The organism is Cupriavidus sp. FW306-1B-F12B (assembly GCF_058781795.1).
Genome location: NZ_JBYSXC010000001.1, coordinates 229,116 through 343,904, shown reverse-complemented (window position 1 = coordinate 343,904; position 114,789 = coordinate 229,116). Strand labels below are relative to the sequence as shown.

Genomic DNA, 114,789 nt, shown 5'->3' with positions numbered 1-114,789 from the left:
GCCGGCAAACGGGCCCAGGCCGACCGCCACGATGAACAGCATGGCGAACACCATCTCATTGATGGCGCGGCAAGCGTCCATGATGCGGCGTGCGGGCTGGTAGGCCCACGCCGGGACGATATTGGCCGAGCACAGCAGGCCCAGCGGCACCGCCATCACCACGGCCAGGGCGGTGCCCCACAGCGCGATCTGCACGGTGACGAGCATCTCGTCCAGGTAGTGCCGCCAGTCGCGGAAGTCGGGCGGGAAGAAATCGGCGGCAAATTTCGCCATATTGTCCGAGTCGCGCAGCAGGTCCAGCGGGCGCATGTCGGCCCCCTGCCAGGACAGGGCGAGCATGGCCAGCAGGACTGCCCAGGTCAGCATCACGGCAAGGGAAGTGCGCGGCGGGCGCACGTTGCTTCGGGGCGTGGGAGGCAGGCCGGGCCTGGCGGTGACAGTCATGGGGCAATCCGGAATCAAGCGGGGGAACGAAAGCGATGCGGGGCCGGCGGCGGGGGGCCGCCGGCCTCGTCGGGGTGGGCTTATTGCGTGCTGGTGGCGTTGCCGGCGGCCTTGTCCAGCTCGGCCAGGCGGCGGGTCACCTCGGCCAGCCGCTTTTCCTTGTCGGCAGCGGCCAGGGTGGTGTCCGATTCGATCTTCGCCTTCTCGCGGGCCAGTTCGATCTGGCGGATCGGCACCAGCTGCGCATCGCTGGCGCTGCGGAAGCCCTGGTAGGTCAGGGTGGCCAGCACCTGCTTTTCACGCGCGGCGTCTGCGCCCTTGCCGTAGTTGACGAAGAAGGCCTGGATCTTCTTCTTCACCTCCGGCGGCAGGTCCTTGCGATAGACCATCGGATCGGCCGGGATCAGCGGCGACTTCCACAGCACCCGCACCTGGTCATAGGCGTTCTTGCCGGTGTTGATGCGATAGCGCTCCATGTTCTCGGTGTTGTTCACCGCCACATCGACCTGCTTGTTCAGCACCGACAGCAGGTTGGTCTCGTGGTTGCCGATGCGCACGGCCTTGAACAGCGTCTTGGGCTCGACCTTGTTGGCGGTCCACAGGTAGAAGCCCGGCACGGCCGTGCCCGAGGTGGAGTTGGGGTCGCCGGCGCCGTAGCTGAGGTCCTTGCCGCGCTTGATCACGTCTTCGACGCTCTTCAGGTCGCTGTCCTTGTTGACGATCAGCACCGACCAGTAGCCCGGGTTGCCGTCCTTGTCGATCACCGAGGCAAAGACCTCGCCGTTGGCACGGTCCACGGCCTCCATGGCCGACTTGTTGCCGAACCAGGCGATCTGCACCTTGTTGAAGCGCATGCCCTCGATGATGCCGGCGTAGTCGGACGCAAAGAAGGGCTTGACGGGTACCCCCAGCGTCTTGCTGAGATCGTCGATCAGCGGCTGCCAGGCGGACTTCAGGTTCGACGACGATTCGGTCGAGATAAAGCCGATGTTCAGGCTCTTGGCATCCTGCGCGAAGGCGGGCAGGGCGACCACGCCCGAAGCCACGACGGCGAGAAAGGTTCTGCGAAGCATGGACAACTCCGGTGGGAAGCGGTTTTGGGATAAAGCGGTCTGGACAGGCGGCCGTTCAGGCGGCCGCCAGGTTCATCGTGACCATCGCCGGTGCCGGCATGGCCGCAGTGGATACGTCTTCGTCGGGCACGGAATCGAGCAGCAGCTCGTCGGCTTCGGTGCCGTAGAGATCGCGCAGCATGCCGGGCGTGAGCGCGGCTGAGGGGCCGTCATAGACCACCTTGCCGTGGCGCAGCGCCACCACGCGGGGGCAGTAGCGCATCGCCACGTCCACCTGGTGCAGCGACACCAGCACCGCGACCTTGCGCGTGCGGTTGATCTGCCTGAGCAGCGACATCACCCGGCGCGACGATTCCGGGTCGAGCGAGGCGATCGGCTCGTCGGCCAGGATCACGCTGGCGTTCTGCACCAGCGTGCGGGCGATGGCGGCGCGCTGCTGCTGGCCGCCCGACAGCGTCGAGGCCCGTTGAAACGCATAGTCGTCTATACCAACTTGCGCAAGCGCATCGAGCCCGCCCTGGACTTCATCGGCCTTGAAGATGCGCAGCAGGCTGCGCCACCTGGGCACGCGGGCCAGCATGCCGACCAGCACGTTGGTGATGACCGGAAGACGGCCCACCAGGTTGAACTGCTGGAACACAAACCCGATCTCGCCACGCACCTTGCGCACGTTGCGGGCCAGGCGGCCGTTGCGCTGCACATGGCGGCCGTTGACGAGGATTTCGCCGGCGCCGGCATCGCCCGTGATGAATCCGGCCACGTGGCGCAACAGCGTGGACTTGCCCGATCCCGATGCACCCAGCAGGGCGACCATCTCGCCTGGCGCGATGTGCAGCGTGACATCGTCAAGCGCCTTGCGGTCCGCGCGGAACGATTTGGAAAGCCCGCGGACTTCAATTGCGTGCGTCATGTCGACTCCCTGACGTGAATGACCTGCGCATTCTGGCCGGGGCGGATGACAGAACGATGACTTGAGCGGAAGGTGGCTGAAACCGGGTGGCAGCGCCGGCGGCCATGCTGGCCGCCGGCGCCGGTGGGTCAGGTGCGCGTGATCGAGACGCCGCCATCCACCAGCGACGCCGTGCCGGTGACGAAAGCCGAATCGTCCGATGCCAGGTACAGCACCGAGCGCGCCAGTTCTTCCGGCGTGGCCACGCGCTTGAGCGCATGCAGGTTGGTGATGAACGCCTGTGATTCCGCGGTGTCGTTCATGGTGCGATACATGTCCGTGTCCACGGCGCCCGGCAGGATCGCATTGACGCGGATGCCCTGCGGCCCATACTCGGCCGCAAGCGCCTGCGTCAGGCCGATCAGGCCGGACTTGCTTGCCGCATACGCGGCCACGCCGGGAAAGGCGACGGTGTAGCCAACGAAGGTCGATGTGAAGATCACCGAACCGCCGCCGTCCTTCAGCATCTGTGCAAGCTGGTGCTTGGCGCCGAGGAATGCGCCGGTGAGATTGATGGCAAGGGTGTCGTTCCAGCCCTCCGCCGAAACCCCGGTGCTGGGCCCGCCCTCGCCGAGCGTGCCGGCGTTGTTGAAGGCGATATCCAGGCGGCCATAGCGCTCGACCGCCAGCGCCACCAGCGCGCTGGCGTAGTCCTCGCGCCGCACATCGCCGGCGAGCGCCACCGCGTCGCCGCCGGCGTCACGGATCTGCGCCACCAGGCTGTCCAGTTCGGACTGGCGGCGCGCACCGACTACCACCCTGGCGCCCTCGGCGGCAAACAGCAAGGCCGTGGCGCGGCCAATGCCGGCACTGGCGCCGGTAATGATGGCAACTTTTCCTGACAAACGTCCCATGATCGATCTCCGGTCTGGCGCGCGGGGCAACTTGCTGGTCCCCGGCGCCGGTTTTGCGGGTAGGGCAGCAGGAACCGTCCCGCTGCCTCGTGAAACCAGTATCGGCACCGCGCGCGGTTCGCACTAGACTGAAGACCGCGGAACAACTTTCCGGATATGCCGAACAATGTTCAAGCTAGAGGGTGTCGCCAGCTTTGTCGCCGTGGTGGAGGCAGGCTCCATCAGCGAGGCCGCGAGGCGGCTCAACTTGTCCAAGTCCGTTGTCAGCGAACGCCTGGCCGAGCTTGAAAAGGCGATGGGTGCCAACCTGCTGCGCCGGACCACGCGGCGGCTGTCGCTGACCGAGGACGGCGCCGCCTTTCTGGAGCGGGCCACGCGCATCCTGCATGAAGTGGAGGCGGCGGCAACCGATGTTGCCGAGCGGCGCGGCACCCTGGCGGGGTCGTTGCGGATTTCCGCGCCGGTCACATTTGGCCGGATGCACCTGGGGCCTGCCATCTATCCGTTCCTGGCCCGGCATCCGGAACTGGAGCTGAGCCTGGACCTGGACGACCGCCGCGTGGACGCGGCCACCGACAGCTATGACGCCGTGGTGCGGCACGGCCCGCTGGAGAGCTCGCGCCTGGTGGCATGGGAGCTTGCCCCCAGCCACCGCCTCCTGGTCGCATCCCCGGATTACCTGGCGCAGATGGGCACGCCGGCAACGCTGGCGGAGCTGCAGCAGCACCGTGGCATCTTCTACGCCAACCGCGGCGCGGCTGACTGGCGCCTGCACGGCCCCGACGGCACCGAAATCGCCCGTGCCGCCGTTGCGCTGCGCGTCAACAACGGCGACATGATGCGCGATGCCGCCATCGCGGGGGTCGGTATCGCGTTGTTGCCGACCTTTATTGCCGGTGATGCCATCCGGCAGGGGGCGCTGGCCGTGATCGAGGTCGGCCTGCGGGCCGAGCCGGAATCCATCTATATCGCCCACCCGGAAGGCCGGCGGGTGTCGGCGCGGCTGCGCGCGTTTGCGGAGTGCGTGCGCACGGCCATCGGCAGTCCGCCGTACTGGGACGCATGGGCGCAGGCACGCGGGGAGGGCGCGGGAACCTGATGCCGGCTGCTGGCCGGATTCCACGATCGCCATGTGGCAGCCCTGCAAGCCTGGAGGATTGCCGCCCGCGCCGCGCGGCCTGTATTCTAGTGCTGTGCCCGGCGCCCCGTTTCCGCAAGGAGGCAGGGCGCCATGCACTTCACATCGAGCCGGCCATACAGGAACCCCATGCAGGAACCCGAACTGGATGAAATCAATATCCGGATCCTCGAGGCGTTGCAGCGCGACGCCAGCCTGACCAACGTCGAGCTGGCCGCGCGCGTCAACCTCTCGCCGTCGCCCTGCCTGGCGCGCGTGCGCGCGCTGGAGCAGCGCGGGATCATCCGGCAGCGCGTGACGCTGCTCGATCCGCAGAAGCTTGGCCTCAACGTCAACGTCTTTATCCACGTGTCGCTGGAGCGGCAGGCGCGCGAGGGGCTGGATGCCTTCGAACGCGCCGTGCGCGCGCTGCCCAACGTGATGGAGTGCTACTTGATGACGGGCGACGCCGACTACCTGATCCGCGCCGTGGTGGCCGACGTCCAGGCCGTGGAGCGGCTGATCGTCGACGAGATCACGCGCATCCCCGGCGTCGCCAACATCCGCAGCAGCTTCGCACTCAAGCAAGTGATGTACGACACAGCCTTGCCGCTGCGCAATCCTCGCTAGCCTGGCGTTCGGCGTGGGATATGCCGCAGCCTCGGCATTTTCGAGTGGTTTTTATGGTGAGCGGCAGTGGATTGTGCTGCCACCTGCCGGATAGGCAGTCAACTTCAGCACCTCATGCGGGAGGGCACTCCATAGAATGGGACAAAACCCATTGGAGACTTCCCCATGACCGACCTTGCCTCCCCACACGCCCGCCTGCTCGCCCAGGCCACGCCCGGCGGTGACGACGATCCGCAGGAGACGCGCGAATGGCTGGACGCGCTGGAGGCAGTGGTGGCGCAATGCGGGCAGGAGCGCGCGCGCTTCCTGCTCGGCCGGCTGCTCGATGCCGCCCCCGCGCTGGGTGTGTCGACCACGGCGCAGAGCAACACGCCTTACCTGAACACCATCCCGGTCGAGCGCCAGCCGCCTTATCCGGGGGATCTGGCGATGGAAGAGCGCATCACCGGCATCGTGCGCTGGAATGCCCTTGCCATGGTGGTGCGCGCCAACCAGGCCTACGGTGAGCTGGGCGGGCATATCTCCAGCTATGCCTCGGCGGCGGACCTGTTCGAGGTCGGCTTCAACCACTTCTTCCAGGGCGCCGATGCCGGCAACGGCGGCGACCTGGTCTACTTCCAGCCGCACTCGGCCCCGGGCGTGTACGCGCGCGCCTTCCTGGAAGGGCGCCTGTCCGAAGCCCAGCTCGACAACTTCCGCCGCGAGGCGGGCGGGCAGGGCCTGTGCTCGTACCCGCACCCCTGGCTGATGCCGGACTTCTGGCAATTCCCGACCGGCTCGATGGGGCTGGGCCCGATCCAGTCGGTCTACCAGGCGCGCTTCATGCGATACCTGGAGCACCGGGGGCTGCAGGCCACTTCGGGCCGGCACGTGTGGGGCGTGTTCGGCGACGGCGAGATGGACGAGCCCGAATCGATCGCCGCACTGCCGCTGGCAGCGCGCGAGAAGCTCGACAACCTGACCTTTGTCATCAACTGCAACCTGCAGCGCCTGGACGGTCCGGTGCGCGGCAACGGCCAGATCGTGCAGGAGCTGGAAGCGCTGTTCCGCGGCGCGGGCTGGAACGTGATCAAGGTGCTGTGGGGCAGCGCCTGGGACCCGATCTTCGCGCGCGATCACTCCGGCGCGTTGCTGCGCGCCTTCGCCTCGACCATGGACGGCCAGTTCCAGACCTACAAGGCCAAGGACGGCCACTACGGGCGCGAGCATTTCTTCGGCCAGAACGAAGCGCTGAAGGCGCTGGTCGCGCATATGACGCCGGATGAGGTGGCGGCGCTGAACCGCGGCGGGCACGACCTGCGCAAGCTCCATGCGGCCTTTGCCGCGGCACGCGCGCACAAGGGCCAGCCCACGGTGATCCTGGCCAAGACCATCAAGGGCTATGGCATGGGCAATGCCGGCCAGGCGCAGAACACCACGCACCAGCAGAAGAAGCTCGACATCGAGGCGCTGAAGGCATTCCGCAGCCGCTTCGGCCTGGAGCTGTCCGACGAGGACCTGGAATCGATGCGCTTCTACCGCCCGGCCGAGGACAGCGCTGAACTGCGCTACCTGCGCGAACGCCGCCAGGCGCTGGGCGGCTACCTGCCGGCGCGCCAGCGCCAGGCCGACGCCGTGGCGGTGCCACCGCTGGCGCAATACGGCCAGTTCGCGGTGGCGGCCGGCCAGAAGGAAATGTCGACCACCATGGCGATGGTGCGCATGCTGACCGGCCTGCTCAAGGACAAGACGCTCGGCCCGCGCGTGGTGCCCATCGTCGCCGACGAGGCGCGCACCTTCGGCATGGCCAGCCTGTTCCGCCAGGTCGGGATCTATTCATCGCAGGGCCAGCTGTACGAGCCCGAGGACGCCGGCTCGATGCTGTATTACCGCGAGGACATCCGCGGCCAGATCCTGGAAGAGGGCATCACCGAGGCCGGTGCGATGTCGTCGTGGATTGCCGCGGGCACCGCCTACAGCAACCATGGCACGGCCATGCTGCCGCTCTATATCTACTACTCGATGTTCGGCTTCCAGCGCATCGGCGACCTGATCTGGGCCGCCGGCGACCAGCGTGCGCGCGGCTTCCTGGTGGGCGCGACGGCCGGCCGCACCACGCTGTCGGGCGAAGGGCTGCAGCACCAGGACGGCACCAGCCACATCATTGCCGCCACCATCCCCAACTGCCGCGCCTATGACCCGGCCTATGCCTATGAACTGGCGGTGATCGTCGACGCGGGCATGCGCGCGATGATGGAGCGCCAGGAGGACGTGTTCTATTACCTGACCGTGATGAACGAGAACTACGCCCAGCCGTCGATGCCGGCGGGCGTGGAGCGCGACATCGTGCGCGGCATGTACCGGCTTGCGCAGGTGGAAGGCGGCGGGCGCGCCAGGGTGCGGCTGCTCGGCAGCGGCACCATCCTGCGCGAGGTGGAAGCCGCGGCGCGGATGCTGGCCGAGGACTGGCAGGTCGACAGCGAGGTGTTCAGCGTCACCAGCTTCTCCGAGCTGGAGCGCGAGGCGCGCGAGACCGTGCGCCAGCGCCTGCATCATCCGCAGGACAGCATCGCCCCCAGCCATGTGGAAGCGCTGCTGGCCGGCGACGCCCCGGTGGTGGCGGCCACCGACTACGTGCGCGCCTACCCGCAACTGATTGCGCCCTATGTGCCGGCTCCCTTCACGGTCCTGGGCACCGACGGCTATGGCCGCAGTGACAACCGGCCGTCGCTGCGCCGCTTCTTCGAGGTCGATCGCGCCTATGTCTGCGTGGCGGCGCTGCGCGCGCTCGCGGTGCAGGGCGCGGTGCCGGCCTCGGTGGTGGCCGAGGCGATCACGCGCTACGGCATCGACACGGAAAAGCCTGCGCCGTCCGCGCTCTGATATCGCCCGCTTCGCCCTGCAGGCCCGGCGGGGCGATTCGGTGCGGGACTCCACATGCTCCGGCTGCAGCTGTTAAGCTTTGCCCTTCTGCAGCCGCTCCAGTTGCGCGCCCATGCCACCACGGGCGCGCACCGCCATGGTCCGGCGCCGCCCCCCAGCATGATCGCCAAGCGCCGGATATGAAACGGATTCCTGTTGCCCGCATCGCCACCATCGTCATGGCCTGCAGCCTCTTCGCAGCCAATGCCAGTGCCGCCGACAGTGTCGGCCAGCGCCAGATAGAACGCGCTGTCAACGATGCCATCCGCCCCCTGATGGCGGCGCACGGCGTCCCCGGCATGGCCGTTGCCGTCACGGCCGGCGGCAAGCGCTATGTTTTCAACTACGGCGTCGCGGCGAAGGAAGGCGGGCGCAAGGTCGACGGCGACACGCTCTTCGAGATCGGCTCGGTCAGCAAGACCTTCACCGCGACGCTCGCATCCTACGGCCAGGCCCGCGGCACCCTGTCCCTGGCCGACCCTGCCGGTAAATACCTGCCGGCGCTTGCGGGAAGCAGCCTGGGCGCGACCAGCCTGCTCGATCTTGGCACCTATGCCGCCGGCGGCCTGCCGCTGCAGTTTCCGGATGCGGTCACCGATACCAGGACGATGGTCGATTATTTCCGGGGCTGGCGCCCCAGATATGCCGCCGGCACCCATCGCCAGTATTCGAATCCCAGCATCGGCTTGTTCGGCTACCTGGCTGCCAGCAGCATGGGCCAGCCCTTCGATGACCTGATGGAGAAGACGCTGTTCCCGGCGCTCGGCCTGGCCCACACCTACATCAGGGTGCCGAAAGCGCGCATGGGCGACTACGCCTATGGCTATTCGAAAGACGGCAAGCCGGTGCGCGTGACGCCCGGCGTGCTCGATGCCGAAGCCTACGGCGTGAAGACCACCGCGGCCGACATGATCCGCTTTGTCGAAGCCAACATCGACAGCGCCGGCCTGGACGACAAGCTGCGGCGTGCTATTGCCGGGACGCACACCGGATACTTCAAGGTCGGCGACAGGGTGCAGGGGCTGGGCTGGGAAATGTACGCCTGGCCTACCCGGGTCGACAGCGTGCTGGCCGGCAGTTCACCGCAGGTCGTGTTCGAGGCGAACCAGGTGAAGCGGCTGGAGCCGCCGTTGTCATCGCCCGCCGATGTGCTGGTCAACAAGACCGGCTCCACCAATGGCTTTGGCGCCTACGTGGTCTTTGTGCCGGCGAAGCGGATTGGCATCGTGATGCTGGCGAACAAGAATTTCCCGGTGCCGGAGCGGGTGAAGGCAGCGTTTCGGATACTGGCGGTACTGGATGGTGTGCCGGGAGGGGCGGATACACGGTAAGGGGAGGGTGGGGCTGCGTCACGCATCGCAGGCCTGTCCAGCGGCTGGTCCGCAAAAAATCCGGCTTTCCATGGAATAGTCCACGCCTCCCATGTGTATACGCAGGTAACCCCCGGCCGCCGGCTAACGCCAGGCCCGGAAGAAAGGAGACCCTGCAATGCAACGGAGAACCCCAAGCAATGGCGTCTGCACTGCGGCACGCATTATGCCGGCGCTGTTCCTATGGGCTGCAAGCTTTGCCGCGCCAGCCCAGGAAGCCCACCACCATCACCAAACCACCGCGGGGCAGGCACCGCCGCCCTTTGTCGCCAGCACCGCAAAGCCATTCTCCGGCCTGATGGGTGACGCCATGGCCGTGATGGATCACGGCATGGCGCAGGCAGCCATGAACGGCATCCCCGACCACGACTTTGTCACCATGATGATCCCGCACCACCAGGGCGCGATCGACATGGCCAAGGCGCTGCTGCTGTATGGCAAGGACCCGGAGCTGCGCAATCTTGCCCAGGCCATCATCACCGAGCAGCAAAACGAGATCCGCCTCATGCAAGCCTGGCTCCAGCGCAGCCAGGCCAGGGCGCCTGCCGCCAATCCTCGCTAACCGGCGGACCTGCACCGCCCGAATCAGGACCGAACCATGAAAAGACATGCCCTTATCCTTGCCATGGCCGCGCCTCTGGCAATCGCCGCGCCGCAGCCACAGGATCGCGTTTACACCGCCGACCAGAACAGCAACACCGTTTCAGTGATCAATCCGGCGAGCAACACCCTGCTTGGGCAGATCCGCCTTGGCAACGCGCGGCCGGACGTGCTGTCTCCGCTTTACAAGGGCGAGCTCAATGTCCACGGCCTTGGCTTCTCGCCCGACCATCGGACCCTGATCGCGATCTCGAACGGATCGAATTCCGTCGCGTTCATCGATACGGCAACCAACAAGGTCAAGGGCATTGCCTATATCGGGCGCTCGCCGCATGAGGGCTTCTTTACCGCGGATGGAAAAGAGGTGTGGGTAGTCGTGCGCGGCGAGGACTATATCTCCGTCATCGATCCGGTGACGTTCCGCGAGACCCGCCGCATCCAGACCACGGCAGGGCCGGGCATGGTGCTGTTCCATCCTGCCGGCAAGCTCGCCTTCGTGGTGTCCAGCTTCAACCCCGTGGTGGATGTCATCGATGTCAGGGCACACAAGGTGGTCAAGCGGCTCAGTGTCACCAGCCCGTTCTCACCGTTCCTGCAGTTCACGCCGGACTTCCGCGAGGTGTGGATGACGCACAAGGACGTGGGCAAGGTCACCCGCATCGACACCGAAAAACTGGAAGTGAAGGGCGTCTTCGACTCCGGCTTCATCACCAATCACCTTGCCTTTGCCAGGACCGCGCGTGGCACGTTCGCCTATGTGACAGTGGGCGGCGAAAACGTGGTCAAGGTATTCACCACCGAGGCCGAACCGCGGCTGGTCGCGACCATTCCGGTCGGCGCGCTGCCGCACGGCATCTGGGCTGCCGATGACGGTTCACGCATCTATGTCGGCCTGGAAAACGGCGACGCCGTCGACGTGATCGACACCGCAACCAACCAGGTCACGACCCGCGTGCCGGTTGGCCAGGCCCCGCAGGCGCTGGTCTATGTCTCCAACGCCGCGCCAGGCGGCGACGGGACCGCCAACCTTGTGCAGAGAGCGAACAGCGATCCGGTCAACATCGCCCTTAAGCCGGTCCGTGGCGATGCCAAGGGCTTTGTGGTCGCGCGCAATCTCGGTGTTGTCGACGCGCTGGAAGTATCCCTGTTCAAGCTGAAGCCGCAAACCACCTACAGCGTCTATGTCGCAGGACAGGCCGCGCCCGTGGCAAGCTTCCGCACCAATGCGGCCGGCATGGCCAACGGCACCGCCATTGGCCCGCTGCGCGAAGTCGTGACGACGCTCTCGCCAAAGAGCGCCGCCCCAGCCAAGCTGATCGTCATGGAGGGCGACGCGGCGGCGGATCCGGCTACGGCGGTGTTGGTGAGCGCGCCGTGAGCTGAGCCTGGCGACCTGGGTAAGCGGATGCCCGGCTAGAGCGCCAGCATCCATCCGCCCAGCGCCGTGCCGGCCACCACCAGCACGGGGGATACACGGCCGTAGACGAGCAGGCCGAAGGCCGCCAGTGCCAGGCCGAAATCCGCCTTCGAGTGAATCGCGCTGGTCCATACCGGGTCGTACAGCGCGGCGGCCAGTACGCCAACGACGGCTGCATTGATGCCACCCATCGCGCTCTGCACCCCATCGCGCTGGCGCAGGCTTTCCCAGAACGGCAAGGTGCCGGCCACCAGCAGAAACGCCGGCGCAAAGATCGCGAGAAGCAGTACCAGCGCGCCCACCCATCCACCCAGTGGCGCGGGCGAGAGCGCCCCGAGGTACGCGGCAAAGGTGAACAGGGGGCCCGGAACTGCCTGTGCTGCGCCATAGCCCGCCAGGAATGCATCATTGCCGACCCAGCCAGGGGGCACCACGCCAGCCTGCAGCAGCGGCAGTACGACATGGCCACCCCCGAAAACCAGCGCTCCGGCCTGGTAGAAGACCGACACCGCCGACATCGTCATCGAACCAGTCATTGCGGCAAGGGCCGGGAGCAGCACCAGCAGCACGCCGAACAGCGCGAGCAGCAAAGCGCCGACCCGGCGACTCACACCGTAGTTGAGATGCTGGGCAGGAGGCAGATGGTTCAACTGCAAGGTCCAGCGCGCAACCAGGCCACCCAGCACAATGGCAGCAACCTGGCCCACCGCACTTGGCACCGCGAGAACCAGAAGCGCGGCCACGACCGCGATGCCGGCGCGCAGCCGGTCCGGACACAGCGACCTGGCCATGCCCCATACCGCCTGTGCGACAACCGCCACGGCCGCCACCTTCAGGCCGTGGACTGCCCCGGAATCCGCAACGCCGGACCAGCGCGCAACGCCAAAGGCAAACAGGACAAGTGCAATCGCAGAGGGCAGGGTAAAGCCCACCCAGGCGGCCAGCGCGCCAAGCCAGCCCGCCCGCTGCAGCCCCAGCGCCATGCCAACCTGGCTGCTGGCTGGCCCCGGCAGGAATTGACACAGCGCGACCAGGTCCGAGTAGCTCTTGTCATCGAGCCAGCGGCGGCGCTCCACGAATTCGGCGCGGAAGTAACCGAGGTGCGCGATCGGGCCGCCGAACGAAGTCAGGCCAAGTTTCAGGAACGCCCGAAGGACCTCTGGAGCCGTGCCACGTGTGGTTGCGTCAGCGGCGCGGTTTGTGTCCTGGGCGGGGTTGGGGGGCATCGGCGATTTTCTCGGTTAAGGCTTCGTCGACCGGTTCCGCGAGCCGTGGGCGCAAAGCCCCCAGCGCCTGACGGCCCTTGTCCGTGGCGACGTAATACGGCTGGAGACTACCTTAGGGGTGGCGTGCTGTCGATCGCACATCTTGCCTGCTGATGTGACCGCCTTCTACGTCACTCGCGCCCTGAAACCCCGCGCCTCCCAATGGCGGTTCCCTGGCTGGGCTCAAGGCCGTACAGGTTACCTGGGTCAACTCGGACATTTTCGACTCGGACATTTGAATCGGGCTGACCATAGATACAACTTTGCCGCTACAGATTAGTTTCGCATAATAAGTGTTATGTTAACTTCACCAACAGATGGTGACGGCCTTGGCACCAAGCGTGAACCTATGTACAAGACTCTCACCCAGAATGCTGAAACGCGCCTTCCCGATGCGTACGGCACCGGACTGACTTGAGAATCCGTCACAACTATCCTCTGGGTACACAAGCGGCGTACGGCGACGTCAAGGCGGATATCAAGAGGCTGAGCAACAGAATCAGGAGACACCCATGCTGGAGACGATGCTGGATCAGTTCCCTCCGCTGGAACAGGAAGCTTTCCGCGAGACCTGTCTGCGTAACGGGGTCGCACCCGACGGATTTACCGTGACAGCCGTTGAAGACGCTGCAGGCGCCGCGCCGGCACGCAGGCGCACCGTCTCGGTAGGCTTCGGGAGGGAAATCCGCCAATACAACGGAAACTTGGGGGCGCAATGGACTGTCGATTTCGAGGACGACCTGAGATCGCGTGTGTTCGGCTGAGCTTTGCCTCTCTGCATCGCCGTTGCGCCCGGTACGTCAGCGGACCGACTACTTACGCCTGTGGGGACAACATTTTCGACACAGGCAATCAGGTCGGCAAGTAGCGCCAGCGGCGCGGCGCTATCGGGCCGCGCAATGCTTCATACCTCGAGCACTGGCGCGAAAGAAGCGCCGCGGCCAGATCAACCCCAATCACACAGGCCCATCATGGACTTCATTACCAGCGCCGGCCCGCTAATCTCGTTGATCGCCGGCATCCTTATTCTTGTCATTCCGCGGCTGCTTAACTATATCGTCGCCATTTACCTCATCGTCATCGGCCTGCTCGGACTGTTTGGCGGGCACCTGCGCTGAGCGAAGCCGGGGAACGGCAGCCATAAGGCGGAAGGCTATGCGTGCATCTAGAGGCGGGCACTAAAGCAAAAGCCCCGCGCGGATGGATCCGGCGGGGCTTGGGCGAATGTGGTTGCGGGGGCAGGACTTGAACCTGCGACCTTCGGGTTATGAGCCCGACGAGCTGCCAACTGCTCCACCCCGCGGGGCGAAATATACGCGGGTTGGCAGCACTTGGATACCCCTTCCCCCAAAAAAACTGTGCAGAATGCCGGGCAGCCTTCTCGGGCCGGCCGCTTTTGGCATTGGCTCCCGGAAGCTCGCTCTTGCTGGAATCTCGCTACAAGGGAGATCTACCTTTGCCAAGGCGTGTCCTGGCGCGTTGCCACGGCCGCGGTCCAGGTTGCAGGACCGATACCGCTGCCCCCTGCCCTCCGGCGTTCTGCGTTCAGAATCCAACATTCTCCCGCCCCTTGAGCTTCAGCAAGGTACGCGCCTCCTCCGGCGTGGCAACCTCCAGCGAAAGCGCTTCAATCACACTGCGCACGCGCAGGACCTGCGCGGCATTGCTGTCGGCCAGTTTCCCGGGGCCGTCCCACAGCGAGTCCTCCAGCCCGACGCGTACGTTGCCACCCATCGCCGCGGAAATTGCCGCCAGCGGCATCTGGCTGCGGCCGGCGCCCAGCACCGACCAGACGTAGTCCTTGCCGAACAGCCGGTCCGCCGTGCGGCGCATATGCATCAAGTCCTCCACATGCGCGCCGATGCCGCCGCGCAGCCCGAATACGGACTGGATCAGCAGCGGCGGCTTCAGCAGCGCGCGATCGAGAAAATGGGCGGCCGTGTACAGGTGCCCGATGTCGTAGCATTCGGTCTCGAAGCGCGTCTGGTTCTCGCTGCAGGACTGAAGGATGTAGGCGATATCCTTGAAGGTGTTCCTGAAGATGCCGTCATAGCTTTGCGCAAGATGAGGCCGTTCCCAGTCGTGTCGGAATTCCTTGAAGCGGTCCAGCAATTCGTACAGTCCGAAGTTCATCGAGCCCATATTGAGCGAGGCGACTTCGGGGCGCAATTGCAGTGCGGGCTGCAGCCGCTCCTGCACGCTCATCGACGGCGCACCGCCGGTTGTCAGGTTGATGACCACGTCCGATGCCGCCTTGATGGCTGGCGCGAACTGGCGGAACAGCGCCGGGTCCTGCGACGGGCGCCCGTCCGCGGGATTCCGCGCGTGCAGGTGGACGATGGCGGCACCGGCCCGCGCGGCGTCGATCGCGCTCGCCGCGATGTCATAGGGCGTAACCGGCAGGTGGGGTGACATGGACGGGGTGTGGATCGAACCGGTGATGGCGCAGGTGATGATGACTTTGTTCATGGTGTTTCTGCTTTCGGTGATGGCATCGCACGGATGCCGTTGTCGCTACCGGCTGGCATCGCCGTCCCACTCCTTGCGTGCCCGGTCCCGTCTGGCAAAGCCCGCCTGCGCCTGCCGTTCGCGCACGTGGCCGTAGCCGCGCACGCTGGCCGGCCAGCCAAGCAAGGCCAGCAAGCGTTCGGTCGGCCACTGCGCCGCGGCTTGGCCGAGCAGGTCAAGGTCTGCCTCATAGGCCGCCAGCACGCGGCGATTGAGCTGTGCTTCGGCGCCCCGCGCGAACGGATCGAGCCGGCTGCCGCGCAGGAAGCGCGCACCGGCCAGCAGGCGGAACGCGGGCCGGATCCACGCTCCGACGGCGGTCTTGCCGATCTTCCCGGTCACCTTGTCCAGCTTGCCGAAGGGACCGCCCGCGAGATGGAAGCTGACCTTGAAGTCGCCGTCGAAACCGTCGCGCAGGGACTGCATGAACGCCGGGCGTGAATACAGGCGCGCCACTTCATACTCGTCCTTGACCGCCAGCACGCGGTAGTACTGCGTTGCCACCTGCCGCAGCAGCGCCTGCGCATCGCTGCGGCCCGCCAGCACCCGGCGCAGTGCCTCGATCCGAGTGCGGTAGCGTGTGGCCAGTGCCGCGTTCTGGTAGTCGGCGAGGCGCCGGGCCCGGTCGTCGATCAGTTCGCCCAGCGGACCGTCAGCCTTCTTCGGGAACTGGACCACCTGCGCCGGCGCCAGCAGGCGCCGCACTGCGGCGTGGTCGTGCGCCAGCCATCGGCCCAGCGCGAATGCCTTGTGGTTGGTGCCGGTCGCCACGCCGTTGAGTTCGATGGCTTTCTCCATCGCCGCGCGCCGCACCGGGATCACGCCCTTCTGCCAGGCATAGCCGAGTAGCAGCATGTTCGAGAGGATGGCGTCGCCAAGGAGCTGCTGTGCGAGCGCCGCCACATCGACGAACTCGGCGCGCACTCCCAGCGCCCCGCTCAACCGCTGCCTCAGGCCTGCCTCATCCGCCGACCAGTCCGGCTGGCTGGTGAAGTCGCTGGTGGGCACGATCCCAGTGTTGACGAAGGCGCGCGCCTGTCCCGGCCGCAGTCGGGACAGCGCGTCCGCGCCCGCGGCGACGATCAGGTCGCATCCCAGCAGGACATCGGCCTCCGCATTGCCGATGCGCGCTGCGTGCAGCAGTTCCGCGCGCGGCGCAATGCGGATGTGGGAGCCGACCGCACCATACTTCTGCGAGAGCCCGGTGACGTCGAGCGAGCTGCCGGCCTTGCCGTCCAGGTGCGCGGCCATGGTCAGCACGGCGCCAATGGTGACGACACCGGTGCCGCCGATGCCCGCCACCAGGATTGCCGTCGGCGCGAAATCGCCCGGGATCTCAACGTCGGGCAGCGCGGGAATCGTCAGCTCGCCGTCCTTGCCGCCCTGTGGCCGGCGCGGCCTGGCGCCATCGAGCGTGACAAAGCTGGGGCAGAAGCCGCGCACGCACGACAGGTCCTTGTTGCACGAAGACTGGTTGATCTGCCGCTTGCGGCCCAGCGGCGTCTCCAGCGGTTCGATCGCGAGGCATCCGGACTGTTCGCCGCAATCGCCGCAGCCCTCGCAGACTTCCGGGTCGATATAGGTACGGACCTGCGGGTCGGGCAGCTTGCCGCGCTTGCGCAGGCGCCGCGCCTCGGTGGCACACGCCTGGTCGTAGACCAGCACCGACAGCCCGGCATGTTCGCGCAGCCCGCGCTGTACGGTCTCCAGCTGCGCGCGGTCGTACACCGGCACGCCCAGCGCCGCGCGCCTTGGCCCGTCGTAGGTGGTCACGTCATCGGTGACCACCACGATCTTGCCGATCCCTTCCGCCCGCAGCTGGGCCACTGCCTTGTCCACGCTCAAGTCGCCGTCCACGGGCTGGCCGCCAGTCATGGAGACAAAGCCGTTGAAGAGCAGCTTGTAGGTCATGCGCAGATTGGCCGCCTGCGCCTGGCGGATAGCCAGGTAGCCGGAATGGAAGTAGGTGCCGTCGCCCATATTGGCAAAGACGTGGGGTTCGCGCGTGAACGGCGCCTGCCCCATCCACATCACCCCCTCTCCACCCATATGCGAAGCCGTGTGGGTCTTGGCCGGGTCGTTCAGCATGGCAATCGTATGGCAGCCGATGCCGGCCAGCGCCCGGCTGCCGTCCGGCAGCCGGGTCGACGTGTTGTGCGGACAGCCCGCGCAAAAGCTGGGGCGGCGCAGCGGCGCGCCCTGCCCCGCCTCGCACGGGACCGGGGCATTCGCGTCCGGCGCGGGCGGCAGGCCCAACAGCTCGCGGATCGCTTCGGCGACCTGGAGCACCGTCAACTCGTTGCAGATCGGCAGCACCGGCGTGCCGCGCGACGCCGACCATTCGGTCGCGCCGTCGAACTTGCCACGCACCACCGGTGGCCGCGCGAGGCGCGCATCGAACAGGATGGACTTCAGTTGTGACTCAAGCAGCGGCCGCTTCTCCTCGATCACCAGGATGGTATCGAGACCTTGCGCAAAGGCGCGCACGATCTCGTCGTCGAGCGGCCACACCATGCCGATCTTGAGGATGCGCAGCGCGGCGCCGTGCGGGCCGTCGGCATCGATCCCCAGCCGCTGCAAGGCCTGCATGGTGTCGGCATACGACTTGCCAGCGGTGACAATGCCCACCGTCGCTGCCGGTGCGGCCCATGTCAGGCGGTTGAGCCCAGCCGCCCTGGCAAACTGCACGGCCGCCGGCAGCTTGTGCGCGTACAGGCGCTCCTCCGCGGCCGGCGCCATCTCGAAGGCGCGGATATGCAAAGGCCCGTTGGCGGTGGGCAAGTCGCCGACCGGTGCCTGCCGGCCCACGTCGACCTCGGCGGCGGACTCCACCACATCGGTCACCAGCTTCATCCCCACCCAGCAGCCGCTGTGGCGCGACATCTCGATGCCGCGCAGGCCGAAGTCGATGATGTCCTGGACGTTGGCCGGATACAGCACCGGGATACCTGCCGCGATCAGCGAAAAATCCGACTGGTGCGCGGTGGTGGAGGACTTGGCGCTATGGTCGTCGCCCGCCAGCACCAGTACGCCGCCGGCGGCGCTGGTGCCGGCGAGGTTGCCGTGCTTGAACGGGTCGCCGCTGCGGTCCACACCCGGTCCCTTGCCGTACCAGATGCCGAACACGCCGTCCACGGTTGCCCCTGGGAAGGTGCCGACATACTGCGTGCCCCAGACCGCGGTGGCGGCCAGGTCCTCGTTCACGCCGGGCTGGAAACGGATGTTGGCCGCCTGCAGCAGCGGCGCGATCCGCCACAGCTCCATATCGAGCCGGCCCAGCGGCGAGCCGCGGTATCCGGAGATAAAGCCACCGGTATTCCTACCCAGGGCACCATCGATACGGCGCTGGTCCAGCGCGATACGCACGATGGCCTGGTTCCCCGTGAGAAAGACCTTGCCGGCCAGCTGCTCGAAGCGGTCGTCCAGCCGTGGCGACTGCAACGCCGATGGCTCCGTGCGTGCGTTCATGCCTGAGCGCCCGTGATGACGCGGTTACCGCTGTGGTACAGAGAAAGACAAGCCTGCATCGAATGTACTCCGTGATGAATGAACCGATAGGTCAGATAGGTGCCGAAGACAGTCAGAAGCGTTGCGTGTACTGCACGCCGATGCTCTGCTGCCGCGTGGCCAGGGACTCCTGGCCCGCCACGGTGGGACTGCCTGCAAGCTGCGTGGCAACGGCCGATGCCAGGGTCGAACTGCCGGCGGTGGTGTGCCCCGGAGACAAGGAGTAGAAGACCGACCACTTGCTGTTGGGCCCGGTCGCGTAGCCAAGCCCGATGGTGTAGTGCCGGCGGAAGGTGGCGGGCGCGGTGACGTTGTTCGCCGTGTCCGCGTCCGCATAGGCCGCGCTGTTGAACGACACGCCGCCCGAGACATTGAGGGCCGGCGTCACCTGGTAGCGCACGCCGACCTTGAACACGTTCATGTCCTTCCAGCCATTGCCCGGCCCGCCACTGCTGCCGCGCAAGGCGGTGCCATCAAAGGATGGGTTGCCCAGGCCGGAGGTGCCCGAGTAGTTGATGCGCTGGTAGTCGAAGAGAAAGGAAAGATCCTGCGTGGGTGACCACTGCAAGCCCAGCAACATGTTCTCAGGGATATCCAGCCGGCCCTGGTCCGCCAGCAGACCCTCATACTCCTTGAGCCGTCCCATCCGGATACGGGGCGAGTAGGCGGCACCGAAAGCCAGCGCGTCGCTGGCGCGCCAGTACGCTCCCACGCGCACGCCCACGCCGAACGAGGACGCACTGCCCTGGTTGGTCAGGTGGTCTGGTGCCGCCGACTGCGGCGCCAGTGCCTGCAGGCCCTCGGCGCTGAACAACTGGCCGGTCAGCAGCACCGAGAAGCCGACGGAGACGCTCGGGGAGACCCGCGCCGACACCGTCGGCGCGATCGTCAGCTGCTGGATCGTGGTGCTGGCCCTGCCGCTGCCGCACAGCAGGTTGCCGCGATAGGTGGTGCCGGCGCCCGCCGGCGGCGGCGCCAGGCAGCTCGTGGTGCCATCCGGGAAGTAGGTGCCTGCGCCATTGCTGTAGCCGACGACGCTGAGCGACAAGTCGGGCGTGACCATCTTGCTCACCGCGATGTCGGCAAGCGGCACCCAGCGGCTTGCGCTGGCCGTGTGCGTATCGAGCACCCCGCTCAGCGGCGGCGGCAATCCCGCGGCGCGGCTCATGCTGGTGCGGCCGTTGGTTGCGATCAGGTTGCCCTCGAAGCTGTTGCCAGCCCACACCGTGGTGGCTGGGTTGCTGGCACCGCCGAACGCATCGCGGGTCGACGCCGCGGCCGCACCTGCCACGCCACGCGCTTCGGCACCGTAGCCGATCTGGAAGTAGCCGTTGTCGGCCAGGCCAAGCACTGGACGCACGGCTAGCGCGGATAGGACCATCCACTGTTTCGGGTTCACTGCTGTCTCCGATGTCATTGTTATTGGCGCGGGAAGCTCTGGGGCCGCCTCGCGTGGGGGCTGAGGTACGGCTAATGGCCGGTGATCGAGTTGGTCAGGACGCCCAGCCCGGCGATCTCCACATCGACGCGGTCGCCGTCCTCCAGGAAGCGCCATTGCTCGATGCCGGCGCAGTTCGGCACGCAGCCGGTGGCGAGCAGCTCGCCGCCGTGCAGCGTCTCGTTGGACGACGCGTAGCTGACGATGCGGTCGATGCGATGGGTCATCCCCGCAGTACTGCCCTGCCCGCGCACTTCACCGTTGACGCGCACGGTGACATCGAGCGCGTGTGGATCGGCGATCTCGTCGGCGGTGACGATCCAGGCGCCGAGGCTATTGCTGCCGTCGAAGTCCTTGCCCTTGGCCGGGCCGGCACTCGGGCGGGCGCGCATTTCTTTCATCAGCTGCGCGCGTTCGGAGAAATCGTTGAAGATCACGTAGCCGAAGATGTGCGACATCGCCGCCGAGCGGTCGATGTTCTTGCCGGGGCGGCCAATCACGACAGCAAGTTCGGCCTCGTAGTCGAGCTTGCTGCCGGGATCGGGCCGGGCCACCTTGCTGCCGTGGCCGGACAGATTGAGACGCGCCCCTTTGTAGTACATCGGCGTTTCGTAGAAGGCCTTCGGCACCCTGCCCGCACCCAGCGCCCGCATCAGCAGGCCTGTGGCCGGGCTGACGCCATGGGCCATGACCTGCCCGTAGGCATTGCGCAGATGCTGCTCGTAGACGCTGAAGCAACGGATCTGCGGCGGACGGTAAGGGAGCTGGAGCTGAATCGAGCGCAGCGCGTACACCTGGTGCGCGCCGTCCCGGGTGCGGTCTTCCAGCAACGCCCGCAAGGCCGGCAGCGTGTCATGCTGATGCTCGATGAGCGCCAGCAGGCAGGCAAAGCGCGCGTCACCCGCGAAGGTCGCGGTCACATCGAGTAGCCGGCCGTCGGCCAGGCCCAGCCCGACATGGCCCTTCACCTGAGCGGCGGAAAATGTGCACAATCTCACCGGCTCTCCCCTTTCAGCGCAGGGTCAGGAACTGGCGGCTGGTCACCGCGCCGGGCTGCTTCAGGCTGGCTTCCGGCGCGCCAGCCTTGTAGCGTTCGAGCAGATGCTCCGGATCGAACTCGACTCCGACCGCGTTCTCCGCGAAGGCCCCCGAGCGCAGCCACACTTCCAGCGCCTCCGGCGTCTCGAAGTTGTCCACCTGCAGTTCCGCCTGGATGCCGTCGGGGTCGCGGTAGTACAGCGAGGTCGTCGGTCCGTGGTTGATGCACCATACCGGGCGAACGTCATGGCCCTTGAGCCGCTCATAGGTGTGGAGCAGGTCGCCCAGCGAGCTGTAGGTGAAGGCCACGTGGTCCAGGCCCGTGCTCTCGCGCCGGCGGGGCGAGAAGTTCGCGGCATTGATCAGCGCCAGGCGGTGATGCTCCTCGTCAAACGACAGGAAGCAGAGCAAGGCATTGCGATACATCACGCGGGCGCCCAGCACGATGCTCCACCAGTGGATCGTTTCGTCAAACCGGCGCGTGGCCAGCACGATATGCGCGAGCTTTTGCGGCGGGCGTGCGTCCGGGTCTGGGCAGGGGATAGGGAACTGGTCCATGCTGTCGCTCATTGCATCTCCTTGATAGGGTGTGCCGCGCTCGTGGCGCGGGTCGTGCTGGATTGGGAAACCATGCGCGCCATCACCGCCTGCAGCGCCGCGCCGGGATCGGCGCACTGGCGGCGGCTGCGCCAGGCCACGATGCCGTCGCCGCGCAGCAGCAGCGCGCCGGACACATCGATCTGCAAGGCTTCGGCAAACGCCGGCGCACCGATGCGGAACTGCGCATCGTCGCCGGTGCCGACCTGCGGACACGCCACGTCGATGCCCCAGGCGTCGCGCAGTTGCGCCAGCGCTGCCTGCCAGCGCACGCGCTCCTGCTCGTGGACCAGCAGCGTCATAGGCGCACGCCGGGCCAGGTCGCGCGTCGACAGCGATGCGCCATCTGTCTCACTCCACAGATGGGGAACCAGCGCGCCGGGGCTGGTCTCCGGCCAGTAGTCGGTGCCCGCGTGAGGCGATTTCGCTTGCGGATGGGGCTCGCGGCAGAGGAAGCCCGTCGCATGCGCATAGCCAAGATCGGTGCCCAACGTCACGAACACTTCCCGCTGCCGGTCGATCGCCCTGCGCACGCGGGCGCGGATGTCGGCCCCTGCCTGGCCAGGGTCGACGAGCCGGCCCAGCGGCTTCAGGCCGGCGCCGGTCGCGGCCCGGAACAGCTTGCGCGCGGCAGGCCTGGGCAGCAGCCGGACCCAGCGGGACCGGGACAGCGCGGACAAGGTCTGGAAACCGTCCGGATCCACGCCGGTGGCGCGCAACACCTGGTCGGCCAGGTCGCTCAGTTGCTGCGTACGGCTGGCATGCGCCTGGGCGCTCGCCGCTCTCTCCCCGGCATAGCTGGACAACAGCGCCTGAGCAAGGTCGTCGGGCACAAAGCTGCCCAGCAGGATCTGCAGCCGCCACGCCAGGCTCGCCGCGTCCTCGATACCGTGGTTCATGCCGAAGCCGCCGATGGCGGAGAAGCCCGCTGCGGCGTCGCCAAGCAGCAGCACGCGCCCGATCCGGGTCACTTCCGCACGGCGCAGCGCCATGGTCCAGGGGCGGACGGACTGCACCCTGACCTCAACGCTGTCGTCGCCGATCGCGGCCTGCACCAGCGACAGCGCCTGCGCGGCCGGCATCCCGCCGGCGGGCTCGAGCGCAGGCAGCACCGCGGTCGTCAGCACCCAGTCCTGTTCATCGGCGGTGTGGGCGGTAAGCGTGCCCACCACCCTGGGATTGAAGATCCAGTAGAAGGGGCTTGGCCGCGCTACGGTCAGCTTGCCCAACTGCGCGCGGAAATGGATTTGCGCCACCGCCTGCAGCGGCGTCTGGACAGATGGCACGCCCAGCAGGCGCCGCACCGTGCTCTGCGCGCCATCGGCGCCGGCCACGAAACGCGCGCTGCGCCGCACGCTGAGGCCGCTGCGAAGTTCGCGCAGCGTCAACGTGCAGGCATGCTGGTCCTGCGACAGCGACTCCAGTTCGTAGCCGGGCAGGAACTCGATCAGCGCGTCGCGTGCCACGCGCTCCCGCAGAATCGGGTCGGTCACGTTCTGGGACAAGTGCAATGGGCGGCAAGGGCCGCTACCCAGCAGGCTGGCGGTATGCGCGGGGTCATTCCCGAGCGGCACGCAGCGGCCCAGGTCGGCCCCCGCCAGCGACGTGCACCAGGTGATGTAGCGCAGCTTGAGCGGCGGCGAACTGATCTCGCGCAGCTGCTCGGCAAGTTCGACATCGATGGCGCGGATCACCTCCATCGCGCGGGCGGACCAGACGTGTCCGCGCGGATGCGTATCCGCATCGCCCTGACGCTCGACCAGCACGCTGCGGATGCCGCGGCTGGCCAGGAGCAAGGCCAGCACGGAGCCGGCCGTGCCCGCGCCGATGATCGCCACGGGAATCGGGACCGGAACGGAATGCCCATCCTGGCGCGGCGGCGCGGCTTCGGAATCGTGTGTCACTGGTGAACCTTCGCAAGTGTGTTGAAAGGTGGCCGCGTTGCGGCGAGGGGCGACGGCACGGGAGCCTGAAGCACCCGGCAGAGGGCAGCGAGCACGTCCTCCGCCTGCACATCGGTGGCCGATGCATGGCGCCAGGCAATATGGCCATCCGGACGCACCAGGATGACGCCGTCCGGCAGGCCCCGGTTCCATAGGGACAGTTGCTGCTTGTCGGCGCAATGGATGACTGCGCCAATGTCCACGCCGTGTACCGGCAGGGCGCCAAGCCGCTGGCTCGCACCCGCGGCAAGCCCGGCGCATGCCTTGCCATGCCGCCCGAAGCCCGCGAGCAGGAAGTGCCCGTTGCCAAGCAGGTCATGCGAAGTGGCGGACGCGCCGGAAGCGTCCTGCAGCCGGAAGTGCGGCAGGCGCGCGCCCGGGGTGAACGACTGCGCCACCTCCAGTACGGAACTTGTCGCCATTGAAGGCCCCGAGGGCATCGCCTCACTGCCGCAGACAGCCGCGCTCCGGTACACGTAGCCCAGGTCAAGCCCGAGCGTGTTGAAATGCTCCATCTGCGCTTCAGCAGCCTGTTGCACGTTGCGCTGGATGGCCGCGAACCGCGGCGTTGCCGCCAGTTGCACGCGCCGGGTGCGCGCGTCGACGGGCGCCACCAGCATCCGCTTGACGGCGGACCGCAGCGCAGCGGGCAGCGCGCGGGCCGGTGCGCTGGCGCGCAATCGCGCCAGCGTCGGCAACTTGTCGTCATCGAGGCCCAAGGCAGCGGTGACCTCCCGCATCTTCCAGTGGTTTGCCACGCTGACGCCGCAGTTCCTCTCGGCCACCGGCTTGCGCTCGTCACCATAGGTATCGAGCAGCCCCGGACCCGCCCTGCCCCGGATGACGTTGGCCAGCTTCCATGCCAGGTTGTGCGCGTCGGCAGCGCCTGTGTTCAACCCGAGTCCGCCAGTGGGCGGAAAGCGATGCGCGGCATCGCCCACGAGGAAGGTGCGCTGCTTGCGATAGGACGCAGCGATGTGCGCCTGCATCGTCCAGTTCGACAGCGACGTGATGCGCAAAGGCATGTGGCGATCCCCGAGCGCGGTCCGAAGCAGGCGCTCGCAGCGCGCCAAGGGGAAGTCCGCCGGCGATTCATGCTGCGGAAAATACGGCGTCATGAACACCGAGTAGCGCGCCGAATCGTGGACGATAAACGTGCCGGGCGCCGCGGCCGACAGGACCCAGAAGAGGATCGACGGACTGTCCTTGACCAGATGGCGGATATCCGCCTCGAAGTTGATGGTGATGAGATGTGCCAGGTTGGTCTCGCCAACCATGGGCAGCCCCAGGCTGCGCCGTACCGGACTACCGGCACCGTCGGCCGCGATCAGCCATTCGCTGCGCACGCGGTACACCGCGCCAGTCACGGCCTCGCGCACGGACGACACGACGCAATGCTCGTTGTGCTCCGCGCCCTGCCAGGCATGGCCGAAGCGCGCCTGGCAGCGAACCCGGCGCGACACCTGGGCGAACAGCAGCCGCTCCAGATGATGCTGGGGAATGTTCGCGGTGCGCTTGCCGCTGGCGGCCGCCATGCCGGCAAGATAGCCGGGGCTGCCGATATCGATGCGGGCCAGGTCGCCCTCGGCAAGGTTGCGCCGCCACGTCACGAAGCGTGCATCGCCGCTATGGGTCGTGATACCGGCCAGCGCCTCGTCGGTGACGCCGATGCCGGCCAGGATTTCCTGCGTCCGGGTGTTGATGACATGCGCCTGCGGGGCGAGATGCAGGTCATCACGACGCTCGACCAGCAGCGATTCAATGCCCTGGTCCGCCAGCAGCGCTGCCATCAGCATGCCCACCGGGCCAGCGCCCACGATTAATACCGGAACTTCCACCACGCGCATCCTGCCCCCAATGTTGCTCGCCGCCTCAATGGCCGCCCTGGAACGCAAATTTATATAAGTATAAGTCAAGCTCACACTAGTATTTATACTTATATAAGGACGCCGGGCGAGCGCGCGACCGGACGGCCCGGCAAAGCCGCCGCCCCCGGATGGGCTGGAGGTCAGGTGCCATGTGGGAGAATGGCGACATCGCTACCGTGTGTGAAACGCGTCCCAAACCACCATGACAACTGTTGAGAGCCGACGCTCGCGGACTCCTGCCCGAAAGCGCGCCACCGAAGCCTCCGCCGCCCCGACACCAGTCGCCCGCGCCGCCGAGGTGCCGGGGCGTCAGCGCCTGATCGACGCCGCCGAAATCGAGTTCACGCAAAAGGGATTCGACGGGGCGTCAGTACTGTCGATCGCAAACCGCGCGGGCGTAAAGCAACCGCTGCTGAACTACCATTTCGGCAGCAAGGAAGGGCTCTGGCGCGCGGTAGTGGAGAACGCGTACACGGGATTGCTGGCCGCGTCCAGGCAGGCAGCGGCTGCCCTCGACCGCTCTGACCCGCTCGCCCGCCTGCAGGCAGCGCTAAGGGCCTTCGCGGTGAGCAATGTCCTGCATCCGGCGGCGCACTCCCTGGTCCTGATGGAAGTCGCGCAGGATGGTCCAAGGCTGGACTGGCTGGTGGACAACTATATGAAGCCGTTTCACGACGAGCTCGATGCGCTGATCGCGGAGTGCCATGCCGCGCAACTACTCAAGCCTTACCCACCGGAACGGGCCAGCGTCACGATGACGGCCATGCTTACGGCCGTGCAGTCAGCCACGCATTTGCTGAAGCGCCTCTATGGCGTCGGGCCCATGACACCCGCCCAGGCGGAACAGCACGCGGAACAGGTCATCGATGTCCTGATGAATGGCATGGCCGCCCGCAGGCCCGGCCGACGGCGGGCGGCAGACCCGGTCTAGTTCTGGTCAGCGCAAGGCTGCAGCGGCGTGCGCAACCAGGGGTCGCTTCAGAAAACGGAAAAAAATTGCACGCTAAGCGATCGCGAGCCCACCGCCAGGCGCCAACCACTGAGCCCATGCGGTGACGAAGGCCGGATCCGTAGAATTCGGAGATACTGCAATCTCTTCACTTCCGAGCCACCCGCGGTCGCTGCGGAGGCACAGGCCCTGGCGCGCTCCTTCCACTGCCGGCTACCGCGTCGAGCCGTCCTTTGCGAGCCTGTCCGCGTAAATCCGCGCGTAGGTGTCTGGCGGGGAACCGGGAGGCCCCATGCTGATCAGTTTGATGGGCTTGACCGGCCATGCCTGTTGTGCGTTGGCGGCGTGCCATGGCAGGGGCCAGCGGCCGCAAATGCACCAGCGGTGCGGGCGAGGAACGTTCGACGCGTCGTGCTCATGGTGCCACCGGTCAGCGTGTTGCGGGAATGACGGGCAGAAGCAGGAATGACGGATACTTCCCGCCCGTGTGAACGGTGGTCTGACCGGCGAATCGTTCAGACCTGCGGTCCTCGGGGTGATCGTGCAGCAGCACCGACGAGCCGCGCATCGACTTGCCATAGATCTGCGGGTAGGGTCCAGGCAGGTCGTGCTCGAAGTCCGAGCTGCCGACAGTCAACACCAGCCGGTAGCCCTTCGGGAACACGAAGCACATTGGCCAGATCTCGACCTGCAACTCGTAGGTCTCGTTCGGTTCTAGAAGTTGGATCTCCTGATGCGTGTGCACGGGCTGATACGGCCTAGAGGCTTGAGGATTCAGCTTCCGGTGCGACGCTCTAAGCCAGCCTTGCCCGAGAGGTGCGTTGGGTTCAACCGCCCCCAAGATCAGGTGCTCCTTGCCGTCGGGAGTGAAAGCCCGCAGCGTCAGGAACAGGTCCGCATCCCGGCCTGTCGTGGAGATCCAGAGCGTGGCAGCCAGCGGACCGGTCACCTCGGTGTCGCGCTCGAACGGTGCAGTGCAGAAGCTCACCTTGCCTGCCATGCCGTCAAACGAGAGGCGCGAAACTGTCCCGGTTGGCTTCGATCGCAGGGTCTGTGCGCTAGCGTCCAGGTACATGGGCGTCCAGACGGTGCGCGCCAACGGCCATTCATACTCGTCGCGCTCCACGAAACGATCCACGTGGCGCACCTGCATCTTGATGGGCGGTTGCCGGTCCCAGCCGTTGTCCTCGCCCCTCAAAAAGTGATCGAAGAACCTCTTCTGTAGCGCTACGCCGTAGTCCGTATAGAACTCCGTCCAATGCTCGAGCCCGTGCAATTCGAGCCATTTCTGCTTCGAGCCGGCCCCCAGGTAGCCTTGGACATTGCCGCGCAGGTGCAGGCCATGGCCACCCCAGTTGCCGCAGGAAAGGACCGGTACCTCGATCGCACCCAGGTCCGCACGGCGGCCGTCGAAGTAACTATCCGTGATGAGCTCCGCGCTCAACTGCGTCGCGTTGATATCGACGCGATTGGCGAGCAATTCTTCGTCGCTGAGCTCTGCCGGTCCGGAGATCGGCAACCCGCTGTTGGGGTTCACACCCGCGCGCAGCCCCAGACCGTGCTGCACGGCTTCCACCTGCTTCGGATACCAGGCCACCATGAACGTGTTGAGGATGCCGCCGTGCCGGCAGGCGTCGCGATAGTAGTCGGAGAACCCCTCGAACGGGCAGATCGCGGCCAGATGCGGAGGACGTTTCGCCGCCACCAGCCATTGGGTGGCGCCGTAGTAGGAAACGCCGGCGAGGCCGACCTTGCCGTTGCTCCACGGTTGTTTCGCTGCCCATTCAATGCACTCGTAGAAGTCCTGCGCCTCGCGCGGGGAGAAGCAATCGATGACGCCCGGCGAGCGGCCAGCGCCGCGCGAGTCCACGCGAATGCAGATGTAACCCAACGGCACCCATCTCTCCGGATCCGCGGTTTCCCAGTTCGCGTACTTGCCGCTGCTGCCCTTCAGAATTTCCGGGTGCTTAGTCGTGAGTGATTGCCATTGTGCGGGGAATCCCACCTGGAATGGCAGACCCTTGGCGTACGGTCCGTAGGACATCAATATGGGGTAGCGTCCTTCCTCTTTCGGGCGAAAAACGTCGGCCCGAACTACCAAACCATCGTCCATGGGGATTTCAACGTCCCAATCGATTTGCATGTCTGTCTCCTGATCGGTTTATCTTGTACCGCGGCTAAAACTTGTGGCGCATGCCAAGCGCAAAGCTGATGCCACTTCCCTTTCCGGTGACCTTGTCGAACATCGCCACAGCGTACGCGTCCGTGCGCTTTAACAGGGCATAGCCATAACCCACCGCAAGTCCGTCGGAAGTGGCGCGCGCCGGTATGGGTAAGAGACCGTCAGGCAGGCACAGGGGCCGGCAGCACGGTCGCATTGTTGACGCCGAAGCCGATCCGAGCGTAGTTCTGGCGCTCACACCAGCCGCGGAATACGACGGTGTCGCCGTCCTCAAGGAAGCCGCGTTGTTCGCCGTTGCCGATGTCTACCGGTTGCGTCCCGGATACTGTGAGTTCGATCAGCGCGCCGGCCTCGCCCGGCGAGGGACCCGAGATCGTGCCGCTGCCCAGTAGGTCGCCGCTCTGAAGATTGCAACCTCCCATGGCGTGGTGAGCAATCATCTGGCTCAGCGTCCAGTACTGGTGGCGAAAGTTGGTACGGGTCAGCGTGCGTGGTTGCCGGCCCTGTGCCAACTGACGCGCGCTGAGTATCGAAACCTCTAGTTGGATGTCAAAGGCGCCGGCTGCGTCATTCTCCGCCGAACGAAGGTAGTCAAGCGGCTGTGGGCGCTCTGGGTCGCGTGTCCAGCTTGCGCGGTAAGGCAGCAGTGCTTCGAGCGTGACGATCCAGGGCGATAGTGTGGTTGCGAAGTTTTTAGCGAGAAACGGCCCGAGCGGTTGCATTTCCCAGGTCTGGATGTCGCGCGCGGACCAATCGTTGAGCAGGCATAGGCCGAAGATGTGCTGCTGTGCCTTTGCCAGCGGGATAGGCGTGCCACGTTCATTGCCGATGCCAATCACCGCGCCCACTTCCAGTTCGTAGTCGAGACGCTGGCACGGTCCATACACAGGTACTCCGCCCGGATCAGGGCGGTACTGCCCCATCGGTCGGTAGACCTGCTGGCCACTGACCCCGATGGAAGACACGCGGCCGTGATACGCGATCGGCAGCCAGTCAAAGTTGGGGTTCACCTCCAGCCCGAACTGGCGACAGCAGTTCACGGCGTGGTCGAGCGAAGTATAGAAATCCGTGTAGTCGCCGATGCGTACCGGGACCGCAAACTCGGCGGCCGCCTGTGGCACCAGCGTTTCGCGTACTTGACGCTCATGCACACCTTCTGCCGCCAGCAGCGCAAAGATTCCGTGGCGCAATGCCCGCCAGGCGCTCGGACCCAAGTCCAGCAGTGCATTTAGCGTCGGCGCTGCGGCGGCCCGCGTGGCCTCGGCGGCCAGGTCTTGCAGGCAGCCTGTGCCATGCAATGCTGCCAGGTCGACGATCTGGTCGCCGATCGCTACGCCGCCACGCCAGGCCGCGCCGCTGCCAAGCCGACGGAATATGCAGAGCGGAAGATTCTGCAGCGGAAAATCGCAGCCTGCAGCATTGGCGGAGTCCAGCCAGCTATGCCGGGAGGCATCATGGGTGTGGTTCAGTTCCATGGTGGTATCAGGCGGCATTCAGGGCATCGTCGAAGATGGCAACGGCGCGGGTCCAGCCGGCCGAGGCCCCGCGAATCTTGTGCGGGAAGCAGGAGATGTAGAAGCCATGCGGCGGCAGCGCCTCTAGGTTGTGCAGCTTCTCCAGATGGCAGTAACCGATGTTGCGGCCCGCCTTGTGGCCTTCCCAGATCAGCGAGGCGTCCTGTGTCTGGGCATACTTGGTGGCCGTGTGCACAAACGGCGCGTCCCAACTCCACGCGTCGGTACCGGTCAGCCGCACACCACGTTCGAGCAGGTACATGGTGGCGTCGAACCCCATGCCGCAGCCGGACGAGACGTAGTCAGGCTGGCCGTAGCGCTTACCCGCACGCGTGTTGACCACCACGATGTCCAGCGGCTTGAGCACGTGCCCGATTCGGGCGAGTTCGGCCTCGACATCGTCGGCGGTGACCACATAACCGTCGTCCAGCCCGGTGAAGTCGAGCTTCACGCCCGGCTGGAAGCACCACTCCAGCGGCACCTCGTCAATGGTGATGGCGCGCTCGCGCTGCCCCAATGACTCATTCATGGTGCTGTGGAAGTGATAGGGAGCATCCAGGTGGGTGCCATTGTGCGTATTGAGCTGGACGCGCTCGATCGCCCAGCCTTCGCTGTCCGGCAGGTCGGACGGCCTCAGCCCCGGGAAAAAAGCCGTGACCTGCTCGGCGGTGGAGCGGTGCGACAGGTATTCGATCTGAGGGCCATAACCGGGAGGGTCGGAGACGACATCGTTTTCCAGGTAGATCGAGAGATCGACGAAGCGTCGAGTCATGGTGGAAGGTCCTCTGTGGAGATGCGTAAAAAGGGGGAGTTGCGGACTCAGCCGGCATCCAGCGACGGTGCGGTGCGCGGCGCGTTGGTCGCGCACGCACCGGCTTCAGGCCCGGCGGTGGGGCGCGGCAACAGCGCTACGACGGCAGCGGACAGCAGGGAAGCCGCCGCACAGCGCGATGCCGGGAGCAAAGCCGAACGCCGTCGCCGCCGAGCCCAGTGCCAGCGGAGCGAAGGCGAAGATCGGCCCCAGCACAAGCAGCGTGGCATGGTCCGTGACGAGAGCGTAGAGCGGCAGTAAGTTTGGGGGGCATGATGGATCTCCTGATTTGGCGCCCCTGTCCGAAGCAGGTGACGCTCACGCTTTTCCCTGACTGTACGATCGTGCAGTGGTAAGCCATGAGGACTGTACGCTCGTACAGTCAAACGCTACAGTAGGGTAAACGCGGGTGTGAGGTTCGCTACAATGGCGCATCTATTGGAGGCAGCATGGAAGGCAAGGAAGCGCGAAAGTCAGCGGTCGGGGCACGGGCCATGGCGCGAGAAGAAGCTCAGGGGCTGCCGATCCCGGAAGCGAGCAAGCGCGAACGCGTGCTCGATGCAGCGGAGCGCCTCTTCGCCGAGGGCGGCTTCGACGGCGTGTCGATGCGTGATATCGCAGCAGCCGCGGAGGTTGGCTTGCCGCTGATCGTTTACCACTTCGAGACCAAGCGAAATCTGTACCGCGCGCTGTTCGACCGGCGCAAGACGCTGTTCGAGGCCCGGCTGGCGGCCCTGCGCCAACCACTCACCGCTGGCGAGGACTCGGTGGAGCACATCGTGCGTGCATTCGTGGAGCCGGTAATGCGGATTCAGGACACTGAGGCCGGCATTGCCTATGCCAAGCTCGTCGCACGCGAGGCCTCTGATCCAAGAGAAGCCGAGCGCGGTATTGTTGCCGACTATTTCGACCCGCTCGCCATGGAATTCGTCAAGGCAATCCGCAAGGCTCTGCCAGGCAACAGCACCAGATATGCCCATTGGGCCTATCTGTTTGCCGTGGGAGCGCTGGTGATGAGCGTGTTCGACAGCCGTATCGAGCGTATCTCCGGCGGCAAGTTCAAGGCCGGCGACGTGGGTCACAAGTCCGAGTACCTGGTAACTTTCATCGCAGCGGGCATTCGCGCCGGGGCCGACCGGACGTCATCTAGGCGTTCCAGAGAATCATCCTTATGATGCGATTCGCCTGGAGTACAGATGTGTTCGGGGCTGGAGAAAACGTAGCTTCGCCACGATCTCTAGGCCTATCGCGGTGACTTGGCCAGCCATCTCCGGGAAGCGCTCGCCCAGCAGGCCTGCAGCCGGCATCCTCCTGACGCGCTCAGGCCGTTTGTCCGCGAGTGGGCGGGGCCACCGGTGGGACTAACGAAGCCTTCTGTCGTCGTTGCGCGCAACCCCGCTGATGCAATACAAGCGAATTTGTCCAACCGTGACCGGGGGCAGCACTCGCCCGATGTCTTCGCGCTCCCAGCCGCGGATTGATGCGGTCGATGATGGCGACCATATCGTCGGCATGCGGGTGTTGCCGCAGGAGGAAGGCGACGTCTATGCAATCCTGCATCTGTCGAATGGCGACAAGCAGAACCTTACCCACGGCGAGTTCACCGCCATTACGGAGGAAGAGCCGCGCCCGCCGGCGCGGCTGCCGCAGAAACCACTGGCCGAAGAGCGTTGCTGCCGCGCTGCCCCGCCCCCGGGATCAATGCTGACTTGCCCCCGCAGCGCCGATCCCGGTCATCGCGCGCACGAACTGCGCACCGTAGCGCTGGCGCTCGGTGCCGGCCCGGGCGGAGCGGTCCAGCACCGACGCCAGCCAGGCGCCGGCGAAGGCCAGCGTCATCGAGAACAGCGCCGGGTTGGCATACGGGAAGATCGGCTTGTCATGATGCAGGATCCCCACCCAGACCGTCGGGCCCAGCACCAGCAGTGCCACCGCTGACACCAGCCCGGCCAGGCTGCCCGCCACGGCGCCGCGCGTGGTCAGGCCTTTCCAGAACATCGACAGGAACAGCACCGGGAAGTTGACGGAGGCCGCGATCGCCAGCACCAGGCCGGACAGGAAGGCGATGTTCTGCTTCTCGAACATCACGCCCAGCACCATGGCCAGCACGCCGATCACCAGGGTGGCCGCCTTGGACACCCGGATCTCGTCCTTCTCGTTGGCCTGCCCGCGGCGGAACACGTTGGCGTACAGGTCATGCGAGACCGCGGAAGCACCCGACAGGGCCAGGCCCGCCACCACCGCGAGGATGGTCGCGAACGCCACCGCTGAGATAAAGCCCAGGAAGAGATCGCCGCCGATCGCGTGCGACAGGTGCACCGCCACCATATTGCTGCCGCCGATGATCTTGCCGGCCGCGTCGCGGTAGGCCGGATCCGCGCCCACCATCACGATCGCACCGAAGCCCACCACCAGGATCAGCACGTAGAAGTAGCCGATGAAGCCGGTGGCGTAGAGCACGGACTTGCGCGCCTCGCGGGCGTCGGCCACGGTGAAGAAGCGCATCAGGATGTGCGGCAGGCCCGCGGTGCCGAACATCATGCCCACCCCCAGCGAAATCGCATCGATGGGATTGGACACCAGCCCGCCCGGCGACAGGATCGCCAGCCCCTTGTCATGCACCTTGGCCGCGCCGGCGAACATGGCTTCCGGGCTGAAGCCGAAGTACGCCAGCACCATCACGGCCATGAACGTCACGCCGCCCAGCAGCAGCGCGGCCTTGATGATCTGCACCCAGGTGGTGGCGAGCATGCCGCCGAACATCACATACAGCACCATCAGCAGGCCGACGATCACCACGGCGGACTCATAGCTGGTGCCGAACAGCAGCTCGATCAGTTTGCCGGCGCCGACCATCTGCGCCACCAGGTACATGATCACCACCGTCAGCGTGCCGCAGGCGGCGGTGATCCGCACCGGCTTCTGCGCCAGCCGGTATGACACTACGTCGGCAAAGGTATAGCGGCCAAGGTTGCGCAGCCGTTCGGCGACGATGAACAGGATGATCGGCCAGCCCGCCACCACGCCCAGCGCGTAGATCAGCCCGTCATAGCCCTTGTCGAACATCATCGCGGAGATGCCGAGGAAGGAGGCAGCCGAGACCATGTCGCCGGCGATGGCCAGGCCGTTCTGGAAGCCGCTCAGCCCGCCCCCGGCGGCATAGAAGTCGGATGCCGAGCGCGTGCGGCGCGCGGCCCAGCGGGTAATGCCGAGCGTGAACAGCACGAACAGCAGGAACATCACGATGGCGCTCCAGTTCAGCGGCCGCGGCGCGGCATCGCCCTGGATGGCGGGTGCCGCCGCGGCAGCCATGCTGGCAAGCCCGAGCAGGGCCGCGCACAGGTAACGGTTGGCGGGCTTCATGCCAGGCACTCCTTGCGCACGCGTTCGTTGAGCGGATCCAGGTCGCGGTTGGCCCGGTACACGTAGATCCCGGTCAGCAGCACGGCCGCGACGATCACCGCCACGCCGACGGGAATGCCCACGGTCATCACACCCGCGCCAAGCGGTGTGCCGAGCGTGGCCGGCGAGAACGCCAGCAGCAGGATAAAGCCGAAGTAGATCGCCAGCATGACCAGCGTCAGCGACCAGCCCAGGCGGGTGCGCCCGTTGGTCAGCCGGATGAAATCGGGGTGGTTCTGGATGGTTTCCAGTTGTCGCGCGTCCATGGTGGTCTCCTTTGGCGCAGGGGGGCGCGGCGCCTCTGGGTGGGCGCCATCGTTGGGTGGTTCGTTGAGACTTGAACTCTTCCGGCGGTGTGCTCCCTCTCCCCGCACGGGGAGAGGGAGCACACATGCAGCGGCTTGTCAGTTCATGCGATACGTTCAGATCGCGCCGACCGGCTGCTCGTGCGTGACCTTCGGCCGCATGTCAAGCACGCGCCGCGCCTTGCCGACAGTGGTGCGCTCGATGCCGTCTGCATCCACTACCTGCACGCGCGTGGTCACGCCCACGTAGGTTTTGATCTGGTCCTTCAGCTCGCGCTCCAGCGTCGCGCGGTCGTCGGCGCAGAGGGTGGCCGATGGTCCGGGCCGCGCCTCAACGCGCACTTCCAGTTTGTCCAGGTGGCCGTCTCGGGTCACCACCAGCTGGTACTGCGGCGCCAGCGCCGGGGTCTTCAGGATCAGCTCCTCGATCTGCGACGGGAATACATTGACGCCGCGGATGATCAGCATGTCGTCCGAGCGGCCGGTGATCTTGCCGATGCGGCGCATCGAACGCGAGGTGGGCGGCAGCAGGCGCGTCAGGTCGCGCGTGCGGTAGCGGATCACCGGCAGCGCTTCCTTGGTGAGCGAGGTGAACACCAGTTCGCCCTCTTCGCCATCCGGCAGCACCTCGCCGGTCACCGGGTCGATGATCTCGGCGTAGAAGTGGTCTTCCCAGATCACCGGACCGTCCTTGCTCTCGATGCATTCGCAAGCGACACCCGGGCCCATGACTTCAGACAGGCCGTAGATGTCCACCGCGTCGATGCCGGCACGTGCCTCGATCTCCGCGCGCATCGCATCCGTCCACGGCTCGGCGCCGAAGATGCCCACCTTGAGCGAGCTTTCCGACGGATCCATGCCCTGGCGCTCCATCTCCTCGATCAGGTTCAGCATGTACGACGGCGTCACCATGATGATGTTGGGCTCGAACTCGCGGATCAGCTGTACCTGTTTCTCGGTCTGTCCGCCGGACATGGGGATCACCGTGCAGCCGGCCTTCTCGGCGCCGTAGTGGGCACCCAGGCCGCCCGTGAACAGGCCATAGCCATAGCTGACATGGACCAGGTCGCCGGCGCGGCCGCCGGCGGCGCGGATGGAGCGCGCCACCACGCTGGCCCAGGTATCGATATCCTTCGCGGTATAGCCGACCACGGTCGGCTTGCCCGTGGTGCCGCTCGACGCATGCACGCGCGCCACCTTCTCGCGCGGCACCGCGAGCATGCCGAAGGGGTAGTTGTCGCGCAGGTCCTGCTTGGTCAGGAACGGGAACTTCGACAGGTCCGACAGCGACTGCAGGTCGTCCGGATGCACCCCGGCCGCATGGAAGGCCTTGCGGTAGTGCGGCACGTTGTCGTAGGCATGGCGCACGCTCCATTTCAGCCGTTCCAGCTGCAGCGCCTGCAGTTCGTCGCGGCTGGCGCGCTCGATCGGCTCCAGCTCGTTGGGGTTGGGGATGCGTTGAACCATTGTCTACTCCATCATCGTTATGATTGCGCCGCATTTCTATTGGGGGCCGGCGCCGGGTGCTGCGACTGCTAGCTAGTGCATCAGATATGGGAACGGCTCTGCACCACGCGGAAGCGGTTGGCGACGAAAGCCGCATCCGACAGCGAGGCATTGGCTGCCGGGTTGGCGCCGGTGGCATGGAAGTCGCTGAACGCGGCCGACTGGTTGACGAACACGCCACCGGTCAGGTTCAGCGACAGGGCCACGCCCGCGTCCTCGGCGGCTTCGCGGATGCCCTCGGACACGCCGGCATCGGTGGTGTAGGCCGACAACGTCAGTGCGCCATGCTCCTTCGCGCCGCGGTGCGCCAGCGCGATGCTGTGCGCGGTGTTGTCGGTGGCGACGATGAACGAGATCGGGCCGAACAATTCCTGCATGATCTTGCCCTCGTCGCTGGCGTCCACCTTGAGCACCAGCGGCGTGCGGATGCGCGCGCCGGGGAACTCCGGGTGCTCCAGCACGCGGCTGTCGGCGACGATCTCGCCCAGTGCGCGCGACGATTCGATGCGCTGCACCACCCCGTCGTTCTGGATCGCGCCGAGCAGCTCCACCGCCTTGGCTGCATCGCTGGTGAGCCTGGCCACGCCTTCCCCGATCGCCGCGGCCACCTGGTCGAAGCCGAGGTGCCCTTCCGGCGTGTCGATGCCGTCCTTCGGCACGTAGATGTTCTGCGGTGCCGTGCACATCTGACCCGAGTACAGCGCCAGCGAGAACGCGATATTGCGCACCATGCCCTTGAAATCGCTGGTGGAGTCGATCACGATCTGGTTGACGCCGGCCTTCTCGGTATAGACCTGGGCCTGGTGCGCATTGCGCTCCAGCCATTCGCCATTGGCGCTGCTGCCGGTGAAGTCGATCAGGCGCACTTCGGGGCGCAGTGCCAGCGTCGAGGCCATGCGCTCGCTCGGGTCGTTGGCCACCAGCGTGACCAGGTTGGGATCGAAGCCGGCTTCCTGCAGCACCTCGCGCGCCACCTCGACGCTGATCGCCAGCGGCAGGATCGCGCCCGGGTGCGGCTTGACCACCACCGCGTTGCCGGTCGCTAGGCTGGCGAACAGGCCGGGATAACCGTTCCAGGTCGGGAAGGTGCAGCAGCCGATCACCAGGCCCACGCCGCGCGGCACCACGCTGTAGCGCTTCTCCATGCGCAGCGGCTCGTTCTTGCCCTGCGGCTTCTCCCAGATCGCCTGCTTCGGGATGCGGCGCATCTCGTCCCAGGCGTAGGCCACCGCTTCCAGCCCGCGGTCCTGCGCGTGCGGGCCGCCGGCCTGGAAGGCCATCATGAAGGCCTGGCCGGTGGTGTGCATCACCGCGTAGGCAATCTCGAAACTGCGGCGGTTCAGGCGCTGCAGGATTTCCAGCGAAACGCCGACCCAGGCTTCAGGCCCGGCCTTGCGCCAGGCGGGCATGCCTTCGGCCACGCCGGCGAAGAGCTGGTCGAGGTCGGGCTTCGGATAGGTGATGCCCAGTTCTGCGCCATAGGGCGAGACTTCCTTGCCGGCCTGGCCGACGGTGCCCGGCTGCGACAGCGCGAACGGGCGGTTCAGGCGGGCCTCGAACGCAGCCTTGCCGTCGGCGTTGGCGGTTTCGCCGTAGACCCTGGGGCTCGGCATTTCGGTGAACGGGCTCCAGTAGCCGCGCTCGGCAATGGCTTGGGTGGCTTGTTCCAGCAGCGCCTGGTGGCGTTCAAAAAACAGATGGGACACGGCTTGCTCCGGGGGCAGAATGGTTTGTGTATGGGTCGGGACAGCAGCAGGAAACGCTTCAGGTTTCCTGGTCGAAGTCGATCACCAGCTTGTCGCTGACGGCGTAGCTCTGGCAGCTGAGGATGAAGCCGCGCGCGACTTCGTAGTCCTCCAGCGCAAAGTTGACGTCCATGTCGACCTCGCCTTCGATGCGCTTGCAGCGGCAGGTCGAGCAGACCCCGCCCTTGCATGAGTAAGGCAGCTCGATGCCTTGCGCCAGCGCGGCATCCAGCACCGTCTCCTTGTTCTTCTCCAGCGTGAAGCAGCGCGTGCGGCCGTCCTGGATCACCGTGACCTCGCACTGCTGCTGACCCACCTGCTTGTGTGCATGCGCCGCCGGGCGGGCCGCGGGGATGCTGGTGGCAAACAGCTCGCGCTTGACGCGGGCCTTGTCCACGCCGTTGTCGAGCAGCGCCTGCGACACCTCTTCCATCATCGAATGCGGGCCGCAGATAAAGGCGATGTCGATGTCCTGCGGCTTGACCCAGTGCTTGAGCAAGGCATTGACCTTCTCGCCGTCGATGCGGCCGTTGAAGAGGTCGATCTCCAGCTGCTCGCGGCTGAGCACGAACACCAGGTTGAAGCGCTGCAGGTAGGAGTCCTTCAGGTCTTCCAGCTCTTCCTTGAACAGCACCGAAGACGAGGCGCGGTTGCCGTAGAACAGCGTGAAGCGGCTCTGGGGCTCGGCTTCCAGCGTGGTCTTGATGATCGACAGCATCGGCGTGATGCCGCTGCCGGCGGCGAAGGCCACGTAGTGTCTCGCCTGCGTGGCAGACAGCGGCACGTGGAAGTGGCCGGATGGCGGCATCACCTCCAGCTTCATGCCGGGCTGCAGTTGTTCGTTGGCCCAGTTGGAGAACAGGCCGCCGTCGACGCGCTTGATCGCGACGCGCAGCTGTGCGTCCTGCACCGCCGAGCAGATCGAGTACGAGCGGCGCACGTCCTCGCCGCCGATGCCGGTGCGCAGCGTCAGGTGCTGGCCCTGGATGTAGCGGTAGGTGTCGGCCAGTTCATCCGGCACGGCAAAGGTCACGGCCACGGCATCGCGGGTTTCGCGGGTGACCGAGGCCACGGTCAGTTCATGGAATTTGCTCATCTCACTACCCCGGTCAGGCTCAGTGCGCCTTGAAGTAATCGAACGGTTCCTTGCAGTCGCCGCAGCGGTACAGGGCCTTGCAGGCGGTCGAGCCGAACTGGCTCACCAGCCGCGTGTGCCGCGAGCCGCAGTGCGGGCACGCCACCACCAGCGCCGGCGCCGCCCTGCGGCTGATGCCGCTGATGTCGATCACCTGCTGGGCCGGCGGCGCAATGCCGTAGCCGCCCAGGCTGGCCTTGCCGCGCGGCGTCATCCAGTCGGTGGTCCAGGCCGGCGCCAGTTGCGTGCGCACGCGCACGCTGGCGATGCCCTGCGCGGCCAGCGTGCGCTCGATCTCCTCCCGGATCACCGTCATGGCCGGGCAGCCGGAGTACGTCGGGGTGATGGTGACGACGCAGGCGTCGTCCTCCCATGCCACGCCGCGCACGATGCCGAGGTCCACCACGGAGATCACCGGGATCTCGGGATCGGGCACGGTATCGAGCCAGGTCCAGACCTGCCCGATGGCCGGGCGTGCGATCGCTTGCGCAGTCATGGCGTTCACCAGCTGGCGCCCGGATAGGCGCGCTGCAGGAACTGCATTTCGGCCAGCAGGTAGCCGAGGTGTTCGGTATGGCGGCCGTGGCGGCCGCCGCTCTGCGACCACGTGCCGGCAGGCAGCTGCAGCGTGGCCTCTTCCAGCACCGCGGCCACGTGGCGCTGCCACGGTTCGGCCAGTGAGGCGGGGTCGGGCACCACGCCGGCCTGCACCAGCGCGGCGTCGCCCGCGTCGGACTCGAACAGCTCACCGCTGAACATCCACAGGTCGTCGAACGCATCCTGCATGCGGCGGTGGCTCTCTTCGCTGCCGTCGCCCAGGCGCACCACCAGGTCGGCACTGCGGCGCACGTGGTAGGTCACTTCCTTGAGCGACTTGGCGGCGATCTCGGCGATGCGGGCATCGGTCGAGCGCTGCAGCCCGTCGAGCAGGAAGTAGTGCCAGGTGTCGAACAGGAACTGCCGTGCCAGCGTATCGGCATAGCTGCCGTTGGGCTGCTCCACCAGCAGCGGGTTGCGGAACTGGTGGGCGTCGCGCAGGTAGGCCAGCTGGTCGGCGCTGCGGCCGGCGCCCTCCACTTCCGCGGCGTAGCCCAGCCACAGCCGGGTCTGGCCGATCAGGTCGAGCGCGACATTGGTCAGCGCGATGTCCTCTTCCAGCGCGGGGCCGCGGCCGCACCATTCCGACAGGCGCTGGCCGAGGACCAGCGTGGAGTCGCCGAGGCGCAGCAGGTATTCGAGCTTGTGGTTGTCCATCATGCGGGCCGTATCAGATGTGCTTGACGGCTTCCGGCATCGGGAAGAACGTCGGGTGGCGGTAGACCTTGCTGTTGGCCGGCTCGAACAGCGGGCCCTTGTCGCCGGGGCTGCTGGCGACCACATCGCCGGCCTTCACCACCCAGACGCTGACGCCCTCGTTGCGGCGCGTATAGACGTCACGCGCGTTGTTGATCGCCATTTCGCCGTCCGGCGCGTGCAGGCTGCCCACGTGCTTGTGGGCCAGGCCGTGCTGGCTGCGGATAAAGATCTCCCAAAGCGGCCACTCTTTCATGGCAACCTCCTGTGTCATTGCGTTGGATGGATGGCGGCGCCGCGCGCCGCGGTGTCAGGCGGCGGCGCGCTGCGCCTGCTTGTCGGCGTGGGTCACCAGGGCGTCGCGGAACCACGCGCCCTCTTCCCAGGCCTTGACGCGGCTGCGCAGGCGGTCGCGGTTGCAGGGGCCGTTGCCCTGGATGACGTTGTAGAACTCGGACCAGTCGATCTCGCCGAAGTCATAGTGGCCGCGCTCCTCGTTCCACTTCAGCTCGGGATCCGGAATGGTCAGGCCCAGGTACTCGGCCTGCGGCACGGTCTGGTCGACCATCTTCTGGCGCAGCTCGTCATTGGAGAACAGCTTGATGCGCCATTGCATGGATTGCGCGCTGTTGGGCGAATCGCCGTCGGACGGGCCGAACATCATCAGCGCCGGCCACCACCAGCGGTTGAGCGCGTCCTGCGCCATCTGCTTCTGCTCGGGGGTGCCGTTGCACAGCGACAGCAGGATGTCGTAGCCCTGGCGCTGGTGGAACGACTCTTCCTTGCACACGCGCACCATGGCGCGCGCATAGGGCCCGAACGAGCAGCGGCACAGCGGCACCTGGTTGATGATGGCCGAGCCGTCGACCAGCCAGCCGATCATGCCGATATCGGCCCAGCTCAGCGTCGGGTAGTTGAAGATGCTGGAATACTTGGCCTTGCCGGTGTGCAGGTCGCCCAGCATCTGGTCGCGCGACACGCCCAGGGTTTCGGCCGCGCTGTAGAGATACAGGCCATGGCCGGCCTCATCCTGGATCTTGGCCAGCAAGACTGCCTTGCGCTCCAGCGTCGGCGCGCGGGTGACCCAGTTGCCTTCCGGCAGCTGGCCCACGATTTCCGAATGCGCATGCTGCGAGATCTGGCGGACCAGGGTCTTGCGATAGGCCTCGGGCATCCAGTCCTTGGCCTCGATCTTGATCCCGGCATCGACGCGCGCCTGGAACTCACGCTCCTGCGGCTCCATTTCTTCCATGGCGCGAAGCCTCGTCGCTCCTGTCTCCACCAGCTGTGCGTACATCCTTTGCTCCGCTCTTGGTTGCTCTGAATCGGGGTCTTGACCTGCATCAACATCGTCAGTTGCAACGGATGGTAGTGATACAATTTGATTCAATCAATCTGCATTTGTGTATCACTTCAGGGAGCAGGCCGATGGCGACGCCAGGCACCGATCCGGTTTCTCCGCGCGTGGCGCGGCTGGCACGCGGGCTGAAGCTGGGCGCCAATTCCATGCTGGTGACCTTGTTCGGCGATGTGGTGGCGCCGCGGCCCCAGGCAATCTGGCTGGGCAGCCTGATCCGGCTGGCGGCGCCGTTCGGCATCAATGACCGGCTGGTGCGAACCGCCACCTTCCGCCTGACCGCCGACGACTGGCTGGCCGCGACCAGGATCGGGCGGCGCAGCTACTACGGGCTGTCAGAAGCCGGTTTGCAGCGTGTACTGCACGCCGGCAAGCGCATCTACGCGGGTGAGGCATCCGAATGGGACGGCCGCTGGACCCTGGTGATGGTGCGCGGTGACGTACGCGCCACGGTCCGGCAGAAGCTGAAGCGGGAATTGCTGTGGGAGGGCTTCGGCGCCATCGCGCCAGGGGTGATGGCCCACCCCAATGCGGACCTCGCCTCGCTGCGCGAAATCGTCCAGGCCGCACGCGCGCAGGACGATGTGGCGGTGATGGAGGCAAGCAGCCTTGACGCGTTTTCCATCCGGCCGCTGCAGGCGCTGATGCACCAGACCTTCAAGCTTGGCGACGTGGCCGCCGCCTGGCAGGCACTGCTGCGCCGCTTTACGCCGCTGGCCGGAGAGGCCGCCGGGCTTGCTCCGGCCGATGCCTTCTTCGTGCGGACGCTGCTGGTGCACGAATACCGGCGCGTGCTGCTGCGCGATCCCAACCTGCCCGAGGCGATGCTGCCGCAAGACTGGCCCGGCCGCACCGCGCGCGGCTTGTGCCACACCCTGTATGGGGCGCTGCTCGACGCCAGCGAAGACTACCTGCACCGCGTGGTGGAAGTAGCGGACGGTTCGCTGCAGGATGCCAACCGGAGCCTGCGCCTGCGCTTTGGGGCCGGCGCGCAGGCGGCCAACGGCAATTAACCGGGCAACCGGGTAATCCCGGCTGCGCAACTGCGCAAATGGCTTGCGCCGGGTTTCGCGCAGAATGAACTCGCCAGCTTCAGGAAGTTGCGAGGACGGCTAGTCATGATCCTCACGAGTGGCTTCCGTGTGCGTCCGCCCAGGCCCGATTTCGCGTTCTTTGCAGAATCCGGATAACGGCAAGGATGCTCCCGCACCGATACTCACTCCAACGTTCATGACTCAGCCCGCAGCCTTCCGATGCCAGCCATTTTCTGCCCTCTTTCCTTCCGTCCGCCGAAATCCCGCGCCATCGGTCTTGCCCTGGTACTGGGCCGCACGGTTGTCAGGGTCGCGCCCTGTTCGAGGGAGTGCCACTGACGGCGTGACGCCTTGAAGTTCTTGGCCGATCCATTGGTGGCCACGCCGAAAAATGCAAATCTTTGTCAAGAATCATCGAATTTAGGAATCGTCCCATAGTATTTGCGCTTTTGTCGGGGTAGCGTCTTCGGCTACCCCGCGCCTTGTCGTTGGCTGAAGCGTCGCTGTGCGCGGACCTGGTGGCTTTCACTGGAGCATCGCCCATGCACACTTTTCCACCGACTATTTCCTTTAAGACACGACGATATGGCATCGTGGCCGCCTTGCTGGCCGGCTTCGCGCTGGCGCTCGCCGGCTGCGCCAGCTACGGCGACTGGCTCGAAGATGCCAAGCCGAAATCAAAATTGATCGCGGGTGACGCCCAATCCCTGAACTACACCCCGTACTACATTCACTCCTTCAACGTGACGGGGCCAAATGGTGTTGGCGGCGGTGGCTCCAATATCGTCCCCGCTTACCCGGACGGTCGTCCGTCCTCGGGTGGTGTGCGCTGCTGCATTAGTTTCCCACGCCAATGGCAGCCAGAGCTACGCGTCACCGTGCGCTGGCTGGTGGAAAAGGTCAAGGACGGCAAAACCCCGGGCTACTGGTACAAGGCCGAGAACGTGCGGATTCCTCAGTACGATGGCAAGGAAACCTATGGATCTTTTGCCATTTTCCTGCCCGGTGATCGTGTCCGCCTCATGGTCCGCGATGGAACGACCAGCCCCGAAGACAAGTTACCCGACGACAGCCCCTTCATTGCTCAAGGCGTGCGCGACGACGAGTGGAATCTCAAGTACCGCCGGGGAGGTCTGCAATGAGCGTGGTGCAATGGCCGGAACACATGCCGGAAGGCGGGCGACTGGCGCAGGGCAAGGACGCGTGGACCTGGGGCCGGGGCAATGTATGCGATCCGCTTGCCGGGTGCACCCAGACCCTGCACATCAGCCTGTTCTTCGACGGCACCAACAACAACGACGACGAAGACAACACAAAATGGCGGGATTCGCTCTCCAAGACCCACACTAATGTGGCACGTTTGTTCAGCGTGTCAAAGCACCTGCCTGATGACGGGTTGTTTTCCTACTACGTAGCGGGTGTCGGTACGCCCTTTCCAAAGCTCGGCGAGTTGGACTACTCCCAGGACGGCAAGGCCACCGCTGCGGGCTTCGACCAGCGCTGCGTCTGGGGCATGATTCGCGTGCTCAACGCCGTGCACTACGCAATTACGCACGACAAGAAGAAGTCGCTAGTTAGTGATGAAGACGCCAAGGCCATCTGCGACGCCGCAGCCAAGGGCAATCCTTCCAAGCTGATGGACAAGATCCGTATCCTGGGGATCACGCACAGCAACCGCTTCGACGATGGCCCGCAAAGCCGGATGGTCAGGAAGATCTGGATCAACGTATTTGGCTTCTCACGCGGTGCTGCGTGTGCACGTGTCTTTGTGAACAAGCTGCTCAAAGAATGGGGGCCTGGCGGCCAGCTCAGCGAGCAGACCGGACGGCGGGCCTTGCCCTACCAGGTCAACTTCCTGGGGCTCTTTGATACGGTGGCCTCCGTCGGCCTCCCGGACTCAACCCGCTCGGTCGTCAACTGGGACCGGTTTGCAGGGCACTCGGGATTTACGAAGGATGGCGGCTTGAATGTGCCAGGCACCGACAAGGTCCGGGCCTGCGCGCATTTCTACTCGATCCACGAGCAGCGGATGAGTTTTCCGCTCGACACCATCCGGATCAAGGAGAGCTACTCCGAAACGTTGCGCCGCTGGGAAATCGGTTATCCCGGTGTGCACTCCGATGTGGGCGGTGGCTACGGTCCCGGCGAGCAAGGCAAGGCCCGCGATGGCGACAGCAGCAAGCTCAGCCAGATTCCGCTGCATGACATGTACATCGCCGCCCTCAGGCAGGGCGTGCCGCTCATGCTGGAGGATGAAATTCGAGAGTCGACCGGTCTGTCCGAGAATTTCGCGATCCACCCGGCAACGGTCACGGCCTTCAACGAATGGCGTCGCAGCCTGTACGCGGTCTCCACCGTGGAAGAGGCACTGCGGTTCGGGATGGGCCAGATGCTGAGCTGGCGCACCCTGCGGGCCCAGGTCGGCACCGGGCAGTATGTGACCGAGCGTACCTTCTACCACGCCGCCCCGGAGGACGCCAAGACACCGCGCAAGATCACCCTCGAGGTCAAGAAGGCCGAACGCGATGATCCGGAATGCCAGCGCCTGAAGGCCGAGATCTCCCGACTTCAGCAGGAGCGGTCCGAAGCCCACAACCCGCGCGACTACCCGGCCAACCACCGGGACATCATGGAACTCTCCGCAGCGATCCTGGAGAAAAAGGTCTTGTTGCAGCGTCGACGGGAGGTCTTGTATGGCGAGCAGGCCGGCAAGGACGAACCAGCCCGGCCAGGGGAAGGCGCCGATGAGATCGTGACCAACGACCGCAGCGACCTGCGCGAGGGGGCCGAACAGATGCGCTTGCTGCTTGGCGTCCTGTATCCGGATCAGTTAGCAAGGTGGCAGGTGGACAAGCAGGAGTTTGTCTCACATCCTGGGGAGAATCGGCCCCAGCGGCCCCCAGTGCTATCCGTCAAGCACGACCAGTCTGGAGCAGACACGCCCCGTGTCACACTGACCAGCAGCGGCTTTATCTTCCATGCGACACGGACTTCGCTCGTGCAATCCTGGAATCCGGATGACGATTTGATGGCCGCTCCGGATGCAGGGGTGGTGAGCTTTCTGCGACTGCACACGTCCCCGGAAGCCGTGGCCCGTCTGGACAAGGCGGTCATCGCCCTCTATGACGACCACGTGCACGACAGCAAGATTTGGTTCCGCATCCCGTTCTTTAACGAATATGCGCCGGGTGGCTACGGCTGGCCCCGCGTGATCTTTACCGGAAACGATGACCGCAAGCCCTATCTGGCACTGGCGCCAGCGGCAAACCAGGCCGAGGAAAGCGTCGTCGGGAACTTCGCGATCGCATGATCTTGCAAGAACTTCCGGCGATCTCACGCTGGCGTTAGTCCCTGGCAGGTGCGAGAGCCGACCGTCAATTGACGGTCGGCTCTCGCGGCCCGGGTACACTTGGCCAGCAAGGCATTGCAGACAATTTAAGCGGCCGGTGCAGCATCACATGTCGATGAGTGACGTGATTAGTTTCACCGCTAGACAGATAACCGAAGGGGAATGGGCGCTGGTACGCGCGATTGCCGACGGCCTGGAATGGTCCTCGGCTGGTCCGAACCTGCGGCCCAGCGGCTCCGGTTCCTGCTCGACTTTGGTTATGCGACGGGCTTGCGCGCATGCAGCCAGGGTGCCGCCCCCAGGCCGGCACTCCCTTGCCATCAATCGCTTGCGCGTTATCACCCGTCCTTGAACAGGAAGCTGTAGGCGTTCAGTGCCGGTACCCCACCCAGGTGTGCGAAGAGGACTCTCGATCCTTGCGGAAACTCGCCGCGACGGACCATGTCGATCATGCCCTGCATGGACTTGCCCTCATAGACCGGGTCCGTCATCATGCCCTCCAGCCTGGCGCTGAGGCGGATGGCTTCCAGGGTGCCCGCCGAAGGCAGGCCGTATTCGGGGCCGCCATAGCGGGTGTCCAGCACCACGTCCGCTTCAGTGATGTCGCGGCCGAGGCCGACCAGCTCAGCGGTATGGCGCGCGATGCGCAGGATCTGCGCGCGCGTCGGTTCCGGCCTGGCCGATGCATCGATGCCGATGACCCGGTCCGCGCGGCCGTCGGCAGCGAATCCCACCACCATGCCTGCCTGCGTGCTGCCGGTGACCGAGCAGACGACGATGTAGTCGAAGCTGAAGCCGAGTCCGGCTTCCTGTGCCCGGACTTCCTCGGCGAACCCTACGTAGCCGAGGCCGCCGAGCGGATGCTCCGAGCAGCCTGCCGGAATCGGGTAGGGCTTGCCGCCCGCCTTGCGCACGCTCTCCATGGCATCTTCCCAGCTGGGACGAATGCCGATGTCGAAGCCTTCGCTGACCAGGCGCACGTCGGCCCCCATGATGCGCGACATCTGGATGTTGCCCACGCGGTCATAGACCGCGTCGGAGTAGTTGACCCAGTTCTCCTGCACCAGCACGCACTTCAGCCCCAGGTGGGCCGCGATGGCGGCAACCTGGCGCGTGTGGTTCGACTGGATCCCGCCGATCGAGACCAGCGTATCGGCGCCCTGCGCCAGCACGTCGGGAATGACGTATTCGAGCTTGCGCGTCTTGTTGCCGCCAAAGGCAAGGCCGCTGTTGCAGTCGTCGCGCTTGGCATAGAGCTCGACCTTGCCACCCAGGCTTTCGCTCAGCCGCGATAGCGGATGGATCGGCGTCGGGCCGAAGGTCAGGGAATGACGCGGAAATTGCTTCAGGTTCATGACTGGCTCCAGGTTGTGGCGGGCATGCGGGCGCGCGGCAGCCGCAAAGCCCGGCATTCGCACGGACGCTGCGCGACGCCGTACCTGGAATCATCATAAGAAAGCTGAGACGAAAGGTGCTTGCAAAGATCTGCGACTTCTTGCACGATAAAAAGGCTGAAAGCATCACGAAATTCTCTTTATTCCGTAGAAATGGCAACATCCAGAATAAAATTTCGTACAAAATCCGAGACCTCCGCCCAGCCCGCGCCGGTGCTGGATCGCACGGACAAGGCCATCCTGCGCGCCTTGCAGCGCGATGCGTCCATCTCCAACCTGGCCCTGGCGGGCAAGGTCAGCCTCAGCCCGCCCGCATGCCTGCGCCGCGTGGAACGCCTGAAAGCGGATGGCCTGATCCGCGGCGTCGTGGCGCTGCTGAACCCGGCTCCCCTGGACGCGGGCATGCTGGTCATCATCGGGGTCGTGCTGGACCGGTCTACGCCCGAGTCGTTCGCCGCCTTTGAGAAAGCGGCACAGAAGGTATCAGGCTGTATGGAGTGCCATGAAGTCACCGGCGAGTTCGACTACATCATGATGCTCAGGACCAAGGACAGCGAGAGCTTCAACCGCCTCCACGCGGAGCAGTTGCTCTACCTGCCGGGCGTGCGGCAGATTCGCTCGTTCATGGTGCTCAAGCAGGTGCTGTCGACGACGCAGTTTCCGATCTGAAGGTCGGCCTGGATCCGGCTGCGCGGACGAAGAGAGGAGACAGGGAGGGGAATTTTGGGGCTTGGGGCGAAGCGGAACCCCCGGCGCCGTTGCTGCCGGGGTTCCATCCGGCCAGCCCCTTGAGCGTTGGGGCTGGCGCGCCGTCCATCGCTCAGAATGAGCGCGGCAGGCCCAGGACGTGTTCGGCGACGAAAGAGTAGATCAGGTTGGTGGAGATCGGTGCCACCTGGTACAGCCGCGTTTCGCGGAACTTGCGCTCCACGTCGTATTCGCAGGCAAAGCCGAAGCCGCCGTGGAACTGCAGGCAGGCGTTGCCGGCCTCCCAGCTGGCCTTGGCTGCCAGGTACTTGGCCATGTTGGCCTGGGCCCCCATGGGCTCGTGCTTGTCAAACAGTTCGCAGGCTTTCCAGCGCATCAGATTCGCCGCTTCCAGCTCGATAAAGGTCTCGGCGATCGGGAACTGCACGCCCTGGTTCTGGCCGATGGGGCGGCCGAAGACCTCGCGTTCCTTGACATACTTGGTCACGCGGTCGATGAACCAATAGCCGTCGCCGATGCACTCGGCCGCGATCAGCGTGCGCTCGGCGTTCAGGCCGTCGAGGATGTACTTGAAGCCCTTGCCCTCTTCACCGATCAGGTTTTCCTCGGGGATTTCCAGGTCCTCGAAGAACAGTTCATTGGTCTCGTGGTTGACCATGTTGGGGATCGGGCGCACGGTCAGGCCCTTCTTCTGCGCTTCATGCAGGTCCACCATGAAGATGGACATCCCCTCGCTCTTCTTCGTCACCTCGGCCAGCGGCGTGGTGCGCGCCAGCAGGATCATGAAGTCGCTGTGCTGGACGCGGCTGATCCAGACCTTCTGGCCGTTGATGACGTAGCGTCCGTCCTTCTTGACCGCCGAGGTCTTGATCTTGGTGGTGTCCGTGCCAGTGGTGGGCTCGGTCACGCCCATGGACTGCAGGCGCCATTCCCCCGAGGCAATCTTCGGCAGGTACTTTTCCTTCTGCGCCCTGGAGCCGTGCCGCAGCAGCGTGCCCATGTTGTACATCTGGCCGTGGCAGGCGCCGGAGTTGCCGCCGCAGCGGTTGATCTCTTCCATGATGACCGAGGCTTCGGTCAGGCCCAGGCCGGAACCGCCGTACTCCTGCGGGATCAGGGCCGCCAGCCAGCCCGCCGCGGTCAGCGCATTGACGAAGGCCTCGGGATAGGCGCGCTGCTCGTCCACCTTGCGGAAGTACTCATCGGGAAACTCGGCGCAAAGCGCGCGGATGGCGTCGCGGATTTCTTGGAAGTTGTTCGATTGGGTCTGTTCGATCATGGCGCTTGGCTTGCGTTCGGTCTCTGGCGGACGGCCGCCTCCTTGTGATGACCGCAATGTTCGCGGCGTTCGGCCGCGTGGACAATCAGCCTTTCCGAAAGCGCGCCTTCCACCGCGGTTAAGTCCCGGCGACGGCCAGGTCCTTTCGCTTTCGCCAAAGTCCGCCATTGGCATTGTCAAATAGCGCAAACCACGCTTTGGGAACATGCTCCGGGCTATCCGGCGCATGCGCCGACTGACCGCTGCCCCGTGGACATGCACACCCTCGCCTCCCGCCTGCAAGCCCTGATCCGCCCCGGAGACCATATCTGGTGGGGGCAAGCGACCGCCGAGCCGCTGACGCTGACGCGCGCACTGGTGGAACACCGCCACGCCATCGCCCAGGGCGGACGCCTCAGTGTCTTTGTCGGCATCGGGCAGTCAGACACGCTGCAGCCGGCCCAGGCGGATGTGCTCGACTTCTTCGGCTACGCCGCCAGCGGCCCGCACCGGCAACTGGCCAGGGCCGGCGTGCTGGACATCGTGCCCAGCCACTATTCGCACCTGCCCGGGCTGATCCGCGACGGCACGCTGCGGGCGGACGTGGCGCTGGTGCAGGTCTCGCCCGCCGACGAGCAGGGGCGCCACAGCCTGGGGCTGGTGCATGAATACCTTCCCGCGGCGCTCGACCGCGCCCGCGTCATCATCGCCGAGGTGAACCCGGAGGTGCCGTGGACCCACGGCAGCCGCTACCTGAGCGCGGACGATATCGACCTGCAGGTCGAAGCGCTGCACCCGCCCATCAGCCTTGACCGCAGCGCGCCCGGCCCGGCCGAACAGGCCATCGCCCGCCACATCGCCGGCTGGGTGGAGGATGGCGCCACCCTGCAGATGGGCATCGGCAACCTGCCTGAGGCCGTGGTCGCTGCGCTGAATGGCCACCGCGACCTGGGGCTGCACAGCGGCGCGATCGGCGACGGCATTGCGGCGCTGGCCGAAGCCGGGGTGCTGACCAACGCACGCAAGAGCATCGATACGGGGGTAGGCATCGCCGGCATCCTGATGGGCAGCGAACGGCTGCGGCGCTGGGCCCACCGCAATCCGCAGCTGCAACTGCGCGAGACCGCCTATACCCATCACCCCGAGGTGCTGGCCAGCGTCGACAAGCTGACCGCCATCAACTCCGCCATCGAGGTCGACCTCACCGGCCAGGTGAACGCCGAAGTCGCCGGCGGCGTCTATGTCGGCGCCGTCGGCGGTGCCGTGGACTTCCTGCGCGGTGCCGCGCGCAGCCGCGGCGGCTTGCCCATCGTCGCGCTGCCGGCGACCGCCAAGGGCGCGAGCCGCATCGTGGCGCAGTTGTCCGGCCCGGTCAGCACGCCCCGCTCGGATGCGGGCCTGATCGTCACCGAGCACGGCGTGGCCGACCTGCGCAGCCAGACGCTGTCGCAGCGCGTGCGCCGCATGCTGGACATTGCCGCCCCCGAACACCGCGCGGACCTGGAACGCCAGGCCCACGCCCTGCTGCGCCAGTGCGGCGCGGTCTTCGTGGCCCTTCCCGGGCACACGCTGGCCAACTGACTTACTTGCTCATCCCAACACAGAGTTCCAAGGAGACTTCCATGCGCAGAGCTGCAATCGTCACTCCCCTCCGCACGCCCGTCGGCACCTTCGGCGGCAGCCTGCGCCCGGTGCCCGTGGAGGAACTGGCCGCCACCGCCGTGCGCGCCGTGGTGGAACGCAGCGGCATCGATCCCGCGCGTATCGATGACGTGGTCTTTGCCCAGTCCTACGCCAACAGCGAAGTGCCCTGCGTCGGCCGCTGGGCCGCGCTGCAGGCCGGCCTGCCGGTCGAGGTGCCGGGCATGCAACTGGACCGCCGCTGCGGCGGCGGCCTGCAGGCCATCGTCACGGCCTCGATGATGGTGCAGAGCGGCGCCGCCGACGTGGTGATCGCGGGCGGCGTCGAGAGCATGAGCAATATCGAGTACTACACCACCGACATGCGCTGGGGCGCGCGCTCGGGCAATGTGCGCTTCTTCGACCGCCTCGACCGCGGCCGTGAACGCTCCCAGCCGGTCGAGCGCTTCGGCAAGATCTCCGGGATGATCGAGACGGCCGAGAACCTGGCGCGCGACTACGGCATCAGCCGCGAGGCGGCCGATGTCTTCGCCGCCCGCAGCCACGCACGCGCCGCGGCAGCCTGGGAGGCCGGCCGCTTCGATGCCGAAGTCGTTCCCGTGCAGGTGCCCCAGCGCAAGGGCGATCCGGTGCGGTTCGCGCGCGACGAAGGTTTCCGCCCCGAAACCACGCGTGAAAGCCTGGGCAAGCTGCGCACGCTGATGCCGAACGGTACCGTCACCGCCGGCAACGCCAGCCAGCAGAACGACGCCTCGGCCGCCTGCCTGATCGTGGCCGAAGACAAGCTGGCCGAACTGGGCCTCACCCCCATGGCCTCGCTGGTGGGCTGGGCGGCGGCCGGCTGCGAGCCCTCGCACATGGGCATCGGCCCGGTGCCCGCGGTGAAGAAGCTGCTGGCGCGCCTGAACCTGACGCTGGACCAGATGGACCTGGTCGAGCTGAACGAAGCCTTCGCCTGCCAGGTGCTGGCCGTGCTCAAGGGCTGGGAATGGCATGACCAGGATGCGATCGAGCAGAAGCTCAACGTGAACGGCTCGGGCATCTCGCTAGGCCATCCGATCGGCGCCACCGGCGTGCGCATCCTGGCCACGCTGCTGCACGAACTGCAGCGCCGCGGCGGCCGCTATGGCCTGGAGACCATGTGCATCGGCGGCGGCCAGGGTATTGCCGCGGTCTTCGAACGCTACTGAGTAAGCCCACTTCATTCACCATACAGCCCCCGCGCGCGACGGCGGGGGCTGCGCCCGCCTTTTGCCTTTTGCTTTTCGGCTTTTGCCTTCGGCACTTTGCTTTACGTAGGAGAAGTATCTTGATTTCCACCTCACGCCGCCACGCCATGCTGGCCGCCCTGGCCCTGTGCGGCGCAACCCTGGCCACTCCCCCTGCCTCGGCGCAGCCCAACGGCCAGCCGGTGCGCCTCGTGGTCGGCTACGCCGCCGGCGGCCCCGCCGATCAGGCCGCGCGCCTGTTCGCGGTGGCGTTGGGCAAGGCGCTCAGCGCCAACGTCATCGTCGACAACAAGCCCGGCGCCAATGCCACGCTGGCCGGCTATGAAGTGGTCCGCGCCAAGCCCGATGGCGCCACACTGTGGTTCGCCGCCAGCGCGGCGCTGACGGTCGCGCCCAACATCATGAAGAGCCTGCCGTACGACCCGGCGAAGGACCTCGCCCCGGTGGCACCGGTGGCGCGCTACTACAACATGCTGGTGGCCAACGTCAAGGAGCCGTTCAAGGGCACCCAGGACCTGGTTGCCTACGCCAAGGCGCATCCCGGCAAGCTTAGCTACGGCTCCTCGGGCGTGGGCAGCTCCAACCATGTCGCCATGGCCCTGTTCGCCCGGCAGGCGCAGGTCGAGCTGAACCATATTCCCTACAAGGGCAATGCCCCGGCCATGACCGATACCATCGGCGGCCAGATCGACGTGATGTTCGACATCATCAGCACCGCCAGCGGCTATGTGCAGAGCGGCAAGGTCAAGCCCATCGCCGTGGGCTCGCCCAAGCGCAGCGCATCGCTGCCCGGCGTGCCCACCTTCCGCGAATCCGGGATTGCCGGCCTCAAGGACTATGAAGCCGGCGGCTGGTACGCCATCTACGCCCCCAAGGGCGTGACCTCCGAGCAGACCCAGAAGCTGGCCGCGGCAGTGCGGCAGGCCGTGGAAGATGCGGAACTCAGGAAGCGCTATGCCGAGCTGGGCTACGAACAGTGGAGCGGCACCACGCAGGACGTCGTGAACACCGCCGCGCGCGAGCGCACGCAGTGGGCCAGCGTGCTCAAGGGCGTGACGCTGGACTGATGGCCCCGCCTCGAACCGACACCGACCCGACACCCAGGAAGAACTGACATGATCCGCGATAACGAAACCCTCGAAGCCCTGCTCGACAGCGTGCGCCGCTTTGTGCGCGAGCGCCTGGTTCCCGCCGAGGCGCTGGTCGCCGAGACCGACGAAATCCCGCAGGACATCGTGCAGGACATGCGCGAGATGGGCCTGTTCGGCATGACCATCCCCGAGCGCTTTGGCGGCCTGGAGCTGACCATGGAAGAGGAAGCGCGCGTGGTCATGGAGCTGTGCCAGACCTCGCCGGCCTTCCGCTCGCTGCTGGGCACCACTGTGGGCATCGGCTCGCAGGGCATCCTGATGGACGGCACGCCTGAGCAGCAGGCCGCGTGGCTGCCCCGCCTGGCCACCGGCGAGATCCTGGCCTCGTTTGCCCTGACCGAACCGGAAGCTGGCTCGGACGCCGGCTCGCTGCGCACCACCGCGGTCAGGGATGGCGACCACTACGTGGTCAACGGCACCAAGCGCTTTATCACCAATGCGCCGCAGGCCGGCATGTTCACGCTGATGGCGCGTACCAACCCTGAGATCAAGGGCTCGGCCGGCGTCTCGGCATTTATCGTCGATGCCAGGACGCCGGGCATCAGCTTCGGCAAGCGCGACGTGAAGATGGGGCAGAAAGGCGCGCACACCTGCGACGTGATCTTCGACAACGTGCGCGTGCCGGCCGAGAACCTGATCGGCCTGAAGGAAGGACAGGGCTTCAAGACGGCGATGAAGGTGCTCGACAAGGGCCGGCTGCACATTGCGGCGGTCAGCGTCGGGGTGGCCAGGCGCGTGCTGCGCGACGCGCTGAACTACGCGCTGGAGCGCCAGCAGTTCGGCCAGCCGATCTGCGAGTTCCAGTTGATCCAGGCCATGCTGGCCGACAGCCAGGCCGAGCTCTATGCTGCCGAATGCATGGTGATCGACGCCGCGCGCCGCCGCGACGAAGGCAGGAACGTCTCCACCGAGGCCTCATGCTGCAAGATGTTCGCCACCGAGATGGTGGGCCGCGTGGCGGACCGCGCGGTACAGATTCTCGGCGGTTCCGGCTATATTTCCGAGTTCGGCATCGAGCGCTTCTACCGCGATGTGCGCCTGTTCCGCCTGTATGAGGGCACCACGCAGATCCAGCAGGTCATCATCGCGCGCAACATGATCCGTGAAGCCCGCGGCGCGTAAGCACCGCGCCCCGCGCCAATACGCCTGACCCATGCCCGCGCGCAACGCTGCCCGTCCCCAGGACGGGCAGCCTGCCTTGAGACCGCCTGACCTGACATGACAGATTCCACCGCTACGCCGGCCGCTGGCCTTCCTCCCCCCTCCCCCCGCACCGGCGCCCTGAGCCACCTGCGCGTGCTCGATCTCTCGCGCGTGCTGGCCGGACCGTGGTCCACCCAGAACCTGGCGGACATGGGCGCCGACGTGATCAAGATCGAAAAACCCGGCGAAGGCGACGATACACGCCACTGGGGGCCCCCTTTCCTCGCCGACGAGGCCGGCGCGCCGACCCGGCAGGCCTGCTATTTCACCGCCGCCAACCGCAACAAGCGCTCGGTCACCGTGGACATGGCCACGCCCGAGGGGCAGGAGCTGATCCGCGAGCTGGCCCGGCAGAGCGATGTGGTGGTGGAGAACTTCAAGACCGGCGGCCTCAAGCGCTACGGGCTGGACTATGACAGCCTGAGCGCGCTCAACCCGCGCCTGATCTACTGCTCGGTCACGGGCTTTGGCCACACCGGTCCCTACGCGGCGCGGCCCGGCTACGACCTGCTGATCCAGGCCATGAGCGGCCTGATGAGCATCACCGGCCACGCCGACGGCGAGCCCGGCGGCGGCCCGATGAAGGTAGGCGTGGCCGTGATCGACCTGTTCACCGGCATGTACGCCACCACCGCGATCCTGAGCGCGCTGGAAGCACGCCACTTCACCGGCCGCGGCCAGCATATCGACATCGCCCTGCTGGATGTGGCGATGGCGGTGCTGGCCAACCAGGGCGCGGGCTTCCTGAACGCCGGCGACGTGCCCCGGCGCCAGGGCAATATCCACCCCAGCGTGGTGCCCTACCAGGACTTCCCGACCGCCGACGGCAATATGCTGCTGGCCATCGGCAACGACCGGCAGTTCGCACGCTTCTGCGACGCCGCGGGCGTGGACTGGGCGCGCGACGAGCGCTATGCCACCAACACCGGCCGCGTCAACAACCGCAAGACGCTGATCGCGATGATGATGGAGCTCACGCGCACCCGGTCCACGGCGCAATGGGTCGCGCTGCTGGAAGCCAATTCCGTGCCTTGCGGCCCCATCAACAATATCGCCCAGGCCCACGCCGACCCCCATGTGCAGCACCGTGGCCTGCGCGTCGAGCAAGAGCGCTATCCGGGAGCCCAGCCGCCCGCCGGCGAGCCCGTGAACCACGTGGTCACCACGGCCAGCCCGCTGCGCCTGTCGGAGACGCCCCCGACGCTGCGCTACGCCCCGCCCGCGCTGGGCCAGCACACCGACGAGGTGCTGCGCGACTACCTGAAGCTGAGCCCGCAGCAACTGGAAGCACTGCGCGCCAGGCGCGTGGTGTAAGCGGCCAGGGGGCTTTCGGCAGACAAGAAATCCGCCTTTGCCGATTACCGATTGCACCGTGCAACGGGCGCACATACACTGGCGCCGTTCGGCTGGCCCCCGCCTTGCCGAACGGTTTTTCCAGCACAAGGACTCCCGCGAGATGCCACCGGACCGAGACACCCCACCACGGATCAGCGACATCCCTCGCCGCTGGGCCGCCGAGACCCCCGGCCATGTGGCCGTCTTCGAGGAAGGCCGGACCACCACCTACGCGCAGCTGTGGGCGGGCATCGAGGATGCGCAGCGCTACCTGCAAGCGCAGGGCGTGGGCACCGGCGATCGGGTGCTGATCACGGCCGAGAACTGCCTGGCGGTGATCACGCTGGTGTTCGCCTTGTCGGAACTGGGCGCGTGGCCGGTCATCGTCAACGCCCGCCTGTCGGAGCGGGAAATCGAGGTGATCCGCGCCCACTGCCAGCCGAGCCTGATGCTGTTCACCCACGCGGTGTCGCCCGATGCCCTGCGGCACGGCGTGCGCTACCGGGCCAGGGAGATTGTCCCGGCCGGCCTCGGCCCGCTGATGGCGGGCGCTGTCGACGAGGCCGGCGAGCGCGAGCCTGAAGCGCTCGCGCGTGACGTCGCCGCGTTGATCTACACCTCCGGCACCACCGGACAGCCCAAGGGCGTGATGGTCACTCACCGGGGCCTGCTGCACTTTGCGCGCGTCACGGTCGAGTCGCGCCGCATGCAGGCAGACGACTGCGCCTATGCGGTCATGCCGATGTCGCATGTGTTCGGACTCGGGACGCTGCTGGTCTCGACCCTGCAGGCCGGTGCCAGCCTGTACCTGAGCGCGCGCTTCAATGCCGCGGACGTCACCGCCGCGATCCGGCAGGGTGCGATCACGCTGCTGCAGGGCGTGCCGACGATGTTCAACCGCATCCTCGCCCATGTGCGGGCAACGGGAGCGCCCCTGCAGCCGTCGCCGCGGCTGCGCTATCTCTACACCGGCGGCGGGCCGCTTGATCCGACGCTCAAGCACGACGTCGAGGCGATGTTCGGCCAGCCGCTGCACCACGGCTACGGCATGACCGAATATGCGGGGTCGCTGTTCGTGACCCGCATGGACCGGCCGCGCACCGATTGCTCGGCGGGCGAGATCGTCGAAGGCGCGGAACTGCGGGTAGTCGGGCCGGAGGGCAAGCCGGTGCCGCAGGGGGAACCCGGCGAGCTATGGATCAGGGGGCCCGGCGTGATGCGCGGCTACTACCGCGCACCGGACCTGAGCGCCGAGGCCCTGCGGCCCGACGGCTGGCTCAATACTGGCGACATCGGCCGGCTGGACCCCGACGGCGCGCTGTTCATCGTCGGCCGCACCAAGGACCTGATCATCCGCTCGGGCTTCAATGTCTACCCGATCGAAGTCGAATCGGTCATCAACACGCATCCGTCCGTGCGCGTATCGGCCGTCATCGGGCAGCCGACCGCGGACGGCAACGAGGAAGTGATCGCCTTCGTCGAGATCAGGGATGGCGAGAAATTCGACGCGCAGGCGCTGCACGACTACCTGGTCGACCGCCTGTCGCCGTACAAGCGCCCGGAGCGGATCCTGCGCGTGGCCTCGATCCCCACCACGGCCAGCGGCAAGCTGCTCAAGCACCAGCTGCGGCAGATGTTGGCGGACAAGGCCTAGTCCGCCGGCGCCCTCAGTCCTGGCGCCCGAGGCCGTCCTCGACCAGCAGGTCCACCAGCTTGCGCGCGAACAGCGGCAAGGCGCCGAGGTCGGCCACGCATATCTGCAGCTTGCGCTCGGCCCATTCATCGTTGAGCTGGACGATGCGCAGCGCCATCGTCTTCGCATGGCGGCTGGCGGTAGTCTCCGGCAACACGCCGACGCCGACATTGGCCTCGATCATCCGGCAGGCGGTCTCGAAATTGCTGACCTGCACGCGCCAGCGCAGCGTGCGCTGCAGGTCGGTCGCGGCCCGCAACAGGAAATTGTGGATCGCGCTGGCCTCGGGCAGGCCGATGAAGTCGTAGTCCAGCGTATCGATGAAATCCACGCTGCCGCGCTCGGCCAGCGGATGGCTCAGCGCGGTGGCCAGCACCAGGCGGTCGCGCCGGTACGGCATCACCTCCAGCCCTTCCGTGCGCACGTTGCCGGCAATGATGCCGATATCCACCATGCCCTCCTGCACCGCGCGCACGATATCCGGGCTCAGGCGCTCGTGCATGTCGATGGTCACGTCCGGATGGCTGACGAGGTAACTGCGCAGCACCGCCGGCAGGAACTCGCTCATCGCGGTGGTGTTGGCGAACACGCGCACATGGCCTTTCACGCCCGCCGCATATTCCTGCAGATCGCCGCTCAGTTGCTCCAGCTGGCGCAGCACGCGGCGCGCGTGGGCGAGCAGGGTCTCCCCCGCCCCGGTTACCTTCACGCCCTGGCTGCTGCGGCTCAGCAGCTTGACGCCGACGTGTTCCTCGAGGTTCTTGATGCGCGTGCTGGCCGCGGCCAGCGACAGGTGCGAGCGTTGCGCACCGCCGGTCAGGCTCTGGGCCTCCGCAATATGCGTGAACAGTTTCAGGTCGACCAGATCAAAGCGCATGACATCATTCCGCAGCGTAAGGGCGGATTATCTCGCAAAGCGCGGCGCTCAGTACACTCTGGCGGGCGCAATTCGCAGGGGCCGCCACCCTGGCATCCGGGACCTGATCCCGGAAGCTTGCGAACGTCAGGTAGATTCTTGGGAACGAGTCAGGCGACCGAGCGCTGCCGCCGCGCTGCGCGCGCCACCGCCAACCGGCTGGCAGCTTCCATCGATAAGCCGAAGCGGTCGTAGAAAGCGCAGTCCAGATCACTGCTGGCTGGCCAGCCGACGCGCCGCCGGGCATCGCCAATGCCGGCATCACCGGCCATGACCTCGAACAGCAACCGCATCAGCCGTTGCGTGCGGCACAGCTCGGTGAGCGCCGTGCCCTGAGAAAACAGCATGCGGCGCAGCTGTGCCGTGGACATGCCCAGCCGTTCCGCGATAAACGCAGCATTCCAGGCGTAATGGGGTTGCAGGAAGACCCGCTTGCAGATGCGGTGGTGCAGGCATTCCTGCTGCGCCGCGGGGATCATGCGCTGGATTTCGAGGGTGCACGCGGCCGGCTGAGCGCTGCTGCCATCCAGGTGCAGCGCAAAGGTTTCAAACGGTTCGATGGTGAGCTGCTGGCCCGGCAGCAGCAGACGCTCATAGCCGCGGCGCCTGAGCACCAGCCTGCCGTGGGCCGCAGAGACCGCCAGCGGGAAGGCCAGCAACAGCCGCTGCAGGCTGACGTGCATGTGGGACTGCAGATGGACGTGCATGGTGGCTCGGGATGCGGACAGGATCAGACTGCATGATCGCCGCTAATCGGATTGCCCGCCTCTGCCATTTCCGAATGCACCGTTCACCGCCACCCCGTGGCCGTTCGTGTACGATGGACTCCCGCACTGCCGGGGTGCTTGCACCCTCTCCCGCCTGCGGGAGAGGGTGGGGCTTCATGTGCGAAACCGGAATTGACTGGACTACATACCGGTTTGCTGGACTGCTCGCGCCGCTTGGCAACATACCGCCTGCCGGATCAGAAGCCCGTTGCGCCAACCCGCGCCAGTGCTGACTTTCTCGTGCATGCCAGAGGGAACGCCGGTTCCGGCGTATCCCCCCGTCAACGTGTACGGGTTCACCTAGCTAGACCCCCTCACCCCGGCCCTCTCCCCATGAGGGGAGAGGGAGAACATCTTGCTTAGGCTAGTTCGGGCGGCTTTGGCGCACCCAAAACTGTTGGCAATCTGTCTGGGTGCTCCCCCGCTTGGGGGAGAGATCACCGCACGCAGGCCATGCCGACTTGCTCGAAGATCACGCGGTGAACGGCAGGCTGCGATGCCGCTTGCCGGTGAGCGCCGCGACGGCATTAGCCAGTGCCGGTGCGATCGGCGGCACCGCGGTCTCGCCAATGCCGGTCGGCGGATCGGCCGACGGCACGATGTGCACCGCGATCTGCGGCGGCGTGTCCGCATGCGTGGCCAGCCGGTAGTCGTTCCAGTTGCCTTGCTGGACCACGCCATCCTTCAGCGTGATCTGCGCTCCGGGCAGCGTGGTACCCAGCCCCATCATCATGCCGCCCTGGACCTGCGCCTCGACCGTGCGCGGATTGATCGGCATGTTGCAGTGGACGGCCGCGGTGACCCGGTGCACCACCGGCTGGTTGCCACGCATCGAGGCCTCGACGATGTAGGCGACCACGGTGTCGAACGATTCATGCACCGCCACGCCCCAGGCACGCCCGGCCGCGAGGCGCCGCTTGCCGTAGCCCGAGCGCTCGACCGCCAGGTCCAGCGCCGCCAGGTGACGCTTGTGCTCACGCAGCAGCGTGCGGCGGTACGCCACCGGATCGATCCCGCCGGCGCGCGCCAGTTCATCGACCAGGGTCTCCATCACATAGGCCGTGTGCGTGTGCCCCACCGAGCGCCACCACAGCACCGGCACGTTGACCTTGGGATGATGGATCTCGAGCGCGATCGGGAACGGATAAGGGCTGTCGCTCACGCCCTCGACCATGGTCGAGTCGACCCCGTTCTTCACGGTGAAGGACTCGAACGGAGTGCCGCTGGTGATGGACTGGCCGACGATCACGTGCTTCCAGGCCAGCACCTTGCCCTTGCCGTCGTGGCCGATCTCAACGCGGTGCAGGTGCATCGGGCGGTAGTAGCCGCCGCGCACGTCGTCTTCGCGTGTCCAGATCATCTTGATCGGCTCGCGCCGGCCCGCCGCATGGCGCGCCTTGGCCACCTGCGCGGCCTCGAACAGGTAGTCGGAGGTGGGCACGGCACGCCGGCCGAAGCCGCCGCCGGCCATCATGGTGTTGAATGTCACCTGTTCCGGCTTCAGACCGAGCACGGCTGCGACGTTGGCCTGGTCGACGGTCTGGAACTGCGAGCCGGCCCACACTGTGCATTGGTTGCCGCGGAAGTCGATGGTGCAGTTGAGCGGCTCCATCGGCGTGTGCGCCAGGTAGGGGAAGACATACTCGGCGGTGAGCTTGTGTGGCGCGGTGGCAAGCGCCGAAGTGTCCGCCGCCTTGGCCTGCACGCCGGGCCGGGCCGCCAGCTCGCGGTAGCGCGCCAGCAGCGCATCGCTGTCCGGCTTCTCGACGCCGCTGGTGTCCCATTCCACCTGCAGCACCTCGCGCGCCGTGCGCGCGGGCCAGAAGCCATTGGCCACGATCGCCAACCCGGTCGCGCCGCCGGCCAGCGGCACCTGGTAGACCTCTTCCACGCCGGCGATGGCCCTGGCACGCGCGGGGTCGAAGCGCGCGACCATGGCGCCGAACACGGGCGGATGCACCATGACCACGGTGCGCGTGCCGGGCAGCGCCGTGTCGATGCCGAACTGCTGCCTGCCGGTGGACTTGTCGCGCGCATCGAGCCGGCCGGTGGGCTTGCCGATCAGCCTGAACTGCTGCGGCGACTTCAGCTGCACGCTCGCCGGCACCGGCTCGGCCAGCGCTGCGGCAGCCAACTCGCCGTATGTGGCCCGGCGGCCGTCGGGCGCGGTCACCACGCCGGCCTCGGCCTTCAGCTGCCCGGCCGGCACCCCGAAGCGCCCGGCGGCCGCCCCGAGCAGCATGGCGCGCATGCGCGCGCCGACCTCGCGATACTGCGTCCACGAGTTCTTCATGCTGGTCGAGCCGCCGACCATCTGGATATGGAACACCGGGTCCTTATAGGCCTCGCCGGCCGGGGCCAGCTGGCAGCGCACCTTGCTCCAGTCCGCGTCCAGTTCCTCGGCCACCAGCATCGGCAGTGCCGTCTGCACGCCCTGCCCGAACTCAAGCTTGCCGATCGTGACCATCACCGTGCCGTCGGCATCGATACTGACGAAGGCCGATGGCTGCACCGGCGCCTTGGGCTGCGCCGCCGCCTCCGTCTGCGCGCCAAGCGGAACGGCACAGAGCGCGAAGCCCGAGCCGAAGCTCAGTTTCAGGAAGGTCCGCCGGTCGATGCCGCCGCTTGCCTGCTGCATGAGTCTCATGGCATCTCCTCAGCCGATCGCCTTGGCTGCATCCTTGACCGCGGCATGGATGCGCGCATAGGTGCCGCAGCGGCACAGGTTGGCGCTCATGGCCCGTTCGATGTCGGCATCGGTCGGGCGTTGGTTGACCTTGAGCAGCGCCACCGCCGACATCACCTGGCCGCTCTGGCAATAGCCGCACTGCGTGACGTCGTTGCGCACCCAGGCCTCTTCGACCGCGCGCCCGACCCGGTCCTCGCCGATGCCCTCGATGGTGGTGAGCTGCCGGCCGGCGATGGAGGACACCGGCGTCACGCACGCGCGGCGCTGCTGGCCATCGACATGTACCGTGCATGCGCCGCATACCGCGATGCCGCAGCCGAACTTGGTGCCGGTCAGCCCCAGCGTGTCGCGCAGTACCCACAGCACCGGCGTGTCGCCGGGCACGTCGACCTGCTGGGTCTTGCCGTTCAGTTGAAAGGAAATCATGGCTGGCTCCCGTTGCTGGTGCCCTTCGTCTGGGTCAAGGCGCCTGATCCGGCGATGGCGCGCAGGTTCTTCAGCAAGGCTTCATCGGCGGCGGCGCGTGTAGGCCCCGCAGAGGTGCGCAACGGCTCGCGCGTATCGCATGGCGCGCCATTGCGTATCCACTGGCGCACCTGCTCGTCGAACGCGGGCTTGTCCAGCGGCGGCAATTCACGCCCCGGCCCCGGTTGCCAGCCCCAAGCCACCAGGTGGTCGGTCACCATGTGTTCTTCGAGCATTGCCAGCGAACGGCCGCCATTGGTCCTGGTGTCGCGGAAGACCTTGCATAGGGCCGGCCCGGACAGGCCCAGCCATGACATCTTCATCTTCGCCGGCGGCATGTGCCAGCCTGGCTGGCCATTGGTATCCAGCCCGGGCGGCGCATGCGCGAGCGGGCTGTTCTGGGTGCCATGGCAGGTGGCGCATTGCAGCGGCGGCACGCCCTTGCCGTCAGTGCCTCGCTGCACCGGTGGAAAATGCACACGTTTCGCATCGCCCTGCAGCGGGCCGTCCGGCACGTGGCAATTCAGGCAGCGGGCATGCAGCAGCACACGCTCGATCTGCGCGAAGGCCTGCAGCCCGACGTTGCGGTCTGGCGTGCCGGACACCTGGGTGGGCTGGAAGGATCCGCCGGGACCGGCAGCAAAGGCAAGCACCGGAAGCGTCAGCACAGACCCCGCCAAATGCTGGCGAAGAGCGGCGGCGAGAGGGTTGCGGGCGTCATGCTTCATGGGGCCTCCTCCTTCACCGTCGTCGGCGTGCTAGATCGTTGTAGTGCCTGATGCGATCCCTGGCAAGACGAAACGGCAGGAGAGGCTCCAGGCGCCCGGGTCGGCAAGCAGCACTTTTGCGGGATGGTCACCAGGGCTGCAATGTCGCAATGAAGTTCTATGATGCAGAATCATGCAGACGAAGCGCACTGCCGATCGAAGGCATGGCGCGCTCCGATCAAACGGCCTGTGATGCATATGGACCAAGATTCGCGACAAGACGCCTCTGATGGATCGGTGATGTTCGCGGACGTCTGCGACAGCACCAGGCTCTACGAGCAGGCCGGCGATGCGGTGGCGCTTGGCGCAATCCGCCAGTGCCTGGCGCTGATGAAGTCCCACTCCGCGGCCGCGCAAGGCCGGGTCGTCAAGACCATCGGTGACGAAATCATGGTGCTGTTTCCCGCCGCGGAGAATGCGATGCGGGCGGCACTGGACATGCAGGAGGCCGTCGCCGGGCTGCCGCCGATCATAGGCGCTCCGCTGGCGATCCATATCGGCTTTCACCATGGCCCGATCCTGTCGGACGAATCCGGCGACCTGTTCGGCGACACCGTCAACCTTGCCGCCCGACTGGCCAGCCTGGCTTCGCGGGGCCAGATCATCACCAGCAAGAACGCGGTGGAGCAGCTCTCAGCAGGGCTGCGCCAGATGACACGCTACCTGTATCCGATACAGGTACGCGGCAAGCACCAGGTGATCGAGCTGTACGAAGCGATCTGGCAGCAGAGCATCGACCTGACCCTGGTGGCCCCGGTGGATCTTGCATTGGCCCGCTCGGCACTGCTTTCGCTACGATATCGGGAAACCGTCTTCGAAATGAACACTGCCTCACCGCCTGTCACCATCGGCCGGGACACGACCATGAGCATCGTTGTCACGGACCGGCAGGTTTCGAGATTCCAGGCCACGGTGGAGCCGCGCGGCGGCCGCTTTGTCCTGATCGACAGAAGTTCGAACGGCACCCACGTGAAGATCGATGGCGAAGGCGCGCTGATCCTGCGCCGTGACGAAATCACGCTCAGGGGTCATGGCTGGATTACCTTTGCCCAGCCAAAAGAATGCATCGACGAGGGTATCGAGTTCTTTGTCGACGAGAAGTGATGCCGGCAGGAAGAAAGCCGCACGGCCGCAACCCATCCGGAGCAGGTCGCGGCCGCGCGTGGCTGCTTACCCTCCCAGTTCCTGGAAGGCGTGACCGTTGGCTTCCAGACCCTTCAACATGCCGGGTGGCAGTGCGCTCTCAGGAACCGTCCCTTCAAGTTGCCACTCCTTTGCGTCGGCGAGGTCCTGAAGTCCTTCGCCCTTGCGCACATAGAGCCCCAGCGTCGGTTTCAGCAGATTGATGTAAAAGTCGTACTCCTGCATTTGCGAACCTCCCACGAAAATCGTGATTGCCCTGGCTCTTGCGCTCAAGCGCTGGAGTCTCCTGCTGCGACGGTGCTGTCCGCCTTCCTGGGTGCAGCGCCCTTGGCCGTCGCTTTACCTGCCTTCGGCTTCTTGACGGCTTCCATCCTTCTGAAGACTACGGCTTCGCTTGCCTTGTCGTAGCCAAGCTCGACGCTGTCGCCTGATTTCAGCTTGTCACCGAGAATCTCCTTGGCCAGCCCGGTCTCGACCGACTGGCGGATCTGCCGCCGCAGCTCCCGCGCACCGAACTCAGGCTGGTATCCCGCCTCCACCAGGTGCTCGACCAGCTCATCGTCGGGCTTGACCGTGATGTCCTGCGCGGCGGCGGTGCGCACCACGCGCTCCAGCTGGATCTGCACGATCGCGCGGATGTTGTCGCGCGACAGCGCATGGAACACGATGATGTCGTCGATACGGTTCAGGAACTCGGGTCGGAAGTGTCCTTTCAGCACCTTCATCAGCGCCTCGCGCAAGTCCTTCTCAGGCATGCGCTTGTCCTCGGGCTGCTCCAGGTTGTCCATGATGATCGGCGCGCCCAGGTTGCTGGTGGCGATGATGACGGTGTTGCTGAAGTCCACCACGCGGCCCTTGCCGTCGGTCAAGCGGCCGTCGTCGAAGACCTGCAGCAGCACGTTGTTCACGTCCGGGTGGGCCTTCTCGATTTCATCCAGCAGGATCACGCTATAGGGCTTGCGCCGCACGCGCTCGGTCAGCTGCCCGCCTTCATCGTAGCCGACATAGCCCGGGGGCGCACCGATCAGCCGGGCCACCGCATGGCGCTCCATGTACTCGGACATGTCAATGCGGATGATGGCCTGCTCGTCGCCGAACACGGTTTCCGCCAGCGCCTTGGCCAGCTCGGTCTTGCCGACGCCGGTCGGCCCGAGGAAGAGGAAGGTCGCGATCGGGCGGTTGGCCTGCCCCAGGCCCGCACGCGACAGGCGCACCGCATCGCTGACCGCGACCACCGCGTCGTCCTGCCCCACCACCCGCTCGCGCAGCCGCGCTTCCATTTTCAGCAGCTTCTGGCGCTCTTCCTGGGTCAGGTCGGTCACCGGGATGCCGGTCAGGCGCGACACCACTTCGGCAATGGCCGCAACCGTCACCTCCAGGGTCTCCGATCCGGTCTTGCGCTGCCAGGCCTCGGTCAGCTCATCAAGCCGCTTCTGCTTGTCGGTGATGCGGTCCTCGAAGCCCTTGGCCTCGTCAAAGCGCTTGCGCGACGACGCATAGTCCTGCTCGCGCTTGAGCTGGGCGATCTCGGCCTCCAGTTCCTGGATATCGGCGGGACGCGAGGTGGCGCCGATGCGCACGCGCGCCGCGGCCTGGTCGATCAGGTCGATGGCCTTGTCCGGCAGGAAGCGCGCGGTGATATAGCGGTCCGACAGTTCCGCCGCGGCCACAAAGGCATCGTCGGCAAAGGTGACCTGGTGGTGCACCTCAAGCTTGTCGCGCAGGCCGCGCAGGATGACGATGGTCTGCTCGACGGTTGGCTCCGGCACCAGCACCGGCTGGAAGCGCCGCTCCAGCGCCGCGTCTTTCTCGATGTACTTCTGGTATTCGTTCAGCGTGGTGGCGCCGATCAGGCTCAGTTCGCCGCGTGCCAGCGCGGGCTTGAGCACGTTGGCGATATCGAGCCCGCCCTCGCCGCCGCCCTGCCCCGCGCCGACGATGGTGTGCAGTTCATCGATAAACAGGATCAGTTCGTCGTTCTTGGCGGTCACCTCGTCAATCAGCTGCTTGGCACGCTCCTCGAACTCGCCGCGGTATTTGGCCCCGGCCACCATCGAATTGATATTCACCTCGACCAGGCGCTTGCCACGCAGCACCTCCGGCACGTCGCCATTGACGATGCGCTGCGCCAGCCCTTCCACGATCGCGGTCTTGCCCACGCCCGGCTCGCCGATCAGCACCGGGTTGTTCTTCTTGCGCCGCGCCAGCACCTCGATCGTGCTCTCGATCTCCTGCGCTCGGCCCAGCACCGGATCGAGCTTGCCCTGCCGCGCAATCGCGGTCAGGTCGCGCCCGAACTTGTCGAGCGTGGGCGTGCCGGTGGGCGTATCGACGCGGCCATCCTCGGCGCCCTTGCCGACCACCTTCACCACCTTCTGGCGCAGTGCCTCGGGGGTGACGCCATACTTCTTGAGCAGCGTCCCGGCGATGCTTTCCGGGACCGAGGCCAGGCCGATCAGCAGGTGCTCGGGGCCAACGTAGGAATGCCCGAGGTCGCGCGAGGCCTGGAAGGCATACTGGAAGGCTTTCTTCAGCCGCGGCGAGATCGTCATCCGGTCGATGGCCGCGTCAGGCCCGGCGGCTCCGGTCTGCGCGTGCTCGTCGATATAGCCCTTGATGTCCTGCGGCGAGAGCTTGAGTTCCTTGATCAGCGCCGTGCAGACATCGGTATCGGCGAGCACGTAGAGAAGGTGCTCGGTGTCGAGCTCATTGCGCCGCAGCTCGTGCGCCTTCTCCGCGGCACGCTGCAGCAGTTCCATGGTCTGCTCGCTGAAGGCATCGGTGGGATCGACGGATTCGCGCGGGACTTCGGTGGAGAATCCGGGATGCTCGTCGTCATTCATCCCGCCTCCCATCCCCCGGAAGAAGCGGGACAGGCCGCCCCCACCCAGCAGGGAATCGAACGGGTTGAGCATGTCCTGGTGGCGCAGCAGCTGCCGGTAGTCGTAGTCGCAGATCGACATGGTCTTGCGCTCGCCGTCCTGAACCACGGTCACCCGCGCCACGGCGGGACGTGCGTTGCAGATTTCGCAAAGGGTCGGCATGATGGACTTTCCTCCACAGGTAGGTCGCATTGCTTCAACAGAGGGCCGTTGCGCGCGCTCAGGGCCGCGCGCAACGGCGCTGGAAAGCGGGCATGAGCCGTGCTTACGTGATGGTGGGCTGGCCTGCCATTACGTCACCTCCGAACGCACCACGCGCACGGGCACTGACTTGTAGGACGGGGTGCCGCTGTCCTCGTCGATGTAGTCGAGCGGCACCAGCCTGTTTGCTTCGGGATAGTAGGCAGCGACGGAGCCGGGTGCAATTTCGTACTCGATCGCAGTGATCTTCTCGAAACGCAGCTGCCGGCCCGCTGCGATGGTCTCGATGTCGACCAGGTCGCTATGCTCCAGGCCGCGCGCGGCCAGGTCGGCCGGGTTCATGAACAGCACGTCGCGCCGCCCGAACACGCCCCGGTAGCGGTCGTCCATGGCATAGATGGTGGTGTTGTACTGGTCATGGCTGCGGATGGTCACCAGCCGCAGGACATCGTCGGCAAGGACTTGCTTGTCTTCGTGCAGCCCCTTGAACACGTAGAACTCGGCCTTGCCCGACGGCGTTTCCCATTTGCGCTCGGTTGGCGGCAAGGGCATGCGGAATCCGCCAGGGACCCGCACGCGCGTGTTGAAGTCCTCAAAGCCGGGCACCGTCTTCTCGATCAGATCGCGGATCCTGTCGTAGTCGGCAACCAGTTCCAGCCATGGCACCTTGCTCTCAGGCAGGGTCGCGGTGGCAATGCCCGCCACGATGGCCGGCTCGGAGCGCAGGAACTCGGACGCCGGCCCGAGCTTGCCGGCCGAGGCATGCACCATCGACATCGAATCCTCCACCGTCACCGATTGCGGCCCGGTCTCCTGCACATCCAGTTCGGTGCGGCCCAGGCAAGGCAGCACATAGGTCTCCCTGGCCACCAGCAGGTGCGTACGGTTGAGCTTGGTCCCGACATGCACGCTCAGGTCGAGCTTGCCCATGGCGGGGAAGCACTGCTCGGGATCGGGCAAGGCGACCGCGAAATTCCCGCCCAGGCAGAACAGTGCCCTGGACTTGCCATCGATCATCGCCTGCATCGCGTTGACGGCATCGTGCCCGTGTCCGGCAGGCGGGCTGAAGCCGAAGGTGTCCTCGATCCGCTGCAGGAAACCGGCGGACGGCTTCTCGGTAATGCCGACAGTGCGGTTCCCCTGGACATTGGAGTGGCCGCGCAACGGGCAGATGCCGGCGCCGGGCTTGCCGAAGTTGCCGCGCAGCATCAGCAGGTCGCACAGCAGGCGCACATTGGCCGTGCCTTCGTTGTGCTGGGTCACGCCCATGCCGTAGGTGACGATGGTGGCATTCGACTTGGCATAGGCCGCCGCCACCAGTTCCAGGTCCGCACGGGTCAGCCCACTGGTCTTTTCAATATCCGCCCATTCGGTCGACCGCAGATCGTCGGCCAGCCCCTCGAAGCCCTCGGTGTGGACCGCGATGAAGTCGTGGTCCAGCACATTGCCCTGGCGGGCTTCCAGGTCCAGCAGCGCCTTCATCACCCCCTTGATGGCGGCGGCGTCGCCACCGGCGCGGACCAGGAAGTAGGACGACGCAATCCGGGTGGAACCATAGGTGGCCATCTCCACCATGTTCTGCGGGTCGGCAAAGCGCTCGAGCGCCCGTTCGCGCAGCGGGTTGAACACCAGGATCGGCACCTTGCGGCGCGACGCCTCATGCAGCGTCCCCATCATGCGCGGGTGGTTGGTGCCCGGGTTGTGGCCGATCGAAATGATCAGCTCGCAGGTGTCAAAGTCTTCCAGCGACACCGTGCCCTTGCCGATGCCGATCGAGCGCGGCAAGCCCACGCTGGTGGGCTCGTGGCACATGTTCGAGCAGTCGGGGAAGTTGTTCGTGCCATACTCGCGCGCGAACAGCTGGTACAGGTAGGCGGCTTCGTTGGAAGCCCGGCCCGAGGTATAGAACTCGACCTGGTCGGGCGATAGCCCGCGCAGGATTTCGCCGATGCGGGCGAACGCAGCCTCCCACTCCACCGCGCGGAAGGTGTCGGTGGCGCGGTCGTAGACCAGCGGATGCGTCAGCCGGCCAAAGTCTTCGAGCTCATAGTCGGTCCGGTTCAACAGCGACGACACCGTATTGGCTGCAAAGAACTCGGGAGGCACCCGTTTGGTGGTTGCCTCCCACGTCACGGCCTTGGCGCCGTTCTCGCAGAACTGGAAGGTCGACCGGTGCTCCTTGTCGGGCCATGCGCAGCCGGGGCAATCGAAGCCGTCGGGCTGGTTGGTCCGCATCAGCGTGATCGGCGCCCTGACGGTATCCATCTGCGTGCGGATCGCCGTGGCGGTTGCCTTCAGCGCCCCCCAGCCGCCGGCGGGACCGTCGTACTTCCTGATACCGGGCACTTCGCGTCGATTGGCCATGTTTGCTCCTTGTGCCGCGCCAGGTTGCTGGTGACGGCGTTGGGGTTAGTCACGCGAACAACTCCTGCTGCCGGTTTGCTCCCCTCGCCCGCTTGCGGGAGAGGGGAGCGTGTGCCTGGGCTCGTGGTGCTGCAGATGCGCCTTCAGGAATAGAGCTTCGCCACCCGCTCCAGCGGCACCGGCTTGATCCGCGAGGCCTGCCCTGCGCAGCCGAAGGCCTCGAAGCGCAGCTTGACCACGCTTCTCGCCCCTTTCTTGGCCGCCAGCAGCGCCTTGCGCGGATCGAACTCGCTACGGTCGTCGGACAAGGACTTGCGGATCGCCCCGGTCATGGCCAGGCGGATGTCCGTGTCGATATTCACCTTGCGCACCCCCATCTTGATGCCGCGCAGGATCTCCTCGACCGGCACGCCGTAGGTCTCCTTGATGTCGCCGCCGTACTGGCGGATGATCTCCAGCCATTCCTGCGGCACCGAACTCGAGCCGTGCATCACCAGGTGGGTGTCAGGAATCTGCTCGTGGATCTCGCGGATGCGGTCCATCGCCAGGATGTCCCCGGTGGGCTTGCGCGAGAACTTGTAGGCGCCGTGGCTGGTGCCGATGGCGATCGCCAGCGCATCCACGCCGGTGCGGGCGACGAAGTCGCGCGCCTGGGCCGGGTCGGTCAGCATCATGTCGTGCGACAGCGTGCCCGCCGCGCCCACGCCGTCCTCTTCGCCGGCCTGGCCGGTTTCGAGCGAGCCCAGGCAGCCCAGTTCACCCTCCACCGACACGCCGATCGCATGCGCCATCTCGCATACGCGCCGCGTGACGTCGACGTTGTAGTCGTAGTCGGAGGGGGTCTTCATGTCTTCGCGCAGCGAGCCATCCATCATCACGCTGGTGAAGCCGGAGCGGATCGAGGCCTGGCAGATCGCCGGGCTGGAGCCGTGGTCCTGGTGCAGCACGATGGGGATGTCCGGATGGGTCTCGGCCGCGGCCAGCACCATATGGCGCAGGTAAGCCTCGCCGGCGTACTTGCGCGCGCCGGCCGAGGCCTGCAGGATGACCGGGCTGTCGGTTTCCTGGGCCGCTTCCATGATGGCGTGGATCTGTTCCAGGTTGTTGACGTTGAAGGCCGGCACGCCGTAGCCGAACTCTCCCGCGTGGTCCAGCAGCTGGCGCAAGGAAATGAGTGCCATGATGAAGCTCCTTTACTGATTGCAGAATCGGTGAGGTCGGGTTCAGGCAGCGGCGCGCTGTGCCAGCACGGCCAGCGCGGGCAGCGTCTTGCCCTCCAGGAATTCCAGGAACGCGCCCCCGCCCGTGGAGATATAGCCCACGCGATCGGCGATGCGGTACTTGGCAATCGCGGCCAGCGTGTCGCCGCCGCCGGCGATCGAGAACGCCTTCGATTCGGCGATGGCCTGGGCCAGCACCCTGGTGCCGTTGCCGAACTGGTCGAACTCGAACACGCCCACCGGACCGTTCCAGACGATGGTGCCGGCGGCCTTCAGTTGCTCGGCCAGCATCGCTGCCGTCTTCGGGCCGATGTCCAGGATCATGTCATCGTCGGCCACGTCCTTGACGTCCTTCACGGTAGCCTCGGCGGTGGCGCTGAACTCCTTGGCGCACACCACGTCGACCGGGATCGGCACCGAGGCGCTGCGGGCAGCCATGATGTCGATGATGGCTCTGGCATCGGCCAGCAGGTCAGGCTCTGCCAGCGACTTGCCGATCTTCAGGCCGGCGGCCAGCATGAAGGTATTGGCAATGCCGCCGCCGACGATCAGGTTGTCGACCTTGTCGGCCAGCGACTTCAGGATGGTCAGCTTGGTCGAGACCTTGGAGCCGGCCACGATTGCCACCAGCGGGCGCGCCGGCTGGCCCAGCGCCTTGCCCAGCGCATCGATCTCGGCGGCCAGCAGCGGGCCGGCGCAGGCAATGGGGGCGTATCTGGCGATGCCATGCGTGGTCGCCTCGGCGCGGTGGGCGGTGCCGAACGCGTCGTTGACGTATACATCGCACAGCGCCGCCATCTTCTGCGCCAGATCGTCGCTGTTCTTCTTCTCGCCCGTGTTCATGCGGCAGTTTTCCAGCAGCACCACCTGCCCGGGCGGTACCTGGAAACCGCCCTCGGTCCAGCCGGACAAGAGCGGCACCTGGCGGCCCAGCAGTTCAGACAGGCGGCGGCCCACCGGCGCCAGGCTGTGGCGCGGGTCGGGCGCTCCCTCCTGCGGCCGGCCCAGGTGCGAGGTGACCATCACCGCGGCGCCCGCCTGCAGGCAGGCCGCGATGGCAGGCACGGAAGCACGGATGCGGGTATCGTCGGTGATAGCACCCGCTGCATCCTGCGGGACGTTGAGGTCGGCGCGGATAAAGACCCGCTTGCCAGCCAGTCCACCGGCTGCAAGCAGTGCGGCCAGCGTGTGCGGCGCCGCCGCGGGTTTCGGTTGCGGGTTCGTAGCATGGGATAGGCTCATCATGGCAACCTGCTAGCGTGCGTGGGCCAGCGCCACCGCGGTGTCCAGCATGCGGTTGGAGAAGCCCCATTCGTTGTCATACCAGGCCGACACCTTGACCAGCGTGCCGTTGACCTTGGTCAGGGTGGCGTCGAAGGTGGACGACGCCGGGTTGTGGTTGAAGTCCACCGAGACCAGCGGCGCGGTGTTGTAGTCCAGGATGCCCTTGAGCTCGCCTTCGGCGGCGGCCTTCAGGATGCCGTTCACTTCCTCGACGGTGGTCGGCCGCGCCGCCACGAAGGACAGGTCGACCAGCGACACATTGATGGTCGGCACGCGCACGGCAAAGCCGTCCAGCCGGCCGTCCAGCTCAGGCATCACCAGCCCGACCGCGGCGGCGGCGCCGGTCTTGGTCGGGATCATCGACATGGTGGCCGAGCGCGCCCGGCGCAGGTCTTCGTGGTAGACGTCGGTCAGCACCTGGTCGTTGGTATAGGAGTGCACGGTGGTCATCAGGCCGTTCACCACGCCCAGCTTCTCGTGCAGCGGCTTGACCAGCGGCGCCAGGCAGTTGGTGGTGCACGAGGCGTTGGAGATCACCGTGTCGGTCGCCTTCAGCACGCCGTGATTGACGCCGTAGACGATGGTGGCGTCCACGTCCTTGCCGCCGGGGGCGGAGATGATCACCTTCTTCGCGCCGCCCTTCAGGTGGGCCGATGCCTTTTCCTTGCTGGTGAAGAGCCCGGTGCATTCCATCACCACGTCCACGCCCAGCTCGCCCCACGGCAGCTCGGCCGGGTTGCGCTGCGCCAGCACGCGGATGCGGTCGCCGTTGACGCGGAAGGCATCGCCGTCGACCGAGACCTCGCCCGGGAAGCGCCCATGGACGGTGTCGTACTGGGTCAGGTGCGCATTGGTGGCCGCGTTGCCGAGGTCGTTGATGGCGACGATCTCGATATCGTGCCGCTTGCCGCCTTCATAGTGGGCGCGCAGCACATTGCGGCCGATGCGTCCGTAGCCGTTGATGGCAACCTTGATAGTCATGCTGTCTCCTTTACTTGTCTTGGTATCCTTGCCGGTCGCGCTGGCGCGCCGGCGCAACATCAGGCGGCTGGGGCCAGCCGCGCCGGCGTCAGCAGCGCCGGCAACGCCTCCAGCGAATCGAGCAACGCGTCGGCGCCCAGCGCCGCGGGTCCGCCGGGGCCGGCGTAGCCATAGCGCACCAGGCAGACCGGGATGCCGGCCGCGCGCGCCGCCGCCACGTCCACCGCCGAATCCCCCACCAGCACGCCCTGCGCCGGATCGACGTCGAGCAGGTTGCAGGCGTGGCGCAGCGGTTCGGGGTCCGGTTTCATCTGCGCGATCGAGTCGCCCGCCACCAGCACTTCCAGGTACTGCGACAACCCGGTCAGCGCCAGCAGCGGCACGGCCAGCGCGCGCGGCTTGTTGGTGACGCAGGCAAGCCGGTAGCCTTGCCGCCTGAGCACCTCCAGTCCTGCCGCCACGCCCGGAAACACCGATCCGAGGCGGCCATTGGTCTCGGCATAGTGGCGGTGGAACATCGCCACGGCTTCGGCAGCCTCAACCTGCGCTGCAAGCCCTCCGGTCTCGAGCACGCGCCGCACCAGGTTGGGCACGCCGCGGCCGATGAAGCCGGCCACGGTGTCGAACGGCAATGCCGGGGTGCCGAGGTCGGCCAGCATGCGGTTGGCGGCCTCGACAATGTCGGGCGCGCTGTCGACCAGCGTGCCGTCCAGGTCGATCAGCACCGCGGTGCAGGGCATGGATACGGTAGTCATCACGCTTCCTCCAGCAGCACGCGCGCGGCCGCCGCGACATGCGCCGGGGTCAGGCCGAAGTGCTGGTACAGCGCCTCGGCCGGCGCGGATTCGCCGAAGGTGTCGATGCCCAGCGCCAGGCCCTGCTCGCCCACCACGCCGCGCCAGAACCAGGTGCCGCCCGCCTCCACGCTGACGCGCGGCAGGCCTGGTGGCAGCACGGTGTCGCGGTACGCCACGTCCTGCGCGTAGAACAGCTCCACGCAGGGCATGGACACCACGCGCGCGGCGATGCCGGCATCGGCCAGGTCCAGCGCCGCGCGCATGGCGATTTCCACCTCGGAGCCAGTGGCAATCAGCACCACGCGCGGCGCCGGCACATCGCGCAACACATAGCCGCCGCGCGCAATCTCCGCGCGCTGGGCCGGATTGCGCTCGAACGGCATCAGCGCCTGCCGCGACAGCACCAGGCAGCTCGGGCCATCCTCGCGCCGCAGCGCGGCCAGCCACGCGTACGCGGTCTCGGCGCCGTCGCAGGGACGCCAGACCTGGTTGTTGGGGATCAGCCGCAGGCTGGCGGCATGCTCCACCGGCTGGTGAGTGGGACCGTCCTCGCCGAGTCCGATCGAGTCATGGGTCAGCACGTGGACCACGCGCAGGCGCATCAGCGCCGCCATGCGGATGGCATTGCGCGAATAGTCCGAGAAGGTCATGAAGGTGCCGCCGTAGGGAATCAGCCCCCCATGCAGCGCAACGCCGTTCATCGCGGCGGCCATGCCGAACTCGCGCACGCCGTAGCTCACGTAGTTGCCATGCCCGGCATGGTTGACCCAGACCGACGCCTTGACATTGGTCAGGTTGGACCCGGTCAGGTCGGCCGAGCCGCCCAGCAGCTCGGGCAAGGCGGGCGTGAGCGCCTCCAGGCACAGCTGCGATGCCTTGCGCGTGGCGATCTTGCCTTGCAGCGGCGACGGCGCATCCAGCAATGCCATCAGCTCCGCATCGAAGCCTTCCGGCAGGCGGCCATCGGAACGGCGCAGGAATTCTTCGGCCAGTTCCGGATGTGCCGCGCGATAGCTGGCGAAGCGCGCCTCCCATTCGGCTTCGCGCGCGGCGCCTTGCGCGCGCGCGTCCCAGGCATCGGCCACGTCCGCCGGCACTGTGAAAGGCTCGGCTTCCCAGCCCAGCGCCGTGCGCATGGCGGCGATTTCCGGCGCGCCCAGCGGGGCGCCATGCACATCGTGCCCGCCGGCCTTGGCCGGCGCGCCCTTGCCGATCACGGTGCGGCAGCAGATCAGCGTGGGCCGGTCGCCCTCTGCCTTGGCCTCGTGCAGCGCAGCGTCGATGGCCTGCACATCGTGCCCGTCGACGGCGATCACATGCCAGCCGTAGGCGGCAAAGCGCTTCGGGGTGTCGTCGGCAAACCAGCCGGCGACCTCGCCGTCGATGGAGATGCCGTTGTCGTCGTACAGGCAGATCAGCTTGCCCAGCCTGAGCGTGCCCGCCAGCGAGCAGGCCTCGTGGCTGAGGCCTTCCATCAGGCAGCCATCGCCAAGGAAGACGTAGGTGTGGTGGTCGACGATGTCGAAGCCGGGCCGGTTGAAGGTGGCGGCCAGCAGCTTCTCCGCCAGCGCCATGCCGACGGCATTGGCCAGGCCCTGCCCCAGCGGCCCGGTGGTGGTTTCCACGCCCGGCGTCACGCCAAGCTCCGGATGGCCGGGCGTGGCCGCGTGCAGCTGGCGGAACTGGCGCAGCTGCGACATCGGCAGGTCGTAGCCGGTCAGGTGCAGCAGTGCGTACTGCAGCATGGAGGCATGGCCGTTGGACAGCACGAAGCGGTCACGGTCGGGCCAGGCCGGGTTGGCCGGGTTGTGGCGCAGGTGGCGCCGCCACAGGGCTTCGGCCATCTCGGCCATGCCCATGGGTGCGCCGGGGTGGCCGGACCTGGCCTGCTCCACCGCGTCGGCGGCCAGGAAGCGCAGCGCATTGGCACAGCGCGCTGCGGAGTCGATGCGTTCTGGTGCGTTCATTCAGAAGATCCTCGAGAGTCGGCGTTTCACGGTCGAGCCCTTACAGCGCGGCGCGCTTGCGGCGCTCCATCATGCGCAGCACAAAGGGCGTGAAGATCAGCTGCATGGCCAGTTCCATCTTGCCGCCGGGCACCACGATGGTGTTGGCGCGCGACATGAAGGAGTCGTGGATCATGCTGAGCAGGTACTGGAAGTCGATCCCCTTCGGGTTGGCAAAGCGGATCACCACCATGCTTTCATCGGGCGCGGGGATTTCGCGCGAGATAAAGGGGTTGGACGTATCCACGCACGGCACGCGCTGGAAGTTCACATGCGTGCGCGAGAACTGCGGGCAGATGTAGTTCACGTAGTCCGGCATGCGGCGCAGGATGGTGTCGGTCACGGCCTCGGTGGAATAGCCGCGCTGCTTCTTGTCGCGCCAGAGCTTCTGGATCCATTCCAGGTTGATGACCGGCACCACGCCGATCAGCAGGTTGGGATACTGGGCGACATTGACCGCGTCGGTGACCACCCCGCCGTGCAGGCCTTCGTAGAACAGCAGGTCGGTATCGGCCGGCAACGGCTCCCACTGGGTGAAGGTGCCGGGTTCCTGCCCGAACGGCGCGGCCTCCTCCGGGCTATGCAGGTAGTGCCGGTGCATGCCCGTGCCGGTTTCGGCGTAGGAGCGGAACAGGCTCTCCAGCTCGGAGAACAGGTTGTTCTCCGCGCCGAAGTGGCTGAAGTTCATATTGCCGGTGCGCTCGGCCTCGGCCATCTTGACCTTCATCTCGGCGCGGTCGTAGCGGTGGAAGCTGTCGCCTTCGATCACCACTGACTTCACGCCTTCGCGGCGGAAGATGTTCTCGAAGGTACGGGTCACCGACGTGGTACCGGCGCCCGAGGAGCCGGTGATGGCGATAATGGGATAACGTTCTGACATGGCCAGGCACCTCAGGCAGACGCGCGGAACAGGCTGCGCTCGTTGAACAGGGGACTCGGAAGGTCGGGATCGGTCTGGTCGGTGTGGTAGCCCTCGATCCGTTCCACTTCATTGCGCGAGCCGAAGATCACGCCGATGCGCTGGTGCAGCGCGCCCGGCGCCACCGACATCAGCGTCTGCCGGCCCGTGCTGGCGCGCCCGCCGGCCTGCTCCATCAGGAAGGCGATCGGATTGGCCTCGTACAGCAGGCGCAGGCGGCCCGGCTTGGCGGGATCCTTGGAGTCGCGCGGGTACATGAAGACGCCGCCACGCATCAGGATGCGGTGCGCCTCGGCCACCATCGACGCGATCCAGCGCATATTGAAATCCTTGCCGCGCGGCCCGCTCTTGCCGGCCATGCACTCGGCGATATAGCGCTGCACCGGCGCTTCCCAGAAGCGGCTGTTCGACGCATTGATGGCAAATTCCTGGGTATCGGCCGGCACCCGCAGGTTGGGGTGCGTCAGGAAGAACTCGCCCAGGTTGGGGTCGAGCGTGAAGCCGTTGACGCCGTTGCCCACGGTCAGCACCAGCATGGTGGTGGGACCGTAGAGCGCGTAGCCTGCCGCCACCTGGGCGCTGCCGGGCTGCAGGAAATCCTGCTCGGTGACGCCGCTTGCACCCTCCGGGGCGCGCAGCACCGAGAAGATGCTGCCCACCGAGACATTGACGTCGATGTTGGACGAGCCGTCGAGCGGATCGAACACCAGCAGGTACTTGCCGCGCGGGTAGTGTTCCGGGATCTGGTAAGGCGCCTCCATCTCCTCCGACGCCATGCCGGCCAGGTACCCGCCCCACTCGTTGACGCGCAGGAAGGTGGTATTGCTCAGCACGTCCAGCTTCTGCTGGATTTCACCCTGCACGTTGACGGCCCCTGCTTCACCAGCTTGATTGCTGGCCTTGCCGTGCAAGCCCCCCAGCGCGCCGAAGGCAACCGCGCGCGCAATTTCCTTGCAGGCCATGGCGACGTTGAGGATCAGGCCGTTGAAGCCGCCGCTGGCATCCGGATAGCGGCGGCGTTCCTCGATCAGGAACTGCGTCAGGGTCATCCTTTGGACTTCAGGCATGACAGGTCTCCTATAGATTGGCTATGTGTTCTTGTGTGGTGCCGGTGCGTGCGGGCTACGTGATCGTGGCGGCCTCGCGCAAGCGGTGCAGGATGCTCGAGTAGCCGCCGTCGGCATCGGGCGCGCCGAACACGGCGCTGCCGGCGACGAAGGTGTCGGCGCCCGCGCGCGCGATCGCGGCAATGTTGTCGGCCTTGACGCCGCCGTCGATCTCCAGCCAGACCGGCCGCCCGCCGGCTTCCACCTGCCGGTCGATGCGCGCGCGTGCCTGGCGCACCTTGTCCAGCACGCCCGGAATGAAGGCCTGGCCGCCAAAGCCCGGGTTCACGCTCATCAGCAGCACCAGGTCGAGCTGGTCCAGCGTATGGTCCAGCCAGCCCAGCGGCGTGGCCGGGTTGAGCACCAGGCCGGCCTTGCAGCCGTGGTCGCGGATCAGGCCGATGGTGCGGTCGACATGGCGGCTCGCCTCCGGGTGGAAGCTGATGATGTTGGCGCCGGCCTTGGCAAACAGCGGGATCAACGCATCGACCGGTTCCACCATCAGGTGCACGTCGATGGGGATGGAGACCAGCGGCCGGATCGCCTCGCACACCAGCGGGCCGATGGTCAGGTTGGGCACATAGTGGTTGTCCATCACATCGAAGTGCACCAGGTCCGCGCCGCCGGCCTCGATCGCGCACACCTCTTCGCCCAGGCGCGCGAAATCGGCCGACAGGATGGACGGCGCCAGCCGGATGCCGCGCTGGCTGCCATGGCCGGTGTTGGGTTCAGTGGCATGCATGTCAGGTCGCCTCGATCAGGGTGCCGTGGTGCCAGGCGCGCAACGCGGCAAGGTCGGCCCAGCGGTTTGCCGCGCCGGGCACGTGCTGGGGCATGGGCTCGCCGGGATCGCCAAGATGCGGCAGCACCAGCAGCGCGCCCTCGAAGGAGTCCTGCGCGCTGAATGCGGTGGGCGTGACCACGGTGGGGATGCCGGCCGCCCGGGCGGCGCGCAGGCCGTTCGCCGAGTCCTCGACCGCCAGGCAGTCACCGCCTTCCAGGCCGAGCCGCTCCAGCACCGCCAGATAGACATCGGGCGCCGGCTTCTTGATGGGCGTGGTACCGGCGTCGCCAATGGCGGCAAAGCGACGGCGCCAGTCCGCGCCAAGCGGCGCCTGCAGCAGCGCGTCGAGGTTGGCCGGCGTGGTGGTGGTGGCAATCGCGAGCGGCAGCCGGGCCTCGCCGGCCTCGTCGATCAGGCGGGCAATGCCCGGGCGCAGCGGCAGGCCGCCCGCCCCGACGCGCTCGGCATAGTGGCGGGTCTTGATGGCGTGCACGGCGTCGATGGTTTCCTTCACCTTGCAGCCACGGGCCTCTTCCGGGTCGACCATGCGCCAGTAATGCATCAGGCGCTCCTTGCCGCCGGCCACCTTGAGCAGGCGCGTGTAGAGCGGCGCGTCCCAGTACCAGTCCAGGCCGACCTCGGCAAAGGCGGCATTGAAGGCTTGCAGGTGCGCGCTTTCGGTATCGGCCAGCGTGCCGTCGACATCGAAAATCAGGGCTTGCATGGCTTACTCCTTGGCCGGCGTCTGCGCGTCCGGCGCGGCCTTCGAAAACACGCGGCTGGCGAGCAGGTCAGACGCCGTGATGGTGGTCAGGGTATGGTCGTCGACGACCGTGCCGGCATCGTCCAGCAGGCGCGAGGCATGGCGCAGCCGCGCGCGGTCCAGCGCATTGCGCACGCTGCGGGCATTGGCAAAGTGCGGCTGTGCCATGCGCCGGGCCAGGTAGTCGGCAAACACGGCCCGGCTTTCGTCGTCGAAGCGGTATTGCATCTCGGACAGCATCAGGTCGGCGATCTGGCGCAGTTCGTCGAGCTGGTAGTCGGGGAAATCGACATGGTGGGCAACGCGCGAGGACATGCCCGGGTTGGACTCGAAGAAACGGTCCATGCGGTCCTTGTAGCCGGCCAGGATCACCACCAGGTCGTCGCGGTTGTTCTCCATCACCTGCAGCAGGATCTCGATGGCTTCCTGCCCGTAGTCGCGCTCGTTCTCCGGGCGATAGAGGTAGTAGGCCTCGTCGATGAAGAGCACCCCGCCCATGGCCTTCTTCAGGATCTCCTTGGTCTTGGGCGCGGTGTGGCCGATGTACTGGCCGACCAGGTCGTCGCGGGTCACCGCCACCAGGTGGCCGCGGCGCACGTAGCCCAGCTGGTGCAGGATCTGCGCCATGCGCATGGCCACGGTGGTCTTGCCGGTGCCGGGATTGCCGGTGAAGCACATATGCAGGCTGGGCGCACCGGCGCTGAAGCCGCGCGCGGCGCGCAGCTTGTCCACCAGCAGCAAGGCGGCGATATCGCGGATGCGCGCTTTCACCGGCTTCAGCCCGATCAGCTCGCGGTCAAGCTGGGCCAGCAGCTCGGTGATGCCCGAGCTGGCCAGCGACTCGGCCAGCGATCCGGCCGGAGCGGCTGGCGGCTGCAGCGGTGCGGTCGTTTCAGGTGCGGACATGGCAGGCTCCGTGAGGATCATTCGAGCATCCGGCTCGAAAGATTCGAGGCGCAGCTCCCCCGGTGCGCGGCCTTGCGGCGGCGCAACCGTGGGATTGCACAGTCAGGAAATCGCCGGCGGCAGCGCCATGGCGGCGCTGCGCCGGCTCAGCCGGTGCCGCTCAGTAGCGGCTGCCCTCGGGGCGTGCCTGCACGGCGTAGCTCTCGATCGAGTAGCGCATGGTGCGGCCGGGCTCTTCCTGGCGCACCAGGCGGAAGCCGGGCTCGTCCGCAGGACGGTTGACGATGAACGACATCACCACCGACTCCACCGTATGCGTCGAGTCGAAGGCCGTGACGCGGATGTAGTGGTTGGGGAAGGTGCTGCGCGCGTTGTTGATCTCCAGCAGGATGCCGGCGGCATCGCGCAGGTCGAACATCGGCAGGCCGAACATCTCCCAGTAGGTATTGCGCGGATGCGGGTCGTCGGTGTACTCGATGCCGACCGCCCAGCCCTGGTTCAGGCAGTATTCAAGCTGGCTGGTGATCTGCGCGTCGGTGAGGTCGGGCAGGAAGGAGAAAGTGCCTTGAGTAATACGCATGATGTCCTCTCGTTCTTTGGGTTCGCTCGTCGTGCTGTGATGGCGTCTCGCCGGGCTCAGGCCACCGACGCGGTGGGCGCGAAGTCCGAGGTGTCGGTCGGCGTGTAGTTGAAGCTGATGTCGCCCCAGGTATCGAGCGCAGCCCGCAGCGGTCCGCACCAGCGCGCGGCATCGCGCAGGATCTCCGGCCCTTCGTTGAGGATGTCGCGGCCTTCGTTGCGCGCCAGCACCATCGCTTCGAGCGCAACGCGGTTGGCGGTGGCGCCGGCCTGGATACCCTGCGGGTGGCCGATGGTGCCGCCGCCGAACTGCAGCACCACGTCGTCGCCAAAGAGGTGGATCAGCTGGTGCATCTGGCCGGCGTGGATGCCGCCCGAGGCCACCGGCATCACCTTGCGCAGCGAAGCCCAGTCCTGGTCAAAGAACAGCCCGCGCGACAGGTCGGTATGGGTGTAGGCATCGCGGCAGACGTTGTAGTAGCCCTGCACGGTCAGCGGATCGCCTTCCAGCTTGCCCACCGCGGTGCCGGTGTGCATGTGGTCGACACCGGCCAGGCGCAGCCATTTGGCAATCACGCGGAACGACACGCCGTGGTTCTTCTGCCGGGTGTAGGTGCCATGGCCCGCGCGGTGCAGGTGCAGGATCATGTCGTTCTGGCGGCACCAGTTGCTCATGGACTGGATACAGGTCCAGCCGACGATCAGGTCGATCATGATGATGACCGAGCCCAGCGACTTGGCGAACTCGGCACGCCGGTACATCTCTTCCATGGTGCCGGCGGTCACGTTGAGGTAGCTGCCCTTGACCTCGCCGGTGGCGGCCGAGGCCTTGTTGACCGCGTCCATCACGAACAGGAAGCGGTCGCGCCAGTGCATGAAGGGCTGCGAGTTGATGTTCTCGTCATCCTTCATGAAGTCCAGCCCGCCCTTCAGGCCCTCGTACACCACGCGGCCGTAGTTGCGGCCCGACAGGCCCAGCTTGGGCTTGGTAGTGGCGCCCAGCAGCGGGCGGCCGAACTTGTCCAGGCGCTCGCGCTCGACGATGATGCCGGTGGACGGGCCAGCGAAGGTCTTCACATAGGCCACCGGGAAGCGCATGTCCTCCAGGCGCGCCGCCTTGATCGGCTTGAAGCTGAAGACGTTGCCGATGATCGACGCGGTCAGGTTGGCGATCGAGCCTTCCTCGAACAGCGACAGGTCATAGGCCACGTAGCAGAAGAACTGCTCGGGGTTGTTGGGCACCGGATCGACCCGGTAGGCCTTGGCGCGGTACATGTCGCAGGCGGTCAGGCGGTCGGTCCACACCACCGTCCAGGTGGCGGTGGAGGATTCGCCGGCCACCGCGGCGGCGGCCTCGACCGGATCCACGCCGTCCTGCGGCGTGATGCGGAACAGCGCCAGCAGGTCGGTATCCTTGGGCTCGTAGTCGCCGTCCCAGTACCCCATTTCCTTGTACTTCATGACGCCGGCGTCGTAGCGCTTGCGCGGCTTGGCTTGGACCGATTCAGGTGCGTTCATGCTTGTCTCCTTGCGTGGTTGAGCGTCTTGGCTGCTGCGTTGATGCAAAGATATAAGCCCACCCACATAAGGTAAATTCAGATATTCTTAGCCCCTGTATAAGCAATCCCTTAAGTGCGGATCAAACTGCACATCACGGGACCATCCAAAGCCGCCCCCAACCGCCCATGTCGTCCTTCCTGCGCGCCCTCACCCTTCGCCAGTTGCAGATCTTCGTCACCGTGGCCAGGCACGCCAGCTTCGTGCGCGCGGCCGAGGAACTGCACCTGACCCAGCCTGCGGTCTCGATGCAGGTCAAGCAGCTTGAATCCGTGGTCGGCATGGCGCTGTTCGAGCGGGTCAAGGGGCAGCTCACGCTGACCGAGCCCGGCGACCGCCTGCTGCACCATGCGTCCCGGATCCTCGGCGAGGTCAAGGACGCCGAGGAAGGCTTGCAGGCGGTCAAGGACGTCGAGCAGGGCTCGATCACGATCGGGCTGATCAGCACGTCGAAGTACTTCGCCCCCAAGTTGCTGGCCGGCTTTACGGCTCTACATCCGGGCGTGGACCTGCGCATCGCCGAAGGGAACCGCGAGACGCTGCTGCGGCTATTGCAGGACAACGCCATCGACCTCGCGCTGATGGGCCGCCCGCCGCGCGAACTGGATGCGGTGTCGGAACCCATCGCCGCGCATCCGCACGTGCTGGTGGCCTCGCCGCGGCACCCGCTACACGATGCAAAGGGGTTCGACCTGCAGGAACTGCGTCACGAGACCTTCCTGCTGCGCGAACCGGGTTCCGGCACCCGCACCGTGGCGGAGTACATGTTCCGGGACCACCTGTTCACGCCGGCCAAGGTGATCACCCTGGGCAGCAACGAGACCATCAAGCAGGCCGTGATGGCCGGCATGGGCATCAGCCTGTTGTCGCTGCACACGCTGGGACTGGAGCTGCGCACCGGCGAGATCGCGCTGCTGGACGTGGCCGGCACGCCGATCGAGCGCATCTGGCATGTCGCGCACATGTCCAGCAAGCGCTTGTCGCCGGCCAGCGAGAGCTGCCGCGCCTATCTGCTGGAGCACACGGCGGAGTTTCTGGGGAAGGAATATGGGGGGCTGATGCCGGGGCGGCGGGTGGCGTGAGGTGGTCCCCGCCGGATTTTCCGCATTGCCCTCGAATAACGCCGACGGGACCTCAGGGTAAGCCAGTCGACATTGATGGAGCTATGCGCCAGACCTGAACGTGGCGTTATTCAGGTCTGGCGGCAAGCAATGGCGCTTCAGAACTTCAGATAGCCGTTCAACCAGACCGCCGAAAGCAACCACCAGCTGCGGGCATTGTCCCGGCAGATAACGTCTCGGTCCGGCACTGATCGCTACTCAATCCACCGCTTGATGGCATCGGCCATGACGTTCGCCGAAATTCCATAGCGATCGTGCAATGTGGGCAGCGCCCCGGCATCCAGGAACGCATCCGGCAATCCCACCTGCCGAAACGGCACAGGGATGCCAGCTTGCATCAGCGTCGTCGCGACCGCTTCCCCGAGGCCGCCGATTACGGTGTGATTCTCGGCGACCACCACCAGGCGCCCTTTTCGCCTGGCCTCGCGCAGGATGGTCTCGGTGTCCAGCGGCTTGATCGTCGGCACGTGCAGCACCGCCACGCCGATGCGGTCGGCCTCCAGCGCCCTGGCCACCTCCAGCGCGCGCATGGTCATGATGCCCGACGAGATCACCAGCACTTCGGCGCCGTCGCGCAGCAGCTTGGCCTTGCCCAGCTCGAACTTGTAGTCGTACTCGTCAAGCACGACCGGGACATTGCCGCGCAGCAGGCGCGCGTACACCGGGCCGTTGTGGGCGGCAATGGCCGGCACCATCTGCTCGATGTCGATGGCATCGCACGGGTCGATCACGGTCATGTTGGGCATGGCGCGCATCAGCGCCAGGTCTTCCGCGGCCTGGTGGCTGGGGCCGTAGCCGGTGGTCAGGCCGGGCAACGCGCAGACGATCTTCACGTCGAGGTTGTCCTCGGCGATGGCCTGGTGCATGAAATCATAGGCGCGCCGCGTCGCAAACACTGCATAGGTGGTGACGAAGGGCTGCGCGCCCTCATGGGCGAAGCCGGCGGCGGCGCCCATCAGCAGCTGCTCGGCCATGCCCATCTGGTAATAGCGCTCCGGGAAGGCCTGGGCAAAGAGATGCAAGTCGGTGTATTTGCCCAGGTCGGCCGTCATGCCGATCACGTCCTGCTTGTGCCGGCCCAGTTCTACCAGCGCGTGGCCGAACGGCGCCGATCTGGTCGCCTGTCCTTCCCCGGCGATGGAGGCGATCATCGCCGAGGTCTTCAGCTTCGGCTTGGCGTTGGTGGTTGCGTTGGTCTTGCTCATGCTTGTCTCCCGGCTTCCAGGGCCTGCAGTGCGAGTTGCCATTCGTGGGCATCCACGCGGATAAAGTGGTTCTTCTCGCGCTGTTCGAGAAACGGCACGCCGCATCCCATGCGCGTATCGCAGATGATCATGCGCGGCTGCGCGCCGCGGTGCTCGCGCGCCGCGCGCAAGGCAGCGGCCACGGCGTCGATGTCGTTGGCGTCCACGCGCTGGGTGAACCAGCCGAAGGCTTCCAGCTTGGGGACCAGGGGCTCGAACGCCATGATCTGGGTGGAGGGCCCGTCAGCCTGCTGGTTGTTGACATCGACCACGGCGATCAGGTTGTCCAGCTTCCAGTGGGCGGCGGACAGAATGCCTTCCCAGATCGCACCTTCATCCAGCTCGCCGTCAGAGAACAGGGTGTAGACGAAATTGTCCGAGCCCTTGCGCTTAAGCCCCAGGCAGCGGCCCACCGCAATGGTCAGGCCCTGCCCCAGCGAGCCGCCGGACATCTCCATGCCGGGCGTGTAGCTGGCCATGCCCGACATCGGCAGGCGGCTGTCGTCGCTGCCGTACGTCTCCAGCTCTTCGGCAGGCAGGATGCCGGCTTCCAGCAGCGCTGCGTACAGCGCGATGGCGTAATGGCCGTTGGACAGCAGGAAGCGATCGCGCCCTTCCCATTCGGGGTCTTCGGGGCGGTAGCGCATGGCGTCGAAGTAAGCCACGGCGAGCACGTCGGCGATGTCGAGTGCCTGGCCGATGTAGCCCTGGCCCTGCACTTCGCCCATCAGCAAGGCGTTGCGGCGGATGCGGTAAGCGCGTTCCCGCAAGGACACGGCCTTGTCGGTGGTTTGGTGTTGCATGGTGTCTCCTGCAAGCAATGGATCGGAATTCAGGGAAAGGGGTATCAGCGGTTCACGCTCCTGGCCGGGACCAGGAACACCAGCATGGCGCCGAACACCACGGTGGCCGAGATAAACACCAGCCCGGCGGTGGACTTGCCGGTCAGGTCGTTGAGCCAGCCCACGATGGCGGGCGAGAAGAAACCGGCCAGGTTGGCGACGCAGTTGACTGCGGCAATCCCGGCTGCGGCGGACATGCCGCCCAGCAGCGCGGTAGGCAACGCCCAGAACTGCGAGGACGAGGCCAGGATGCCGGCCGCGGCGATGCACAGGCACACCAGCGATGCGCTGACACTGCCCAGCATCGGCAGGATGGCGAACCCGGCGGCGGCAGTGACCATCGGCACGATCAGGTGGAAGCGGCGCTCGCGGCGGCGGTCGGCGCTCATGCCGACCAGCGGCAGCGCCACGATGGCGCACAGGTACGGCAGCGCGGTGTAGATGCCCACCCACAGCGGATCGGCCACGCCGGCCTTGCGAATGATGGTGGGCAGCCAGAAGGTCAGGCCGTACTGGCCCAGCACCACGCAGAAGTAGATCCCGGCCATCAGCCACAGCCGACGGTCGCTCATGAAGGACCGGATCGACATGTGTTCCATCTTCTGCGCGTTGTCGCCTCCGATATTGCGCCTAAGCAGCGCCTTCTCGGCGTCGGTGAGCCAGTGCGCCTGGTCGATGCCGTTGTCCAGATAGAACAGGATGGCCACGCCCAGGAACAGCGACGGCAGCGCCTCGATCAGGAACAGCCATTTCCAGCCGGCCAGGTCGCCCACGCCGTGGAAGGCATGCATGATGTAGCCCGACAGCGGCCCGCCCACGATGCCCGCCAGCGGGATCGCCATGAAGAACAGGGACAAGGCCTTGGCGCGGCGCTCCGACGGGAACCAGTAGGTCATGTACAGGATCACGCCAGGCGCAAAACCGGCTTCGGCCACGCCCAGCAGAAAGCGCAACACGTAGAACTGGGTCGGCGTGGTGACAAAGGCAAAGCAGGCCGAGATCACCGCCCAGGTCAGCATAATGCGCGCCAGCCAGCGCTTGGCACCGACCTTGTGGAGGATGACGTTGCTCGGCACTTCAAAGATGAAATAGCCAAGGAAGAAGATGCCGGCGCCCAGGCCGTAGATGGTCTCGCTGAACCGCAGGTCGCTGAGCATCTGCAGCTTGGCAAAGCCGACATTGACCCGGTCCAGGTAGGCGCCCAGGTAGCACAGCATCAGGAACGGGATCAGCCGCTTCACCACCTTGGCGTAGGTGCGGGTCTCGAAGGTGGCGGAATCGGCGTGCAGCGTCGCTTCGCCGCCCATGGGCGAAGCCGCGTATTTGGTCTTCATCGGTTGTCTCCTGCCTGGTGGCGCCGCCCCGCGGTGCACCGGCTGTCAGATGTTCCGCCTCTGCGGGCGGCTTGAATTCAGTCCACTGAATCAGTGAAATCGGTCGGTGCCTGCCATGTCAATGACTAGTGGATCAGCATGCCCCCGTTGACGTCGAGCGTGATGCCGGTCAGGTAGGCGGACATGTCGCTGGCCAGGTACACGCAGGCATTGGCCACGTCGGCGGCATTGCCCAGGCGGCCCAGCGGGATGCCCTTGATGATGTCGGCGCGCATCTCGGGGGTGAGCTTGTCGCCGGTGATATCGGTCTGGATCAGGCCCGGCGTGATCGCGTTGACGCGGATGCCGTCCGGCCCGAACTCGCGTGCCATGGCGCGCGCCAGCCCCAGCACGCCGGCCTTGGCGGCGCTGTAGTGCGGACCGCCGAAGATGCCTCCGCCGCGCTGCGCGGACACCGACGACATGCAGACGATGCTTCCGCGCTTCTGTTCGCGCATCTGCGGCAGCACGGCCTGCGACATGTACAGGGTGCCGCGCAGGTTCACGTCCAGCACGGCGTCGTAGTTGGCGGCCTGGATATCCAGCGTGCGCACTGGCTGGGTGATGCCGGCATTGTTGACGAGCGCATCGATGCGCCCATAGCGCTGCAGCACGGCCTGGACCGCGCGCTCGCAGGCGGCCTTGTCCGTCACATCGCAGGCCAGCCCGAGATGCTGGTCGCCCAGCTCGCCGGCGGCGGCCTGGGCATCTTCCAGGCGGAGGTCCAGGATGACCACGGCGGCGCCCTGGGCGGCGAACGCCTTGGCGGTGGCTTTGCCGATGCCGCGTGGGGAGGCGGCCCCCGTGATGATGACTACATTGTTCTCGACCAGCATCTTTGTCTCCTTTGACATTGGATTTGATGGGTCGAGTTTTGCCCCTGGCGGCGTTCCGATCAACGCGGTCTGCCTCAGGTATTGCTGAGAAATTTTCAGGGAATGGCGGGAGGCGCTTCAGGTCAGGCGCCGCTGGCGGCACTTTCCTGCCCCGCATTGTCGCCTGTGGCCCTCAGCCCGGCGCCGGCAGCTGGCGCTCCATCCAGGCCAGGAAGCGCGCCACGCGCGGCAGGTCGGCGTTCTGCGCGGGATAGACGAGATGGTGACTGCCAACCTCGATGGCATGGGAGTCGTCGAACACGGGTACAAGGGAACCCTTACCGATCAGAACCGACGCCAGCAGCGTGCTTTCCAGCGCCACCCCAAGCCCCAGTGCCGCTGTCTCGAGCGACATATACGAGCGGTCGAAGGTGAAATCGAACGTCTTGTGGGCGGCCGGGATGCCGAATCTGGCAAACCATTGCTGCCATTGGACCAGCGGGGTCTCCGAATAGATGAGGCGGTGCGCGAGCAAATCGGCCGGTGACGTTATCGGATGCTTTTCAAGGTAGGCCGGCGAGGCGAGCGGCGCTATGGTTTCCCGGCGCAGGGTTTTGACCTGGATATCGCGCCAATGTGCGTAACCGTGGCGGATGTCCACATCGTAGTACCCGCTCGTAAAAGAAACGTCCTCATAGGAGCAGGACAGATTCAACTGGATATCGCCATTGTCTGCCTGGAACGATTCCAGTCGCGGCAACAGCCACATCAGCCCGAAGCTGGGGCTCGAATGGACCCGGAGGATCTCGACGTTCGCCGGGCTGGAAGCACGCTCGGTCGCGCGATTCAGGTCAGCAAGCACACCCGTGATGTCCCTGAGGTACTGCTCACCCACAGGGGTCAGGACCAGTCCACGTCCCTGCCGGAAGAAGAGGGCCTGGCCGAGCGCATCCTCCAGATTGCCGATCTGGTGGCTGACAGCGGATGCCGTCAAGCCCAATTCCTCCGATGCCCGGCTGACGCTCTTTGTTCTGGCAACGCTCTCGAAGGCGATGATTGCCTTCACCGGTGGAATCCGCATGGCTGGGGGAATGGCTGGTGGATCGGGCCAGAATTGCCCAGTCCGATCCCGGTCATGAACATTCGGGAATTCTACTTCGACTCGATGTAGAGGCATCACCGAAACAACGGTGATCGGGCGTTGCAACCTGAAACTCGCTAATGGTGGCCGCATCACGCGGCCAAGTTCACGCGTTTAGGAGCTCGCAATGCAAAAACGAACCACGTCGAAACATGAAACCATGCTGGCCGCCAATCCAGCAGACTGCCTCGAATCGCTCGAGCACATCAGCCCCAGCCTTAGTTGCGTCCTGTCCCTGCTGGAAGTGGAAAGCGAACGTTCCGAGGCATGCCACGGCATTCACTGCCTGGTGGTCATGATCAAGTTGAAGCTTGATCGGACTGCTGCGGAGCATTTCCCCTTGGACTGAGGCGGATGTCTGGCGCGGCCGCTACGAGGGCAGCCTTGATGGCGATTGGTCATACTGGAGAATGAAGGATAACCGCGGCTTCGGCTGCGGCTATTTACTTTGAACGCCTGATACAAGGTTGGGGCTGGCTGGACCGTCGCTTGTCGGTTGCGGATTCAACCGGCCAACCTTGTTATTGCCTTACATCATTGGCAGCTGCCGCACCGACTTGCCGGTGAGCTGGGCGACGGCATGTGCCACGGCCGGCCCGATCGGCGGCACGGCAATTTCACCGACGCCGCTGGGCTCAGCCGTGCTGGGCACGATGTGGGTTTCGATCACCGGTGCCTCAGCCATCTTCAGCATCGGATAGTCGGGGAAGTTGCTCTGCACGACCTGCCCGTCCTTGATCTGGACCTGGCCGTACAGCGCCGCAGTCAGCCCGAAGATAATCCCGCTTTCCATCTGCTGCGCAACGATGTCCGGATTCACCACCGTGCCGCAGTCCACGGCGCAGACAACGCGATGCACGCGCGGCTTTCCGTCCTTGAGCGACACCTCTGCCACCTGTGCCACCACCGAGCCGAACGAGTTGTGCAGCGCGAGCCCGCGCGCACGCGGCGCGCCGTCCGCAGCCGGTGCCAGCGGCTGGTTCCAACCTGCCGCCTGCGCTAAGGTGTCGAGCACCTTCAGCTCACGCGGGTGCGCCTTGAGCAAGTCGCGCCGCATCGCTAGCGGATCGAGTCTGGCGGCCGCTGCCACGTCGTTCAGAAAACCTTCCAGGAAGAAGCCGTTGCAGGAGTGACCGACGCTGCGCCAGAATCCGATCGGTACCGGCAAATCGACCACCACGTGCGCAATGTGCTCGTGCTCGATCTCGTATGGCAGGTCGAACAGGCCCTCGGCGGTATAGCGGTCGATGCCGAGCGACGGCGCGCCAAACAGGCGCTCCAGCTCGCCGGCCAGGATCGACTGTCCGGCACTGCGCGAGGCGATGGCCGTCACCCTGCCATTCTCGACGCGCGCCTTCAGCCGTGCGATGGCCTGCGGACGATAGAAGTCGTGGCGAATGTCGTCCTCACGCGACCAGATCACCTGTACCGGGCGGCCCTCGGTCCTGGTGGCGATCGACACGGCCTGGCCGATGAAATCCGACTCCAGTCGCCGTCCGAAGCCGCCGCCAATGAGCGGGATGTCGATATGCACCTGGTCCCGGCTCACACCTGCCGTGCGCGCCGCGACCAGTTGCGCAAGCGTTGCCACCTGGGTGGGCGCCCAGAGTTGCACGCGATCCCTGGTCACCCGCGCTGTGCAGTTGATCGGCTCCATGGCGGCATGCGCCAGGTACGGCACACTGTATTCGGCCTCGACGATGGTTGCGCCGCCCGTCTTGTCAAAGGCCTTCAGGCCATCGCCCATCGAACGGTACGTGAAACCGCCCTTGTCGCTGTCGAGCGCGCTGACGAGCTGCTGCCGGATGCCGGCGGAATCGAGCGTGGCATGCGGCCCGTTGTCCCAGACCGGTTCGAGCGTCGCCAGGGCCTGCCGTGCCTGCCAGTAGTGGTCGGCCACCACGGCCACGCCCGGTGCGCCGCCTGCCGAGCCCTCGAACGGCACGACATAGCGCACGCCGGCCATGGCAAGCGCCGCCTTCGACTGGAAGGTCTTGAGTTTGCCGCCAAACACCGGGCACATGACGACCGCCGCGTACAACATGCCGGGCGGCCGCGCATCGATGGCAAAGCGTGCGCTGCCATCCGTCTTGCTGGCGATGTCGTTGCGCGGTGCAGGCTTGCCAATCAGCTGGTATTGCGAAGCCGGCTTGAGTGTGACGTTCGATGGCGGCGCAATGTCGCGCGCCTTCCGCGCGACCGCGGAGAAAGGCATCTGCTTGCCGCCCGGGCCAATGAGCTGGCCTTCCCGCACCGTCACCTGTGCCGCCTGCACGCCCCATTCGCGCGCAGCAGCTTCCACCAAGGCGGTGCGCGCGGTCGCGGCGGCCTCGCGCACTGGCTGCCAGCCGTCGGCCACGCTGCTGCTGGCGCCGGTGATGATAAGGCCGATCTCTCGCGCGCTCTTGGCCATGATCCAGTGCAGCGCGCGCGCCCAGGTCTTGTCGGCATCGTCAGGATGCAGCGGCAGCGAGCTGTCGCCCATGGTGACGACATTGCCATAGATTCGTTCAATGGGCGACGACTCGATGCTCACCCTTGCCAGCGGAATATCGAGTTCCTCGGCAGCCAGCATCGACAGCGCGGTGTGGATGCCCTGCCCCATCTCCACTCGCGGCATGGCGAGGATGACATTGTCTTCCGGCGTGATCTTGATCCAGCCGTTCAGGGCAATCTGGCCGGTCGCTTCAGGAAACGCCGCAGGATCGCCAAGCCGGCTGCGAGGGGGCATCACGCCCCAGCCGACCACCAGCGCACCGCCAAGCCCTAGCGCCCCAAGCAGAAACCGGCGCCGTCCGCGGCGCGGGGTGGTTGCCTTGGCGCTCATGCGCGCCCCTCGCGCAGCGCCTTCGCTGCACGCATGATGGCGGTACGCACGCGCGGATACGTGCCGCAGCGGCACAGGTTGGTGATGGCGGCATCGATGTCGGCATCACTCGGGTCTGGCTGTCGGGCCAGCAGGTCCGCCGCCGCCATCAGCATGCCTGACTGGCAGTAGCCGCATTGCGGCACCTGTTCGTCAATCCAGGCCTGCTGCAGCGCGTGGCGCTGGCCCGGCGCGTCGGCCAGCCCTTCGATCGTGGTGATGCGCTTGCCGGCCACCGCCGCGACGGGCAAGACGCAGGACCGCACCGCCGCGCCATCCAGATGCACGGTACACGCGCCGCAAGCCGCGACGCCGCAGCCAAACTTCGTGCCCGTCAGGTTCAAATGGTCCCGCAGCACCCACAGCAAGGGGGTGGCCGGATCGCAATCGACGCTGACCGGCTGGCGGTTGACGTCCAGATTCATGTGTTATCTCCTTGCCCTTACCGAAATTCATGCTGGCTTGTCACGTATGCCAGGCGCTTTGGCCGCGCTGTGCACAGACCATGCCAGCCAGTGCCTGAGGCAAGCCGATTAACGGCCGGCAGCCAGCACTTTAAGGTTAAACTCAACTTGAAGGTCAAGCATCCAGATGCGGATAGTTCAGATTGGACTCATTCCGATCACCTTGTGGATCCCAACGCGGATACTGAAGGGATCGGGACCGAAGTAGACCGACTCATTGGGAGACACGTGCGCCAGTGGTTTCCGGCGCTGCCCAGCACGTTCCGGCATCAGCTCGCTGCGGGGCGACGGGTCTTGCCCCGAACTGGCACGACGGCCCCTTCTTCGCGGAGGCGGTCCAGCACCCACTTCGTCCTGTCAGAGCACGGCATATCCGCAGGCCGGTTTTCGATGTTTCGGATGGCGGCGAGCAAATGGGTCTTGTTTTGTTTGAGGCGCTTCTGCATGTCCTCGATTTCTGCGACTTTCCGCTTGAGGGCATCCAGTAGCTCATCGTGCTGCCAGTTCCCCGAACCGAGCGGTAGCAGATGGCGGATCTGATCGAGCGAGAACCCCGCGCTCTGCGCGCTGGCGATGATTTCCAGAATCCATACCGCCTCCGGCGGGTAGTCGCGATAGCCATTCGCCTGGCGCTCGACCGCCAGGATCAATCCGGCCGCCTCGTAAAAGCGAATGCGGGAGGCCGTCAGACCGCTGAGCCTAGCCAGTTCTCCAATTCTCATACGGCACCTAAGAAAGCATTGACATTAAGGTTCACTTTAATCCTACAGTGAATCTCGGCCCGGCAAGGCAGGCCGACCTGGCTAGCGTGGTGGCCCCGGCCACATTCCCTCCCCCTCATCTACCTATCTGGAAAGGAGCAGGACTCGACCTCCGCGCAGCAAATATCAGCGCGCACATCGCCGATTGCAGGCTTATGCATTACACAGGAGAAGCAAAAATGGCATACGTGACAACAAAGGATGGCGTTGAGATCTTCTACAAGGACTGGGGTCCACGTGACGCACAGGTTATCTTCTTTCATCACGGTTGGCCGCTCAGCGCTGACGACTGGGATGCCCAGATGCTTTTTTTTCTGGCGCACGGCTATCGGGTTGTCGCCCATGACCGTCGCGGCCATGGACGATCCAGCCAGGTCTGGGACGGCCATGACATGGACCACTATGCCGATGATGTTGCGGCAGTCGTAAACCACCTCGGCGTGCAGAAGGCAGTCCATGTCGGGCATTCCACGGGCGGTGGCGAGGTCATTCATTACGTCGCGCGTCATGGGGAGGACCGCGTCGCCAAGGCGGTACTCATCAGCGCCGTTCCGCCGCTGATGGTGAAGACCGAGAGCAATCCGGGAGGTCTCCCCAAGGATGTCTTCGATGGCCTCCAGGCCCAGCTCGCGGCAAATCGTGCACAGTTTTATTACGACATCCCCGCGGGCCCTTTCTACGGCTATAACCGCCCTGACGCGAAACCGTCGGAAGGCGTCATCTGGAATTGGTGGCGGCAGGGAATGATGGGCAGCGCCAAGGCCCACTATGACGGCATCGTCGCCTTCTCGCAGACCGACTTCACCGAAGACCTGAAGAGCGCAACGATTCCCGTTCTGGTGATGCATGGCGACGACGATCAGATTGTCCCTTATGCAAACTCGGGGCTCTTGTCGGCAAAGCTGCTCAGGAACGGCACCCTGAAGACCTATCCGGGTTTTCCACACGGGATGCCAACTTCGAACGCCGAAACGATTAACGCCGATCTCCTCGCGTTCGTGCGAGGCTAACAGCCACAGGTGCCGGACGAATAGCTTTCTGGCACCTGGCTGTCCCCTCGCGATGCCATTCAGGTCGCTCGAGCGCGCGGCAGTGAAGAAGAAGGAAATCGCAGTCCTGCTCGCCACGTTTTGTGGCGAGCCTTTTTCGTTTAACAGGTCCCGTCAGCCTAAAAAATGCCACGGACTGCAATTGCCGCCGTTCGGCGTCCATGTCTCGCTGCCATGCATGGCGCCACTCATACATCACCTCACAAAGGGTCTTGACATTAAAGTTGACTTCAACCTTAAAGTCGAGCCACGATCAAACGAGGTGACCCCATGAACGTGTTCGACAAGTTGATTCTTCGTAACGGTTCAAGTGTTCCGAACCGAATCGCCAAAGCCGCCATGGAAGAGAACATGGCGGACGCTGACCACGCGCCCTCGGAGGAACTGATGAGCCTGTACAGGGCTTGGGCAGAGGGGGGTGCCGGCCTGCTGATTACGGGCAATGTGATGGTGGACAGCCGTGCCATGACGGGGCCAGGCGGCGTCGTGCTGGAAGACGCCAGGCATCTGGACCGGTTCAAGCGCTGGGCGCAGGTCGGGCGATCCAAGGGAGCGCAGTTCTGGCTGCAGATCGACCATCCCGGCCGCCAGATGCCTGCCAACCTGGGGCAACCCACCTGGGCCCCCTCTGCCGTGCCAATGAACCTGGGCAACATGTCCAAGCACTTCAACACGCAGCAGGCGATGACGCGGGAGGTCATCGAGGACGTGATCCGGCGTTTTGCCCGCACGGCGCAGCTGGGGGAACAAGCGGGTTTCACTGGCGTCGAGATTCACGCGGCGCACGGCTATCTGCTGAGCCAGTTTCTCTCGCCTTTGAGCAACCAGAGAACGGATGCGTGGGGTGGCCCGCTGGAGAACCGCGCTCGCCTGCTCTTTGAGATCGTCAAGGCCGTACGCGCCGTGGTTTCGCCCGGCTTCGCGGTTGCTGTCAAGCTGAACTCTGCCGACTTCCAGCGTGGTGGCTTCAGCGAGGATGACGCCCGCCAGGTTGTGAAGATGCTCAACGAGCTGGCCGTTGACCTGGTCGAGTTGTCGGGAGGCAGCTACGAGGCCCCGGCCATGCAGGGTGAAGCCCGCGACGGCCGCACGCTCGCCCGCGAGGCCTACTTTGCAGAGTTCGCTCGCGACCTCCGCGCAGTGGCGAAGATGCCAGTGATGGTCACAGGCGGCATTCGCCGTCGGCCGGTGGCCGAGCAAGTGGTCAAGAGCGGCGTGGACATGGTTGGCATCGGTACTGCCCTGGCCATCGACCCCAATCTGCCGCGCGATTGGCGTGCCGGCAAAGACAGTGCGCCTGCGTTGCTCCCGATCCGCTGGAACAACAAGCCGCTGGCCTCGTTGGCCAACATGGCGGCAGTCAAGTTTCAACTGCGCAACCTTAGCCGAGGCAAGGCCACTGATCCCAAGGTCTCACCGCTGCGTGCGCTGATCCTGCAGCAGATGTCCAACGCCTGCCGCGTCCGTCGATACCGGCGCTGGGTGGGGCAGCGCGCCCATGGCTGACCAGACAACTCCGCAAGCTGATGTCGAGACCTTTCGGACCCCGTGCATCCATGAACTCACTGCTGAAGAACTTGCTCACCTTCGCGAAGACGTTCTTGCTAGCGCTTCCCGTGCTGGCGAGAGCAGGGATTTCCGTGACGCCCCGGACCTCAAGCGCCTGGCCGAGGCGATCTACCAGCAGGGAGGCATCGTTTCAGCGGTCTGCCACGGCAATGCAGCACTGGTTCAACTTCAGGGGGCAGATGGCAAGCCGCTCATCAGTGGTCGGCGCGTCACGGGCTTCTCCAACTTCGAGGAACAACTGTCGGGCATTCGGGATCAAGTCCCGTTCTATCTGCAAGACGCCATGGGAGCTGCTGGGGGGAAATACGAGAAGGCGTTTCTGCCCTTCACCTCCCATGTCGTCACCGACGGACGTCTCGTCACGGGGCAGAACCCTCAGTCGAGCAAGGCTGTAGCGAGGCAGGTGCTGGCGCTACTGCAGCCGCAGGCCGAGACTGAAGCCAAGTAGGTTATTCATCCCTACATGCCGCTTTCATGTGAAAAATGAAAATCGCGGAAAACCGCTTGACCTTCAAGTCAAGTTCGACCTTGGGATGCTCCTCAGCATCAATAGCGCCCGACCTGAAAATGGACTCCTGACTCAGCCCTGGAAAATGTTCTGGATAAAGGAAAATCGATTTCCACCACTCGAATGAGAAAAATTTCGCCAGGCAGATGTCTGGGCCCGCAGGCTATTCCAACTTAAACATCAAAGTATCGTCATATGAAAATCAGAAATCTTGCGGCTGCAGCAGGTGTAATCCTGAGCGTCCTCTTGAATCCTTCATGGGCCGATGGCACATCGAAAACTATGCAGACTGAAAGCACAACCATCAACCTCGCAGGACATGAGGTTCCCGTGGTCAGAGGCGGGCTGTATGACCGCTATCGCTCGAATCCTCCGCTTTCCGTCATTCAGCAGGAGGCTCCAGACGTTGACTTGAGCTGGTTCAAGGATCTCAAGAAGGAGAAGGTAGATATTGGCTTTGAATCCTACTCGCCAAACTTCTACTACAAGAACAGCAGGGTGACGGCCATCTTCACCGCCGAATTGGACAAGCTGCGGGAACTGATGCCTGCTCAAGTCCTGGAGAGGGTTCAACCCCTTCAGGTCTGGCCGGGCAGAGGCCTCATCGCACTCACCGCCTACTCGTATGGCTATTGCGACAACGACAGCTACAACGAGATTGGTCTTTCCGTCATCACAAATCGGCCGGGTAGCTCCAATCTTGGACCGCTTACCCTGGTGAGCCAGGCGATGTCGAACGATTTCTGGGGCTACGTACTGAAGCTTCCGGTAAATACCGAACTCGCCAGGGTACGGGGTGTGGTGGGCTACAACCTACCCAAATGGCTGACCGGCATAAACTACCGCGAAACCGACAAATCGGTTGTCGTCGAGATTCTTGACAGCGAAACGGGCAAGGTCGATGTCACCCTTGAAACCAAGAAGCTGGGCGACCTTTCGAGCAAGACCTCCATGGTCACGAACAGCTTTACAAATGTCGATCAGAATGGGCGATTGACTACTGGTTATGCGATTTCCCGTCAGCTTAGTCACACCTCCAGTACAAATGCGGAGTCGGTGAACCTCACGCTTACCGAGGGGAGCTTGTCGACGTACATTAAGGCGCTGAAGCTGGGGAAGATGATGAAATACGAGTACGTGCCAGAATTCCAAAGCGCGCTGTATTCCCCCAAGCCGCTGTGATCCTTCTGTCGTTGAGTCGACGCCGGTAGCCCCAACCGCCCAGGAGGGTTAGCCTCAGTGCGACATGAAGACTGGCAAGCCTGACTGGCGCAGCAGGGCGCGGGTGGTGCCACCCAGCACCAGCTCCCTCAGCCGGGAGCGGCCATAGCCGCCCGCGACCAGCAGGCCGGCCTGAACCTTGGCCGCAAGTTGTGGCAGCACGTGGTCGGGATCGCCCTCTCCGACCAGCAGACTGGCGTGGATGCCATGGCTGAGCAGCCACGCTGTCAGCCGATCCGCGCTGTCACGATAGGCCGCTTTCTCACCGGCAGCGCTGTGCTTGCCAGCACTGACCACCAGGACGGTAACGGCGCTGGCATGCACAAGCCACGGCAGTGCGTCCGCGACCGCGCGCGCGGCCTCCCGGCCGCCGTTCCAGGCGATGGCGACATGGCCGCCAAGTCGCGGGCCGGACGCGCCCGGCACCAGCAGGATGGGCCGGCCTGCATTGAGCATCGCGTACTCCGCGACCCCGGCCAGCAGAGCCGGCACATCGGCCTGCGCCGAGGGCGCTGCGGGCAGGATGAGATCGGCGAAGCGGCCCTCGTCGGCAAGCGCCCAGCCAGACTCGGCTTCGACAACGATGTGCCGGGTGGGAATGGCCGGCGACACTTGCCCGGTCAGCGTTTCGAGTGCGTTCCTGTGAGCCGCAGCCAGCTTGTGTAAATGGTTCGCGGCAAGCACGCCGTATTGCCCGGCTTCTTCGCCCGCCCCACGAAACGGCTCCAGGTGCGTTCCTGTTGCCGTCAGTCCGACCACGCTGCCGCCGGACTTTTCGGCAAGCCGTGCTGCCGTTTCAATGCGTGCGGACCGTGCAGCATCTTCGCTCAGGTCGACAAGGATGGTTCTGAAGTCCATGACGTGATTCCACTCTTTGGTTTGACCTTGCATCATCGTGAAAACAGCACCGGTGCGGTCATTGAGTCAAGCAGCGTACGCGTGACACCGCCCAGCACCAGTTCCCGCATGCGACCGTGTCCGTAGGCACCCATCACAATCAGGTCGGCATCGAAATCCGCCGCGCGCGAAAGGATGAGTTCGCCGATGGTCAGGTCAGCCCCACCAGGACCGTGTTCGATTTCCACGGCGACGCCGTGGCGCTCCAGCACGCGTGCGGCGTGGCCGACCGGGGTGGCGTCGGCTCTTGCCTCCTTGGCCGCGGTCTGTGCGCAAAGAATGCGCGCCTGCGCGCCGGCCATCAGCGGCACGGCGTCGTGAAGCGCCCGCGCCGCCTCGCGGCTGCCATTCCACGCCACGATCACGCGCGTACCCAGCGTTGGAAACGTGCCCGCGCACGGCACCACGAGCGTCGGTCGGCCGGTCTCCAGCAGCAGCGATTCCAGCAGTTGCCGGGCCACCGGCCCTTCGGTATTGCCGGGGTCGTACTGGCCGGCAACGACCAGGCCGGCCTCGCGGGCCTCGCGCAGCACCGATGCCACCGTCCCCTGCTCCGCGGCGCGCCACTCCGCGCGCACCGGCATGGCCTGGGTTGCAGCCAGAAACTGCGCGCGGACGTCTTCCCTGACCTGCTTGCGCCGGGCCAGATCGTCCGCGACATATTGCTGCGCGCCTTCCATGAGGTAGAACCAGGCAGGATCGGGAATGAAACCGGCGTACATGCCGATCAGCCGGCACTGGCTGGCCGCCGCAAGTCGCCCCGCCACTTCGAGCCGCTGCCGTGCCTGCGGATTGCTGTCCAGATGCACCAGGATGCTGTCGTAAGCCATGATCGCCCTCACCCTCAACTACAGACCAGTCTAGGCAGCAAGGCCGAGCGGCGCTTGACCCGGATCAACGGGCCAGCATGCGGCGACATGGCTCAAGTTCGTCCTCATGTGCGGTGGAGGCTACTGCGAACAAAGGTATGAAAACCCGTCAAGCCATGCGGCCATCACTTCTGTCTGCGGTCAATTTCTCGCGGCGCCTGCCCCTTCGGGTTGACCTATATCAAGCGCTTATCGAGGCCGGCGCCTACGCTGAATGCAGCGCATCGCAACGTCGAACACACCCTTGCCCTTCAGGAGATCCATCATGTACCAGCGCATCCTGCTCGCCGTCGATGGCAGCCGTTCTTCCGACCTGGCACTGAGCCAGGCCATCATCATCGCCAAGGCAACCGGGGCCGAGGTCAAGGCGTTGTTCGTGGTAGACGACAGCGATGTGTTCTTCGAGGCCAGTTACTTCAACCCCAAGGAACTGGTCGACAACATCACCGCGCACGGCCGCAAGGCGCTGGATGCCGCCTCAGCCAGGCTCAGCGAAGCAGGCGTGCGCAATTCGGTGAAACTGGATGAAAAGCCGGTGGCGCCCGGCCGGATCTCGTTGACCATTGTCACCGAAGCCGATGCGTGGAATGCCGACCTGATCGTGCTTGGCACCCACGGCCGCCGCGGCGTCCGGCGCCTGCTGATGGGCAGCGTGTCGGAAGGCGTGCTTGCCAAGACCAGCAAGCCTGTGCTCCTGGTCCGCAGCGAAGTCGAAGGTTAGGCGCGCCATGCCCCACCAAACCATGCGTGCGATGGTCTTCGAGGGCGCAGGCCTGCCGCTGCGCCTCCACCACTTGCCGGTTCCCGAACCGGGGCCCGGCGAACTTCGCATTGCAGTGGGGGCTTGCGGGGTGTGCCGGACCGACCTGCATATCGCCGACGGCGACCTGCGCCATCCCAAGCCGGTGCTCATCCCGGGACATGAAATCGTCGGACGGGTGGATTTGTGCGGCGCCGGTGTCACCGCCTTCAAGCCGGGCGACCGCGTCGGTGTGCCCTGGCTCGGACATAGCTGTGGCCATTGTCGCTACTGCCTGCGTCATCACGAGAATCTTTGCGACGCACCGTTGTTCACCGGCTATACCCGCGATGGCGGCTATGCGGAGTACGTTGTTGCCGACAGCGGCTATTGTTTCCGGATTCCGCCCGGCTACGATGACGAACACGCCGCACCACTACTCTGCGCCGGCCTGATCGGCTACCGGACGCTGCGCATGGCGGGCGCAGCCAGCCATGCGCAGCGCGTCGGCATCTACGGCTTTGGCGCCGCCGCCCACCTGGTGACGCAGATCGCGGTGGCGCAAGGCCGCGAAGTCTACGCCTTCACCCGCACGGGCGACGCAGGCGCCCAGCAACTCGCCTATCAATCCGGCGCGTGCTGGGCCGGCGCGAGCGACCTCGAGTCGCCCGTGCCGCTGGACGCCGCGCTGATTTTCGCCCCGGTGGGCGCGCTGGTGCCCAAGGCGCTGCGCGCCGTGGACAAGGGTGGCATCGTGGTCTGCGGCGGAATTCATATGAGCGATATCCCAAGCATGCCTTACCAGCTGCTTTGGGAAGAAAGGCGCCTGTGTTCCGTAGCCAACCTCACGCGTGCCGACGGCTTCGCGCTGATGGATATCGCCGCCCGGACCCCGCTGCATACGCACACCACCGCGTATCCGCTGGAGCAGGCCAACGAAGCACTGGCCGACCTGCGCGAGGGCCGGCTTACCGGCGCCGTCGTCCTGAAACTCCGTCAATAGATCCCTGGCAGATAGTTCGATGAGCCGTTACCAGACACGTTTTCAGGCACGTGAGCATGCGGGCTCAGAGCTCGCCTGGGCGTTGCGCGCGTATCGGGGAACCGGTGCCCTGGTGCTGGCGATTCCGCGCGGCGGCGTGCCGGTCGGGCGCGTCGTGGCCGACGCACTGGGCGCTGACTTCGACCTGGTGATGGCGCGCAGGATCGTTCCTGGCGTAGCACTGGACGACTCTGGCGCGACATGGTGCACGGACGCAATGGACGCAAGTGGCGGCGCCGACAGCCAGCGTGATGCCCAGTTCGACCAGCTTCGCAGGCAGCGCGCCGTGTATACGCCGGTTCGCAAGCCGGCGGATCCGGGCGGTCGCGTGGTGATCGTCGTGGATGACGGCCTGGTGAGCGGCGCAACGATGTATGCGGCCCTCGCCAGCCTGCGCAAGCGGCACCCTGCCCGGCTCATATGCGCGCTCCCGATCGCCACCCCAGCCGGGCTGGACCGGGTCCGCGCGCTTGCCGACGAAGTCATTTGCCTGGATACCCCGGACCGCATCGAGAACCTCTCGCACTTCTATCATGAGTTCCAGCTGGTCAGCGACGACCGCGTCCGGCAGTTAACAGGGATACCGCCAGCGCAACCCCAGACCCACGCCCGGCCAGGTGCGGTGGCGGGCGTGCCGTCGTTGAGCAAGGCGATGCTGATTCCGTATCAGACCACTCGGCTGCGGGCCATGCTCGAAACGGCGCCGAACCCGGCCGGCGTCGCGGTGATGGTGTATGCCGGTGGCGCGCAACGCCGTGCAGCCCGAAGCCATTACCTGGCACGCAAGCTGCGCGCGAAAGGATTCGCCACCATGCTCGTGGACCTGCAGCCTGACAGCCGCGTCGACGACGCACCGGAATCGGAGGTCGATGAGCTGGTGGCAAGACTGGACCAGACTTTGAGCTTCCTGCGTACCGGGACGCCCTGCGCAAGCTTGCCTGTGGGCCTGCTAAGTACCGGCACCGCAGCGGCGGCAGCCCTGCGCTCGGCCGCGTGCGGCGCGACGCAACTCAGCGCCGTAGCCTGTGTTGCGGGGCGGCTGGATCTCGCGGCCAGCGCAACCCTGCGGCAGCTTGAAATCCCTGCCTTGCTGATCTGTGCCAGCGGCAATCCGAAAGACATCCAGATCAACAATCTTGCATTCGAACAGATGCATTGTCCGCGGCAACTGAGGCTCATCCCGACCAGCGGCCGCGGATTTGAAGACCGCAGGGCCCTGGAAGACATCGCGGCACTCACGATAGGCTGGTTCGAGCGGCACCTTGCGCCCCCATCTTGTCCCCGGCTGGGTTACGGCGGATGACCTGGCGGGTTGCTCCGGGCTGTGCCTGATGCGTGAGGCTCAGCCTCAAAGACCGGGCAACAATCTCGGGACCAATAACGGTCAGCCCGTCCTTTGGCATGGGGCGAAAGCCGGCGCGGATCTCGATACTGCAGCGCCCTTACTCCACCCGCAGCATCCGCGCCTGTATCGCCGCTGCAAGTTCCATCAGTGGCTTGGCCAGCGCCGCCTCGACAGCACCGGCATCCTGGTGCGTGGATACGCTGACGTTCAGTACATGGACGGCATATTCGTCAAATCGCAATGGTGTTGCCATGGCCACAACCTGAGGCTGCCATGACGCCACGCAGTAGCCTTTCTCATGCACGGAAGACACCGCGGCATCGATTTCGCGTCGCAGCTCCCCCCAGCCGCGGCCGCGGTTCTTGTCGGCCATGGCCCTCATCATCGCGTTGAACGCCTCAGGTGCCAGCGTTGCGAGGTGCGCGCGGCCGAGAGAGGTCAGCGCCATCGGGATGCGCTGCCCGCTCACCACCGTGCGCAGTGACTGGCGCCGGTTGTAGCGGAACGACTCCAGGTAGATCATCTCGTCTCCCTCGGCGACCGCCAGTCCGACATTGATCTTGTGCCGCATGGCAACCTCGGCCATCATCGGCGCCGCGACCCTGAGAACCTGCGAGCCGTCGCGCATGGCATGCGCCATGCTGAGGACCGGCACACCCAGCCGGTAGGCCCGGCACTGCGGGACATACTCGAGCATGCCGGTCTCAATCAGCGACTGCGTCAGGCGGCTGACGGTCGAGCGGGACAAGCCGGTGCGCTCGGCAATCTCGCTGTTGCCGAGCATGGACGCGCCGGCGCGGAAGGCGCGCAGTACGGCAATGCCACGTTCGAGCGAGCGGTTGGGCGTCGCCTTGCCTTGGCCTGGTTTGATCCGTTCGATATTGACGGTGCTGTTTGGCATGACAGGGGATCACTGCGCACCAGTGACCGTTCTGGAAAGCGGCGTCCGGTGCATGCATTTGCTGGGTTGCACCCGCCGCAGGCAATGCTACTCGATGCCGATCTCCTTGTCCTTCACCGCTTGTGTTCGTCATGCCGGTGACCGCGTTGGCGCCGGGGCGCCGCTGCTCAGCCAAACAGGCTGACCACCGGCTCCGTCTCGACGTGCCAGATCTTCTGCGCCAGCCGGCGCGCGCCATCGGCGCCTATCACCGGCGCTGCCAGTTCGATCAGCTTGCCGTCGAGGTCGGCGTCGGACAGCGGGTCCTCCGGATCGCCCTTGCGATTTGGCTGCAAGTAGTCTGCCGTGGCCCCGTCCAGGGTTTCGATCTCAATCCTTGCCGCGCGCTTGCCAGGAAACCAGCCGTCGATTTCAGGGTCGACCTCGACAGTCATGCAGTCCATCAGCCGGCGCGTCTCGCTGTCCCACAACCGTTCCGGCGTGTAGGCCGACAAGCGCACGCTGCCATGCACCAGGGCGGCGGCGACGATGAACTTGAGGCTGAACTTGGCTTCGTTCTCGCTTCTGGGGTCGAGATAGCAGGCGATATCCAGCGCCGGACGATACGTGGCGACGCGGATGCGACGGATCTGGGCGGTGTCGATGCCCAGCTTCGCTTTCAGCGCCAGCGCGCCGTCGATTGCAGCAAAGGTATGGCCGCAGCCAACGTGGTTCTTGAAGGTCAGCCGGCAAATATGGAAGTCTTGCCCAAGCGTCGATGCCAGCCCGTTCCAGTCAGGGCCGTCCGACATCGCGCGCCCCATGCCGGTCTCACCGTCGAGCACATCGAGCGAACCGGTGATGCCGGCGATGGCGGCGCGGGCGGCCAGCAATCCGGCCTCCGCTGCGCGGCCTGCGTGCAGCGGCTTGGACATCGAGTCCATGCGGAACGCCTGCTGCAGCCCGGCTGCGAAAGTCGCCGCGGTCGCCAGCGCGTGGGCAAGCTGCTCCTCGTTCGCGCCATGGATGAACGCCGCGGCGGCCGCAGCGCCGAAGGTGCCGACAGTCGCGGTGCTGTGCCAGAAGCGATAGTGCGCCCGGCCCAGCACGACGCCGATGCGCGTTGAGACCTCATAGCCGACGACGATGCCCTTGAGCAGCGTTTCGCCGCTGGCGCCCGCGTCCTGTGCCGCAGCAATGGCGGCGGCAATGGTGGCGGCGCCTGGGTGATACATGGCATCACGGAAACTGTCGTCGATCTCGGCAGCGTGGGCGGCAGCGCCATTGAGCAGCGCCGCGGCGCGCGCCGTGGCGCGTCGCCCCATTGGCAGGGTGGCATTGCCGCGGCCAAGCTCTTCTTCCAGCACGCGCTGCAGGCGCTGGACCGCATCGGTGCCGATGCCCGGGAACAGCGCCGCATGCCAGTCGACCAGCGCGCGCTTCGCATGATGCAGCACCTCGGCTGGCAGCGGTCCTGCCTTGATGGCGCTGAAGAAAGGCCCAAAGACCTCGGTTGCATTCAAGATAGGTTCTCCTCAGCCGGCCTGCGCCGGCGTGTCGGGGAGCTGCTGCAGCCATGCCTGCAGCAGCCGGTTGACTTGTTGGTGGGCCTCATACTGGACCCAATGCCCGGCGCCCGGCACCACGCTGACACTGACTTCGGGCGCGTCGGCTGATGCGTGCCGCGAATCGCGGGCGATCCCGGCAATCGATTCGGGCGACATGGTTACATCCGTTTCGCCCCAGATCATCAATACCGGGCCGGGAAAGCGCGCCAGCGCCTGCTGCAATCCGCCCGCACGCGAGATCGACTTGCTATGGAAGCGGGTCGCACGACAGGCACGCGTGTGGATGGCCACGGCTTCGCTGTCGATGGCGGCCGGGTCGGCGAACATGAATGCCGCCAGATTGTCGCGCATCGCCGCGGCAAGCGCGTGCGGATCTTGGCAGCGGCGCCAGTCGACCAGCGCCCGCGTCATGCGGCGCGGACCGCCATGGCCGGCCGGCCCGAGCAACGCCAGGCGACCGACATCGATATCGCCAAGGCCCGCATGGGTCGCAAGGTGCGCCGCCACCAGCGCGCCGAAGGAAAAGCCCACCAGGTCGACACGGCCAGGCGATAGCTGGGCCAGCGAGCGGGCCAGGACCTCGACGAATCCCGGCAGGTCGGCGCGCGGCGCCGCACCTGAATCGCCAAAACCCGGCATGTCTGGCACCAGTAGCCGGCGGCTCCGGGACAACGGCCCGATATTGCGCATCCAGTGCTGCCAGTTGCCATGGCCGCCATGCAGCAGCACGCTCGCCGGGCCGTCGCCAAAGCTTCGCCAGATGATCTCGCACCCATCGACCGAGGTCACCAGGGCACCGTCGCGCTCGTTGCACATGCCAGGGTCCCGTCAGGGCTTGTCGTTGCCGGCCAGCACCGCCACGCCATCGGCGGCCACCACACCCTGCCCTTCGGGCAGCACGAACACGGGATTCATCTCCGCCTCGGCCAGCCGGTCGCCAAGCGTGGCGACCATGCGCGAGAAGGCGACGATCGCGTCGGCCAGCGCTTCCACATCCGCCTTCGGCCGGCCCCGGAAGCCCTGCAGCAGCGGGGCCGTCTTCAGGCGGCCGATCATCGCCAGCGCGGCGTCGCGGCTCAGTCCGCGCTCGCCAGGCAGCAGCCGCAGCGTGGTATCGCCGAACAGCTCGGCAGTCACGCCGCCCATGCCGAGCAGGATCGCAGTGCCGAGTGCGTCGCGGTGCATGCCGAGAATCACTTCGACGCCGCCCTTGACCATTTCCTGTACCAGAAAGCGCTGGGGCGCGATACCCGTGGCCGACTGCACGTCGCTTGCCATTCTTGCCAGCCGGCTTGCCACCTCCGCAGGCGGGACATTGACGGCCACGCCGCCGACATCGCTCTTGTGGGTGATCTCGGCCGACAGGATCTTCAGCACGACATTGCCGCCGAAGGCTTGCGCAGCCGCCATCGCCTCGGCGCCATCGGCAACCACAACCTCCTTCGCAACCGGTACGCCGAAACCGGCGAACAAGGTCTTGGCTGCGGCTTCGTCGATCGAGCCGGTGCCATAGGCGGCGAGATCCGGCAACGGCAGCGTGGGGGTGCCCGCTTCGCCGACCGCACCGAGCTTGCCGGCACGCAGCATCGCGTCGATCGCCACCGTGCACGCCTCCGGCGCGGAAAACGCCGGCACGCCACGGCGATTGAGCAGCGATGCGACTTCCGGCGCATGCGGGCTCACGTACGCAATCACCGGTTTGTCACTATGGGGCAGGCAGTCGCGAATGGCATTGGCCATCAGGTCCGGCATGGCCAGGCTGGACGAGCCCACGATGACTGCGACCGCGTCGTAGCTCGGGCTGTCGAGCAGGATGCGGATCGCTGCGCGGAGCAGGTCGGGCTGCAGCCCGGCCAGGGTCACGTCGATCGGGTTGCGGTCGAGCGCCGCGTGGTCGCCCTTCTGCAGCGCGCGCAGCTTCGCCGCGGTCGCTTCGTCAGGGGCCGGGGTCTCGAAGCCGGCTACGCCCAGGCTGTCGGAGACCAGCGTGCCGGCGCCGCCGGTCGAGGTCAGGATCGCAACACGGTTGCCCGTCAGCTTGCGCCCGGTAGCCAGGGCCGCGGGCATGTCGAGCAGGTCCGAGAAGGTCTGCGCGCGAATCACGCCGACCTGTTCAAAGAGCGCGTCATACATGCGATCCGCACCGGCCAGCGCGCCGGTATGTGACACCGCGGCGCGCGCGCCACTCTCGGAGCGGCCGATCTTGAACGCCACCACCGGCTTGCCGGCGCGCGCCGCCTTCAGCGCCGCACGGCGGAAGGTCTCCGGGTTGCGCACGCTCTCGACATACAGCGCGATCACGCGGGTGGCCTCGTCATCGGCCAGGTAATCGATAAAGTCAGCCAGATCCAGGTCGACTTCATTGCTGGTCGAAACCAGCTTGGACAGGCCGATGCCGCGCGCCGCGGCGCGCGACAGCAAGGCGCCGAGGATGCCGCCGCTTTGCGACACCACGCCAATGCTGCCGGCCGGGAACTGGTCCATCTCCAGCGCGCCGCTGGCCGACAGCGGGATGTTGTCGGTCAGGTTGACCAGGCCGATGGTATTGGGCCCCAGCAGGCGCATGCTGCCGGCCGCCTCGATCAGCTCAGCCTGGCGCCGCGCGCCCTCGGCGCCGGTCTCGGTATAGCCGCTTGCCAGCACGATGGCCGCGCCCGCGCCGCGCGCCGCCAGGTCGCGCACCGCCAGGTGCGCACGCTCGGCGCCCAGCAGCACGATGCCGACGTCCGGCACTTCGGGCAGCGAGGCAATGTCAGGATAGCAAGGCAGCCCGTCGATCGACTCGACCTTGGGGTTGACCGGGTAGATCGCCCCGCTGAACCCATGCTTGCGCAGGTAGGAAACCGGGCGGCCGGCAGTCTTTGCGGGATCGGCGGATGCGCCAATCACGGCAACGCTGCGCGGCGTGACAAGTCGTTGGATGGCATTCATGTGGTCAGGCCTTGCTGGCGGTCTTGTTCAGGAAAGCCAGCACGGAGTCGCGATGCTCGGTGCTGGTGTAGCAGATGCCCTGCGCCTGGCTGCCCTGGGCGAAGACCTGGTCGGCGGGCAGTTCGAAGGACTGGTTCATGATGCTCTTGCCCAGCGCGATCGCGGTAGCCGAGCCCTGGCTCAGTTGCGCCGCCCAGCTCAGCGCATCGTCGATCAGCGCTCCGGGCTTGCTCAGGCGGTCCGCGATGCCGAGGGCCGCGGCCTCCTGCGCCTCGACCTTGCGGCCCGTGAAGACCAGTTCCTTCGCTGCCGACAGCCCTACGCGGCGCGGCAGGAAATACATGCCGCCACCGTCCGGGATCAGGCCCCGGTTGATATAGGACCAGGAGAACGACGCCGCTTCGGACGCCAGCACGAAATCGCAGCACAGCGCGGTATCGGCACCCAGCCCGGCCGCGGCACCGTTGACCGCGGCGATGGTGGGCTTGGGCATGGTGTGGAGCAGTTTCACGGTGTGGTGGACCCGCTGCTGGCGGCTCCAGCCGTTGAAGCCCACTTCGCCGATGGGCGCCTCCATGCGGCGCTGCATGCCGGCCACGTCGCCGCCGGCGCAGAAGCCCTTGCCGTTCCCGGTGAGCACCAGGGCGCGGATCGCCTTGTCCGCCGCCACGCGCTCCAGGGCGTCGATGAATTCCGAGCGCATGTCGTCGCTCATGGCATTGCGCTTGTCGGGGCGGTTAAAGGCGAGCAGCGCGATGCCCGATTCGATCTTCAGTTCAATCAGGGAATAGTTGTCCATGGTCCTGTCCGGTGCTATGTGTGCGATCTGTTTTTTTACGAGTGCCGCGCTCAGTCGGCCGTGATGTGGGCATCCTTGATGACCTTGCTCCAGCGCTGGCTCTCGGCCTTGACGTAGCGGCCGAACTCGTCTGGCGTGCCGCCACCGATGGCAAGCCCTTCCTGTTCGGCGCGCTTGCGGAACGCGTCGGTGTGCACGGCCTTCTTCGCCGCGGCGTTCAGTCGCGTGATCACCGCCGGCGGCGTGCCGGCCGGCACGAACAGGCCATACCAGCTATCCGCCACATAGTTGGGCACACCGCTTTCCGCAATCGTCGGAATCTTGCTCAGCGCCGGCGCCTGCGAGCGCTGCGCGGTCGTGACCGCCACCGCCCGAAGCTTGCCGCTCTCCAGGTGCGGCGCCACCGCGGCTGCCGTGGCGAACATCACATCGACCTGCCCGCCGAGCAGGTCCGTGATCGCCGGGCCGGCGCCGCGATAAGGAATGTGGTTCAAGTCGACCCTGGCCATGTTCTTGAACAGCTCGCCGGCCAGGTGCGCCGAAGTGCCGGCGCCTTGCGAGGCGTAGTTGAGCTTGCCCGGCTTGGCCTTGGCGGCGGCGATCAGGTCCTGCACGGTCTTGATGGGGCTGTCCGGCTTCACCACCAGCACGTTGGGCGAGCGGCCCACCAGCATGACCGGCGCGAACGCCTTCTCCGTATCGAACGGCAGTTTCTTGTGCAGGCTCGGGTTGACCGCGTGGGCCAGCGTCGCCATCACCAGCGTGTAGCCGTCTGGCGCGCTCTTGGCCACCGCATCGGTGCCGATAATGGTGCTGCCGCCCGGCTTGTTATCGACGATGACGGGCTGGCCAAGGTCCTCGCCCATGGTAATGCCCATGGCACGCGCCACCAGGTCCGTGCCGCCGCCGGGGGCGAACGGCACCACCATGCGGATCGGCTTGTCGGGAAAGGCTGCGAGCGCCGGCAAAGGCGCTGTCGCGGCCATGAGGAACGGGATGGCTGCCTTGGCAAGCCGGCGGAACAATCCGGTGCAGAACGGATGCATGCTTTGTCTCCTGGAACGAGTCGGAACGCCGCGGCCATCACACTGCATGCACCGGGCGCGTTTCTTTGTTGGAGACAGCTTAGGCCCAGGCGGGCGATTCCACACCCCCACAATTCCACTGCATGGAATTCATGGGACGCCATCCCGCGCGGTGCCGGGCTGCCAGGCGTAGTGTTCCGCGAGATCGGCCAGACCACTGGCCGTGCCTGCCTGCAGGCCGCGCCATGCCATCTTTGCCATTTCCGACAAAGAAGCGAAGAAGGAGAAGCTATGCGAATCCTGTTTGCGGCCACCGCAGCAGTGGCGATCATGGCGGGTTGTTCGCCCGGCGCAACGCATGGCCGATTGCCGGGCGCAGGGAGTCGGCCGCGATGCGTGCTATACAGCCGAACAGAACCGGCAAGCGGCTATTGGCGCGGCAGCGGAGAAGCAAGCCCTGGAGAACGCGCAGAAGGCGAACGGATTGAAAAGCAAATGAGAAGTGTCGGGCGAAGACTGCTGGTAGCCTGTGGCACCCGCTTCCCGAGGCGAAGGGGAACCGCTTAACTGCACCATCGACTTCCGCGGCAACCAATGCACCGTCCGGGCCGGCTCGCAGCTCCAGACCGTCGACCAGGCCAATGTCGCAGCCGTGCTCGGCCTGAAGCCGGAACAGGTGACGGCAGGCGCAATGGCAGGCTGCTATACACACAGCAGTCCACCCTCGCCAACTGGCACCGGGCACGCCCTTGCAGCGTGCCCGGATTGCAGACGCTTACTCGACCGCGATGCCTTTCTCGCGGATCACCTTGCCCCACTTGGCATAGTCCTGCTGGATGCGCTGGCCCATCTGCGCCGGCGCCTGGTAGTTGGCAATGGCACCGGCCTTCAGCAACTTGTCCTGTACATCCTTGTCGGCCAGGATCTTGCCGACCTCGCCCGACACGCGGTCCACCACCTCCTTGGGCGTTCCCGGCGGCGCCAGCAGGCCGCCCCAGGAAACGGCGTCGTAGCCCTTGAAGCCTTGCTCGGCAATGGTCTTGACGTCCGGCAGCATGCTCACGCGCTGCGGCGAGCCGACCGCGATGGCGCGCAGCTTGCCCGCCTGGATGTGCGGCAGCGCGGCGACGAGGTCGGCGTACATGATCGGGACCTGGCCACCGAGGGTGTCGCTGATCGCGGGCACGCCGCCCTTGTAGGGCACGTGCTGCATCTCGAAGCCGCCCATCTGCTTGAGCAGTTCCATGCTCAGGTGGCCGAAGCTGCCCGCGCCGGAGCTGGTGTAGTTGAGCTTGCCCGGCTGTGCCTTGGCCTGTGCGATCAGCTTGGGCAGGTCGGTCACGTTGGGCAGCAGCGTCGGGTTGACCACCACCACGATCGGCAGGTCATAGACGGTGGCCACGGGCGTGAAGTCCTTGGTCGTGTCGTAGCCCGCCTTCTTGTACAGGTGCGGCGCCAGCAGCGTGGGCGTGGCCAGCATCATCAGCGTGTAGCCGTCCGGCGCGCTCTTGGCTACCTGCGCTGCTGCGATGGAACCCGATGCACCGGCGCGGTTCTCCACCACGACGGGCTGCTTCAGGCGCTCGGCCAGCTTCTGGCCGACGATGCGCGACGCAGTATCCGTGGGCCCGCCCGGCGGGAACGGCACGACAAGCTTGATCGGCTTGCTGGGCCAGGATTGCGCGAAAGCGCTGCCGACCAGCAGCGGCACCGCGGCCAGGGCCAGAATGGCACGACGCCGGGAGTGGACCATACGGGTGAAATTTCGAGTGCGCACGATGTTGTTCCAGGTTGAATCAGTGCAAGGGAACCCAAGCCCCCCTTGCCGGGCAGGGCTGCGCGCACGCCCATGAGCGTCCGCGCGGCGCGAATACTCAGGCTTGCTGCGGTGCCTCGGGCAGCGTCAGCACGCCGCGGGCCTGCAGATCCTGCAGTTGCTCATCGCTCATCTGCAGCAGGTTCTGCAGTACCGCCCGCGTGCCCTCGCCCAGCGTCGGCGGCGCGTTGCGGATCGGCAGGCGCTGGCCATCCAGACGATATGGGGGCGCGAACACGTGCGTGCTGCCTGCCACGGGATGGGGCATCTCGCGCAGCAGACCACCCTCGCGGGTCCGTTCGCTGGTCAAAGCCTCGTGCAGTCCCGCCACCTTGCCGCAGGGAATGCCGCAGGCGGTCATGCGCTCGAGCAGCAGGTCGCGCGCAAAGCTGCGGATCAGGCCCGTGATCAGCGGGGTCAGCGTCTCGCGATTCCTGGCGCGCTCCACATTGGTGGCATAGCGCGGGTCCTCGACGATGTCCGGACGCTCGATAACCTGGCGGCAGAACTTGTCGAACTGGCTGTTGTTGCCCACGGCGATGATCAGCGGGCCATCGGCGGCCTCGAACATGCCATAGGGCACGATGGACGGATGGGCATTGCCATAGCGGGCGGGGTCGCGCCCGAGCAGCATGGCGTCCAGGCCGTAGTAGCCGGTGACCATCAGCCCGCAGTCGTACAGCGCCATCTCGATCAGCTGGCCCTTGCCCTTGCGCTCGCGGCGGAACAAGGCAGCCAGCACCGCCTGCGCGGCATACATGCCGGTCATCAGGTCCACCACGGCCACACCGAACTTCAGCGGCGGCGTGTCGGCTTCGCCGTTGAGTGCCATGAGGCCGGCCTCTCCCTGGATCACCAGGTCGTAGCCGGGACGCTTGGCCTCGGGGCCGCTGCTGTTGTAGCCGGAAACCGCGCAGTAGATCAGCTCGGGCTTGATCGCCTTGAGCTGTTCGTAGCCAAGGCCCAGCTTCTCGGCCCCGCCGGTCTTGAAATTGTGGATGACCACGTCGAACTGCGGCAGCAGGTCGTAGACGATCTGCACGCCTTCCTTGCTCTGCAGATCCAGCGTGATGGACCGCTTGTTGCGGTTCATGCTGTTGTAGTAGGTGGTCTCGGTCTTGCCGATGCGCATGCCCCAGTCGCGCGTGTCGTCGCCGCGGCCGGGGTGTTCCACCTTGACCACCTCTGCGCCGAAATCGGCCAGTACCTGGCCACACAGCGGCCCCGCAAACACGCGCGACAGGTCGAGTACGCGCACGCCCTCAAGCGGGAAGTCGATGCCTTGGGATTGATCAGGCGTCTGCATTGTTGGTCTCCATGGGCTGTTTCGAGGCACGAGCCGTCTGTGAATAATCGTAGCTTATGTCGGGCTGGCGTCACGCGATGCCGGCAGGGCTGCCACAGCGCAGCACGCTGGATGGCGCGTGCCGGAATCCCGAACGTCGGTACCGGTGATGAAGACCCAGCGCATCGCCGACGACGGGTGCGACAGAAGGAAGCAGAAGCTCTTCCTCGGGCGTGAAAGGTCCCCATCGCGGTCAGCCTAGCATTCTTGCTTGGATAAATGCGCTATACAATCCCTCTTCACATTGACAAAATGTTCAATAAAATTTGACAGTTGATCCTGGGGGCGGGCGAAGCGCGGTGCGCCCCCAGGCATTTGGCCCATAACATTGATATTAGACGCGCGCGTCACCTTGCCCTCTTCCGGGATCCGGGCGCCTCGTCACACACCGACAATCATTCGAGGAGATTCCGTTGAAGCCGTCGAGCAAACACATTGTTGCGCTGCTGCTGGCCGTCGCCGGCACCGCCCACGCCGCCTATCCGGAGCGCCCTATCAAGCTGATCGTGCCGTTCCCGCCCGGACAGGCCACTGACATCTTCGCGCGCGCCCTGGCCGAGAGGCTGGGCAAGCAGCTCGGTCAGTCCATCGTGGTGGAAAACCGCGCCGGCGCCGGCGGCAACATCGGCATGGAAGTGGCCGCGAAAGCCCCGGCCGACGGCTACACGCTCGTCATGGGCGGCAGCGCGATGGCTATCAACCAGACGCTGTACAAGAAGACCAATTACGATCCGCGTCAGGACTTCGCGCCGATCTCGGGTGTGTTCTCGGTGCCTCTGGTGTTCCTGGCCACGCCACAATCGGGCTTCACGTCATTGCGCGACCTGATCGCCAAGGCCAAGGCCGCACCGGGCAAGTACAGCTATGCCAGCGCTGGCATCGGCGGCACGCAGCACCTGTCTGCCGAGATGCTCAAAGCGCAGACCGGCGTGTTTATCGTGCATATTCCCTACAAGGGCAGCGGCCCCGCGCAGGCGGATTTCCTGGGCAACCAGATTCCGCTGATGGTCGATTCCGTGACCGCGGCCCTGCCGCTGATCCAGACCAACAAGGCCGTGCCGCTTGCTGTAACAACGTCAAAGCGCGTGCCGCAGTTGCGGTCGGTGCCAACCGTGCGTGAGGAAGGCGTACCGGGTTTCGAAGCGCTTGGATGGGCGGTGATGATGGCGCCCGCGGGCACGCCGCCGGCAATCGTCAATCAGCTCAATGCGGAGACGGTGAAGGCACTGCAATCGCCCGAACTGCACAAGTTCATTACGGATCGCGGGTCGGAGCCGATGCCGATGACTCCGGTTGAGACGGGGAAGTTTGTGGATAGCGAGATTCGGAAGTGGGCGACAGTCGTGAAGCGGTCTGGCGCAACGGCGGATTGAGGGGGCGAAGTGGTCGCCCATGCGCCATTCCTGGCGTCGCCGCCGGATGCCAGGCCAGCCGGTCGCCGCTTACAGCGGCCCCGGCAGCGTCTTCAGGCCAACCCAGAGCACCACGATGACAACATTGACCGGCACGCAGAGCGCTCCGGGCACGTAGAAGAGTGCTGACAGTGCAGGCGCGGACAGCACCAGCTCCACCATGCTACCCAGCCCGTAGCAGCAGACACCGCACCAGAGCCAGCGCCGCATGTACGTGAGCAGCCAATGTGCGCGCGCCTTGTTGAAATGCCAGGCGAGGGCTCGTTCAGCGCGGTTGCCCTTGCTGGCGTCCCGGTACAGCCAGCCGAAGAAGAAGTAGCGGTACAGCAGGGCGCGAA

96 protein-coding genes and 1 tRNA gene (2 of these 97 running past the window's edge) are annotated in these 114,789 nt (G+C 65.9%); 31 read left to right on the top strand and 66 right to left on the bottom strand.

Annotated features, from left to right (window positions below; translation table 11 throughout):
* The 4 genes from phnE to AC3WLE_RS01455 all read right to left on the bottom strand — a co-directional run.
* Positions 1–444, bottom strand: the 5' portion of a protein-coding gene (phnE, locus tag AC3WLE_RS01470) for a phosphonate ABC transporter, permease protein PhnE (RefSeq protein WP_013952925.1). Its footprint begins 369 nt before the window's first position; the window shows 444 of its 813 coding nt (coding positions 1–444); its start codon is at positions 442–444; its stop codon lies off the left edge, out of view.
* A gap of 80 nt (positions 445–524) precedes the next feature.
* Positions 525–1,517, bottom strand: a complete 993-nt coding sequence (gene phnD, locus AC3WLE_RS01465) for a phosphonate ABC transporter substrate-binding protein (protein WP_492317091.1) — start codon at positions 1,515–1,517, stop codon at positions 525–527.
* Positions 1,518–1,572: 55 nt separating this feature from the next.
* On the bottom strand, positions 1,573–2,427 hold the full coding sequence (gene phnC / locus AC3WLE_RS01460; RefSeq protein ID WP_492317090.1) for a phosphonate ABC transporter ATP-binding protein: 855 nt from the start codon (positions 2,425–2,427) through the stop codon (positions 1,573–1,575).
* 128 nt (positions 2,428–2,555) lie between these two features.
* Positions 2,556–3,320 carry an SDR family oxidoreductase gene (locus AC3WLE_RS01455; RefSeq protein WP_492317089.1) on the bottom strand — a complete coding sequence of 255 codons (765 nt, stop codon included), beginning with the start codon at positions 3,318–3,320 and terminating at the stop codon, positions 2,556–2,558.
* Between the two features lie 166 nt (positions 3,321–3,486).
* Here AC3WLE_RS01455 and AC3WLE_RS01450 point away from each other — a divergent pair, with 166 nt between their 5' ends.
* The 6 genes from AC3WLE_RS01450 to AC3WLE_RS01425 all read left to right on the top strand — a co-directional run bounded on the left by AC3WLE_RS01450 (position 3,487) and on the right by AC3WLE_RS01425 (position 11,316).
* Positions 3,487–4,419: a LysR family transcriptional regulator gene (locus AC3WLE_RS01450; RefSeq protein ID WP_492317088.1), complete on the top strand. Its 933-nt coding sequence runs from the start codon at positions 3,487–3,489 to the stop codon at positions 4,417–4,419.
* A 168-nt stretch (positions 4,420–4,587) separates the two neighbouring features.
* Positions 4,588–5,067, top strand: a complete 480-nt coding sequence (locus AC3WLE_RS01445; protein ID WP_010809356.1) for an Lrp/AsnC family transcriptional regulator — start codon at positions 4,588–4,590, stop codon at positions 5,065–5,067.
* A gap of 165 nt (positions 5,068–5,232) precedes the next feature.
* Positions 5,233–7,929 carry an alpha-ketoglutarate dehydrogenase gene (gene mdeB, locus AC3WLE_RS01440; RefSeq protein WP_492352763.1) on the top strand — a complete coding sequence of 899 codons (2,697 nt, stop codon included), beginning with the start codon at positions 5,233–5,235 and terminating at the stop codon, positions 7,927–7,929.
* Between the two features lie 179 nt (positions 7,930–8,108).
* The gene (ampC, locus tag AC3WLE_RS01435) at positions 8,109–9,299 is read left to right on the top strand and encodes a class C beta-lactamase (protein ID WP_492357462.1); all 1,191 of its coding nucleotides are present in this window, start codon (positions 8,109–8,111) and stop codon (positions 9,297–9,299) included.
* A gap of 157 nt (positions 9,300–9,456) precedes the next feature.
* Positions 9,457–9,900, top strand: a complete 444-nt coding sequence (copM, locus tag AC3WLE_RS01430) for a CopM family metallochaperone (protein ID WP_492317085.1) — start codon at positions 9,457–9,459, stop codon at positions 9,898–9,900.
* A 36-nt stretch (positions 9,901–9,936) separates the two neighbouring features.
* The gene (locus AC3WLE_RS01425) at positions 9,937–11,316 is read left to right on the top strand and encodes a YncE family protein (protein WP_492355789.1); all 1,380 of its coding nucleotides are present in this window, start codon (positions 9,937–9,939) and stop codon (positions 11,314–11,316) included.
* A 35-nt stretch (positions 11,317–11,351) separates the two neighbouring features.
* Here the strand turns inward: AC3WLE_RS01425 and chrA are convergent, their stop codons facing one another.
* A complete protein-coding gene (gene chrA, locus AC3WLE_RS01420) occupies positions 11,352–12,581 on the bottom strand; it encodes a chromate efflux transporter (RefSeq protein ID WP_492352764.1) in 1,230 nt (409 codons plus the stop codon).
* 551 nt (positions 12,582–13,132) lie between these two features.
* On the opposite strand from chrA, the gene AC3WLE_RS01415 reads away from it, so the two are divergent.
* Both AC3WLE_RS01415 and AC3WLE_RS01410 read left to right on the top strand, forming a co-directional pair.
* The gene (locus AC3WLE_RS01415) at positions 13,133–13,384 is read left to right on the top strand and encodes a hypothetical protein (RefSeq protein WP_492317082.1); all 252 of its coding nucleotides are present in this window, start codon (positions 13,133–13,135) and stop codon (positions 13,382–13,384) included.
* A gap of 207 nt (positions 13,385–13,591) precedes the next feature.
* The gene (locus AC3WLE_RS01410) at positions 13,592–13,738 is read left to right on the top strand and encodes a DUF3096 domain-containing protein (protein WP_010809333.1); all 147 of its coding nucleotides are present in this window, start codon (positions 13,592–13,594) and stop codon (positions 13,736–13,738) included.
* 109 nt (positions 13,739–13,847) lie between these two features.
* Here the strand turns inward: AC3WLE_RS01410 and AC3WLE_RS01405 are convergent.
* From AC3WLE_RS01405 to AC3WLE_RS01370, 8 genes are all read right to left on the bottom strand, one after another.
* Positions 13,848–13,923 (bottom strand) — tRNA-Met (locus tag AC3WLE_RS01405).
* Positions 13,924–14,165: 242 nt separating this feature from the next.
* Positions 14,166–15,089 (bottom strand): 3,5-dioxohexanoate:acetyl-CoA acetone transferase, encoded by a 924-nt coding sequence (gene kce / locus AC3WLE_RS01400; RefSeq protein WP_492317081.1) that lies wholly within the window; start codon positions 15,087–15,089, stop codon positions 14,166–14,168.
* A 45-nt stretch (positions 15,090–15,134) separates the two neighbouring features.
* Positions 15,135–18,596, bottom strand: a complete 3,462-nt coding sequence (locus AC3WLE_RS01395; protein ID WP_492317080.1) for an indolepyruvate ferredoxin oxidoreductase family protein — start codon at positions 18,594–18,596, stop codon at positions 15,135–15,137.
* 112 nt (positions 18,597–18,708) lie between these two features.
* Positions 18,709–20,034, bottom strand: coding sequence for an OmpP1/FadL family transporter (locus AC3WLE_RS01390; RefSeq protein WP_492355788.1), 1,326 nt, complete (start codon positions 20,032–20,034; stop codon positions 18,709–18,711).
* Between the two features lie 71 nt (positions 20,035–20,105).
* The gene (locus AC3WLE_RS01385; protein WP_492317078.1) at positions 20,106–21,071 is read right to left on the bottom strand and encodes a fumarylacetoacetate hydrolase family protein; all 966 of its coding nucleotides are present in this window, start codon (positions 21,069–21,071) and stop codon (positions 20,106–20,108) included.
* A 13-nt stretch (positions 21,072–21,084) separates the two neighbouring features.
* Positions 21,085–21,681: a VOC family protein gene (locus tag AC3WLE_RS01380; protein ID WP_492317077.1), complete on the bottom strand. Its 597-nt coding sequence runs from the start codon at positions 21,679–21,681 to the stop codon at positions 21,085–21,087.
* Entirely contained in the window at positions 21,678–23,612 is a 1,935-nt protein-coding gene (locus AC3WLE_RS01375) for an FAD-dependent monooxygenase (RefSeq protein ID WP_492355787.1), read from the bottom strand. Before AC3WLE_RS01375 ends, AC3WLE_RS01380 begins: the two co-directional genes overlap by 4 nt.
* A complete protein-coding gene (locus AC3WLE_RS01370) occupies positions 23,609–25,489 on the bottom strand; it encodes an FAD-dependent monooxygenase (protein WP_492355786.1) in 1,881 nt (626 codons plus the stop codon). The genes AC3WLE_RS01375 and AC3WLE_RS01370 overlap by 4 nt, the downstream gene beginning before the upstream one ends.
* Positions 25,490–25,721: 232 nt before the next feature.
* Between AC3WLE_RS01370 and AC3WLE_RS01365 the strand changes: the two genes are divergently transcribed.
* Positions 25,722–26,450 (top strand): TetR/AcrR family transcriptional regulator, encoded by a 729-nt coding sequence (locus tag AC3WLE_RS01365; RefSeq protein ID WP_492317074.1) that lies wholly within the window; start codon positions 25,722–25,724, stop codon positions 26,448–26,450.
* 448 nt (positions 26,451–26,898) lie between these two features.
* Here AC3WLE_RS01365 and AC3WLE_RS01360 read toward each other — a convergent pair whose 3' ends face one another.
* The 3 genes from AC3WLE_RS01360 to AC3WLE_RS01350 form a co-directional block, all read right to left on the bottom strand.
* The gene (locus AC3WLE_RS01360; protein ID WP_492317073.1) at positions 26,899–28,611 is read right to left on the bottom strand and encodes a CocE/NonD family hydrolase; all 1,713 of its coding nucleotides are present in this window, start codon (positions 28,609–28,611) and stop codon (positions 26,899–26,901) included.
* A gap of 200 nt (positions 28,612–28,811) precedes the next feature.
* Positions 28,812–30,125 (bottom strand): fumarylacetoacetase, encoded by a 1,314-nt coding sequence (gene fahA, locus AC3WLE_RS01355; protein WP_492317072.1) that lies wholly within the window; start codon positions 30,123–30,125, stop codon positions 28,812–28,814.
* 7 nt (positions 30,126–30,132) lie between these two features.
* Complete coding sequence (locus AC3WLE_RS01350; protein ID WP_492317071.1) at positions 30,133–30,936, bottom strand: cyclase family protein; 804 nt, start codon at positions 30,934–30,936, stop codon at positions 30,133–30,135.
* A gap of 488 nt (positions 30,937–31,424) precedes the next feature.
* Between AC3WLE_RS01350 and AC3WLE_RS01345 the strand changes: the two genes are divergently transcribed.
* The gene (locus AC3WLE_RS01345) at positions 31,425–32,150 is read left to right on the top strand and encodes a TetR/AcrR family transcriptional regulator (protein ID WP_492317069.1); all 726 of its coding nucleotides are present in this window, start codon (positions 31,425–31,427) and stop codon (positions 32,148–32,150) included.
* A gap of 523 nt (positions 32,151–32,673) precedes the next feature.
* Here the strand turns inward: AC3WLE_RS01345 and AC3WLE_RS01340 are convergent.
* The 9 genes from AC3WLE_RS01340 to paaA all read right to left on the bottom strand — a co-directional run bounded on the left by AC3WLE_RS01340 (position 32,674) and on the right by paaA (position 41,658).
* On the bottom strand, positions 32,674–34,338 hold the full coding sequence (locus AC3WLE_RS01340; RefSeq protein WP_492317068.1) for a cation acetate symporter: 1,665 nt from the start codon (positions 34,336–34,338) through the stop codon (positions 32,674–32,676).
* A complete protein-coding gene (locus AC3WLE_RS01335) occupies positions 34,335–34,643 on the bottom strand; it encodes a DUF485 domain-containing protein (protein WP_492317067.1) in 309 nt (102 codons plus the stop codon). Before AC3WLE_RS01335 ends, AC3WLE_RS01340 begins: the two co-directional genes overlap by 4 nt.
* Positions 34,644–34,799: 156 nt before the next feature.
* Entirely contained in the window at positions 34,800–36,149 is a 1,350-nt protein-coding gene (paaK, locus tag AC3WLE_RS01330) for a phenylacetate--CoA ligase PaaK (RefSeq protein WP_492317066.1), read from the bottom strand.
* A gap of 80 nt (positions 36,150–36,229) precedes the next feature.
* A complete protein-coding gene (gene paaN, locus AC3WLE_RS01325; RefSeq protein ID WP_492317065.1) occupies positions 36,230–37,894 on the bottom strand; it encodes a phenylacetic acid degradation protein PaaN in 1,665 nt (554 codons plus the stop codon).
* A gap of 58 nt (positions 37,895–37,952) precedes the next feature.
* Complete coding sequence (gene paaE / locus AC3WLE_RS01320; protein WP_492355785.1) at positions 37,953–39,029, bottom strand: 1,2-phenylacetyl-CoA epoxidase subunit PaaE; 1,077 nt, start codon at positions 39,027–39,029, stop codon at positions 37,953–37,955.
* 19 nt (positions 39,030–39,048) lie between these two features.
* Positions 39,049–39,564, bottom strand: a complete 516-nt coding sequence (gene paaD, locus AC3WLE_RS01315; RefSeq protein WP_492351322.1) for a 1,2-phenylacetyl-CoA epoxidase subunit PaaD — start codon at positions 39,562–39,564, stop codon at positions 39,049–39,051.
* Between the two features lie 5 nt (positions 39,565–39,569).
* The gene (gene paaC, locus AC3WLE_RS01310; RefSeq protein ID WP_492317062.1) at positions 39,570–40,325 is read right to left on the bottom strand and encodes a 1,2-phenylacetyl-CoA epoxidase subunit PaaC; all 756 of its coding nucleotides are present in this window, start codon (positions 40,323–40,325) and stop codon (positions 39,570–39,572) included.
* A gap of 10 nt (positions 40,326–40,335) precedes the next feature.
* Positions 40,336–40,617: a 1,2-phenylacetyl-CoA epoxidase subunit PaaB gene (gene paaB / locus AC3WLE_RS01305; protein ID WP_010809321.1), complete on the bottom strand. Its 282-nt coding sequence runs from the start codon at positions 40,615–40,617 to the stop codon at positions 40,336–40,338.
* Positions 40,618–40,671: 54 nt separating this feature from the next.
* Positions 40,672–41,658 (bottom strand): 1,2-phenylacetyl-CoA epoxidase subunit PaaA, encoded by a 987-nt coding sequence (gene paaA, locus AC3WLE_RS01300; protein WP_492355784.1) that lies wholly within the window; start codon positions 41,656–41,658, stop codon positions 40,672–40,674.
* 131 nt (positions 41,659–41,789) lie between these two features.
* Between paaA and paaX the strand changes: the two genes are divergently transcribed.
* The 3 genes from paaX to AC3WLE_RS01285 all read left to right on the top strand — a co-directional run bounded on the left by paaX (position 41,790) and on the right by AC3WLE_RS01285 (position 46,062).
* Positions 41,790–42,731, top strand: coding sequence for a phenylacetic acid degradation operon negative regulatory protein PaaX (paaX, locus tag AC3WLE_RS01295; protein ID WP_492351320.1), 942 nt, complete (start codon positions 41,790–41,792; stop codon positions 42,729–42,731).
* Positions 42,732–43,294: 563 nt separating this feature from the next.
* Positions 43,295–43,894, top strand: coding sequence for a DUF3304 domain-containing protein (locus AC3WLE_RS01290; protein WP_492355783.1), 600 nt, complete (start codon positions 43,295–43,297; stop codon positions 43,892–43,894).
* Positions 43,891–46,062, top strand: a complete 2,172-nt coding sequence (locus tag AC3WLE_RS01285; protein ID WP_492355782.1) for a T6SS phospholipase effector Tle1-like catalytic domain-containing protein — start codon at positions 43,891–43,893, stop codon at positions 46,060–46,062. The genes AC3WLE_RS01290 and AC3WLE_RS01285 overlap by 4 nt, the downstream gene beginning before the upstream one ends.
* 377 nt (positions 46,063–46,439) lie before the next feature.
* Here the strand turns inward: AC3WLE_RS01285 and AC3WLE_RS01280 are convergent, their stop codons facing one another.
* Positions 46,440–47,456: a 1-aminocyclopropane-1-carboxylate deaminase gene (locus AC3WLE_RS01280; protein ID WP_492317058.1), complete on the bottom strand. Its 1,017-nt coding sequence runs from the start codon at positions 47,454–47,456 to the stop codon at positions 46,440–46,442.
* A 192-nt stretch (positions 47,457–47,648) separates the two neighbouring features.
* On the opposite strand from AC3WLE_RS01280, the gene AC3WLE_RS01275 reads away from it, so the two are divergent.
* Positions 47,649–48,164: an Lrp/AsnC family transcriptional regulator gene (locus AC3WLE_RS01275; protein WP_422696042.1), complete on the top strand. Its 516-nt coding sequence runs from the start codon at positions 47,649–47,651 to the stop codon at positions 48,162–48,164.
* A 151-nt stretch (positions 48,165–48,315) separates the two neighbouring features.
* Here the strand turns inward: AC3WLE_RS01275 and AC3WLE_RS01270 are convergent, their stop codons facing one another.
* On the bottom strand, positions 48,316–49,482 hold the full coding sequence (locus AC3WLE_RS01270) for an acyl-CoA dehydrogenase family protein (RefSeq protein WP_492317057.1): 1,167 nt from the start codon (positions 49,480–49,482) through the stop codon (positions 48,316–48,318).
* A 255-nt stretch (positions 49,483–49,737) separates the two neighbouring features.
* On the opposite strand from AC3WLE_RS01270, the gene AC3WLE_RS01265 reads away from it, so the two are divergent.
* From AC3WLE_RS01265 to AC3WLE_RS01240, 6 genes are all read left to right on the top strand, one after another.
* A complete protein-coding gene (locus AC3WLE_RS01265; protein WP_492355781.1) occupies positions 49,738–51,042 on the top strand; it encodes an acetyl-CoA hydrolase/transferase family protein in 1,305 nt (434 codons plus the stop codon).
* Positions 51,043–51,083: 41 nt separating this feature from the next.
* Positions 51,084–52,292 carry an acetyl-CoA C-acetyltransferase gene (locus tag AC3WLE_RS01260; protein ID WP_010809314.1) on the top strand — a complete coding sequence of 403 codons (1,209 nt, stop codon included), beginning with the start codon at positions 51,084–51,086 and terminating at the stop codon, positions 52,290–52,292.
* A 119-nt stretch (positions 52,293–52,411) separates the two neighbouring features.
* On the top strand, positions 52,412–53,398 hold the full coding sequence (locus AC3WLE_RS01255; protein ID WP_492317055.1) for a Bug family tripartite tricarboxylate transporter substrate binding protein: 987 nt from the start codon (positions 52,412–52,414) through the stop codon (positions 53,396–53,398).
* Between the two features lie 48 nt (positions 53,399–53,446).
* Positions 53,447–54,604, top strand: coding sequence for an acyl-CoA dehydrogenase family protein (locus AC3WLE_RS01250; protein WP_492351316.1), 1,158 nt, complete (start codon positions 53,447–53,449; stop codon positions 54,602–54,604).
* Positions 54,605–54,700: 96 nt separating this feature from the next.
* Complete coding sequence (locus AC3WLE_RS01245) at positions 54,701–55,999, top strand: CaiB/BaiF CoA transferase family protein (RefSeq protein WP_492355780.1); 1,299 nt, start codon at positions 54,701–54,703, stop codon at positions 55,997–55,999.
* 142 nt (positions 56,000–56,141) lie between these two features.
* Positions 56,142–57,674 (top strand): class I adenylate-forming enzyme family protein, encoded by a 1,533-nt coding sequence (locus tag AC3WLE_RS01240; RefSeq protein ID WP_492317052.1) that lies wholly within the window; start codon positions 56,142–56,144, stop codon positions 57,672–57,674.
* A 13-nt stretch (positions 57,675–57,687) separates the two neighbouring features.
* On the opposite strand, the gene AC3WLE_RS01235 is transcribed toward AC3WLE_RS01240, so the two are convergent.
* From AC3WLE_RS01235 to AC3WLE_RS01215, 5 genes are all read right to left on the bottom strand, one after another.
* Positions 57,688–58,590: a LysR family transcriptional regulator gene (locus AC3WLE_RS01235; RefSeq protein ID WP_011617192.1), complete on the bottom strand. Its 903-nt coding sequence runs from the start codon at positions 58,588–58,590 to the stop codon at positions 57,688–57,690.
* A gap of 149 nt (positions 58,591–58,739) precedes the next feature.
* Entirely contained in the window at positions 58,740–59,336 is a 597-nt protein-coding gene (locus AC3WLE_RS01230) for a helix-turn-helix transcriptional regulator (RefSeq protein ID WP_492317051.1), read from the bottom strand.
* Between the two features lie 532 nt (positions 59,337–59,868).
* Positions 59,869–62,043 (bottom strand): xanthine dehydrogenase family protein molybdopterin-binding subunit, encoded by a 2,175-nt coding sequence (locus AC3WLE_RS01225; RefSeq protein ID WP_492363560.1) that lies wholly within the window; start codon positions 62,041–62,043, stop codon positions 59,869–59,871.
* Between the two features lie 9 nt (positions 62,044–62,052).
* Entirely contained in the window at positions 62,053–62,511 is a 459-nt protein-coding gene (locus AC3WLE_RS01220; RefSeq protein WP_492340435.1) for a (2Fe-2S)-binding protein, read from the bottom strand.
* On the bottom strand, positions 62,508–63,278 hold the full coding sequence (locus AC3WLE_RS01215; protein WP_492317048.1) for a hypothetical protein: 771 nt from the start codon (positions 63,276–63,278) through the stop codon (positions 62,508–62,510). Before AC3WLE_RS01215 ends, AC3WLE_RS01220 begins: the two co-directional genes overlap by 4 nt.
* A gap of 237 nt (positions 63,279–63,515) precedes the next feature.
* On the opposite strand from AC3WLE_RS01215, the gene AC3WLE_RS01210 reads away from it, so the two are divergent.
* Complete coding sequence (locus AC3WLE_RS01210; protein ID WP_492317181.1) at positions 63,516–64,421, top strand: adenylate/guanylate cyclase domain-containing protein; 906 nt, start codon at positions 63,516–63,518, stop codon at positions 64,419–64,421.
* Positions 64,422–64,487: 66 nt separating this feature from the next.
* Here the strand turns inward: AC3WLE_RS01210 and AC3WLE_RS01205 are convergent, their stop codons facing one another.
* The 15 genes from AC3WLE_RS01205 to AC3WLE_RS01135 form a co-directional block, all read right to left on the bottom strand.
* Positions 64,488–64,685, bottom strand: a complete 198-nt coding sequence (locus AC3WLE_RS01205) for a hypothetical protein (protein WP_010809303.1) — start codon at positions 64,683–64,685, stop codon at positions 64,488–64,490.
* Positions 64,686–64,729: 44 nt separating this feature from the next.
* The gene (locus tag AC3WLE_RS01200; RefSeq protein ID WP_492355778.1) at positions 64,730–67,504 is read right to left on the bottom strand and encodes an ATP-dependent Clp protease ATP-binding subunit; all 2,775 of its coding nucleotides are present in this window, start codon (positions 67,502–67,504) and stop codon (positions 64,730–64,732) included.
* A 129-nt stretch (positions 67,505–67,633) separates the two neighbouring features.
* Entirely contained in the window at positions 67,634–69,907 is a 2,274-nt protein-coding gene (locus tag AC3WLE_RS01195; protein WP_492355777.1) for an FdhF/YdeP family oxidoreductase, read from the bottom strand.
* Between the two features lie 143 nt (positions 69,908–70,050).
* Positions 70,051–71,088 (bottom strand): class II fructose-bisphosphate aldolase, encoded by a 1,038-nt coding sequence (gene fba, locus AC3WLE_RS01190; RefSeq protein ID WP_479942420.1) that lies wholly within the window; start codon positions 71,086–71,088, stop codon positions 70,051–70,053.
* A 42-nt stretch (positions 71,089–71,130) separates the two neighbouring features.
* Positions 71,131–72,372, bottom strand: coding sequence for a phosphoglycerate kinase (locus tag AC3WLE_RS01185; protein WP_492351312.1), 1,242 nt, complete (start codon positions 72,370–72,372; stop codon positions 71,131–71,133).
* A 9-nt stretch (positions 72,373–72,381) separates the two neighbouring features.
* Complete coding sequence (gene gap / locus AC3WLE_RS01180; RefSeq protein WP_114133664.1) at positions 72,382–73,392, bottom strand: type I glyceraldehyde-3-phosphate dehydrogenase; 1,011 nt, start codon at positions 73,390–73,392, stop codon at positions 72,382–72,384.
* Between the two features lie 59 nt (positions 73,393–73,451).
* Complete coding sequence (gph, locus tag AC3WLE_RS01175; RefSeq protein ID WP_492317044.1) at positions 73,452–74,147, bottom strand: phosphoglycolate phosphatase; 696 nt, start codon at positions 74,145–74,147, stop codon at positions 73,452–73,454.
* Positions 74,147–76,156: a transketolase gene (gene tkt, locus AC3WLE_RS01170; protein WP_492355776.1), complete on the bottom strand. Its 2,010-nt coding sequence runs from the start codon at positions 76,154–76,156 to the stop codon at positions 74,147–74,149. Before tkt ends, gph begins: the two co-directional genes overlap by 1 nt.
* A 40-nt stretch (positions 76,157–76,196) precedes the next feature.
* A complete protein-coding gene (locus AC3WLE_RS01165) occupies positions 76,197–77,075 on the bottom strand; it encodes a phosphoribulokinase (protein ID WP_492317042.1) in 879 nt (292 codons plus the stop codon).
* Positions 77,076–77,086: 11 nt separating this feature from the next.
* Complete coding sequence (locus AC3WLE_RS01160; protein ID WP_492317041.1) at positions 77,087–78,181, bottom strand: class 1 fructose-bisphosphatase; 1,095 nt, start codon at positions 78,179–78,181, stop codon at positions 77,087–77,089.
* Between the two features lie 55 nt (positions 78,182–78,236).
* A complete protein-coding gene (gene rpe, locus AC3WLE_RS01155) occupies positions 78,237–78,962 on the bottom strand; it encodes a ribulose-phosphate 3-epimerase (protein ID WP_492317040.1) in 726 nt (241 codons plus the stop codon).
* A 1-nt stretch (position 78,963) separates the two neighbouring features.
* The gene (locus tag AC3WLE_RS01150; RefSeq protein ID WP_492355775.1) at positions 78,964–79,728 is read right to left on the bottom strand and encodes an HAD family hydrolase; all 765 of its coding nucleotides are present in this window, start codon (positions 79,726–79,728) and stop codon (positions 78,964–78,966) included.
* Between the two features lie 3 nt (positions 79,729–79,731).
* On the bottom strand, positions 79,732–80,673 hold the full coding sequence (gene cbbX, locus AC3WLE_RS01145) for a CbbX protein (RefSeq protein WP_492317038.1): 942 nt from the start codon (positions 80,671–80,673) through the stop codon (positions 79,732–79,734).
* 160 nt (positions 80,674–80,833) lie between these two features.
* Positions 80,834–81,253 carry a ribulose bisphosphate carboxylase small subunit gene (locus tag AC3WLE_RS01140; protein ID WP_010809290.1) on the bottom strand — a complete coding sequence of 140 codons (420 nt, stop codon included), beginning with the start codon at positions 81,251–81,253 and terminating at the stop codon, positions 80,834–80,836.
* A gap of 56 nt (positions 81,254–81,309) precedes the next feature.
* Entirely contained in the window at positions 81,310–82,770 is a 1,461-nt protein-coding gene (locus tag AC3WLE_RS01135; protein WP_035826739.1) for a form I ribulose bisphosphate carboxylase large subunit, read from the bottom strand.
* Between the two features lie 167 nt (positions 82,771–82,937).
* On the opposite strand from AC3WLE_RS01135, the gene AC3WLE_RS01130 reads away from it, so the two are divergent.
* The gene (locus AC3WLE_RS01130) at positions 82,938–83,891 is read left to right on the top strand and encodes a LysR family transcriptional regulator (RefSeq protein ID WP_492317037.1); all 954 of its coding nucleotides are present in this window, start codon (positions 82,938–82,940) and stop codon (positions 83,889–83,891) included.
* 233 nt (positions 83,892–84,124) lie between these two features.
* Here AC3WLE_RS01130 and AC3WLE_RS01125 read toward each other — a convergent pair whose 3' ends face one another.
* The 5 genes from AC3WLE_RS01125 to AC3WLE_RS01105 all read right to left on the bottom strand — a co-directional run bounded on the left by AC3WLE_RS01125 (position 84,125) and on the right by AC3WLE_RS01105 (position 89,285).
* Positions 84,125–85,135: a transketolase family protein gene (locus AC3WLE_RS01125; RefSeq protein WP_492351309.1), complete on the bottom strand. Its 1,011-nt coding sequence runs from the start codon at positions 85,133–85,135 to the stop codon at positions 84,125–84,127.
* Positions 85,132–85,977: a transketolase gene (locus AC3WLE_RS01120; protein ID WP_492355774.1), complete on the bottom strand. Its 846-nt coding sequence runs from the start codon at positions 85,975–85,977 to the stop codon at positions 85,132–85,134. Before AC3WLE_RS01120 ends, AC3WLE_RS01125 begins: the two co-directional genes overlap by 4 nt.
* Before the next feature lie 44 nt (positions 85,978–86,021).
* Positions 86,022–87,350 carry an MFS transporter gene (locus AC3WLE_RS01115; RefSeq protein ID WP_492355773.1) on the bottom strand — a complete coding sequence of 443 codons (1,329 nt, stop codon included), beginning with the start codon at positions 87,348–87,350 and terminating at the stop codon, positions 86,022–86,024.
* A 125-nt stretch (positions 87,351–87,475) separates the two neighbouring features.
* Entirely contained in the window at positions 87,476–88,225 is a 750-nt protein-coding gene (locus AC3WLE_RS01110) for an SDR family NAD(P)-dependent oxidoreductase (RefSeq protein WP_492355772.1), read from the bottom strand.
* Positions 88,226–88,397: 172 nt separating this feature from the next.
* Positions 88,398–89,285 (bottom strand): LysR substrate-binding domain-containing protein, encoded by an 888-nt coding sequence (locus AC3WLE_RS01105; protein WP_492317180.1) that lies wholly within the window; start codon positions 89,283–89,285, stop codon positions 88,398–88,400.
* Between the two features lie 187 nt (positions 89,286–89,472).
* On the opposite strand from AC3WLE_RS01105, the gene AC3WLE_RS01100 reads away from it, so the two are divergent.
* Positions 89,473–89,694 (top strand): hypothetical protein, encoded by a 222-nt coding sequence (locus AC3WLE_RS01100; protein WP_492355771.1) that lies wholly within the window; start codon positions 89,473–89,475, stop codon positions 89,692–89,694.
* A 180-nt stretch (positions 89,695–89,874) separates the two neighbouring features.
* On the opposite strand, the gene AC3WLE_RS01095 is transcribed toward AC3WLE_RS01100, so the two are convergent.
* The 3 genes from AC3WLE_RS01095 to AC3WLE_RS01085 all read right to left on the bottom strand — a co-directional run bounded on the left by AC3WLE_RS01095 (position 89,875) and on the right by AC3WLE_RS01085 (position 93,397).
* Positions 89,875–92,172, bottom strand: coding sequence for a xanthine dehydrogenase family protein molybdopterin-binding subunit (locus AC3WLE_RS01095; protein ID WP_492355770.1), 2,298 nt, complete (start codon positions 92,170–92,172; stop codon positions 89,875–89,877).
* Positions 92,169–92,636: a (2Fe-2S)-binding protein gene (locus tag AC3WLE_RS01090; protein WP_492317030.1), complete on the bottom strand. Its 468-nt coding sequence runs from the start codon at positions 92,634–92,636 to the stop codon at positions 92,169–92,171. The genes AC3WLE_RS01095 and AC3WLE_RS01090 overlap by 4 nt, the downstream gene beginning before the upstream one ends.
* 308 nt (positions 92,637–92,944) lie before the next feature.
* Positions 92,945–93,397, bottom strand: a complete 453-nt coding sequence (locus tag AC3WLE_RS01085) for a MerR family transcriptional regulator (protein ID WP_114130898.1) — start codon at positions 93,395–93,397, stop codon at positions 92,945–92,947.
* Between the two features lie 218 nt (positions 93,398–93,615).
* Between AC3WLE_RS01085 and AC3WLE_RS01080 the strand changes: the two genes are divergently transcribed.
* The 4 genes from AC3WLE_RS01080 (at position 93,616) to AC3WLE_RS01065 (ending at position 97,744) form a co-directional block, all read left to right on the top strand.
* On the top strand, positions 93,616–94,446 hold the full coding sequence (locus AC3WLE_RS01080) for an alpha/beta fold hydrolase (protein WP_114130897.1): 831 nt from the start codon (positions 93,616–93,618) through the stop codon (positions 94,444–94,446).
* A gap of 309 nt (positions 94,447–94,755) precedes the next feature.
* Positions 94,756–95,991, top strand: coding sequence for an NADH:flavin oxidoreductase/NADH oxidase family protein (locus AC3WLE_RS01075; RefSeq protein WP_492355769.1), 1,236 nt, complete (start codon positions 94,756–94,758; stop codon positions 95,989–95,991).
* On the top strand, positions 95,984–96,502 hold the full coding sequence (locus AC3WLE_RS01070) for a type 1 glutamine amidotransferase domain-containing protein (RefSeq protein ID WP_492351303.1): 519 nt from the start codon (positions 95,984–95,986) through the stop codon (positions 96,500–96,502). Before AC3WLE_RS01075 ends, AC3WLE_RS01070 begins: the two co-directional genes overlap by 8 nt.
* A 255-nt stretch (positions 96,503–96,757) precedes the next feature.
* The gene (locus tag AC3WLE_RS01065) at positions 96,758–97,744 is read left to right on the top strand and encodes an acetoacetate decarboxylase (ADC) (protein WP_492355768.1); all 987 of its coding nucleotides are present in this window, start codon (positions 96,758–96,760) and stop codon (positions 97,742–97,744) included.
* Positions 97,745–97,798: 54 nt separating this feature from the next.
* Here AC3WLE_RS01065 and AC3WLE_RS01060 read toward each other — a convergent pair whose 3' ends face one another.
* Both AC3WLE_RS01060 and AC3WLE_RS01055 read right to left on the bottom strand, forming a co-directional pair.
* The gene (locus AC3WLE_RS01060; RefSeq protein WP_492317026.1) at positions 97,799–98,641 is read right to left on the bottom strand and encodes a universal stress protein; all 843 of its coding nucleotides are present in this window, start codon (positions 98,639–98,641) and stop codon (positions 97,799–97,801) included.
* A 32-nt stretch (positions 98,642–98,673) separates the two neighbouring features.
* Positions 98,674–99,510, bottom strand: coding sequence for a universal stress protein (locus AC3WLE_RS01055; protein WP_492317025.1), 837 nt, complete (start codon positions 99,508–99,510; stop codon positions 98,674–98,676).
* A 304-nt stretch (positions 99,511–99,814) separates the two neighbouring features.
* On the opposite strand from AC3WLE_RS01055, the gene AC3WLE_RS01050 reads away from it, so the two are divergent.
* Genes AC3WLE_RS01050 through AC3WLE_RS01040 form a run of 3 tightly spaced genes read left to right on the top strand, consistent with a single transcriptional unit; the run spans position 99,815 to position 102,633 of the window.
* Entirely contained in the window at positions 99,815–100,270 is a 456-nt protein-coding gene (locus AC3WLE_RS01050) for a universal stress protein (protein ID WP_010809284.1), read from the top strand.
* A gap of 7 nt (positions 100,271–100,277) precedes the next feature.
* Positions 100,278–101,291 (top strand): zinc-dependent alcohol dehydrogenase family protein, encoded by a 1,014-nt coding sequence (locus AC3WLE_RS01045; RefSeq protein ID WP_492355767.1) that lies wholly within the window; start codon positions 100,278–100,280, stop codon positions 101,289–101,291.
* A gap of 19 nt (positions 101,292–101,310) precedes the next feature.
* Positions 101,311–102,633, top strand: coding sequence for a phosphoribosyltransferase (locus AC3WLE_RS01040; protein WP_492351299.1), 1,323 nt, complete (start codon positions 101,311–101,313; stop codon positions 102,631–102,633).
* Between the two features lie 139 nt (positions 102,634–102,772).
* Here AC3WLE_RS01040 and AC3WLE_RS01035 read toward each other — a convergent pair whose 3' ends face one another.
* The 8 genes from AC3WLE_RS01035 to AC3WLE_RS01000 all read right to left on the bottom strand — a co-directional run bounded on the left by AC3WLE_RS01035 (position 102,773) and on the right by AC3WLE_RS01000 (position 113,000).
* Positions 102,773–103,576 carry an IclR family transcriptional regulator gene (locus tag AC3WLE_RS01035; protein ID WP_492317022.1) on the bottom strand — a complete coding sequence of 268 codons (804 nt, stop codon included), beginning with the start codon at positions 103,574–103,576 and terminating at the stop codon, positions 102,773–102,775.
* A gap of 167 nt (positions 103,577–103,743) precedes the next feature.
* The gene (locus AC3WLE_RS01030; protein WP_492317021.1) at positions 103,744–105,078 is read right to left on the bottom strand and encodes an MmgE/PrpD family protein; all 1,335 of its coding nucleotides are present in this window, start codon (positions 105,076–105,078) and stop codon (positions 103,744–103,746) included.
* A gap of 12 nt (positions 105,079–105,090) precedes the next feature.
* Positions 105,091–105,939, bottom strand: a complete 849-nt coding sequence (locus tag AC3WLE_RS01025; protein ID WP_492355766.1) for an alpha/beta fold hydrolase — start codon at positions 105,937–105,939, stop codon at positions 105,091–105,093.
* Positions 105,940–105,951: 12 nt separating this feature from the next.
* Entirely contained in the window at positions 105,952–108,054 is a 2,103-nt protein-coding gene (locus AC3WLE_RS01020; RefSeq protein WP_492355765.1) for an acetate--CoA ligase family protein, read from the bottom strand.
* A 4-nt stretch (positions 108,055–108,058) separates the two neighbouring features.
* Complete coding sequence (locus tag AC3WLE_RS01015) at positions 108,059–108,853, bottom strand: enoyl-CoA hydratase/isomerase family protein (protein WP_492355764.1); 795 nt, start codon at positions 108,851–108,853, stop codon at positions 108,059–108,061.
* A gap of 50 nt (positions 108,854–108,903) precedes the next feature.
* Positions 108,904–109,899 carry a tripartite tricarboxylate transporter substrate binding protein gene (locus tag AC3WLE_RS01010; RefSeq protein ID WP_492355763.1) on the bottom strand — a complete coding sequence of 332 codons (996 nt, stop codon included), beginning with the start codon at positions 109,897–109,899 and terminating at the stop codon, positions 108,904–108,906.
* A gap of 754 nt (positions 109,900–110,653) precedes the next feature.
* Positions 110,654–111,631, bottom strand: coding sequence for a Bug family tripartite tricarboxylate transporter substrate binding protein (locus AC3WLE_RS01005; protein WP_492351329.1), 978 nt, complete (start codon positions 111,629–111,631; stop codon positions 110,654–110,656).
* Between the two features lie 121 nt (positions 111,632–111,752).
* Positions 111,753–113,000: a CaiB/BaiF CoA transferase family protein gene (locus AC3WLE_RS01000; RefSeq protein WP_492351294.1), complete on the bottom strand. Its 1,248-nt coding sequence runs from the start codon at positions 112,998–113,000 to the stop codon at positions 111,753–111,755.
* Positions 113,001–113,452: 452 nt separating this feature from the next.
* Between AC3WLE_RS01000 and AC3WLE_RS00995 the strand changes: the two genes are divergently transcribed.
* Entirely contained in the window at positions 113,453–114,412 is a 960-nt protein-coding gene (locus tag AC3WLE_RS00995; protein ID WP_492355762.1) for a Bug family tripartite tricarboxylate transporter substrate binding protein, read from the top strand.
* Between the two features lie 69 nt (positions 114,413–114,481).
* Here the strand turns inward: AC3WLE_RS00995 and AC3WLE_RS00990 are convergent, their stop codons facing one another.
* On the bottom strand, positions 114,482–114,789 hold the 3' portion of the coding sequence (locus AC3WLE_RS00990; protein ID WP_492317013.1) for a hypothetical protein. 19 nt of this gene lie beyond the right edge of the window; 308 of the gene's 327 nt are visible here — the last part of the coding sequence; the start codon falls outside the window, past its right edge — the gene reads right to left on this strand; it ends in the stop codon at positions 114,482–114,484.

Bases quoted from the DNA above. Each gene is read 5' to 3' on its own strand.
- phnD (WP_492317091.1), bottom strand. From the start codon at position 1,517: ATGCTTCGCAGAACCTTTCTCGCCGTCGTGGCTTCGGGCGTGGTCGCC.
- phnC (WP_492317090.1), bottom strand. From the start codon at position 2,427: ATGACGCACGCAATTGAAGTCCGCGGGCTTTCCAAATCGTTCCGCGCG.
- AC3WLE_RS01455 (WP_492317089.1), bottom strand. From the start codon at position 3,320: ATGGGACGTTTGTCAGGAAAAGTTGCCATCATTACCGGCGCCAGTGCC.
- AC3WLE_RS01450 (WP_492317088.1), top strand. From the start codon at position 3,487: ATGTTCAAGCTAGAGGGTGTCGCCAGCTTTGTCGCCGTGGTGGAGGCA.
- AC3WLE_RS01445 (WP_010809356.1), top strand. From the start codon at position 4,588: ATGCAGGAACCCGAACTGGATGAAATCAATATCCGGATCCTCGAGGCG.
- mdeB (WP_492352763.1), top strand. From the start codon at position 5,233: ATGACCGACCTTGCCTCCCCACACGCCCGCCTGCTCGCCCAGGCCACG.
- ampC (WP_492357462.1), top strand. From the start codon at position 8,109: ATGAAACGGATTCCTGTTGCCCGCATCGCCACCATCGTCATGGCCTGC.
- copM (WP_492317085.1), top strand. From the start codon at position 9,457: ATGCAACGGAGAACCCCAAGCAATGGCGTCTGCACTGCGGCACGCATT.
- AC3WLE_RS01425 (WP_492355789.1), top strand. From the start codon at position 9,937: ATGAAAAGACATGCCCTTATCCTTGCCATGGCCGCGCCTCTGGCAATC.
- chrA (WP_492352764.1), bottom strand. From the start codon at position 12,581: ATGCCCCCCAACCCCGCCCAGGACACAAACCGCGCCGCTGACGCAACC.
- AC3WLE_RS01415 (WP_492317082.1), top strand. From the start codon at position 13,133: ATGCTGGAGACGATGCTGGATCAGTTCCCTCCGCTGGAACAGGAAGCT.
- AC3WLE_RS01410 (WP_010809333.1), top strand. From the start codon at position 13,592: ATGGACTTCATTACCAGCGCCGGCCCGCTAATCTCGTTGATCGCCGGC.
- kce (WP_492317081.1), bottom strand. From the start codon at position 15,089: ATGAACAAAGTCATCATCACCTGCGCCATCACCGGTTCGATCCACACC.
- AC3WLE_RS01395 (WP_492317080.1), bottom strand. From the start codon at position 18,596: ATGAACGCACGCACGGAGCCATCGGCGTTGCAGTCGCCACGGCTGGAC.
- AC3WLE_RS01380 (WP_492317077.1), bottom strand. From the start codon at position 21,681: ATGAGCGACAGCATGGACCAGTTCCCTATCCCCTGCCCAGACCCGGAC.
- AC3WLE_RS01365 (WP_492317074.1), top strand. From the start codon at position 25,722: ATGACAACTGTTGAGAGCCGACGCTCGCGGACTCCTGCCCGAAAGCGC.
- AC3WLE_RS01360 (WP_492317073.1), bottom strand. From the start codon at position 28,611: ATGCAAATCGATTGGGACGTTGAAATCCCCATGGACGATGGTTTGGTA.
- fahA (WP_492317072.1), bottom strand. From the start codon at position 30,125: ATGGAACTGAACCACACCCATGATGCCTCCCGGCATAGCTGGCTGGAC.
- AC3WLE_RS01350 (WP_492317071.1), bottom strand. From the start codon at position 30,936: ATGACTCGACGCTTCGTCGATCTCTCGATCTACCTGGAAAACGATGTC.
- AC3WLE_RS01345 (WP_492317069.1), top strand. From the start codon at position 31,425: ATGGAAGGCAAGGAAGCGCGAAAGTCAGCGGTCGGGGCACGGGCCATG.
- AC3WLE_RS01340 (WP_492317068.1), bottom strand. From the start codon at position 34,338: ATGAAGCCCGCCAACCGTTACCTGTGCGCGGCCCTGCTCGGGCTTGCC.
- AC3WLE_RS01335 (WP_492317067.1), bottom strand. From the start codon at position 34,643: ATGGACGCGCGACAACTGGAAACCATCCAGAACCACCCCGATTTCATC.
- paaK (WP_492317066.1), bottom strand. From the start codon at position 36,149: ATGGTTCAACGCATCCCCAACCCCAACGAGCTGGAGCCGATCGAGCGC.
- paaE (WP_492355785.1), bottom strand. From the start codon at position 39,029: ATGAGCAAATTCCATGAACTGACCGTGGCCTCGGTCACCCGCGAAACC.
- paaD (WP_492351322.1), bottom strand. From the start codon at position 39,564: ATGACTGCGCAAGCGATCGCACGCCCGGCCATCGGGCAGGTCTGGACC.
- paaC (WP_492317062.1), bottom strand. From the start codon at position 40,325: ATGATGGACAACCACAAGCTCGAATACCTGCTGCGCCTCGGCGACTCC.
- paaB (WP_010809321.1), bottom strand. From the start codon at position 40,617: ATGAAAGAGTGGCCGCTTTGGGAGATCTTTATCCGCAGCCAGCACGGC.
- paaA (WP_492355784.1), bottom strand. From the start codon at position 41,658: ATGTACGCACAGCTGGTGGAGACAGGAGCGACGAGGCTTCGCGCCATG.
- paaX (WP_492351320.1), top strand. From the start codon at position 41,790: ATGGCGACGCCAGGCACCGATCCGGTTTCTCCGCGCGTGGCGCGGCTG.
- AC3WLE_RS01290 (WP_492355783.1), top strand. From the start codon at position 43,295: ATGCACACTTTTCCACCGACTATTTCCTTTAAGACACGACGATATGGC.
- AC3WLE_RS01285 (WP_492355782.1), top strand. From the start codon at position 43,891: ATGAGCGTGGTGCAATGGCCGGAACACATGCCGGAAGGCGGGCGACTG.
- AC3WLE_RS01280 (WP_492317058.1), bottom strand. From the start codon at position 47,456: ATGAACCTGAAGCAATTTCCGCGTCATTCCCTGACCTTCGGCCCGACG.
- AC3WLE_RS01275 (WP_422696042.1), top strand. From the start codon at position 47,649: ATGGCAACATCCAGAATAAAATTTCGTACAAAATCCGAGACCTCCGCC.
- AC3WLE_RS01270 (WP_492317057.1), bottom strand. From the start codon at position 49,482: ATGATCGAACAGACCCAATCGAACAACTTCCAAGAAATCCGCGACGCC.
- AC3WLE_RS01265 (WP_492355781.1), top strand. From the start codon at position 49,738: ATGCACACCCTCGCCTCCCGCCTGCAAGCCCTGATCCGCCCCGGAGAC.
- AC3WLE_RS01260 (WP_010809314.1), top strand. From the start codon at position 51,084: ATGCGCAGAGCTGCAATCGTCACTCCCCTCCGCACGCCCGTCGGCACC.
- AC3WLE_RS01250 (WP_492351316.1), top strand. From the start codon at position 53,447: ATGATCCGCGATAACGAAACCCTCGAAGCCCTGCTCGACAGCGTGCGC.
- AC3WLE_RS01245 (WP_492355780.1), top strand. From the start codon at position 54,701: ATGACAGATTCCACCGCTACGCCGGCCGCTGGCCTTCCTCCCCCCTCC.
- AC3WLE_RS01240 (WP_492317052.1), top strand. From the start codon at position 56,142: ATGCCACCGGACCGAGACACCCCACCACGGATCAGCGACATCCCTCGC.
- AC3WLE_RS01235 (WP_011617192.1), bottom strand. From the start codon at position 58,590: ATGCGCTTTGATCTGGTCGACCTGAAACTGTTCACGCATATTGCGGAG.
- AC3WLE_RS01230 (WP_492317051.1), bottom strand. From the start codon at position 59,336: ATGCACGTCCATCTGCAGTCCCACATGCACGTCAGCCTGCAGCGGCTG.
- AC3WLE_RS01225 (WP_492363560.1), bottom strand. From the start codon at position 62,043: ATGAGACTCATGCAGCAGGCAAGCGGCGGCATCGACCGGCGGACCTTC.
- AC3WLE_RS01220 (WP_492340435.1), bottom strand. From the start codon at position 62,511: ATGATTTCCTTTCAACTGAACGGCAAGACCCAGCAGGTCGACGTGCCC.
- AC3WLE_RS01215 (WP_492317048.1), bottom strand. From the start codon at position 63,278: ATGAAGCATGACGCCCGCAACCCTCTCGCCGCCGCTCTTCGCCAGCAT.
- AC3WLE_RS01210 (WP_492317181.1), top strand. From the start codon at position 63,516: ATGGACCAAGATTCGCGACAAGACGCCTCTGATGGATCGGTGATGTTC.
- AC3WLE_RS01205 (WP_010809303.1), bottom strand. From the start codon at position 64,685: ATGCAGGAGTACGACTTTTACATCAATCTGCTGAAACCGACGCTGGGG.
- AC3WLE_RS01200 (WP_492355778.1), bottom strand. From the start codon at position 67,504: ATGCCGACCCTTTGCGAAATCTGCAACGCACGTCCCGCCGTGGCGCGG.
- AC3WLE_RS01195 (WP_492355777.1), bottom strand. From the start codon at position 69,907: ATGGCCAATCGACGCGAAGTGCCCGGTATCAGGAAGTACGACGGTCCC.
- fba (WP_479942420.1), bottom strand. From the start codon at position 71,088: ATGGCACTCATTTCCTTGCGCCAGCTGCTGGACCACGCGGGAGAGTTC.
- AC3WLE_RS01185 (WP_492351312.1), bottom strand. From the start codon at position 72,372: ATGATGAGCCTATCCCATGCTACGAACCCGCAACCGAAACCCGCGGCG.
- gap (WP_114133664.1), bottom strand. From the start codon at position 73,392: ATGACTATCAAGGTTGCCATCAACGGCTACGGACGCATCGGCCGCAAT.
- gph (WP_492317044.1), bottom strand. From the start codon at position 74,147: ATGACTACCGTATCCATGCCCTGCACCGCGGTGCTGATCGACCTGGAC.
- tkt (WP_492355776.1), bottom strand. From the start codon at position 76,156: ATGAACGCACCAGAACGCATCGACTCCGCAGCGCGCTGTGCCAATGCG.
- AC3WLE_RS01165 (WP_492317042.1), bottom strand. From the start codon at position 77,075: ATGTCAGAACGTTATCCCATTATCGCCATCACCGGCTCCTCGGGCGCC.
- AC3WLE_RS01160 (WP_492317041.1), bottom strand. From the start codon at position 78,181: ATGCCTGAAGTCCAAAGGATGACCCTGACGCAGTTCCTGATCGAGGAA.
- rpe (WP_492317040.1), bottom strand. From the start codon at position 78,962: ATGCATGCCACTGAACCCAACACCGGCCATGGCAGCCAGCGCGGCATC.
- AC3WLE_RS01150 (WP_492355775.1), bottom strand. From the start codon at position 79,728: ATGCAAGCCCTGATTTTCGATGTCGACGGCACGCTGGCCGATACCGAA.
- cbbX (WP_492317038.1), bottom strand. From the start codon at position 80,673: ATGTCCGCACCTGAAACGACCGCACCGCTGCAGCCGCCAGCCGCTCCG.
- AC3WLE_RS01140 (WP_010809290.1), bottom strand. From the start codon at position 81,253: ATGCGTATTACTCAAGGCACTTTCTCCTTCCTGCCCGACCTCACCGAC.
- AC3WLE_RS01135 (WP_035826739.1), bottom strand. From the start codon at position 82,770: ATGAACGCACCTGAATCGGTCCAAGCCAAGCCGCGCAAGCGCTACGAC.
- AC3WLE_RS01130 (WP_492317037.1), top strand. From the start codon at position 82,938: ATGTCGTCCTTCCTGCGCGCCCTCACCCTTCGCCAGTTGCAGATCTTC.
- AC3WLE_RS01125 (WP_492351309.1), bottom strand. From the start codon at position 85,135: ATGAGCAAGACCAACGCAACCACCAACGCCAAGCCGAAGCTGAAGACC.
- AC3WLE_RS01120 (WP_492355774.1), bottom strand. From the start codon at position 85,977: ATGCAACACCAAACCACCGACAAGGCCGTGTCCTTGCGGGAACGCGCT.
- AC3WLE_RS01115 (WP_492355773.1), bottom strand. From the start codon at position 87,350: ATGAAGACCAAATACGCGGCTTCGCCCATGGGCGGCGAAGCGACGCTG.
- AC3WLE_RS01110 (WP_492355772.1), bottom strand. From the start codon at position 88,225: ATGCTGGTCGAGAACAATGTAGTCATCATCACGGGGGCCGCCTCCCCA.
- AC3WLE_RS01105 (WP_492317180.1), bottom strand. From the start codon at position 89,285: ATGCGGATTCCACCGGTGAAGGCAATCATCGCCTTCGAGAGCGTTGCC.
- AC3WLE_RS01100 (WP_492355771.1), top strand. From the start codon at position 89,473: ATGCAAAAACGAACCACGTCGAAACATGAAACCATGCTGGCCGCCAAT.
- AC3WLE_RS01095 (WP_492355770.1), bottom strand. From the start codon at position 92,172: ATGAGCGCCAAGGCAACCACCCCGCGCCGCGGACGGCGCCGGTTTCTG.
- AC3WLE_RS01090 (WP_492317030.1), bottom strand. From the start codon at position 92,636: ATGAATCTGGACGTCAACCGCCAGCCGGTCAGCGTCGATTGCGATCCG.
- AC3WLE_RS01085 (WP_114130898.1), bottom strand. From the start codon at position 93,397: ATGAGAATTGGAGAACTGGCTAGGCTCAGCGGTCTGACGGCCTCCCGC.
- AC3WLE_RS01080 (WP_114130897.1), top strand. From the start codon at position 93,616: ATGGCATACGTGACAACAAAGGATGGCGTTGAGATCTTCTACAAGGAC.
- AC3WLE_RS01075 (WP_492355769.1), top strand. From the start codon at position 94,756: ATGAACGTGTTCGACAAGTTGATTCTTCGTAACGGTTCAAGTGTTCCG.
- AC3WLE_RS01070 (WP_492351303.1), top strand. From the start codon at position 95,984: ATGGCTGACCAGACAACTCCGCAAGCTGATGTCGAGACCTTTCGGACC.
- AC3WLE_RS01065 (WP_492355768.1), top strand. From the start codon at position 96,758: ATGAAAATCAGAAATCTTGCGGCTGCAGCAGGTGTAATCCTGAGCGTC.
- AC3WLE_RS01060 (WP_492317026.1), bottom strand. From the start codon at position 98,641: ATGGACTTCAGAACCATCCTTGTCGACCTGAGCGAAGATGCTGCACGG.
- AC3WLE_RS01055 (WP_492317025.1), bottom strand. From the start codon at position 99,510: ATGGCTTACGACAGCATCCTGGTGCATCTGGACAGCAATCCGCAGGCA.
- AC3WLE_RS01050 (WP_010809284.1), top strand. From the start codon at position 99,815: ATGTACCAGCGCATCCTGCTCGCCGTCGATGGCAGCCGTTCTTCCGAC.
- AC3WLE_RS01045 (WP_492355767.1), top strand. From the start codon at position 100,278: ATGCCCCACCAAACCATGCGTGCGATGGTCTTCGAGGGCGCAGGCCTG.
- AC3WLE_RS01040 (WP_492351299.1), top strand. From the start codon at position 101,311: ATGAGCCGTTACCAGACACGTTTTCAGGCACGTGAGCATGCGGGCTCA.
- AC3WLE_RS01035 (WP_492317022.1), bottom strand. From the start codon at position 103,576: ATGCCAAACAGCACCGTCAATATCGAACGGATCAAACCAGGCCAAGGC.
- AC3WLE_RS01025 (WP_492355766.1), bottom strand. From the start codon at position 105,939: ATGTGCAACGAGCGCGACGGTGCCCTGGTGACCTCGGTCGATGGGTGC.
- AC3WLE_RS01020 (WP_492355765.1), bottom strand. From the start codon at position 108,054: ATGAATGCCATCCAACGACTTGTCACGCCGCGCAGCGTTGCCGTGATT.
- AC3WLE_RS01015 (WP_492355764.1), bottom strand. From the start codon at position 108,853: ATGGACAACTATTCCCTGATTGAACTGAAGATCGAATCGGGCATCGCG.
- AC3WLE_RS01010 (WP_492355763.1), bottom strand. From the start codon at position 109,899: ATGCATCCGTTCTGCACCGGATTGTTCCGCCGGCTTGCCAAGGCAGCC.
- AC3WLE_RS01005 (WP_492351329.1), bottom strand. From the start codon at position 111,631: ATGGTCCACTCCCGGCGTCGTGCCATTCTGGCCCTGGCCGCGGTGCCG.
- AC3WLE_RS01000 (WP_492351294.1), bottom strand. From the start codon at position 113,000: ATGCAGACGCCTGATCAATCCCAAGGCATCGACTTCCCGCTTGAGGGC.